Source organism: Afifella sp. JA880, assembly GCF_025379905.1.
Classification (GTDB): Bacteria; Pseudomonadota; Alphaproteobacteria; order Rhizobiales; family Afifellaceae; genus Afifella; species Afifella aestuarii.
Genome location: NZ_JAOANH010000001.1, coordinates 1,579,367 through 1,691,848, shown reverse-complemented (window position 1 = coordinate 1,691,848; position 112,482 = coordinate 1,579,367). Strand labels below are relative to the sequence as shown.

The window sequence follows — 112,482 nt, the reverse complement described above, 5'->3', positions numbered from 1 at the left end:
CGATGCCGATCGGAAATTCGGCCGGGGCGACGATGGTGCGGCTGATCGCGTCGGCGAGAAGCAGCATGACGGCGCCGAGAAGCGCCGAGGCCGGCAGCAGGTAGCGGTTGTCCGGGCCGATCAGAAGCCGCAGCAGATGCGGCACGACGATGCCGACGAAGCCGATGCCGCCGGAGACGGCGACGGAGGCGCCGGTTGCGGCCGAGACCGTGACGATGGCGATGAGTTTCATGCGCTGCACGGGAATGCCGAGATGATGGGCCGCCGCCTCGCCGAGCGCCATGGCGTTGAGCGAGCGGGCGAGAAACGGTGCGGCAAGAAGGGCCGCGACGATGATCGGACCGGCGGCGGCGATCTTGACCCAGCTGGCGCCGGCAAGCGAGCCGAGCCCCCAGAAGGTGAGGTCGCGCAGCTGCGCGTCATTGGCGAGAAAGACGAGGATGCCGGAGACGGCACCGGCGAGCGCCCCGAGCGCGATACCGGCCAGGAGCATGGTGGCGATCGAGGTCTGCCCGCGGCGCGTCGCCACCTGATAGAGGATCCAGGTGGTGAGGAGCCCGCCGAAGAAGGCCGCAAACGGCAGCGCGTAGATGCCGAGAGGCGCAATCACCGGAGCGAGCACGCCCGAGCCGAGAACGATGATGATGATCGCTCCGAGACCGGCCCCGGCAGAGACCCCGACGAGGCCCGGATCGGCAAGAGGATTGCGGAAAAGCCCCTGCATGACGGCGCCGGAGACGGCGAGCGACGCGCCGACGAGGCTGCCGAGCACGGCGCGGGGCAGGCGGATATCGCCGATGATGAGCCGGTCGCGCGCCGAAACCTCGCCGCCGCCGAAGACGAGATCGCGCAGGACCGGCAGCGGGGAGACGTCGGAGGCGCCGGCCGTCAGGCTGAAGAGAAAGGTGGCGAGGAGAAGAAGCGCCAGAAGAACGATCGTCGCCCTCGCCACGAAGGAGCGGTCCCCGACGGGCAGCGACCGGCGCTTCGCCGCCGCCGGCAGAAGGATGTCGAGCGTCATGACAGGCGCCCTCAGTTGGAGGCCGGCGCGCCGTAGAGCGCCCGGTGGAGCTCGCGGGCGGCGGACGCCGCGCGCGGACCGAAGCCGAGAAGATAGAGCCCGTCCATACGGATGAGGTTTTTCACCTCGCCCGCCGGTGTCGCCGCAAGAGCCGGATTGGCGAAGACCTGATCGGTGCCGATGCCGTGGCTTGCACCCTGCGCCATCATCAAGACCGCATCCGGCGCCGCATCGAGGACGGCCTCTTCGGACAGCGCCTTGTAGCCCTCGTAGCCTGAGATGGCGTTTTCGCCGCCGGAAAGCCGGATCATCGCATCGGCGGCCGTGCCCGTTCCGGCGGCGAGGAGCTTTCCGCCCTGCATGGAGAGGAGGAACAGGACGCGCTTGGGTGAGGAAATGCCGGCAGTCTCCTTTTCAAGCGCGTCGAACTCGCCGCCGACCTCATCGGAAAGCGCCTGAGCCTGTTCTTCGGCGCCGAGCGCTTTCCCCACCTCACGGATCTTGGCGAGCACGCTGTCGCGGTCATAGCCCTCGTCGATGGTGACGAAGGGCACACCGGATTCCTTCAAGACGTGCACGGCGTCGGGCGGGCCGCTGCCTTCGATGGCGAGGATGCCACCCGGATTGACGGAGAGAACGCCCTCCGGGGCGAGCTGGCGCATATAGCCGACATCGGGGAGGGCTTTCGCTGCCTCCGGATAGGTGCTGGTCGTGTCACGGGCGACGAGCCGGTCCTCCTCTCCGAGCGCATAGACGATCTCGGTGATCGATCCGCCGATGGCGACGAGCGAGGCGTTGGGCGCGAAGGCCGCCTGCGTCTGTGCGCCCGCCGTCTCCTCTGCCGCGGCCGGAGTGGCAAAGAGGGCGAAGCCGAGAAGCGCCATGGCAAGCGCACGGCCTTTGACGCGTCCCGCCTTCAGTCCGCGCGCGTCCCGACTTGGCGATCCGCATCTTGGCGATCCGCGTCTTGGCGATCCGCACCTTGCCGATCCGGTCCCTGTCCTGTCCGTCATGGCCGTCCTCAATCCGTTCGATGTCGTCGGTTCGATGTTGGGGGGCATCCTAACTTCCTTGCCAAAGAATGTTGACAAAAAAAATCAGACTTTCTACGCAGCTCATATATGACGTGAAAAGTCAGGTTTTAACGCGGGCGTCACCGACCGCAAGAGGAGTAGGGCATGGGCTGGGGCAGGCGTGAGGACGAGGGCGGAAGGCGCGGCTGGGGTTATCGGCCGAAATGGCATGGCGCATTGCTGGCCAGTGCCGCGTCGCTGGCGCTGTCCGCTCCGGGCTTTGCGCAGGAGGCGGCGGTCGCAGAGCGTGACGCGTCCGAGGCTTCCCAGGAGGCCCAGCCGAAGGTGACGACGCTCGACGAGATCACCGTCATCAGCCGCACCGGCGAAAGCGCCATCGAGACCATGGCATCGGTGAGCCGGCTCGGCCAGGACGAGCTCGATCGCAAGATGGCGACGACGCCGCTCGAAATGCTGCAGGGTGTGCCGGGTGTTGCCGTCCAGGCCGATTCGAGCCGCCTGAGCTCTTCGGTGAACATTCGCGGTCTTCAGGATTTCGGCCGCGTCGCCGTCATCGTCGATGGGGCGCGCCAGGATTTCCAGCGCTCAGGACACGGCACGCAGAGCACCTTTTGGATCGACCCGATGCTGGTGAAACAGGTCGATGTCATCCGCGGCCCCGTCGCCAACACCTATGGCTCCGGCGCGATCGGTGGCGTCGTCATGTTCGAGACCAAGGATGCGCGCGATTTTCTGAAGGAATGGGAGCGATACGCCATTTCCTTCACCGGCCAGTACGAGACCAACGGCAATGGCTGGACGATGAGCGGGACGGGGGCCGCCCGCATCAACGACAATATCGACGTTCTCGGCAATCTCGTCTGGCGCGACTATTCCGAATATGACGACGGCCATGGCGACGAGGTGTCGGGCACCGGCTTCGACGTCTTGAGCGGCATGCTGAAGACGAGCATCCGCCCGAACGATTACAGCGAGCTGCGTCTCGGCTGGATCGGCACCGACGACGGCTGGGAGGAACGATCCGGCGCCTCCGATCTCGATCTGACGCAGAACACGCTGACGGCGCGCTACGCGCTCGACGATCCGGACAATCCCTGGATCGACCTCCACATCAACGGCTCCTGGAACCAGGCGAAGCTCGACCAGGAATATCTGACGGATGTGCGCCAGTTCGATCCCGTGACGGGCGAGGTGATCAACGTTCCGGCGGGCTCCAAGACCAGCTACGATCTCGACACCTACGGGATCGATCTGTGGAACACGTCGCGCTTCGATACCGGCGCGCTGGCGCACGAGCTCACCTATGGCGGCGACTGGCTGAAAGACGAGGTGACGACATCGAGCCCGCTCGGCGGCAGCGATGTCTATACGCCCTCCGGCGATCGCAAGGTGTGGGGTGCCTATGTCCAGGACAAGCTCACCTGGCACTGGTTCGAGGTCATCGGCGCCCTGCGCTACGACAGCTATGAACTCGACGGCACGGATGTCGACAGCGACGGCGACCGGCTATCGCCGCGGCTGACCGTCGGCGTCTCGCCCTTCGAAGGGCCGGTCCTCGGCGGGCTGCAGGTCTACGGCACCTACGCGGAAGGCTATCGCTCGCCGACGACCACAGAGACCCTGATCAGCGGTCTGCATCCCTCAGGCGTCGCCTTTCCCTTCCTGCCCAATGCCGATCTGCGCCCGGAAACCGGCAAGACCTGGGAATTCGGCGTCAATTACCAGCGCGATTCGCTCTTCGTCGCCGACGATCGGCTGCGCCTGAAGGCCGCCTATTTCAACAACGACGTCGACGATTTCATCGACGGGCAGACGTTGTCGGCCTTCGACCCGACGAGCGGCTGTCCACTGCGGCCGGATTTGTTGGGCAGCCCGACCTATGCGCCGATCTGCTTTCAGTATCAGAACTTCGCCGAGGCGCGGCTGCACGGCTTCGAGCTCGAAGCCGCCTACGATGCCGGCTGGATTTTCGGCGGCCTGACGGCCTCCATCATCGACGGCTGGCGCAAGGCGGACGGGGTCAAGGAGGATATCGTCTCCATTCCGGCGTCGCAGCTCGGCGGCTCTCTCGGCTTTCGCCTGCTCGAACAGCGCCTCAGCTTCGGTGGCGAGGTGGAGCACAACATCGCCCCGGACGGGGCGGAATACGCCAAGGATTACACGCTCGTGAACGCTTTTGCGCGCTACGACGTGAACGAGAATTTCCGCGCCAGCCTGCGTGCGGAGAACCTTTTCGATGTGCGCTACGCCAATCCGCTCAACGCGACCACGACCTCGGTCGTCTACGAGCCCGGCCTGAGCGTGAAGCTCGGCGCCACATTGCGTTTCGGTGGCTGACTCGGACGGCCAGTCGCCGGACAGAGGAGGCCCGCGGGGACGGTGAGGCTCATCCCCGCGGGCCTTCCGCAGTCGCTTTCAGCGGCCGCAAAGATGAGAATTGGGGGCAGAGATGGAGAGCGTTCAGATCACGGCGCCGGCCGCGCGGCGCATGCAGGAATTCTTCGCCGCCGAAGACGGCACACCGCTGCGCAACGCCTTTGGTGCAAAGCGCGTGGTGCATCCCTCCTTCGGCGCGCAGATGGTGCCGGAGGAGAGCCGGGAGGCGACGTGGCGGGAGCTCACCCGCCAGCCGCGCGCCCGCAACGGCGTCGCCTATCTGCACGTACCGTTTTGCGAAAACCATTGTCTGTTCTGCGGCTTCTATCAGAACGCCTGGAGACCGGAGGCCGGCCCCGCTTATGTCGACGCGCTGATCGCGCATCTGCAGCGCGATGCCGATCTGCCCTATCAGGCGGAAGGCGCGCTCGACGCCGTCTATTTCGGTGGCGGCACGCCGACCGTCCTCTCGGCGCCCGATCTTGCCCGGCTCATCACGGCGGTGCGCACATATCTGCCGCTCGCGCCCGATTGCGAAATCACGGTGGAGGGGCGACCGCGGAGCTTTGATGACGACAAGATCGCTGCGATTTTCGAGGCGGGCGCCAACCGCGTCTCGCTCGGGGTCCAGACCTTCGACACCCGCCTTCGCCGCTCGCTCGGCCGGCGCGCCTCGCGCGAAGAACTGATCGCGTTTCTCGACCGGCTGGTGAAGGCCGATGGCGGCGCGATCGTCGTCGATCTCATCTATGGTCTGCCCGGCCAGACCCTCGAGGCCTTTCGCAACGACGTGGAGACGGCGATCGCCATCGGTCTCGACGGGGCGGATGTCTATTCGTTGAAGCTCATCCCGCATGCGCCGCTGCGGGCCGCGATCGACAAGGGCAAGTTCCCGCCGATGGACCGCGCCGAATTCGGCCTCTTTTATGCCGAAGCGAGCGAGGTGTTTGAACGGGCGGGCTGGCATTCGATCTCCACGAGGCATTGGCGGCAGGGCGAACGCGAGCGCAACATCTACAACCACGCTGTCAAATCGGGGGCGGAATGCCTGGCGTTCGGCGCCGGGGCCGGAGGCTCTCTCGGCGGCTATTCCTATGGTATCGGCGATGATCTGCGCGCCTATCAGGAGGCGATCTCCGCGGGCCATTGCGTCGTCGGCCGGCTGACGCGGCAGCCGGAGAACCACGACCTCTTCAGCCTGATCAAGAGCGAGATGGAGCTCGGGCGGCTCAACGTCGCCTGGCTATCGGCGCAGCTCGAACGCCGCGCAGGGCTTGAAGGCGATGTCGTGCTCGCGCCCCTCTTCGCGCAATGGCAGCGGGCGGGGCTGGTCGAGGCGGACAAGAGCCGGCTCCGCCTGACGCTCGCTGGCCGCTTCTGGCAGGCGACGCTGACGCAGAACCTGCTGGAATGGCTTCAGGCGCAATTGTGCAAGGCCGAGACGGCGGGCGGATGACGCGCCGGCCGCCGAAAGGCCGGCACGCCCTCAGGCGCGCTCGAAGCCGCGGCGGCGATCGAAGTCCGTAACGATGCGGTCGGCCTCGTGCTGCTCCCAGCGCGCGCTATGGAGGTAATGCTCGATCACCTCCTCGCCAAAAGCTTCGCGCAGCATTGTGGAGCCTTCGAGCGCGGTGATCGCTTCGCGCAGCGTCTTCGGGACGTCGCGATCCGCGCGGTCGTCGGCGCTGTAAGCGTCGCCCAGAAACACCTCTTCGAGCGGCATATCCTTTTCGATGCCGTCGATCCCGGCGGCGATCAGGGCCGCGAAAGCGAGGTGAGGGTTGAGATCGGCCCCGCCGATCCGGCATTCGATGCGGATCGCCTTGCCGTTTTCGCCGCACAGACGGTAGCCGGCCGTGCGGTTGTCGAGCGACCACAAGACCCGCGTCGGCGCGAACGTGCCGGCCGTGAAGCGCTTGTAGGAATTGACGTAGGGCGCGAGGAAATAGGTGATCTCGCGGGTATGGGCGAGGAGGCCTGCCACATAGGCGCGCATCGTCTTCGACATGCCGTGTTCGCCATCCGGGTCGAAGAAGACCGGCTCGCCCGACAAACTCGTCAGCGATTGATGGATGTGAGAGGAATTGCCGGCATGGTCGGTGTCCCACTTCGCCATGAAGGTGATGGCGCGGCCCTTCTGCCAGGCGATCTCCTTGACCGCATTCTTGATGATGGCGTGGCGGTCGGCCATCGTCAGCGCGTCTGAATAGCGGACGTTGATTTCGCCCTGGCCGGCATCCGCCTCGCCCTTGGTCGCTTCCACCGGCACGTCGGTGCCGGCGAGGCCGTTGCGGATGGCGCGCATGACATCTTCCTCTTTGGAGCTCTGGAAGATGTTGTAGTCGCCGTTATAGGCGCTGAAGGTGTTGAGCTTCTGGAAGGCGGACGCTTCCGCCTCTTCATAGCTCTCCCGGAACATGAAGAATTCGAGCTCCGAGGCGGTCATGGCGCGAAGGCCCATCGCTTCCAGACGCTTCAGCTGTTTCTTCAACAGCGCGCGCGGCGAATGCGGCACCTCCTCCAAGGTTTGCGGATCGAGGACATCGCAGATGACGAGCGCCGTCGCTTCGAGCCAGGGGACCCGCCTCAGCGTCGCGAGATCCGGCCTCATGACGTAATCGCCGTAACCCGTCACCCAGTTCACCGATTGGTAGCCCTCGACGGTGGTCATTTCGAGATCGGTCGCCTGCAGGTAGCTGCAGGAGCGGCTCTCCTTCCAGGCGTGGTCGAGGAAGAAATCGACATGAAAGCGCTTGCCCATGAGGCGCCCCTGCATGTCGATCTGCGCGGACAAGACCGTATCGATCTCCCCGGCCGCAGCAAGGGCCCTCAATTCCTCCAAAGTGAGCCTGCCGCTCATGCCGGTTTCCTCTGTGTTATCTGTGCCGTGGCAGGAATCTCCCGCCGCACGGGCCTGAAAGCATCGCCTGTGTGCCCCGCGGGACGATTGACGATGCCGCGGACCACGCCCTATCCACCAGCCAGCCGCCTCCCGCAAGCCTTGCAGGCACGTCCCTTCGTAGGGCCTTTGCGGTGCTGGCCGGGCCGCACGAAGGAGGTAGAGAAGACGCATGTCCAAAACCACCCAGGCGACGCTGGCTCTGAAGCGGGCGGGCGTCGCTTTCGCCGTGCATCTTTACGAGTACCATCCCGACGCGGCCCGCATCGGCCTGCAGGCGGCCGAGGCGATCGGCGCCGCGCCGGAGCGCGTGCTGAAGACGCTGATGGTGGAGGTCGATGGCAAGCCCGTCTGCACCGTCATTCCCTCCGACCGCGAGCTCAGCATGAAGAAGGTCGCGGCGGCCTTCGGCGGCAAGCATGCCGAGATGATGAAACCGGAGGCGGCGGAGCGGCTGACCGGCTTTCATGTCGGCGGCATCAGCCCCTTCGGCCAGAAGCGCAAAGTGCCGGCCGCGATCGAAGAGGCGGCGATGGCGCATGAACAGGTCATCATCAATGGCGGCCAGCGCGGCGTCATGGTGGAGCTTGCCCCCGCCGATGCGCTCAAAGCCCTTGGCGCCAAGGCGGTGTCGCTGATTGCCTGAGCGCGTTCCAGTTGCGGGATGAGGCGGTAGGCACGCCGCGGCCCACATGCTAGATAAGTTCCTCTTTCGTTCCTGACGGAGCCTTTGATGGTCCGACGCGCCGGCAGTGCCGATCTGCCGCTTCACAATGGCCGTGTCCCGGCCTGGCTCGGGCAGAGGATGACGGCGCTCGGCACGGTGATGACGGAGGCGATCGTCCATCATTACGGCCGCGACGAGTTTCTGCGCCGGCTCTCTCATCCCTTCTGGTTTCAGTCCTTCGGCGCCGTCATGGGGATGGACTGGCATTCCTCAGGCATCACCACCTCCGTCATCGGCGCCTTGAAGCGCGGGCTCGCGCCGCTTTCGGGCGAGCTCGGGCTGCATGTCTGCGGCGGGCGCGGCCGGCATTCGCGCAAGACGCCCGACGAACTCGTGGCGATCGGCGGGCGTGTCGGCTTCGACGGGACGGCGCTTTCGCGCGCGAGCCGCCTTGTCGCCAAGGTCGACAGCGCCGCGCTGCAGGACGGGTTCGACCTCTATCTGCACGGTTTCATCGTCACCGATGATGGCAAATGGGTGGTGATCCAGCAGGGGATGAACGGCGAGACGCGGCTTGCCCGCCGCTATCACTGGCTGTCGGAAGATCTGACAAGTTTCGTCGATGCGCCGCATGCGGCGATCGAAGGCCGCAATCAGGGCAGAATCGTCAATCTCGCCGACCACCGCGCGGCCGCCTCGCGCGAGCGCCAGATCGATCTTCTGCGCGATGTCGGCGTCACCGGCATCGTCCGCGAATTTGCCGCCCTCGATGGCAGGCCCGAGCCTGCGGCGGCCGAGGAAGAAGCGCCGCTTCTGCCGCATCTCATAATGCCCGAGCACCACGATGTGCGCCTGAAAGACGTGGTGAGCCGGCGGCTCCATGGGGCGCTCGCCGCCGCCGCCGAATGCGGGCCGCAGGATTTTTCCGAGTTGCTTCTGACGCCGGGCGTCGGCGCCCGCACGGTGCGCTCGCTCGCCATGGTGGCGGAGGTGGTGCATGGCGCGCCCTGCCGCTTCACCGATCCCGCCCGCTTCTCGCTCGCCCATGGCGGCAAGGACCGGCATCCCTTTCCGGTGCCCACAAAAGTCTATGACGAGACGATTCGCGTCATGCGGCGGGCCGTCGATCGGGCAAAGCTCGGCCAGGACGACAAGCTCGACGCCATCAAACGCCTCGACCGCGAGGCAAGGCGGCTCGAAACCGTGGCGGACGGCCCGACGCTTGCCGAATATACCGGCGAAGAGATGCGCCATTCGGCAGCCTATGGCGGGCGCAGCGTCTTCGGCTGGGAGAGCGAGGTGCAGGCGGCGGCGCGGCGGCCGGGGAACGCCAGGAGCGAAGGCGCGCCCGCGGCCAAGCCCTCACGCGGAAAGAAGGCGGCGCCTCCGGCGGACGATCTCTTTGCGGGCGATCTTTTCTCCGCTGATTCTTCTGGGGCTGATTTTTCTGGGGCTGATCTTTCGAGCGCCGCGCCCGCGCGAGGCCAGCGACGGCGCTCTGGCTGAGCGTGGCCATTGCGCCGGGACGGAGGCTGCCGTTGCAACACCGATGCGCTATGGAACGATGCGCTATGGAACGGGGCGCAATGGAACGGGGCGCTCTCAAAGGCGCAGGCAAGCGGAGAGGACGATTTTGACCACCATCTACGGCATCAAGAACTGCACGACGATGAAGAAGGCGCGCGCCTGGCTCGACGAGCATCAGGTCGATTACGCCTTCCACGATTACAAGACGGCGGGCATCGAGGAGCCGCGGCTTCAGGGCTGGGCGGATGCGGCCGGTTGGGAGAAGCTCCTGAACCGCGCCGGCACGACGTTTCGCAAGCTGCCGGACGAGAAGAAGGCGGATCTCGACCGCGACAAGGCGATCGCGCTGATGCGGGAGCAGCCCTCGATGATCAAACGCCCGGTTCTGGAGGCGCCGACAGGGCTTCTCGTCGGCTTCAAGCCGGCGGAATATGAAAAAGCGCTCGGGTGAGGCGCGAGCGCATTTGGGCGCTCATCCCTGCGGATGTGGGTGTGATTGCGGAGCGCCCCGCGTCTCGGCCGCTTGAAATCCCGTGAGATCAGGGCGGGCAGGGACACTCGCCGATTGCGTATACCGGAGCACCCAGACGCCGAAGCAGAGCGCGTAGAGATAGGCCGCAAATTCGAGCATTTCCTCCACCCCTTCGTGGTGGAAGTCCTCGCCGGCTTCGCCGATGAACAGCAAGAGCGCAGCGATGCCGAGCGGCCAGAAGGCGAGGAACCAGCGCGGCCTGATCATCTCCGCGATGTCATCGCGCCGCCAGAAGAGGCCGATGAGAGCGACGGCGGCGCCGCCGCTGAAGAGGACCGCTTTCCACGATCTTTCGATGCACGCGCCGCCATCAAAAGTGTGGCTTTCGCAGGCGGGCATTTCGCGAACGATGGCGCAGGCGAGCAGATAGGCGATCGGGATGCACCACGTGCCGATCGGCCCGGGCGAGCGCATGGCACGAATGAGGAAGAGCGCCGCGGCGAGGGCCACGAAAACGGCTTGCGGCCATTCCACAGGGCCGTTTTCGGCAAACCAGGCTGCGGCATGAGACGTCTGGGTTTCGACGAACCAGCCGATTGCGATGCCGATCACCGACAAAGCGACGCCGAAGCCGAGCCAGCGCGGAACAGAAGGATATGTTTGGGAGGGAATCATGGGACTGCGAACGTCTCATGACGGTCAGATGACAGACTGTCAATCAAGCTGAACGGTCGCTGCGGATCGGCGTTAAGATCTGTCTGCTCGTCGAGCAGCCGAGGCGCCCGAGAGCCGGCGAGACGTGCATCGTTAAGGGCCGGCTTCGCGATCGGTGCCGGAATGGTCGCGCCACCGCGCAACGCATCCAAGATTTTGGGAAATGCCTAGATTTTGAGAAATAAAGAGAAATGGTGCCCAGGGGCGGATTCGAACCACCGACACGCGGATTTTCAGTCCGCTGCTCTACCAACTGAGCTACCTGGGCATGGCCGGCGAGGCGAAGAGCCTCCGGCGGCTTGGGCGATCAGCCCGAAGCGATCGGCCTTATAGGAGACGTCGCCGCCGCTGTCCAGCCGTCTGGCGCGTTAAGGCGTGGATCGTTGCCGCCTTGCAATCCGCACGTTTGGGCTCGTGCTGCATCACCCACCCTTAAAGCTAATTTTACGCCGCCGCCTCCAAGGAAAAGGCGGGGGGCAGCGAAGCGATGGGCGATCTCGCAAAGCCGAAAGACACGGGGGCCGAGGGGGCCAAGAGCGCCGATCCGACCGCGCCCGGCCGGAAAGGGACGGTGGCCGAGGCACGGAGGCTGAAAAGCCTCGTCGTCGCTCTGCCGGGTGTCGACCTCCGCACGGTCATCGAGACCGTCGCGCTTTTGCGGTCGCTCGACGGCCAGCCGGGCCTTGATCCCTTTAATCGGCGGCCGGAGCGGGCTTCGAGCTGAGCCGCGCGACCCGCGCCTCTTTTGCGGGCCGCAACGAAATTTGCGGCGATCCCCACAGAAAAATCGGGTTCACGGGGAAATTCGTCACACCCTGTGATCTTCTGCGGGTTCTCTCCGAGGAGGCGAGCGCGAGCGCCAGGGCCGAACGAGACCGTGCGCCTTTTCAACGAACTGCCCTTTGTTTCAGATCGCTTCTAAGAGTTGCCTGCCGCGTCCGCAGTCGCCTCTTGCCGGAGGCCGCAGACCGCTCGCTTCGCAGATGGAGTTGAAATCACCGCCGAAGCCCCGCATAACCTTAACGAATCCTTGAGCGGAAGGCCGGGGCAATGGCGGCGCACCTATTCGCTGTACCAAAAGAAGTTGAAGATACAGAGCCGTCTGTCTTCAGCATCACGGCCGACGCCTTCTCCGTGAAGGTGACCGCGGATGGCGATGCGTTCTTCTTCGTCCGTCTTGAAAAGACTGGCCGCGGCGAGGTGGTGGTCTCCGACTTCGTGGGGGGATCTCAGGCGGAAGAGGATTTGATCCTCGCGCTCGATTACGCGCTCCGCGATTTGCGCGCCGGCGGACTGGAGCGGCTGATTTTCCGCGATCTCGTGCCCTGCGGCATGGAGGACGGGCGTTTCGGCTACAAACTGGAGCGGGCAAGCGAGCTTGCCAAACGCGCCAGCGATCGCCTCGCGACGCGGTACGGCTGTACCGTCCGCTCGTTCGCAGTCGAGCCGCGCGCCGGCAAAATGGACGCACATGTAGGCTTTGCCGCCGCCTGAGCGACGCGGCCGGCACGTTAATCCGAAATCCGAAAGAGCCGCGATATCAGGCCTGAGGCGACGCCTCGGCCTCAATCCTCGTCGTCGCTGCCGCCCGGTTCCCGAACGGCCTCGCCCGGAATGCGGTAGGCGCCGCCGAGCCAGCGGTTGAGATCCACCTCGCGACAGCGGGTCGAGCAGAAGGGCGCGTCTTCGGCGCTCGCCGGCTTGCCGCAGATCGGGCAGCGTTCGACGGCAGGGCCGCGACGAGGCCGCGTCAGGCGTGCGCTCATGCCGCAGGCTCCGTCCAGCGTTCGTAGACGTCGAAATGCTCGCCGGCGAGAAGGTTCATGGTCTCAAACAGCGGCAGCCCGACGACATTGGAATAAGAGCCGATGAGTTTCACAACGAAAGCCCCGGCACGGCCCTGGATGGCATAGCCGCCGGCTTTCCCCTGCCATTCGCCCGAAGCGAGATAGATCTCGATCTCGCTGCGCGACAGACGTTTGAAGCGCACGCGGCTTTCCACGAGCTTCTGCCGCGTCGCGCCCTTCGGCGTCAAAAGACAGATCGCCGTATAGACGCGATGCGCCCGGCCCGACAGGAGCCTGAGGCAGGCAGCGGCTTCGTCCGTCACTTCCGGCTTCGGCAGAATCCGCCGACCGACCGCCACCACCGTGTCGGCGGCGAGCACATAGGCGCCTTCGAGCGCCGGGTCGCGTCTGGCGGCCCGGGCCGCCACCTCCGCCTTGGTGCGGGCGAGCCGCCGTGCCATCGAACGCGGCAATTCCTTGCGCTCCGGCGTTTCCTCGATGCCGGCGGGCAGAAGGCGATCGGGGATGATGCCGATCTGGTCCAACAGCGCCAGGCGTCGCGGCGAGCCGGAGGCGAGCACAAGGGGGGCGGGGGGTTGCTTGTGGCGGTTCATTGGCCGTGGCGGCTTAAATCCTGCGCGCGGAGGCCGAAAGGCCGTCCGCAGCGGGCTATTTGTAGCGGTATGTGATGCGCCCTTTGGTCAGATCGTAGGGCGTCATCTCGACAAGCACCTTGTCACCGGCGAGCACGCGAATGCGGTTTTTGCGCATACGCCCGGCGGTGTGGGCAATAATCTCGTGGTCGTTTTCCAGCTTCACTCGGAAGGTGGCGTTGGGCAAAAGCTCAGTGACGACACCGGGAAATTCCAAAACCTCTTCTTTGGCCATCAATCACCTTGGGTTAGATTGGCGAGGATACGTACCCCAAACGTTTCAGCGTGTGAACCGGTTCTTAAGGGGTCGAGGCCGCTTTCGTCAGCCCTTTCGGGGCTGAACCAGCCTCTGCTCGATGTTTCGGGCAAGCCTGTCCCGCAGTTCGCGGTAGGCGGTGAGGATCTGTTCGCGGCTGCCTGTCGCCTGTGTCGGGTCGGGCGTCGGCCAGTATTCGACGTCGATCGCGAGCGTGCGCGTCAGCTCCAGGGCCTGGTGATGCGCTTCCGGCGACAGCGTGATGGCAAGATCGAAATTGAGATCTTCCAGCTCCGCCAGGCTTTTCGGCCGCGACTGGCTGAGCGCCAGCCCCTTTTCGGCGAGAACCGCATCCACGAAAGGATCGCGCCTTCCGGGCATGACCCCGGCAGACGCCACATAGATATGGGGTCCGAGGGCTTCGCGTGCCAGGGTCTCCGCGATTGGCGAGCGCACCGCATTGCGTCCGCACAGAAAAAGGATCGAAGCCGGCTGTGTCGACGCCTGCGCCGCCACCGGGGTCAGCCCCGCCAGTGCAGCACGCAGACCAGCGTGAACAGGCGGCGTGCCGTGTCGAAATCGACCTCGATCTTGCCTGTCAGGCGCTCCTGAAGGAGGCGGGAGCCTTCGTCATGCACCCCGCGACGGCCCATATCGATCGCCTCGATGCGCCGTGGCGAGCCGCTCTTGATGGCGTCGTAATAGCTTTCGCAGATGACGAAATAATCTTTGACGATCTTGCGGAACGGCGACAGCGATAGGATGTGCGTCATCACCTCCGTGTCGTCTTCCTTGCGGATGTCGAAGATGAGGCGCCGTTCGGCGATCGCCAGATTGAGCTTGTAGGGGCCTTCCTCCTTGCCGACGGGGGCGAACGAATTCTCGTCGATCAGGTCGAAGATGGCGACGGCGCGCTCGTGCTCGATATCGGGCGGGCCACGCCCGATCGATTCATCCAGATGGACAGCGACGAGTCGGTTCTTCTGCCCCGCATTCGCCATCACTCCGCCGCCTCACCGATTCATGCGGATGGTGAGGGCGCGCGCATGCGCCTCCAGACCCTCCGCACGCGCCAGCGCGATCGCAGCCGGGCCGAGATCGGAAAGCGCCGAAGGCGGGCAGGAGAGGATGGAGCTGCGCTTCATGAAATCGAGCACCGACAGGCCCGAGGAGAAGCGCGCCGAGCGCCCGGTCGGCAGGACGTGGTTGGAACCGCCGACATAATCGCCGATCACTTCCGGCGTGAAGCGCCCGAGGAAGATCGCGCCGGCATGGCGGATCTTCGGCAGAAGCCGCTCCGGATCCTCGATGGCGATCTCCAGATGCTCCGCCGCGATGCGGTCGGCGAGCTCTGCCGCTTCGTCGAAATGTTTGACCGTGATGACGGCGCCGAAATCGCGCCAGCTCGCCTCGGCGATCTCGCGGCGCGGCAGGAGTGCTGCCTGGCGATCGACTTCCCGGGCGACGGCTTCGCCGAAGGCCTGATCGTCCGTGACGAGGATCGACTGCGCCACCTTGTCGTGCTCGGCCTGCGACAAAAGGTCGGCGGCGAGCCAGGCCGGATCGTTTTCGGCATCGGCGATGACGAGGATTTCGGAAGGCCCGGCGATCATATCGATGCCGACCGTGCCGAAGACGCGCCGCTTGGCGGCGGCGACATAGGCATTGCCGGGGCCGACGATGATGGAGACGGGCTTGATCGTCTCCGTGCCGTAGGCAAGCGCGGCGATCGCCTGCGCCCCGCCGACGCGGTAGATTTCATCGACGCCGGCAAGCTCGGCCGCGACGAGAACGAGCGGGTTGAAGACGCCGTCGGGCGTCGGCACCGTCATGGCGAGCCGTTCGACGCCGGCGACCTTCGCCGGCACGGCGTTCATGATCACCGAGCTCGGATAAGCGGCGGTGCCGCCGGGGACGTAGAGGCCTGCGGAATCGACTGCCGTCCAGCGCGTGCCGAGCGTGACCCCGAGCGCATCTTCGTGGCGCGTATCCTCCGGCATCAGCCGCTCCTGGCCGGCTTTGAGCCGGTCGCGGGCGAGCGTCAGCGCCTCGAGCACGTCTTTCGGGCAATCCTCGACCGCGCGCTCGATCTCCTCGCGGCCGATCGCGGTACCGCGGGCCTTGAGATCGACCTTGTCGAAGCGCGCCGTCAGCTCGGCGAGCGCTTCGTCGCCGCGGGCGCGCACATCGGCGATGATGTCGCGCACGGCCTCGTCGACCTCCGCGGCCATCTCGCGCTTGGTGGCGAGAAACGCGGCGAAGCGTGTCTCGAAATCTTCATCCGTCGTGGAAAGTCTGAGCGCCATGGATCAAGCCCCGCGATCGTCAGGATGTCATGTGACGCGGCTGGCGCGGCGTCGACCAGGCGGGGCCAAGATCGGCAAGCCGCGCTTCGCAGCATTCGACCTTAAGCTTGATGGCCGCATCGCCGGCAAAGACGAGGGTCACCTCGCCGGCCGGGGCCGCGGTCGGAGCGAATTGCACGGCAAGCAGCGACAGAACGCGTTCGCCATCGTTGCGATCGATGCCGAAGCTTTTCGCCTTTTCCACGCGCTCGAAATGCAGGACGGCGCGCCGCCGTTCGAAGACGCGCGAAAGGGCCCGCCGCTCGGGCGCCGCCTCCCAGGCAAACCGGTTCATCGGGAGGAGGAGGCGCTTTTCCTGCGGCAGCCATTTGATGTCGCCGACCTTCACCACCGCGTCCTGAACATACGCGGAGATGATCTGCAGATCTTCCTCGTCCATTGCCATGAGACGCAGACGATCGCTCGAAGCCATGAACCCCTTCCCGATCTGACCTTATTGGCCGCTTCCGTTGTGACCGCACCGATCTTGGAGAAGCGCAGGCTCGCGCCTGCCGCTCCGCCATCGCGATACCGGCCCAAATCTCCCTTTTAGGCTCTAGGGCCTCACCGCGGTGAGGGCAAGGCGCGAACCGGTCCAGGATGCCTCAGGCGCGCACGCGCTCGATCTCGGCGCCGCAGGCTTTGAGCTTCTCTTCGAGGAGCTCAAAGCCGCGGTCGAGATGGTAGACGCGGTTGACCGTCGTCTCGCCTTCGGCAGCAAGACCGCCGATGACGAGTGACACGGAGGCGCGAAGATCCGTCGCCATGACCTGTGCCCCCGTCAGCTTCTCCACGCCGCGGATGGTCGCCGTCTGCCCGTCGAGACGGATATCGGCGCCGAGACGCGACAATTCCTGCACATGCATGAAGCGGTTTTCGAAGATCGTCTCGGTGATGTGGGAGGTGCCTTCCGCCCGCGCCATCAAGGCCATCAACTGCGCCTGCAGGTCGGTCGGGAAGCCGGGAAAAGGCTGGGTGGTGACTTCGACGGCCTTGAGCGGGCCGCCATTGCGCGCCACGCGGATGCCTTCGTTGGTCTCCGCGATCTCGATGCCGGCGTCGACGAGCGTGTCGAGGGCGGCACGCAGGAGATCGGGACGCGCGCCGGTCAAGGTGACCTCGCCGCCGGTCGCCGCCACCGCCATCGCGTAGGTGCCGGTTTCGATGCGGTCGGGAAGCACGGAATGCTCCGCTGCGGAGAGCGACGGCACGCCCTCGATGTGGATTTCGCGGGTGCCGGCGCCTTCGATCTGGGCGCCCATCTTCATGAGGCATTCGGCGACATCGACGACTTCCGGCTCGCGCGCGGCGTTTTCGATGACGGTTTCGCCCTTGGCGAGGGCGGCTGCCATCATCACCGTATGCGTCGCGCCGACCGAGACGCGCGGGAATATCACGCGTCCGCCGACGAGACCCTTCGGCGCACGCGCCTCCACATAGCCGCCTTCGACGGACAGCTCCGCACCGAGCGCCTGAAGCCCATGCAGATAGAAATCGACCGGGCGCGTGCCGATGGCGCAGCCGCCCGGCAGCGACACGCGCGCTTCGCCCATGCGGGCCAAAAGCGGGCCAATGACCCAGAACGAGGCGCGCATGCGCGACACGAGTTCATAGGGCGCCGTGGTATCGACGATCTCGCGGGCGGAAAGCTCCACCGTCTCGCCGGCCACGACCTCATGCGTGGAGCGTTTGCCGCGCACCGTGTGATCGACGCCGTGATTGCCGAGAATGCGCTTCAGCAGGGACACGTCGGCGAGATTCGGCACATTCTTGAGCGTCAGCGTCTCCCGGGAGAGGAGGCTTGCGATCATCAAGGGCAGGGTGGCGTTCTTGGCGCCTGAAATCGGGATCGTCCCGTTCAGGCGATTGCCGCCACGAATGCGAATACAATCCATCAATGCTCCTCTTGCGGCGTCTCGCCCGGGTTCGTCCCGCTTTGCCGCTTACGTCTTGTCGGAAACCGCGTCCGCGGATCGATCCGCCGCAGACCCGTCGCTTGCCGCGCGGGCCTTTTCCTTGCGTCGTTTCAGATTCGCCCTCAGCGCCTCGGCGAGCCTTTGCTCGCGCGCCTTGCGCGCCGCGTCTCGCGCCTCGTTCTTGTCCGGCTTTGCGCCCCGCATCGATCCTTCATAGACGAGCTGCCGCATGCAAGGAAGTCCAGTTGCAATCGGGCGAAAACGAGGCTCGTGCGGGATGGGTAGAGAGGATGCGGTCCTGCGTGTCCTTGTCGCAACAGAGGGCGTGCCAGACGCCTGTAACAGGGGTAGGCGACACCGATGCTGCAGAGACGGACCCGTTGAACCGGTGCCCGGAAGGAGGAGCAGGGGGCGTTGCCTCGGGGCGAGATCGCCCAGGCAGGGCCGCTGGCCTGTGTCGAGCTTGCCTCATGCGTGAGATTGCGCGCCTTCGCAGTTGCATGGCGCGGGCGCTTGTGGCATGGACCGGGCGCCTGAGGAACGGTTGCGCCGGTCCGGGACGCCCTGCGGGCGTCTTTTGGACGGCACGGTCACGGAAAGCCGCAGTAGCTCAGTGGTAGAGCGCACCCTTGGTAAGGGTGAGGTCGGGAGTTCAATCCTCCCCTGCGGCACCATTTTTCAGTTTTCGGAAAAGAGATGACGGTTTGGCCCCGTGCCAGCGGCCGATGGCCGCCGACACGCGTCCGCCGAGATGTCGGCGTCGAGGCAGACTACCCCATCACTCCCTCAATCTTCTCTGCGAGTGCAAAGTCTTTTTCCGTCAGGGAATCGGCGTCGTGGGTGCGCAGCGCGACGTCGAGGGTGCCGTATTTGACGGTGAGGTCCGGATGGTGGTCGGCGGCTTCGGCGAAATGGCCGATGGCGTTTGCGGCCAGCAGGCTTTTGGCGAAATTCTTGGTTTTGTAGCTGCGGCAAAGATAGCCGTCTTCGACGCGCCATTCCGGCAGACGGGTCTTGGCTTGTGCGGTGGCGTCGTGATCTGAGAAGCGGCGGGTTTCGGCCATGAAAGGCTCCCTCGGCTGGCCGCGGGGGCCCTCAGCGTCCTACGCGCCGGGCGCCTCCTTGCGGCGGATGATCGTGGTGCCGGCGCGCGCCTTTTCCAGTTCGAGCTTTTCCACCCGAAGCGCGACGATCGCGGCAAGCGGCTCTTCCAGGATCCGGGCGGCGATTTTCTCCGCCAGGGTCTCTACAAGGTCGAAATGCCCTTCGGCGACGATGGTTTCGATCGCATCCGTCAAAGCGTCATAAGAGAGAACGTCTTCGAGCTTCACCGGTTCGCCGGCAGGAGGGGCCGCGCGCGGCCGCGTCGCGACCGTCATGTCGAAGCGCACCTGTTGGGGCCCGTGCCTCTCACGCTGATAGGCGCCGATGCGCACCGGCAGAACGAATTCCGACACGAAGACGAGGTCGGCGCCTTCTTGCGCGGCAAGCCGCAACATGTCTTCGGCTTTGGCCAACATCGGCATCGGTCCTTAGGAGATTGCTGTGAGGTTGCTGCAGAGATTGCGGCGGCTGCGCTCACCCGCCGGCACAAGTTTGTAACCGCTAGATGCTTGAAAGGCTCCACGGAACGCGCCGCCCGATGGCGCTGTGGACAAAGGTGGATGAGCGACCGGCGGAGATGCTCACGCCTGCCGCTCCGGCAGCATGTCCTGAAGGCGCAGAAGGGCGATCTTTTCGACCTCGCGGCAGGCCGTCGCAAATTCCGTCTCCCGGTCATGCGCGAGACGGTCTTCGAAGGCGGTGCGGATCTCGTCCTTGTTGCGCCCCTTGACCGCCATGATGAAGGGAAAACCGAATTTTTCCCGGTAGCGCCGGTTGAGATCGCGGAAATGCTCGCGTTCTCCGGCATCGAGCTGATCGAGCCCGGCGGAGGCCTGTTCGGCGGTGGAGGCATCGGTGAGGGCATGCGCCTCGGCGAGTTTGCCGACGAGGTCGGGATGGGCTTCGAGCACCGAGAGGCGTTTTTCTTCGCTGGCCGAACGGAAGGCGGCCGCCATTGCGCCGAAGAGGCCGCGTGCCGTGTCGTGCGCCGGCCCAAGCTCGCTCTTATAGGTGCGCTTGGCGACCCAGGGCGAGGATTCAAAGACGCTGCCGAAGCGCATCATGAAGGCCTCGCGACCCATCTGGCTCGGCCGCACGAAACCATGCGGCGGGTGGTGGGCATGCCAGTGGCGGGCGATGTCGATGCGCCGTGCGATCCACACATCGTCGAGGCTCTGGATGTAGCCGAGGAAGCGCTTCAGCGCGGCGAAGCGGCCGGGGCGCCCGGCAAGGCGGCAATGCAGCCCGATCGACAGCATTTTGGGCTCGCCCGCGAGCCCTTCCGCACGCAACGTGTCGAAGGCGTCCTTGAGATAGGTGAAGAAATCGGTGCCTGACCCGAAGCCCTGCGCGGCGACGAAGCGCATGTCGTTGGCTTCGAGCGTGTAGGGGACGATGAGATGCGGGCCCGTCTCCCCCTCCACCCAATAGGGAAGGTCGTCGGCATAGGAATCGGAGGAATAGACGAAACCGCCTTCCTTCATCGCGAGCCTCGCCGAATGTTCAGACGAGCGGCCCGTATACCAGCCGAGGGGGCGTTCGCCGGTTGCCGCCTGATGCAGCGCAATCGCCTTTTCCATATGGGCGCGCTCGTCGGCGGCGGAGAAATCCTTGTAGTCGATCCATTTGTAGCCGTGAGAGGCGATCTCCCAATCGGCCTCCTGCATGGCGGCGACGGCCTCCGGATTGCGGGCGAGCGCGGTCGCGACGCCGAAGACGGTGACCGGCACCTGGCGCTGGCTGAACAGCCGCCACAGCCGCCAGAAGCCGGCACGCGAGCCGTATTCGTAATGCGATTCCATGTTCATGTGGCGCTGGCCGGGCCAGGGCTGTGCGCCGACGATGTCGGAGAGGAAGGCTTCCGAGGCCTCGTCGCCGTGGAGAAGCGCGTTTTCGCCGCCCTCTTCGTAATTGACCACGAACTGGACCGCGATCGCGGCGTCTTGAGGCCAGTTCGCCTTGGGGGGCGTGCGTCCGTAACCGAGAAGATCGCGAGGGTAACGGTTGGAACTGGTCATGATGTCAAATCCGTAGGCTCTTGCCTGAGATGGCCTGCCGCCGGCGAAGGGCTTGCCGCGCGGGCCTTTGCGTTTGCACCCCCGGGCGCTGGCCCGTCAATCCGCTGGCGACGGCATGTGGCGGTCGTGAGCCGCTCTGCTGAAGGATCGAGGCGGGCTTTCCGGCCCCAGAGCCTCGCCTCGGCAAGCCCCTCTCGCGCGGAAACGGGTGAGGCGTTGCGCGAAGGGGTTGTGCAAAGAATGGCTGTGGCGCACCTTTGGGCAGAGGGGCAGACAACATCGCGCGGAGTGTGCATGAGCCAAGGCCGTTTGACCACGCATGTCCTGGATACGGCCGCGGGCCGTCCCGCATCGGGCCTCAGGATCGAGCTGTTCGATGCGGTGGGCGAAAAGCTCCGCGAGGTTTGCACGAACCCCGACGGGCGCTGCGGAGCGCCGCTTCTCGAAGGCTCCGATTTCAAGGCGGGGCGCTACGAGCTTCTTTTCCATGTGGGCGATTATTTCCGCGGGCGCGGGGTGGATCTGCCAGATCCCGCCTTTCTCGACGTGGTGCCCGTACGCTTCGGCATCGCGGATGAGGGCACGCATTACCACGTGCCGCTCCTCGTCTCGCCCTATGGCTATTCCACCTATCGGGGGAGCTGATGGGCAAGGCGATCTGCTTTCTTCTCGGCGACGAGCCCCGCCGCGTCACGGATCGCCCGCCGACGGAAACGATCCTCGAATATTTGCGCCGCGAGGAACGTCTGCCGGGCACCAAGGAAGGCTGCGCGGAGGGCGATTGCGGCGCCTGCACCGTGGTTCTGGGCGAACCGGACGAGACAGGCGGCATCACCTATCGCAGCGTCAATTCCTGCATCCAATTCCTGCCCTCGCTGCATGGGCGCCAGCTTCTCACCGTGGAACATCTGAAACGTGACGATGGCAGCCTCCATCCGGTGCAGCAGGCGATGGTCGAGCATCACGGCTCGCAATGCGGCTTCTGCACGCCGGGCTTCGTCATGCAGCTCTATGCTGGCTTTCTGACCGGTGAGGCGGCAAGCCGCCAGGGGGTGAAAGACTGGATCGCCGGCAATCTCTGCCGCTGCACCGGTTATGGGCCGATCATCGAGGCCGGCGTCGCCGCGCTGAAGGATGGCGGGCATGGCCGCGGCACGGAACGGCCCGAGGCGGCGGAGACGGCCGCGAAACTCAAAAGCCTCGACAACGGCGCCATGCTGCGCATTTCGCACCGCGACGAGACGGGCCGCGAGCAGCGCTGGTTCACGCCGCGCTCCATCGAGGAACTCGCCGTCACCTATTCCGGCTATCCCGATGCCGTGCTCGTCGCCGGCGCCACCGATGTCGGGCTCTGGGTGACGAAGAAACGGCGGTTTCTGCAGACGGTGATCGACGTCACCCGCGTCAAAGAGCTCCAGGAGATTTCCGAGACCGAGGAGACCGTCTCGTTCGGCGCGGCCGTGTCGCATCGCCGGGCGGCGGAGCGGCTCGGGGTGATCCATGCGGATCTCCGCGAGCTGATGCGCCGCTTCGCTTCCGTGCAGATCCGCAATGCCGGCACGGTCGGCGGCAACATCGCCAACGGCTCGCCGATCGGCGATCTGCCGCCCGCGTTGATGGCGCTTGGGAGCCATCTTCATCTGCGCCGGCGCGACGAAGAACGCCAATTGCCGCTTGAAGACTTCTTCCTCGCCTATGGCCGCCAGGACCGCAGGCGCGGCGAATTCGTGGAAAAGGTGGTGATCGACAAGCTGCCGGAGAATGCACGCTTCGGCTGCTATAAGATCTCCAAACGCTTCGACCAGGATATTTCCGCCGTGATGGGCGCCTTCCGCGTCGACCTCGACGGCGAGAAGATTTTGGCCGCAAGACTCGCCTTCGGTGGCATGGCGGCGACACCGAAGCGGGCGGCGAAGGCCGAGGCGGCCCTCATCGGCGAAAATTTCGGCGAGGCCGCGTTTCGGAAGGCCGCGGTGGCGCTTGCGGAGGATTTCACCCCGCTCGACGATATGCGTGCCTCCGCCGCCTATCGGTTGAAAGTGGCGCAGAATTTGCTCGTTCGGTTTTCCATGGATCGAACCGATGACGGAGAGCGCGTGCCCAGCGTCCTGGAGCTTGCCTGATGGATGAAAACCTCATCCAGGACCGCGGTGTCGCCGGCACCGCGCGGCAGGAAAGGCCGCATGCGGCGGCGCGGCACGAGAGCCGGGAGAGGATCGCGGGCGGCGTCGCCCGGCCCGAGCCGCATGACAGCGGCGCAAGGCATGTCTCGGGCGAGGCCCGCTACATCGACGACATGGCCGAATTGCCGGGCACGTTGCACATCTATGTGGCGATGAGCGACCGCGCCCATGCCGAGATCAAAAAGCTGGATCTTGAAAAAGTGCGCGCCGCCCATGGCGTCGCCTGCGTGCTGACGGCCGCCGACATTCCGGGTGAGAACGATGCAAGCCCGGTCTTCGGCGATGATCCGGTGTTTGCCGACAAGATCGTCGAGTATCACGGCCAGTCGATTTTTGCGGTGGCGGCGGAGACGCTGGCGCTGGCGCGCGCGGCGGCCGACAGCGCGGAGATCGTCTACGAGGACCGAGATGCGGTGATCACGCTCGACGAGGCGCTCGAAGCCGGTGCCGATCTTCTGCCGCCGCACGAAATGCGGCTCGGTGATTGCGATGGGGCGCTCGCACAAGCGCCGCACAGAGTTTCAGGCCGCGTGCGCATCGGCGGCCAGGATCATTTCTATCTCGAAGGCCAGATCGCCTATGCGCTGCCGGGCGAGGATGGCGACATCGTTGTGCATTCCTCCACCCAGCATCCGAGCGAGGTGCAGCACAACGTGGCGAAGGTGCTGGATCTGCCCGATCATGCCGTGACGATTGAGGTCCGGCGCATGGGCGGCGGCTTCGGCGGCAAGGAAAGCCAGCCCGCACTCTTTGCCGCGATCGCAGCACTCGTCGCGGCGAAGACGGGAAGGCCCGCCAAACTCCGCCTCGACCGCGACGACGACATGGTGATGACCGGCAAGAGGCACGATTTTCTCATCGATTACGAGGCGGGCTTCGACGGCGAGGGGCGGATTGCCGGCGCGGCCTTCGACCAGGCGATGCGCTGCGGCTATTCCGCGGATCTTTCAGGCGCGATTGCCGACCGGGCGATGTTTCACGCCGACAACGCCTATGCCTTGAACGCGGCGCGCATCCGCTCGCGGCGCATGAAGACGCATACGGTGTCGAACACTGCCTTTCGCGGTTTCGGCGGACCGCAGGGCATGGTGGCGACGGAGCGCATGATCGAGAAGATCGCCTTCGCGCTCGGCAAGGACCCGCTCGATATCCGCAAGGCGAATTTCTATCCGGCGGGGGGTGGTGCGCTCACGCCCTATCATATGGAGGTGACGGACAGCGTCATCGCCGAGATGGTGGAGGAGTTGGAGATAAGCTCCGACTACCGCGCCCGGCGCGCGGCGGTCCGCGCCTTCAACGCCACGAGCCCGGTGGTGAAGAAGGGGCTCGCTCTGACGCCGGTGAAATTCGGCATTTCCTTCACGACCCGGCATCTCAATCAGGCCGGCGCCCTCGTCCATGTCTACAAGGACGGCTCCGTCATGCTCAATCACGGCGGCACGGAGATGGGGCAGGGGCTCTTCGTCAAGGTCGCGCAGGTGGTGGCGGAGGAGTTCCAGATCGACCTTGCGAAGGTGAAGATCACTTCAACGCGCACCGACAAGGTGCCGAACACCTCGGCGACGGCGGCCTCCTCCGGCTCCGACATCAACGGCATGGCGGCGCAGGCGGCCGCGCGCACCATCAAGGAGCGGCTGATCGCTTTTGCGGCCGAAGCTTACGGCGTGCCGCGCGAAAAAATCGTCTTTCGGCCGAACCGGGTTGAGATCGGCGACGAGGAGATGAGCTTCGCCGAACTCGTGGAAGAGGCCTATCTCGCCCGCATCTCGCTTTCGGCTACGGGTTTCTATGCGACGCCCGGCATCACCTATGACCGCGAGACGGCGACGGGCCATCCCTTCTTCTATTTCGCCTATGGCGCCGCCTGTTCGGAGGTCGCGATCGACACGTTGACCGGCGAGAACAAGGTCTTGCGCGTCGATATCCTTCATGAGGTCGGCCGCTCGCTCAATCCGGCCGTCGATATGGGCCAGATCGAGGGGGGCTTCATTCAAGGCATGGGCTGGCTGACGACGGAGGAGCTCTGCTGGAACGGCAAAGGCGAGCTCACCACGCATGCGCCCTCGACCTACAAGATCCCGACGGCGAACGATCGCCCGGACGATATGCGCATCAAGATCTGGGAGAAGGGCGAGAGCCAGGTGGAGACGATCTATCGCTCCAAGGCCGTCGGCGAGCCACCCTTGATGCTGGCGATTTCCGTTTTCTCCGCGCTCGCGGACGCGGTTTCGGCGGCCTCCGATTACAAGGTCTTCCCCGATCTCGACGCGCCGGCAACGCCCGAACGCATTCTCTTTGCCGTGGACGACGTGCGCCGGCAGGCGGCGGAAGCGACGGCCGCATGAGCGGGCTCGGCCAGAAGATGCGCGCCGCGCTCGACGAAGGCCGGCCGGCGATCCTTGTCGAGGTCGGCAAGGCGAAAGGCTCCACGCCGCGTGAGGCGGGGGCGGCGATGCTGGTGACGGAGACGGATTTCGCCGGCACGATCGGCGGCGGCATGCTCGAATACGAGGCGCTGGCCGAGGCCCGCCGGATGCTGGCGGGTGAGCGAGGCTCGGACGCGCGCGAGGTTCCGCTCGGCCCCGATCTCGGTCAGTGCTGCGGCGGCCGTGTCGGCCTCTCCTTCCGGCGCGTCGATCGGGCGCTGGCGGCGGAGATGGAGGCCCGTGAGATGGCCGAGCGCGAGATCTCTCCGAGCGTCGTCGTCTTCGGAGCGGGCCATGGCGGCCGGGCGCTCGCCATGGCTCTGGCACCACTCCCCTTCCGCACGACCATCGTCGATCCGCGCGAGGAAATGCTCAGCGACCTGCCGGAGGGCGTGGCGACGGTCTGGACGGCGCTGCCGGAGGCTGTCATCGCCGAGGCGGCGCCGGGTTCGGCCGCGATCATCGCCACGCACAGCCATGCGCTCGACTTCGCCGTCGCCTATGCCGCACTGAAACGCGGCGATTTTGCCTATACCGGGATGATCGGATCGAAAACGAAACGGGCACAGTTCGAGCGCTGGGCTTGCGGGGAAGGGCTCGCGCGCGCCAATGTGGACCGGCTGATCCTGCCGATCGGAAGCAGAACCTTGAAGGACAAGAGGCCGCCTGTGATTGCCGCGCTCGTCGCGGCGGAGGTGGCGGTCTGCTTGTTGGAAAAACGGCCATCCGTGCAGGCGGATGCGATAGCCACACGGACATGCAGGGAAAGACATGGCGACGGAAGGCAAACCGCCACGGCTCGCGCTTGAAGGTATTACCAAGCGTTTTCCGGGCGTTCTCGCCAATGATGATGTGAGCTTCTCCGTCGCGCCGGGCGAGATCCACGCGCTTCTCGGCGAGAACGGGGCGGGCAAATCGACGCTCGTCAAGATCATCTACGGCGTCCTGCAGGCCGACGAAGGCCGGGTGCTGTGGGACGGCGAGCCGGTTTCGATCGCCAATCCGAAGGCCGCGCGGCGCCTCGGCATCGGCATGGTCTTTCAGCATTTCTCGCTGTTCGAGGCGATGACGGTTCTGGAAAACATCGCCCTCGGCCTCGACCATTCCTTCAGCTGGCGCGAGTTGCAGCAGCGCGTCGGCGACATCCTCAAGACCTACGATCTGCCGCTCGATCCGAACCGCGAGGTGCACACTCTGTCGGTGGGCGAGCGCCAACGCATCGAGATCGTGCGCTCGCTCCTGCAATCGCCGAAACTTCTGATCATGGACGAGCCGACCTCCGTGTTGACGCCGCAGGAGGTGGACCGGCTCTTCGAGACCTTGCGCCGGCTGGCCGCGGAAGGCTGCTCGATCCTTTATATCTCCCACAAGCTCAACGAGATTCAGGCGCTCTGCGACACCGCCACGATCCTGCGCGGCGGGCAGGTCGTCGCCACCTGCGACCCGCGCGAGGAATCGGCGAGATCGATGGCCGAGATGATGATCGGCGCCTCCTTGCGCGACGTGAGCCGCAAGCCCGGCACCGACTTCGGCCCGGAAAGGCTGCGCGTCACGCATCTTTCGGCGCCGGGCGAGGGGCCCTTCGGCGTGCCCCTGAAAGACATCAATCTTTCCGTGCGTGCCGGCGAGGTCGTGGGCATCGCGGGCGTCGCCGGCAACGGCCAGAACGAATTGCTGGCAGCGCTCGTCGGCGAGATCGAAGGCGCGGAAAGCGGCAACATCTTCCTCGACGGGGTGCCCTCCATCGCCGCCCATGTCGGCGACAGGCGGCGCGACGGCATGTGCTCCGTTCCGGAAGAGCGCAACGGGCACGGCGCCGTTCCGGCCTGCTCACTCACCGACAATGCCGTGTTGACGGCGCGCCACCGCATGGAACTGGCGAGCCACGGCTTCATCCGCTATGGGGCGGCGGAGAAATATGCCGAACAGGTGATTGCGGCCTTCGACGTGAAGGCGACGGGGCCGCGCGCACCGGCGGCGAGCCTTTCCGGCGGCAATCTGCAGAAATTCATCATGGGCCGCGAGATCCTGCAAAAGCCGGACGTCCTCATCGTCTCGCAGCCGACCTGGGGCGTCGATGCGGGCGCGGCGGCTGCCATTCACCAGGCGCTCGTCGATCTTGCCGCCGCCGGTTCGGCGATCCTCCTGATCAGCCAGGATCTCGACGAGCTTCTGGCGCTGTGCGATCGCATCGCCGTCATCAATGGCGGCGTCTTGTCGGAGATGCTCGACGTGGAGGGGATCTCGATCGAAAGAGTGGGCCTGTTGATGGGCGGCATGCATGGCGAGGATGCCGCCAGGAGTGGCGGCGACGGCGGCGGGCCGCGCCATGGGCCCCGCGAGGAGCAAGTTCATGCGGCTTAGGCTGGAGCCGCGCCGCGAGGCGAGCCGGGCGATGCTCTACGGGACGCCGGTTCTGGCCGTCGCGCTCACCGTCCTTGCGGGCATCCTGATCTTTTCGCTCATGGGCTATGACGGGCTGGCGGCGATCTATCAGATCTTCGTCGCGCCGATCGCCGATCCCTATCGCTGGCAGGACCTCTTCGTGAAGGCGGCGCCGCTCATCACCATCGCGCTCGGGCTGGCCATCGGCTTTCGGGCCAATGTCTGGAACATCGGCGCGGAGGGCCAGTATATCGTCGGCGCACTCGCCGGCACGGGTGTGGCGCTCGCCACCTGGGACATGGAAGGCTACTGGATCCTGCCGGCGATGGTCGCGGCGGGCATTCTCGGCGGTCTCCTCTGGGCCGCGATCCCGGCGTTTCTGAAGACGCGCTTCAACGTCAACGAGATCCTGACCAGCCTGATGCTGACCTATGTGGCGGTGCAGCTTCTCTATTATCTGATGCGCGGACCCTGGCGCGACCCGGAAGGCTACGGCTTCCCGCAGACGCGCCTGTTCTCCGAATGGCAGACGCTGCCGACCGTCGTGCAGGGCACGCTCGTGCATCTGGGCGTCCCCGTCGCCTTCTTTCTGGCGATCGCCGTCTGGATCGTCCTGTCGCGCACGGTGACGGGCTTTCAGGTGCGGATCGTCGGCCTCGCCCCGCAGGCAGCGCGTTATGGCGGCTTTTCCGCCCGCGGCACGGTCTGGCTGACGCTTCTGACCTCCGGCGCCTTTGCCGGGCTTGCCGGCATTTTCGAAGCGGCCGGTCCGTTTCAGCAGATGACGCCGCAGTTTTCCGTCAATTACGGCTTCACGGCGATCATCGTCGCCTTTCTCGGGCGCCTGCATCCGCTCGGCATCGTGCTTGCGGGCATGGTCCTGGCCGTGTCCTATGTGGGCGGCGAGAACGCTCAGACGGCGCTCGGCCTTCCCTATGCGGCGACCGGCATGTTTCAGGCGATGATGCTGTTCTTCCTGCTCGCGGTCGACATTCTCGTGCGCTACCGCCTGCGGGTGGTGGTGCAGGCCGATCTCAGCCGGCCGGCGGAGGCGCGCCATCCGCACATAAGGCAGGCCGACGAAGGCTCCCGGACGTCTTCCACTCCCCTCGACAAGCAAAGAGAAAGTCTCAGCGCGTGACGACCGCGATCTTCATTTCGATCATCATGACGCTTGTCGGCGCGGCGACGCCGATCCTTCTGGCGGCGCTCGGCGAGCTCGTCGTGGAAAAGAGCGGCGTGCTCAATCTCGGCCTCGAAGGCATGATGCTGATCGGCGCCGTTACCGCCTTCGGCGTGACCTTTACGACCGGCAGCGCCTCGCTCGGTCTCGTCGCCGCGATGGCGGCGGGGGCCGCCGCCTCGATGATTTTTGCGTTCCTGACGCTGACCCTGACCGCCAATCAGGTGGCGACCGGGCTCGCGCTGACGATCTTCGGCATCGGCCTTTCCTCCCTCATCGGGCAGAATTTCGTGGGCCGCACGGTGAGCGGGCTCGAGCATATCTTCCCCGCCGCGCTCGCCGACGATCCGATCGGGCGCGTCGTCTTCGGCTATTCGCCGCTCGTCTATCTTTCGCTCGTCATGACGGCGTTCGTCGCCTGGTTCCTCACGCGCTCGCGCGCCGGCCTCATCCTGCGGGCGATCGGGGAAAGCGACGAGGCGGCGCATTCGATCGGCTATTCGGTCATCCGCGTGCGCTATCTCGCGGTCGCCTTCGGCGGGGCGATGGCCGGGCTCGGTGGCGCCTATTACTCGCTGGTGATGACGCCGATGTGGGCCGACCGGCTGACGGCGGGGCGCGGATGGATCGCGCTGGCGCTCGTCGTCTTCGCCTCCTGGCGGCCGCTCCGGCTTTTGGGCGGCGCCTATCTCTTCGGCGCGGTGATGACGCTCGAACTTCACGCCAAGGCCGCCGGCATCAATATCGTGCCGCCGGAATTTCTGGCGATGCTGCCCTATCTTGCGACCATCGTGGTCCTGACCTTGATTTCGATCGCGCCGTCCGGCCGCCGCAACGCGGCCCCGGCCTGTCTCGGCAAACCCTTCCGCGCCACCGGTTGAGAGCGCGCGTTTTTGATCCCGCACCTCGTGAACACCAGGGAGTTTTGTCAATGAGTAGAATGAACAGGCGCCAGATCTTGGTCGGCAGCGCCGCGACCCTCGCTCTTCCCGCTCTGATCGGCCGGGCCGCCGCCCAGGACGGGCCGCTCAATGTCGGTTTCGTCTATGTCGGGCCGATCGGCGATTACGGCTGGAGCCACGCCCATGACGAGGCGCGCAAGAAGGCGCAGGAGCATTTCGGCGACAAGATCAAGACGAACTACGTCGAAAACGTCGCCGAGGGCCCGGATGCGGAACGCGTCATCCGCCAGCTCGCGCAGCAGGGCAACAAGCTCATCTTCACGACGTCGTTCGGCTTCATGAATTCGACGATCAAGGTCGCGAAGCAGTTTCCGGACGTGCATTTCGAGCATGCCACCGGCTACAAGACGGCCGACAATGTCGGCATCTACAATGCCCGCTTCTATGAAGGCCGCGCCGTCATCGGCACGATCGCCGGCATGATGTCGAAATCCGGCAAGGCGGGCTATGTCGGCTCCGTGCCGATCCCGGAAGTGGTGCGCGGCATCAACGCCTTCACGCTCGCCGCGCAGAAGGTCAATCCGGACTTCACCACGCAGGTCGTGTGGGTGAACTCCTGGTACGATCCGGCCAAGGAAGCCGACGCCGCCAAGGCGCTGATCGACCAGGGCTGCGATATCATTTCCCAGCACACCGATTCCCCGGCGCCGCTGCAGGCCGCCGAGCAGCGCGGCGTTTATGCCTTCGGCCAGGCCTCCAACATGATCGACTTCGCGCCGAAGGCGCATCTGACGGCGATCACCGACAATTGGGGGCCCTATTACATCGACCAGATCCAGAAACAGCTCGACGGCGAATGGGAGCCGGGCAACATCTGGTGGGGCATCGAGAAGGGTCTCGTCGGCATCGCGCCCTACAACGACATCATGCCGGCCGATGTGAAGGAAGCCGCCGACAAGGTGAAGAACGGCATCGCCTCGGGCGAGATCCATCCCTTCTCCGGCCCGATCACCGACCAGTCCGGCGAAGTGAAGGTGCCGGAAGGCGACACGATCCCGGACGAGCAGCTCCTGGGGCTCGACTGGTACGTGAAGGGCGTTCAGAGCTAAGCGACATCGCCGTGGCGGAGGCGGTTTCCGGCCGCCTTCGCCAGCAGGCGACGCCTGCAGCTTTTTAAATGAGGACGGAGCGCTCTCCTGCGCTCCGTTGCGTCTTCCCCCGGGGAGGCAGTGACGGATGGGCAGCATGATTGCATCGCGCCTATCCGTGCGTGATCGGGAGAAAGAATGGGTGCGATCGTCTGGGAATGGCTGAGCCTTGCCGTGCGCTTCGTGCACGTGATCACCGGCATCGCCTGGATCGGCTCGTCGTTCTATTTCATCGCGCTCGATCTCGGCCTCAGGCGCCGTGAGGGACTGCCGGACGGCGTCACCGGCGAGGCCTGGCAGGTGCATGGCGGCGGCTTCTACCACATGCAGAAATATGCCGTGGCGCCGCATTTCATGCCGGACGAGCTCACCTGGTTCAAATGGGAGAGCTATTTCACCTTCCTCTCCGGCTTCGTGCTCCTCTGCATCGTCTATTATTTCGGCGCCGAGCTCTTCCTGATCGATCCGTCGATCGCCGATATTCCCGAATGGGGCGCGGTTCTCATCGGCCTTGCCGGTCTCGGCTCCGGCTGGCTCGCCTATGACCGGCTCTGCCGCTCGCCGCTCGGGCGCCACGACACGCTTCTCTTCGTCGTGCTCTTCGTCTTTCTGGTCGTGGCCTTCTTCCTCTTCTGCCACGTCTTTTCCGGGCGCGGCGCCTTCATCCATTGCGGTGCGCTCATCGCCACGATCATGACGGCGAACGTCTTCTTCGTGATCATTCCGAACCAGAAGATCGTGGTCGCCGACCTGAAGGCGGGGCGGGAGCCGGCCGCGCATCTCGGCAAGGCGGCGAAGCAGCGCTCGCTGCACAACAATTATCTGACGCTGCCCGTCCTCTTCTTCATGCTGTCGAACCATTATCCGCTCGCTTTCGCGACGGAGTGGAACTGGCTGATCGCCATTCTGGTGCTGCCGACGGGTGCGCTCATCCGGCATTTCTTCAACACGATGCATCGCACGGGCCGGAAGCTCTGGTGGCCCTGGGTCGTGGTGGCCGTGCTTGTTGCTGCGATCGTGGCGCTGTCGCGCTTTCCGGGCTACGGGCCGCAGGAGGCGGCGGATGCCAGGATCGACAAGGATCCCGAGCTCGCTCTGATGGCCTCGATGCATTTCGACGAGGCGCAGGCGATCGTCATGGGACATTGCTCGATGTGCCATGCCACCGAGCCTTTGTTTGAGGGGATGCACACGGCGCCGAAGGGGGTGCTTCTCGACACGCCGGAAGAGGTCGCCCGCAACTGGCAGAGGATCGACATGCAGGCGGTGCGCTCCAAAGCCATGCCGCCGCCGGGGGTTGCCGTGATCAGCCCCGAGGAACGGCAGACGCTCGCCGCCTGGATCGGAAGCCGGACGACATGGTGAGCGCGGAATCCCCCGCGCCGGGCCGGGTGGACGCGATCCGCGGCCGGCTTCTGTGGTTTGAGGCCGATCCTTATCTCGCCGGCGAGGCAGAGGCCGTGCGCTATGTCGAGGACGGGCTTCTCGTTCTAAAAGACGGGCGGATCGCGGCCGTGGGTGAAGCGGGCGTGCTCGCGACGACGCTGCCCGAAAATGCCGTCATCGCCGATCACCGCCCGCATCTCGTCATGCCGGGCTTCATCGACCCGCATCTCCATATGCCGCAGACGCAGGTGATCGCCTCCTACGGCGCGCATCTTCTCGAATGGCTGGAGAAATACACGTTTGTCGAGGAGCAGAAATACGCCGATCCCGGCATTTGCGCGGCGGCCTCGACCTTCCTTCTCGACGAGCTTTTGCGTTCTGGCACGACCTCGGCGGCGGTTTATGGCTCGGTGCATCCAGAATCCGCCGACGCGCTCTTCGCCGAGGCGTTCAAGCGGGACATGCGGCTTGTCGCCGGCAAGGTGATGATGGACCGGGCCGCACCGGACGCGCTCCTCGATACGCCGGAGACGGGATACGAGGAGTCCAAGGCGCTGATCGAGAAATGGCACGGGCGCGGCCGGCTTTCCTACGCGATCACGCCGCGCTTTGCCGTCACCTCCTCGGAGGCACAGCTCGAGGCGGCGGGCGCGCTCGCCGCGGAATATCCTCAGATGCACATCCAGACGCATCTGTCGGAGAACACGCTCGAGATCGAAACCGTCGCCCGCGATTTTCCATGGTCTGAGGATTATACCGCCGTCTACGAACGCTACGGGCTGGTGCGGAAGAAGGCGCTGTTCGGCCATTGCATCCATCTCTCTAAGCGTGAACGCCAGGCGCTGGCACAGGCCGGGGCCTCCGCGATCTCGTGTCCGACCTCGAACCTTTTCCTGGGCTCCGGGCTTTTCGATCTTGCGGCCATGCGCGCGGCCGAACCGGCGGTGAAGGTCGGGGGCGCAACCGATATCGGCGGCGGCACCTCCTATTCGATGCTCCAGACGGTGTCGGAATTCTACAAGGTGCTGGCGCTCAAGGGGCAGCGGCTGACGCCGTTCGAGGCCTTTCACATGCTGACGCTCGGCAATGCCGAGGCGCTCTGCCTCGACGATCGTATCGGCACGTTCCGGCCGGGGATGGAGGCCGATTGTGTGGTCCTCGACAGCGCGGCGACCCCTGCCATGCACTGGCGCATGGAGACGGTGGAGACGCTCTTTGAAGAGCTCTTCGTGCTGATGATGCTGGGCGACGATCGCGCGGTTGCTGCGACCTATCTGATGGGTGCGCCTGCTTACAGTTCCGACAACGCTTAACGGCGCTTCTGCGCTGTCGCATTCTTCGGCGTCACGTCTCGCATGCGTGCATCGCCGGTGACGTCGACCATGCCGATGCCGTGCTTTTCCCGAAGATGCTCGGTCAGAAGCCGGACATTGCGCAGATTGGCCTTGAAATAGACGTCGCCGAGATCGCCGACGAGGGGCACGAGGCCGAGCGCGAAGTCGAAGCCGGCATTGCGCACCATCTTCGCCTTCACGTCCGTGTCGGCGCCGAGCTGATGGGCGCGGTAGATGAGATAGGCGGAGATGATGCCGCCCGCCGCATCGCCGATGCCGGGGATGAGGCCGATCACGGAATCGAAGCCGAAGCGGAAGCCCGGCACGCCGAACCGCGCATCCATCATCTTCGCCAGCGATTCAAGCCGGTTGAGCTCGCGCTCGATTTCCACGGCGCTGTGCTGGCGCGAAGAGGTGCGGTCGAAGCCGGTGTCGAAACGAGATGAAGCGGTGCGGTCCATGAAGCGATAACGCGCTCGCGTTGTGCGTGTTCCCGCGCGCGTCTTCGCTTTGCGCCGCGCTCAGAACCGGTCGACGAGCTGGCCGTGCCAGATGGCGAGGCTCACCATGGCGCGGCGCAGTGCGGTGATGCCGGGCACGCGGCCGACCTTCAAGTCGGTGTAGAGGGCGAGTTCCTGCGGCACACGGCCGAGCGCCTCTTCGGCGAGGAGCTTGCCGACATAGGGCGCGAGCGCCACGCCCTGGCCGGAAAAGCCGGCGGCCGTCATGACGCCCGGCGCGATCTCGCGGATGAAGGGCATGCGCGCCGGCGTGATCGAGACGACGCCGCCCCAGCCATGGGCGATCTTGATGTCTTTCAGCTGCGGATAGACGCGCAGGAAATGCGGCCGCACGAAGCTGCCGATATCGGAGGGGATGCGCCCGGCACTGCTTTCGCCGCCGCCGAAAAGGAGGCGGCCATCCGCCGATTTGCGCCAGTAGCAGATGACGAAATAGCTGTCGGAGGCACATTCGCCGCCGGGAAGAACGGTGTTTTCGAGGTCGCCGAGCGGTTCCGTCGCCACCATGAAGCTGTTGACGCCGACGGTGCGCCCGCGGGTGACGGCCTCGAACGGACCTGAACGGCCGTTGGTGGTGACGATGAGGCGCTCCGCGGCCACCTCGCCGGACGGTGTTTGGACGCGAAAACGCCCGTTCTCTTTCCTGTAGGAGAGGGCGGGGCTGTCTTCGTAAAGGCGGGCGCCTGCGGCCTCGGTCGCGCCGGCGAGGCCGAGGAGAAAGGCGTAAGGGTCGAGATGGCCGGCGCCTGTGTCGCGACAGCCGCCGTAATAGGAGGGCGAGCCGACGGCCGCTGCCGCTTCCTCACGGCTCAAGACCTCGATGTCGGGATAATCGTAGCGCTCCCGCAGCGTCTCGACGAAATGGGCGTTTTCCTTTTCGTCGGCAGGCCGGTGGAAGACGTCGATGAGACCGTTGGTGATGTCGCAGCCGAAGCGGGCGGCAAGGCTGCGCACGAGCGCTTTTGCCTCTTCGCCCACCTGCCAGAGCGCCTTGGCGCGCTCAAAGCCGTAGTGCTTTTCGAGCCAGAGAATGTCGCGGCGCTGGCCGGAATGGATCTGGCCGCCATTGCGCCCCGAGGCGCCGTAGCCGAGCCTGTCAGCCTCCAACAGAACGACCCGCGTCCCCGCCTCGGCAAGATGCAGGGCCGCGGAGAGGCCGGCGAGGCCGCCGCCGATAACGCAGACATCGGCGTCCGTCTGCCCCGAGAGCATCGGCCTTTCGGGGCGGTCACCGGCTGTCAGATGGTACCAGGAGGGCGGGAAAGGCCGCGGCACGGCTCGCTCGAAGGTTGGAGGGGTTAGACGCTGAGAAGGAGGTATTCACGCTCCCAGGGGCTGATCACCCCCATGAAGGTTTCGTATTCGGTTTCCTTGATGCCGCGATAGATGCTGACGAAGGGGCTGCCGAAGATTTCCACCAGTTCCGGCGTGTTCTCCAGAAGCTGGACGGCATCGAGGATGGAGCGCGGCAGGGTGAAGGGCGCGTCATAGCCCGTGCCGGCCGCCGGTTCGTCCGGTTCGAGCTTGTTGACGAGACCGAGATAGCCGCAGGCCAGCGACGCCGCGATCGCGAGATAGGGATTGGCGTCGGAGGACGGGACGCGGTTTTCCACGCGCCGCGCCGCAGGATCGGACAGGGGCACGCGCAGCCCGACGGTGCGGTTGTCGTAGCCCCAGCGCATGTTGATCGGCGCCGAGGTGTGCGGCGTGATGCGGCGATAGGAATTCACGAACGGCGCCATCATCGCCATGGCGCGCGGAATGTAGGTCTGCAGGCCGGCGATATAATAGAGGAATTCCTTGCTGGCCCCGCCGTCGGGCGTGGAGAAGATGTTGTCGCCCGTCTCAAGGCTCACCACCGAATGGTGGATGTGCATGGCCGAGCCCGGTTCGGCGGCAATCGGCTTCGCCATGAAGGTCGCGTACATCTCGTGGCGCAGCGCCGCCTCGCGGATCGTGCGCTTGAACAGAAACACCTGGTCGGCGAGTTCGACGGGATCGCCGTGGCGCAGATTGATCTCCATCTGCGCCGTCCCCGCCTCATGGGCGAGCGTGTCGATCTCGAGCCCCTGAGCCTCGGAGAATTCGTAGATGTCGTCGAAGAGGGCTTCGAACTCGTTGACCGCGGAGATCGAATAGGCCTGGCGGGCGCGCTCCGTGCGCCCGGATCGTCCGACCGGCGGCTCGAGCGGATAATCCGGATCGAGATTGGGTTTGACGAGATAGAATTCGAGCTCGGGCGCGACCACCGGCTGGATGCCGGCGTCGTTGTAGAGCTGGATGACCTGCTGCAGCACGCGGCGCGGGGAAACTTCCACCGGACGCCCGTCGCGGTGATAGGCGTTGTGGATGACATGCGCGGTCGGGTCGGATGCCCAGGGCACGACGGCGAGGGTGGAGAAATCCGGGCGGAAGATGAGATCGCCGTCCGTGATGGATTCGGCGTATTCCTCTTCGTCGCGGTCCGGATAATCGCCGGTGATGGTCTGGGTGAAGATCGCCGCCGGCAGCGTCATCGGCTTGTCGTCGAAGAACTTTCCGGTCGGCATCAGCTTGCCGCGGGCGACACCGGCCTGATCGGGCACGATGCATTCGATGTCTTCGATGGCCCGTTCCCGGCACCAGCGCCGGGCTTCTTCACTGTTGGCGACGCCGCGTCGGAGAGAGGTTTCCGGGTCCGTCGGCGTGGCCGTGGCTTTATGCGATTCGGTCATGATCACCTCGCCCCCTTCATACCCGATGATGAGGCGAAGGCGAAGCTCGACGAATGGCGGTCAAACGGCCGCCGGCGCAGCTCAGTCGAAGAGGTCGAGACCGAATTTGTAGGTGAGGCCGAGAGCCGCCGTGAACTGGTTCTCGCTGCCGACATCGGTGATCGGCGAATCCGCAGCATCGCCGATGAGCCGCTCGTAGCTGGCCTGGCCGACGACCGACCAATTCTCGGTGAAGGCGTAACGCGCTTCGAGCGAGGCTCCGACACCTTTGATGCCGCCGTCGGGATCGAAGACCGCAAGCCCCGAGGCCGCCGCCTGCTCCGGCGTGATGCCGAGATAGGTCTGCAGATATTCCGCATCGGCGAAGGAAAGCCGGGGACCGGCCGTGATTTCGAGCTTGTTGGTCGGATGCGTCACGAGATTGACGCCCGTCTCGCCGACGAAGCCGTCATGGCCCGTCACGCCGCGGCGCAGCGCGAGATAGGCTTCGAGATCGTTCCACCGGTATTTGACGGCGCCGCCGAGTTCGACCGCCGTATCGACATCGCCGATGCCGCGCAGCTTGGAATAATCGCTGTCGTCGCGCTCGCGCACGACGCGGAAGGACGGGCTGACCGAAAGCCCCTGTTCCGGCTTGCCGCCGAACTCGCCGAAGACCGGCAGGCTGAGATAATGCAGGGCGACGAAGGGCTGCGGCTGGACCGTATAATCGTCCGCGCCCTCATAAGCGGGCTGGACCGAGGCGCCGGCGCCGAGCTCCAGAATGAGATCGTGGCTGCTCTTGTCCGCGGGAACGGGTGTTTCCTGCGCGGCAACGGGCGAGGTGCCCGACGAGGCGGCGATGAACGCCGCCAGGACACTGCCTGCGAACGCACGGATCGCGGCGCGCGGGTGAACCCTCCGCGTTTTCCCGGATCTGTCGGCCGAATTCTCGATGATGTCGCCAAGCTCTTGCATGGAACAATCGCTACCGACTCCACGCTGCACAGCAAAGAAACGAATCGTCCGGCGATGGGCTTTTTCGGAAACCGTGGCGGCGCGGCCACGCCCGATGCCGCAGAGGGGGGTCGCTCTGCGCTCAGTCGAGGGTGTTGCGGAACCGGATGAGCGCAAGCGCGGCGATGACGCCGAGGAAGGCGAGGATCGGCCAGATCTCCGGCCAGACGAAGGAGAGGTCGCTGCCCTTCAGCATGATGCCGCGCACGACGCGCAGGAAATGCGTGAGCGGCAGGACATTGCCGAGGATCTGCGCCCATTCCGGCATGCCGCGGAAGGGGAACATGAAACCCGAGAGAAGGATCGACGGCAGAAAGAAGAAGAACGTCATCTGCATCGCCTGGAGCTGCGTGCGGGCGAGCGTGGAGAAGGTGTAGCCGAGCGTCACATTGGCGGCGAGGAAGATGGTGACGGCGACGAGAAGGGCGAGATAATTGCCGAGCATCGGCACGTTGAAGAGCATGAGCGCGGCGGCGAGGATGACGACGACCTGGATGAGGCCGAGGCCGATATAGGGCACGATCTTGCCGATCATGATCTCCACCGGTTTGACCGGCATGGAGAGGAGATTCTCCATCGTGCCGCGTTCGATCTCGCGGGTCAGCGCCAGCGCCGTCATCAAGGTCGTGGTCATGGTGAGGATGGTGCCGAGAAGGCCCGGTACGATGTTGTACTGGCTGATGCCCTCTGGATTGTAGAGACGGTGGATGATGACGTCGGCGCTGCGCGCCTGTGCGCTTTTTGAACCGAGCGGGCCGCTCAAGACATGGGCGATGGCGCGGCTGACGATCTCCGGCATGGCGGCGAGCGCGTTGGCGGAGGCGGCGGGATCCGTCGCGTCGGCTTCCACGACGACCTCGGGGGAAAGGCCGCGGACGAGATCGCGCTCGAAATTCTGCGGAATGGTGAGGACGAAGGAGAGCGAGCCGTCTTCGAGCGCTGCACGCGCATCCGCCTCGCGGGCGAGCGGGGCGGCAATGTCGAAATAGCCGGAGGTTTCCATGCCCGCGACGATGGCGCGCGACACCGGCCCGCCGTCGAGGATGAGAACGCCCGTCGGCAGCATCTTCGGATCGGTGTTGATGGCATAGCCGAAGAGGATGAGCTGCAGGATCGGGATGCCGATAATCATCGCGAAGGTGAGCCGGTCGCGGCGCATCTGGATGACTTCTTTGAGGAGCACCGCCTTGATGCGGGAGAGCGAGATGAGGCCCATCTCACCCCTCCAGCGCCTGGGCCTGGCTCATCAGGCGGATGAAGACGTCTTCGAGCGTCGTCTCGCCCTGGCGCACGGCTATGTCGTGGTCGCTCTTGACGGCATCGATCGCGGTTTTGAGCGCTTGCGCATCGGAGCCGACGACATGCACCTCGCTGCCGAAGGGCGCCACCTGTTCCACGCCCTTTGCGCCCGTCAGCGCTTTGGCGGCCGCCGGTGCGCCTTTGCCGCTCAAGATGAAGGTGGTGAGCTTCGACTGGTCGATGATCTCTGAGACCGTGCCGCGCGCCACGATGGTGCCGTAGGCGATATAGACGATGCGGTGGCACCGCTCCGCCTCGTCCATGTAATGGGTGGAGACGAGGACGGTGAGGCCCGTTTCTGCGAGCTCGTGGATCTCGTCCCAGAATTCGCGCCGCGCTTTCGGGTCGACGCCCGCCGTCGGCTCGTCGAGGAGAAGGAGCTCGGGCGTGTGCATGGTGCAGGCGGCAAGCGCGAGGCGCCGCTTCCAGCCGCCGGACAACGTGCCCGCGAGCTGGTCGCGCCTCGAGGCGAGGCCGAGACGGTCGAGCGTGTCTTTGGCTGCCTTGCGCACGTTTGTCATGCCGTAGAGGCGGGCGACAAAGACGAGGTTCTCCTCGATCGTCAGGTCCTCGTAGAGCGAGAAGCGCTGCGTCATGTAGCCGACGCGCCGCTTGATCTCTTCGGCTTGGGTCAGGATGTCGTAGCCAAGGCAGGTGCCGCTGCCGCCGTCGGGATGAAGCAGCCCGCAGATCATGCGGATGGTGGTGGTCTTGCCGGAGCCGTTCGGACCGAGAAAGCCGACGATCTCGCCGCGCGCGATCTCAAGGTCGATGTCCTTGACGACCGCCTTGCCGCCGAAGCGCTTGGTGAGATTTTCGACCTCAATGACGGGATCGCTTTGGCTGATGCTTGTGCCCGACCTCATGATCCGGGCTCCGCACCGACGAGACGCACATCGACAGGCTGTCCGACGCGCAGGCGCGCCGCATCGCCCGCCGGACGCGCCTCGGCGCGGAAGAGAAGCTTGTCGCGGCGTTTCTCCGAAAAGATCACCGGCGGCGTGAATTCCGCTTCCGCCGAGATGCGCGTCACTTTTGCCATGAGACCGGCCGGGCAATTGTCGCAGGAGATGGCGATTTCGGCATTGTGCGGCAGCTGCACGAGCTGCGGTTCCGGCACGAAGAAGACGATCTTGCGCTCGCTCTGCGGCAGAAGCGAGAGGACGGGCTCGCCGGCGGCGACGACCTCGCCCGCGCGATAATAGACATCGTCGATGAGGCCTGCTTCCGGGGCGCGGACATTCGTCTTCGCAAGCTTCGTCTTCGCCTGAGCGACGCCGGCGCGCGCCGCCTCGACCTGGCGTTCCGCCGCCTCGATCTGGGCTTTGCGGGCCGGCAGCGTGGCGACGTCCTTCTGGCGCCGCGCCTCGGCAAGCTGCGCTTCGGCGACGGACAGGGTTTCGCTCGCCTGGTCGAGGCGCGCCTTGGCGATGACGCCGCGCTGGAAGAGATCCTGCTGGCGCTGAAATTCCTTTTCCGCCTGATCGCGGGAGGCGCGCGCCTTGTCGATCTGCGCCTCGATGACGGAGAGTTCGACGGGCCGCTGGCCTTCGCGGCGATCGGCGAGCTCGGCCTCGGCGGCGGCGAGTTCCGCCTCCGACTGGCGCAACTCCGCCTCGATCGTCTGGCGGTCGAGTGTGAAGAGGAGGGCGCCGGCCTCGATCTGCGCCCCTTCCTGAACCTTTATCTCGGCAAGACGCCCGGCAATTTCGGGCGCCGCATAGACGAAGTCGCCTTCGACATAGCCTTGCAGGGATGGTGCATCGGCTTCGCCGGCACGCCCGCAGGCGGACAGGGTCGCGACGGCCGCAAGGACGACGAAAAGGGCACCGGCGACACGCATCTCATGCCTCCACCTTGCCACCGCGCAGCTCCGTCACGACGAGATGAAGATGCGTCCGGAGCATCGCCTTGATCTCGTCGAGGAGCGATGGGGTATACCGATCGGCCCCGAGCCGGCGCAGAACCACGGCCTCGGCGACGCGCAGAAAAATGCCCTGGCCGATGAGGAGAAAGGTTCTGAGGCGCACAGTCTCGCTGTCGGGATCGAGGCCGGTCGCGATGCCGAAGTTGAGGCACACCGTGCGGTGCATGCGCTCCATCACCTGCGCGTAGATGATGTCGAAGGCTGCCGTCGGGCTCATCTGCTCGCGCAGGATGAAACGGGCGACGCGGCGCATGTCCTCGTGGCCGACGATGACGTCGACGATCGTGTCGAAGGCGAGCTCGAGATGGGCAAGCGCCTCCTGCGGGTTCGCGGGCGGGGCGGCGTTGACGATCTGCGGCGCGCGCTCTGCGATCCGGCTTCCCATGATCGCGGCGACATGGCCGGCGACGGCGAGATAGAGCTCCTCCTTGCCGCCGAAATGATAGGAGATCGCGGCGACATTGGCCTTGGCGAGCTTGGCGACATCGCGCACCGAGGCGGCATGCAGGCCGCGCTCGCCAAAAAGCTCCAGGGCCGCATCGAGAATGCGCTCGCGCGTCGTGTCGCCCGGAACGTTGGCCGGGCTCGCCGGCGAGCGGCGGGGCGCTGCGGGTCCCTCCGCGGGCGTTCTGGACGCGCCGGTGGCATTCTCCGAGGATTTCGGCCGGCGAGCGCCTTCCTTGGGATGCATCATGGGGGGCTGCAGCATGGAAGGCTGCGACACGGGGTTTCTGCTCATGGAGAGGACTTTCCGGCCTTTGATCTAGGCGTAATCATCAATCAAACGATCGTTTAAGTCAAACGTTCGTTTGATTTCGCAAAGTCGTGGCTGCGCAGGCCCACGGAACATGCTAGCCGGGGCGCGGAAGGGCGGTCGCCGCCACCGGGGAGCCGGACGGCAGTCGCACCCGGGGACAGAGACGGCGGTTGCCGCCACCAGGGGAGGCGGGATGTGACTTACGAGGAATTCAAAGCTTTCTGTGGCGCGCTGCCGGCAACGACGCATGTCGTGCAATGGGGCGGGGCCGATGTCTGGAAGGTCGGCGGCAAGGTCTTTGCGATCGGCGGCTGGCACGAGGAGCGGCCGGCCTTCACCTTCAAGACGACCGAAATCTCGTTCGAGATTTTGAAGGAGGAGCCGGGATTGCGCCCAGCGCCTTATCTCGCCTCGCGCGGCCTCACCTGGATCCAGGATTTTGCGCAAGGCCTCTCCGACGAAGACCTCCGCGCCTATCTCCGCGCCTCTCACCGCCTGGTGGCCAACGGGCTTTCGAAGAAAAAGCAGAAGGAATTGGGTCTCGACCAGGAGGATGGTGAAGGCTGGGTGCGCTGAAGGCCTCAAAAGAAAAGGGCACGATCGTTGCCGATCATGCCCTTCGAAAAATCTGCGGCCGCGCTCTTTAGGGGCGAGGCCGCAGGTGGGCGGAGCCTAGTGGCGCGGGGCCTGGAGGTCGAAGCGGTCGGCCTCCATCACCTTCGTCCAGGCGGCGACGAAGTCCTTCACGAACTTCTCCTGGCTGTCGGCGCAGGCGTAGACCTCGGCAAGCGCACGCAGCTGCGAGTGCGAGCCGAACATGAGGTCGACGCGCGTCGCCCGCCATTTGACCTCGCCGGTCTTGCGATCGCGCCCCTCATAGGTGCCGTCGGCGATGGGCTGCCATTGCGTCGCCATGGTGAGGAGGTTGACGAAGAAATCGTTCGTCAACGTGCCCGGCCGGTGGGTGAAGACGCCGTGCGGCGCGTTCTGATAGTTCGCGCCGAGAACGCGCATGCCGCCGAGAAGCGCCGTCATTTCCGGGGCGGTGAGCGTCAAAAGCTCCGCCCGGTCGACCATCGCTTCCTCCGGACGCATGAACTGCCGACCGCTCAGATAATTGCGGAAGGCGTCGGCACGTGGCTCGAGGGCGCGGAAGGAATCGACGTCCGTCTCCTCCTGGCTCGCATCCATGCGGCCCGGCGTGAACGGCACGGCGACATCGACGCCGGCATCCTTCGCCGCCTTTTCCACGGCTGCGGTGCCACCGAGCACGATGAGATCGGCAAGCGAGACCTTCTTGCCGCCGGTCTGGGCGGCGTTGAAGTCCGCCTGGATCTTTTCGAGTGCCTGCAGCGCCTTGGCGAGCTTTTCCGGCTCGTTCGCCTCCCAATCCTTCTGCGGGGCGAGACGCACGCGTGCGCCATTGGCACCGCCGCGCTTGTCGGAGCCGCGGAAGGTCGAGGCCGAGGCCCAGGCCGTCGAGACGAGCTCTGAGACCGACAGGCCGGAGGCGAGGAGTTTGGCCTTGAGATCGGCGATGTCCTCAGCATTCACCAGCTCGTGGTCGACCGCGGGGATCGGGTCCTGCCAGAGCAGCGTTTCCTGCGGCACGAGCGGGCCGAGATAGCGGACTTTCGGGCCCATATCGCGGTGGGTGAGCTTGAACCAGGCGCGCGCGAAGGCATCGGCGAACGCGTCGAAATCCTCGTGGAAGCGCCGCGAGATCTTCTCGTAGTCCGGGTCGAAGCGGAGCGCGAGATCAGTCGTCAGCATTGTCGGCTTGCGGAAGCGGCTCGGGTCATGCGCATACGGGATTTCCGCCGGCGCATCCTTCGCCACCCATTGATAAGCACCGGCCGGGCTCTTTTCGAGCTCCCATTCGAAGCCGAAGAGATTGTCGAAGAAGTAGTTGCTCCATTGCGTCGGCGTCTGCGTCCAGGTGACCTCCGGACCGCCGGTGATGGCGTCGTCGCCGAAGCCCGTGCCGTGACCGCTCTTCCAGCCGAGGCCCTGATCCTCGATCGCCGAGCCTTCCGGGTCCGGGCCGAGAAGCGAGGGATCGCCCGCGCCGTGCGTCTTGCCGAAGGAATGGCCGCCGGCGATGAGCGCGACGGTCTCTTCGTCGTTCATCGCCATCCGGTAGAAGGTCTCGCGGATGTCCTTCGCCGCCGCGACGGGGTCGGGCTTGCCGTTCGGACCTTCCGGGTTGACGTAGATGAGGCCCATCTGCACGGCCGCGAGCGGCTCTTCGAGCTGGCGCTCGCCGGAATAGCGCTCATCGCCGAGCCAGGTGCCTTCGGGGCCCCAGTAGAGCTCTTCCGGCTCCCAGACATCGGCGCGGCCGCCGGCATAGCCGAACGTCTTGAAGCCCATGGTTTCGAGCGCGACGTTGCCGGCGAGCACCATCAGATCGGCCCAGGAGATCTTGCGGCCGTATTTCTGCTTCACCGGCCAGAGGAGCCGGCGCGCCTTGTCGAGGTTGGCGTTGTCGGGCCAGGAATTCAAAGGCGCGAAGCGCTGCTGGCCCGCCCCGGCGCCGCCGCGCCCGTCGGTGATGCGATACGTGCCGGCCGAGTGCCAGGCCATGCGGATCATCAGGCCGCCGTAATGGCCGAAATCGGCGGGCCACCATTCCTGCGAATCCGTCATGACCTGTTTCAGGTCCGCAATGACGGCGTTGAGGTCGAGGCTCTGAAATTCTTTCGCGTAATCGAAATCCTTGTCCATGGGATCGGACAAGTCTGAGTTGCGGTGCAGCGTCGAGATGTCGAGCTGTTCGGGCCACCACTCGCTGTTGCGGGCACCGCGTTTGCCGCCACCGAACGGGCAGCCGCCGGAACCGTCGTCTACTTTCGCATCCATGAGTGCCTCCTTGGACGTTTCTATCAGGAGCAGAAATTATCTGCCGCCGGGCGATAGGTGAAGCCTTCTTTTTATAATCGCTCTAATAAGAAACGCTGATGACGTGCTTGCGCGGTGCGTGAGCGTCATGGTCGATGCGGTTTTTTGGGGGGGGGGGGGACAGCATGCGGCGGCTGGGAGCCGAGCTCACCAAAGGAAACGGCCGCCGCGATGTGCCGCGACGGCCGTCGAAAAGAGATGGGTCAGGCCGAGGCCAGGGTGTCGTTGCGCGTCCGCCCGCGAGGAGCCTGGAAGCGCTTCTCCGCAAGCTCAGGCCTGCGCGCGAAGCGCCTTGCCCGAAAAGCCCGTCTAGCGCTGCTTCACCACGATCGGTACGAGCAGGTCGCCCCAGAAGCCGTCTTCGGAATGGTGGCGGGCGGTGCGCTGCAATTCGACCGAAAGGCCGGCATCGACGCAGCCGATTACGGCCTGATTCAGCCGGTGCAGTTCGTTGGCGAGCACGCGGATGGCCGCCTGCTGCGCGTCAGTCATTTCGGACGAAAGCGCTTCGGCGCGCTCCTTCACCGGCGGTTTGGTCAACATCGTCTCCACTTTCTTTGCGCGCCCAGTTCGGTCGCCGGGCTCAATTGCGACCGCGGGAGAGGATCGCTCTCCCGCGGCCTTTAGGTTGCGCGTCTTCTGACCGGAAAATCAACCCGGTCACGCCGCGCGCGTTTGGGCCTTCTCCTCCCCGGAGTGGAACTGGGCGGATTCCGTTGATTCACCCATAGCTGTGGTCGACGACAGGCCGCCCGTGATTGCCATCGACACGGCGTCGAAATAGCCGGTGCCGACTTCGCGCTGGTGGCGGGTCGCCGTGTAGCCGACGGATTCCGCTGCGAATTCGGCCTGCTGCAGCTCCGAATAGGCCGCCATCTGGCGATCCTTGTAGCCGCGGGCGAGCTCGAACATGCCGAAGTTCAGCTGGTGGAAGCCGGCGAGCGTGATGAACTGGAATTTGTAGCCCATCGCACCGAGCTCGCGCTGGAACTTGGCAATGGTCTCTTTGTCGAGATTCTTCTCCCAGTTGAAGGAGGGCGAGCAATTGTAGGCCAGCATCTTATCCGGATGCGCCTTGCGCACGCCTTCGGCGAAGCGCTTCGCCTGTTCGAGGTCGGGCTTCGACGTCTCGCACCAGATGAGGTCGCAGTAAGGGGCGTAAGCGATGGCGCGGGCGATGCAGGGCTCGAGCCCGTTCTGCACCCGGTAGAAGCCTTCCGCCGTGCGGCCGGCGTCGTAATCGACGAAGGGACGATCGCGCTCGTCGATGTCGGAGGTGAGAAGCTTCGCCGCTTCCGCATCCGTGCGGGCGATGACGAGGCTCGGCACGCCGCAGACATCGGCCGCAAGACGCGCCGCCGTCAGGTTGCGGATATGCGCGGCCGTCGGGATCAGGACCTTGCCGCCGAGATGGCCGCACTTCTTTTCAGACGCGAGCTGATCCTCGAAATGCACGCCAGCCGCGCCGGCCTCGATATAGGCCTTCATGATCTCGAAGGCGTTGAGCGGGCCGCCGAAGCCGGCTTCCGCGTCGGCGACGATCGGGGCGTACCAGGTGTCGACCGAATGCTTGCCTTCGGACGTCTCGATCTGGTCGGCGCGCTGGAAGGTCCGGTTGATCTTGCGGGCGAGCTCCGGGCCGGAATTGGCCGGGTAGAGCGACTGGTCGGGATACATGGCGCCGGCGACATTGGCGTCGGCCGCGACCTGCCAGCCGGAAAGGTAGATGGCTTTCAGGCCTGCACGCACCATCTGCATGGCCTGGTTGCCGGAGAGCGCGCCGAGAGCATTGACGAAGTCGTCTTCATGGAGAAGCTTCCACAACCGGTTGGCGCCGTGCTCGGCCACCGAATACTCGATCTTCAGAGATCCGCGCAGCCGCTTCACATCCTCTGCGGTATAGGGCCGCTCGATCCCCTCGTAGCGATCGGCCGGAGCGTTCGGAAGAAGGCTCTGAAAATCGGTCATGTCAATCTCCTTACTAGACTTCTTGTGTCTGTTCCCGTCTTTGTGAGCCTCATTTACAATGCGGCGCACAAAATGCCAGGGCGAAAAGCCGGAAAATCGCGTGAAACGGGTGAACTTGTAAGTCTTGCACGCGCGTTTTTGTCGAATTTGTAAGGAATTTACAAAGTCTCGCGGCGGCCGTAAGTTGGCAGACGTTGCAACGACGCGGAGGGGGAGGCGATCGTGGCGGAACGCAAGATATTCGCAGGTCCGCGCATCAGGCGTGTCAGAAACGGCCTCGGCCTGACCCAGGCCGACATGGCCGAAGCCCTCGGCATCTCTTCAAGCTACCTGAATCTCATCGAGCGCAACCAGCGGCCTCTGACCGTGCAGGTGCTGTTGAAGCTGCAGGCGGCGTTCAAGATCAGCGCGAGCGAACTCAAGCTCGACGAGGAGGGGGTCGATCTCGATGCTCTCAAGGCCGTGTTCGCCGACCCGCTTCTGGCCGCGGAAGTGCCGAGCCCGTCGGAGCTGGAAGAGGTGGCGGAGGCGGCGCCCAACGTGGTGCGCGGCATCTCGCGTCTCTACGAAGCCTATATGGAAGGGGCCGGGCGGCTTTCGGAACTGTCGCAGCTTCTGGCCGAAGGCGGCGAGATCCGCACCGAGATGGGCGCGCGACTGCCCTTCGACCGGGTCGCGACCTGGTTCGAGGAGGCGGGGCCGTGGTTTCCCGAACTCGAGGAGACCGCAGCCGCGCTGGCGGAGGAGCTGACCCCGCGCGACGATCCCTTCGCCGCCTTGAAGGCGCATCTGCGCGAGCGCCACGGCATCGATCTCAGGATCCTGCCCGCCCATGCGCTGCCGGACGAGCGCGCCCGATTCGATCGCCATTCGATGCGCTTCTTCATCGCCGAATCCGTGCCGCTCGTCGATCGCGCCTGGCTCGTTGCGCTGCAGGTCGCCTATTCCGGCCATACGCCGCTTTTGAACAAGCTCGCCGCCCAGGCCGCGCCGAAGGATACGGAATCGCAGCGTCTCCTGCGGGCGGGCTTCGCGCGTCGTCTCGCCGACGCGATCCTGATCCCGGCCCCACGCCTTGCCGCGGCGGCGCGCGAATTCCGCTTCGATCTCGCCGGGCTCAGCCAGCGCTTCCAGACCCGCAATGCCCGCATCATGGCGCGCCTAGCAGCCCTTGCCGGCAATCCGGAGGGCGACGTCGACGAGGCCGCCCTCGTCGTGCTCGACGGCGCCGGCACCGTGATCACCCGCATCCGAGGCGCGGGTTTTCCCTTTGCCCGTTTCGGAGCCGCCTGCGGGCGCCTGCCGATTTTCGACCGGCGGACGGAAAGCGGCGTGCTCGCGGCGCGTCTGTCTTTTCCCGACGGGGCGACCTTCTTCGCGCTCGCCATGCGGGAATCCGAAGCGCTTGCCGACAAGACGCTGCCGCCGCCTTTGCGGGCGACGCTTCTCGTCTTCCCCGAGCGTTTCGCCGAGGCGACCGTCTATGATTTCGTGCGCTCCGCCCCGGCCCGGCCCGTCGGCGTAACGTGCCGGCTGTGCGAACGGGAAGGTTGCGCCCATCGTGCCCAGCCGCCGGCGACCCGGCCAGCGAGCCTGCACGATTACCGCATCGGCAAATCCGACCGGGAGATCCCTTGAGAGGAAAATCCCGACGCACCTGCGACTTTCGTTACCCTGAAACGCGGCGTTTTTGGCCTCGCGGCGATTGAAGCTTGCCGCGGCTTGCCCCTATGTTGCCAGGGAATGGCCGCTATGCGTGCAGTGAAAGCCCACCAACAGGGGAGGTGCTCTTGTTCAGAGCTCTTTGTCTCGTCTCCACCCTGGCGATCGTCGCTGCCTCCGGCAGTCCGGCCTTGGCCCAGGACGAGGAGAAAGTCGTCAACGTCTACAATTGGTCGGACTATATCGACGAATCCATCCTTGAAGATTTCACCAAGGAAACCGGCATCAAGGTCGTCTACGACGTCTACGATTCCAACGAGATCCTGGAAACCAAGCTGCTCTCCGGCGGCACGGGCTATGATGTCGTCCTGCCGTCCGCCTCGCCGTTTCTCGCCCGCGAGATCCAGGCCGGCGCCATGCAGAAGCTCGACAAGTCGAAGCTCCCCAATCTCAGCCATGTCTGGGACACGATTGCCGAGCGGGTATCGAAATACGATCCCGACAACGAATACTCGGTCAATTACATGTGGGGCACGACCGGCATCGGCTACAATGTCGATATGATCAACGAGCGCATGCCCGATGCGCCGGTCAATTCCTGGGATATGGTCTTCGACCCTGACGTCATCTCGAAGTTTCAGGATTGCGGCGTCTACATGCTCGACGCGCCGACAGAGATGATCCCGGCCGCCCTCAACTATCTCGGCCTCGATCCGAATTCGACGAAGCCGGACGACATCGACAAGGCGGAAGAGTTGTTGAAGTCCGTGCGCCCTTACATTCAGAAATTCCACTCCTCCGCCTATATCGATTCTCTCGCCAACGGCGACATCTGCATGGCAGTCGGCTGGTCGGGCGACGTGTTTCAGGCGATCGATGCGGAGGCCGAAGGGATCAATGTCAAATACGTGATCCCGAAGGAGGGCGCGCAGATGTGGTTCGACCAGATGTCGATCCCGGCCGACGCGCCGCATCCCGACAACGCTCATGCCTTCATCAATTACATCCTGCGTCCCGATGTCATCGCCAAGGCGTCGAACTATGTCTTCTATGCCAACGGCAACAAGGATTCGCAGCAATATCTCGATGAAGAGATCATCGGCGATCCGGCGATCTATCCACCGAAGGACGTGATGGACAAGCTCTACACGGTCGACCCGTACAATCCGAAGGCGCAGCGGCTCATCACGCGCGCCTGGACGAGCGTCAAGACCGGGCAGTAAGAGGCCGCAAAATGGCCGGGCAGGAATCCTGCCCGGTCTTCAACGAGGGAAGGGTTACGTATGGCCAAAATGCTCGGGCCCGTGAGGCGCGCTTTTCAGCCGTGGAACGATCCGAGTCAGCCGCCCTTCATCGAATTCAGGAACGTCACCAAACGCTTCGGCGATTTCACCGCCGTCGACAACCAGTCGATCACCGTCTACGAGCGCGAATTCTACGCCCTGCTCGGGCCATCCGGCTGCGGCAAGACCACCTTGTTGCGGATGCTGGCCGGCTTCGAAGAACCGAGCGAGGGCGAGATTTTTCTGGATGGCCGGCCGTTGACGGGCGTGCCGCCGCACAAGCGGCCCGTCAACATGATGTTCCAGTCCTACGCGCTCTTCCCGCATATGAACGTCGCCGACAACATCGCCTTCGGTTTGAAGCAGGAGGGGATGGCGAAGGCCGATATCGGGGTGCGCGTCGACGAGATGCTGCGCCTCGTCAAATTGCAGGATTTCGCCCGCCGCAAGCCGGCGCAATTGTCCGGCGGCCAGCAGCAGCGCGTGGCGCTCGCCCGTGCGCTCGCCAAGCGCCCGAAGGTGCTGCTTCTCGACGAGCCCCTCGGCGCGCTCGACAAGAAGCTGCGCGAGGAGACGCAGTTCGAGCTGACCGACCTGCAGGAGAGCCTCGGCCTCACCTTCCTCATCGTCACGCATGACCAGGAAGAGGCGATGACCATGGCCGACCGCATCGCCGTCATGGATCATGGCCGCGTCATCCAGGTGGCGACGCCGGCCGTCATCTACGAGGCGCCGGCCTCGCGCTACATCGCTGATTTCGTCGGCGACGTGAACATTTTCGAAGGCCGCATCGCGCATCTGGAAAATGGCGGCCTGACCATGACGACGGCGGCCGGCTTTACGGTCGAAGTGGCGGAGATGCCGCAAGGCGTGGCCCGCCCGCAGGCCGGCGAGACGATCTGGTTCGCCATCCGGCCTGAAAAGATGGTGATCAGCCACGAGCGGCCGCCAAACGCCACCACCAATGTCATCGAAGGCGAAGTCTGGGATATCGGTTATCTCGGCGATGTCTCGATCTACAACATCAAGCTCGATTCCGGCGATGTGGTGCGCGCGACGCGGCTCAACGCCTCGCGCGAAGTGGAGCGTCCGCTCACCTGGGAGGACCGGGTCTTCCTTTCCTGGCGGCCGGACGCCGGCACCGTTCTGGTCCGATAGGGGGTCGGCGTGCACGCTTTGCGCAGCTTTTTCGCCCGCCGCATCGTCATCGCCATTCCGTATCTGTGGCTCGCCGTCTTCTTTCTGGCGCCGTTTCTGATCGTCCTGAAGATCTCGTTTTCCGCGACCGCGATCGCCATGCCGCCCTATACGCCGGTCTTCGACGGGCTTGCGACGCTTTGGGAGAGGGCGAAGGATCTCTCCTTCGACAATTACGTCTGGCTGACGGAGGATGCGCTTTACATCAAAGCCTATCTTTCCTCGGTCAAGATCGCGCTCATTTCGACGGCGATCACGCTCCTTATCGGCTATCCTCTGGCGCTTGCCATGGCGCGCGCGCCGGACCGCATCCGCCCGCTCCTCTTGATGGCGATCATCCTGCCGTTTTGGACCTCGTTTCTGATCCGCGTCTATGCCTGGATCGGCATCCTGAAGCCCGAGGGTCTTTTGAACCAGCTGCTTCTGTCGCTCGGCGTCATCGACCAACCCCTCACCATTATCAACACGGATTGGGCCGTCTATATCGGCATCGTCTATTCCTATCTGCCCTTCATGGTGCTGCCGCTCTACGCCACCTTGGAGAAGATGGATTACCGGCTGATCGAGGCCGCGAACGATCTCGGCGCGACGCCGCTCGGGGCTTTTTGGAAGATCACCGTGCCTTTGTCGGTGCCGGGCATTCTGGCGGGTTCGCTCCTCGTCTTCATTCCGGCGGTCGGCGAATTCGTCATCCCGGATCTTCTCGGCGGCTCCGACACGTTGATGATCGGGCGCACGCTCTGGGTCGAGTTCTTCTACAATCGCGACTGGCCGGTCGCGAGCGCGGTTGCGATCGTGCTCCTGCTGCTCCTCGTCGTGCCGATCGTCATTTTCCAGAAGATGCAGCAGAGGGCGTCGAGCTGATGCGCCGCTTCACATCCTTCAATCTGGTCGCGCTCGTCTTCGGCCTTGCCTTCCTCTATCTGCCGATCCTCATCCTGATCATCTATTCCTTCAATGCCTCGCGCATCGTCACCGTCTGGGGCGGGTTTTCGACGCGCTGGTATGTCGAGCTCATGCACAATCAGAGCATTCTCGATGCGGCCTGGGTGACGTTGCGTGTGGGGCTTTTGTCCGCGACGCTCGCCACCTTCCTCGGCACGCTCGCGGCGCTCGCTCTCGTGCGCGGGGGGCGGTTCTGGGGACGCACGCTCTTTTCCGGCATGGTCTTCGCGCCTCTCGTCATGCCGGAGGTGATCACCGGCCTGTCGCTCCTGCTTCTCTTCGTGGCGGTCAATTTCGACCGCGGCTTCTGGACGGTGACGATCGCCCATATCACCTTCTCGATGTGCTTCGTCGCCGTCGTCGTGCAGTCGCGGCTTCTCTCCTTCGACCGCTCGCTGGAAGAGGCGGCGCTCGATCTCGGGGCGACGCCGGTGAAGACCTTCTTTGCCGTCACGCTGCCCTTGATCGCGCCTGCCGTCGTCGCTGGCTGGATGCTCGCCTTCTCGCTCTCGCTCGACGATCTCGTCATTGCGAGTTTCACGACAGGCCCGGGCGCCACCACCTTGCCGATGAAGATCTACAGCCAGGTCCGCCGCGGCGTAACGCCCGAGATCAACGCGGTGTGCACCATCCTCGTGGCGCTGGTGACGCTGGGCGTACTGACGGCCTCGATCCTCGGCAAGGCCCGCGCCCCGGCGCGGGCTCCATAGACGTTGACGCCATCGGGCAGTGCGGGCCTTAGTTCGAGGCGGGCGCGCTCGAGGTCAGTTCCGGGCTTGCCAGCGTGCCGATGATGTCGACCGGGATTGCCGGCTGATCCGTCTTCGGCGTGAGCGTTCCGGACAGGTCGAGGCGACGGTCACGAAGACCGATCTCGCCGGCAAGCGAGGCGGTGTAGCGCGATGTCTCCACCAGGCCGTCGGTGAGTTCACACTGCCCCTCGGCGAAGGTGAGGCCCGCCTTGAGCTGCGTGAAGGGCGTGCTTGCGGTTGCCTTGAGGAGCGGCTGTGCCCCGCCTTCAGGCGCTTTTGCTGCGGCTTCGAGGTCGAGATAGGGCAGGCGGCCGTTCTTGGCGTCGACAGTGAGGCGCCCGGTCGCGGTCTGCAGCATGGCGCCGACATCTTCTCCGGAGCCGGTCAGTTCGACCATGACATCGGCCGTCCCCTCGATCGGCGCGGTGCCGAGCATGGAGGTGAGGCCCGCGGTCTTGAGCTCGTGGGCGCGCAAAGCGGTCTGCAGACGCGGCAGGCCGTCATCCACATCGAGGGTGATGTTGCCGCTGAGGCGCCCCCCAGAAAGCTCCGCCTCGCCGATCGTCAGAAGGGCGTGGCCGTTCTGGACGAGAAGCGATGCCCCGACCTGATGCAAGCGGGCCGCATCGACCCGGACTTCGCCGGCCGAGACGCGAAGATCGGCCTTGAAATCGTCGAGCCAGCCGGTGGTGAGGCGCGTCTTGAGGATCGCCGGCGCCTCGCCGTCGTCGACGCTGAAGAGATGATGCAGGACCGGCGTCGTATCGAAGGAGGGGAAGGCGAGCGTCCCGGACATGGACGGCGTGCCGGTGAAATCGAGCCGCAGGGCGCCCTTGCCCGAAACGCCGTTCAGATTGAGGGTGGCATCGGAAAACGTCGCCATATTGCCGGCGATGTCGGCGTCGCTATCGAGGCGAATGGTCTGAAAGGGCGAGGCTTCGGCATAACGGTTGCTGAACCAGGAGAGCACTGTGGGTGCGTCTTCGAGGTTGAGGGCGAGCCTGCCGAGGAGATGCGGATCGCGCGGGTCGCGCACGGTCCCGCTGAAGGAGGCGTTGAGGCTTTTCGCCTGCACATCGAGATTGAGCGTCGTTTCGCCGGCCCGGATGAAGCGGTAGGGCTGCTGGGCGGAGGCGGTGATGCGCATCTCTTCGCCATGCCGCACGAAGCGGCCGGAAACTTCGATCGGTTTCCTGACGCTGTCCCATTGCAGATTGAGGTTGACCTTGGAGAAGACCTCGCGGCGTCCGCTTAGTTCGTCGCTGTAGACGATGCGCCCGTTCTCGATGACGAAGGAGCCGAGGCGCACATCGCCGGCAAAGGCCAGTTGCAGCGCGGCGGCACTCGTGTCGAAATCCCAGCTCTCCGCCCCGTCGGCGGCACGGCGCAACGAAATCACGGGAGCGACGATGGTGAAATCCTCGATCTCGACCTCACCGATGAGAAGCGGCAGGAGGCGCACCGAGGCTTTGAGGAAGGCCATCTGGACGAAAGGCGTGTCATCGCCCGGAGGTCCGGCGATCTCCACATCCTTGAGCTTGACGCTGAGGCGCGGCAGGAGCGTGATGACGGCTTCGCCCTCGAGCGAGACTTCCCGCCCGGTCCAGGCCGATATCTGCTCGGCGACCCGACGCTTGACGTCTTCGGGCGAGACGAGTTGGCTAGCGAGGAATGCCAGCCCGCCCACGAGAACGACCAGGAGGCCGAGGGCGATAAGCAGCCGCCGCATCATGGGGACCTATCTCCGTTGTCATCGCGATAGGGGCTTTGCCGCCCGAAGGCAAGGCGCTTGGGGCTTTCTGCACGCCTTCCTTTAAGAGGCAAGACCGCCCTCACAGAACACGAGCCGAGGAAACGCTGATGAACGATACGCCTTTGTGGAAACCCGATCCGGCCAAGGCCGAGGCGACGCCCATGGCACGCTTCCGCAAAACCGCTGCCGAGGCGGCGGCGGGCGAAGAACTCGGTGACTATCACGCTTTGCACGCCTGGTCGGTGCGTGATCCTGCCGCTTTCTGGAACGCGATCTGGGATCATTGCAGCGTCATCGGCGAAAAGGGCGAGCGGATCCTGGAAAGCGCCGAGGCGATGCCGGGGGCGGCCTTCTTCCCGGATGCGCGGCTGAATTTCGCCGAGAACCTCTTAAAGCGGAAAGGCGCCGAGGATGCCCTCGTCTTCCGCGGCGAAGACAAGGTGAGGCGGCGGCTCTCCTGGGACGATCTTTGCGGCCTCGTCTCGCGCCTGCAGCAGGCAATGCGCGACGCCGGCATCGGCAAGGGCGACCCGGTGGCGGCGATGATGCCAAACATGCCGGAAACGATCGCCGCCATGCTGGCGGCAAGCTCGCTCGGAGCGATCTGGTCGTCCTGCTCGCCGGATTTCGGCGAGGGTGGCGTTCTCGACCGCTTCGGGCAGATCGAGCCGAAGCTCCTCATCGCCTGCGACGGCTATTGGTACAACGGCAAGAAGATCGAGGTGGCCGACAAGCTCGCCAAGATCGCCGAGAAACTTCCAACGGCCGCAAAGGTCGTGATCGTGCCCTATCTCGATCAGGCCGAAGAGGTGGCGAAACGTGTGCCGCGGGGCGTCGCGCTCGGTGATTTCATCGCCTCTTTCGAGGCTCAGGAGCCGACCTTCGAACGCCTGCCCTTCAACCATCCGCTCTATGTACTCTTTTCCTCCGGCACGACGGGCATTCCGAAATGCATCGTCCACGGGGCGGGCGGCACGCTTCTGCAGCATCTGAAGGAGCATCGGCTGCATTGCTCGATCACACCGGGCGAGAAGCTTTTTTACTTCACCACCTGCGGCTGGATGATGTGGAACTGGCTCGTCTCGGGGCTCGCCTGCGATGCGACGCTCCTCCTCTACGACGGTTCGCCCTTCTATCCCGACGGCAACGCGCTCTTTGATTATGCCGCCGAAGAGAAGATGGCGATCTTCGGCACGTCGGCGAAATTCATCGATGCGGTGCGCAAGGCGGGGCTTAAGCCTGCAACCTCGCACGATCTGTCGGCCCTGCGCATGATGACCTCGACCGGCTCGCCGCTCGCGCCGGAGAATTTCGATTTCGTCTACGAGGCGATCAAAAAGGATATGCATCTCGCCTCGATTTCCGGCGGCACCGACATTGTTTCCTGCTTCGTCCTCGGCATTCCGACCGAGCCCGTCTGGCGCGGCGAGATCCAGGGGCCGGGTCTCGGCATGGCAGTCGATGTGTGGGACGAGGACGGCCAGCCCGTGAAGGGAGCCAAGGGCGAACTCGTCTGCACGAAGCCCTTTCCTTCGATGCCGGTGATGTTCTGGAACGATCCCGACGGGATCAAATACCAGTCTGCCTATTTCGATCGCTTTCCGGGCGTATGGTGCCATGGCGACTTTGCCGAATGGACCGAACATGGCGGCATCATCATCCATGGCCGCTCCGACGCGACGCTCAATCCGGGCGGTGTCCGGATCGGCACGGCGGAGATCTACAACCAGGTCGAAAAGCTGCCGGAGATCCTGGAGGCGCTCGCCATCGGCCAGACCTATGACGACGATGTGCGCATCGTTCTCTTCGTTAGGCTCGCGGAGGGCGTCGAACTCGATGCGGAGATGACGAAGCGCATCAAGCAGCAGATCCGCGACGGGGCCTCGCCCCGCCATGTGCCGCAGAAGATCGTCCAGGTCGCCGACATTCCGCGCACGAAATCGGGAAAGATCACCGAGCTTGCCGTGCGCGACATCGTTCACGGCCGCGACGTGAAGAACCTCGAGGCGCTCGCAAATCCCGAAGCGCTCGATCTCTTCCGCGATATCGAGGAATTGCGGAAATAACCTCGGGGGCGCCGTCCTCGGCGGTGCATGCGCTCAAAGCGCCGGCGTGAAGATGCTTGCCGTGATCACGAGGGCGACGGCGGCGAGGCCTGTGGCGGCGATCATCAGGGCACCGTCGCAGACGAGGAGCGCGAGCCCGATGAGCGCGATGGCGCCCATCGGCGCGCTGCTCGCAAACGGGATGAGTTCCAGGGGCGGCACGGTCAGCGTCATCACGATGCAGATGAAGGCCGCGACCCGCACGAAGGGGCCGCTGGCGTAGCGGGTGAGCCGGCCGTGGAACAAGCGGTCGAGGCGGCGCGCGAAGGCGCGCATGGATTTTGTCGCCTCGCCCAGTTTCCTGGCGGAGACGCTTTGGCGCGAGACAAATTCCGGGATCCAGAAATGGTCGCGGCCGAACAGCATCTGGCCTGCGAAGAGCGCAACGATGGCGGCGAGGAAGGTGGGGACGCCCGGTATCCCGCCGATCGGCGAAAGCTCGATCAAGGCGGGGACCAGGAGGAAGGGGCCGTAGCTGCGGTGGCCGAACGTGTCCATCATCTGTCCAATGGAGACACGCTCGTGCTGGCGTGCCGTTTCGGCGAGGCGATCGACGACCTCGGTGGTGTTGCGGGGACTGGATTCCATGAACGCCGAACGGCGGAGGAGAGGGTGGGTTCCACGCCGCGCCTGACCACGCCGGCCTGCCGGCGCTGCGCCTCGAAGCCCGGCTCCGGCGAACTTCAAAGGGGTTAACGGAATTTCTGCTATCTCCAGCCGGAGCCTCCCGAATTCGCGATGGCAGCTATCGCGTAAGGTACGTTGTGCAGTGCGGCGAGCGGGCGTAGGGCAGCGGCAAGAATAGAAGGGTCAAAGCAGGAGTGATCCGATGCGCACATCCCCCTCAACCCCCCAACCCCATCTCGCTGGAGCGCACTGGCACGACGCGCTCGCACGTCAGGGCCGTTCGTTCGCTCAGATGATGTCGACCTTTGCCACCGCCTGCGATCTCGCGGCCGAAGCGGAAGCGACCGGGCACGCCCCGGCCGACGCGTTCGAGCGTCTGTGCGGCAACAAGAAAATGGCCGCGCGCCACTGACCGCCTTTCAGCGCTGACTGGCCTCGCAATATGCCGGTTCCGGGTTGTCGGGGCCGGCATATTGCATTCAGAAGATGAGGATTTCCGGGCTTTTGCCCGCCGAGTGCCGATTTCCTTCCCTCTATCCCGCCTTCGCCCTTGAGCATGACGGGCGCTCGCCCAATAACGGTCGAGACGAAAAATAAGGAAGGGTAGGATATGGGCGGTTACGTCCTCGCCATCGATCAGGGCACGACATCGACACGAGCGATCGTCTTCGACGATCGCGCCCACGTCATGGGCGTCGGGCAGCTGGAATTCCAGCAGCATTTCCCGCGTTCCGGCTGGGTGGAGCACAATCCGGAAGACCTTTGGCGGACCACGGTGGAGACCGTGCGGCGCGCCTTGGCCGAAGCCCGGCTTTCCGCGCCGGATCTCGCCGGCATCGGCATCACCAATCAGCGCGAGACGACGCTCGTCTGGGATCGCAAGACAGGCAAGCCGGTCCACAACGCCATCGTCTGGCAGGATCGCCGGACGGCGCGGCTTTGCGAGCGCCTCATCAAAGAGGGGCATGCCGAGCCGGTCGCCGAGAAGACCGGTCTTCTGATCGACAGCTATTTCGCCGGCACCAAGGTCAACTGGATTCTCGACAATGTCGAAGGTGCGAGGGCGCGCGCGGAGGCGGGCGATCTTCTCTTCGGCACGGTCGACACCTGGCTCATCTGGAAGCTGACGGGCGGGCGCGTCCACGCGACCGACGCGACCAATGCGGCGCGGACGCTGATGTTCGACATTCGCCGCAACGAATGGGACGACGAGCTTCTCGCCATGCTCGGCGTGCCGCGCTCCATGCTGCCGGAGGTGAAGGACAGCGCCGCGGAATTCGGCGAGACGGATCCTGCGATCTTCGGCACGGCGATCCCGATCCGCGGCGTTGCCGGCGACCAGCACGCCGCCACCCTCGGCCAGGCCTGTTTCACGCCCGGCATGGTGAAGTCGACCTACGGGACCGGCTGCTTTGCCGTCCTCAATACGGGTGACGAATTCGTCCGCTCCAAGAACAAGCTTCTGACCACGATCGCCTACCGCCTCGACGGGCGCACCACGTACGCGATCGAGGGCTCGATCTTCGTCGCCGGCGCCTCCGTGCAGTGGCTGCGCGACGGGCTCAAAATGATCGACCGCGCCGAAGAATCGGGTGAACTCGCGGGCCGCGCCGATGACGGCCAGGACGTCTATCTCGTGCCGGCCTTCACCGGGCTTGGAGCTCCCTGGTGGGATTCCGATGCGCGCGGCGCGCTGTTCGGCCTGACGCGTTCGACGGGCCCGGCGGAACTTGCCCGTGCGGCGCTCGAATCGGTGTGTTTCCAGACGGCCGATCTCGTTTCCGCCATGCAGGGCGACTGGCAGGGCGCCGACAATCCGGTTCTGCGCGTCGATGGCGGCATGGTGGCGAGCGACTGGACGATGCAGCGTCTCGCCGATCTTCTCGATGCGCCGGTCGATCGCCCGGTGGTTCTGGAGACGACCGCTCTTGGCGCGGCATGGCTCGCAGGCCGGCAGGCCGGCGTGTGGCCGCAGGAAGAGGAGTTCGCCAAGGCCTGGCGCCCGGAACGCCGCTTCACGCCGCAGATTTCCGAGGACGTGCGGACCGCAAAGCTCGCCGGCTGGCGCGATGCCGTGCGCCGCACGCTGACCCGGCAGGACTGACGCCTCGATCTCTGCCAAATGATCTCTGACGAAGACGGCCGCCGCGCGACAGCGTGGCGGCCGGTCTCGTTGTGGGCGCGGCGAAGGGGCGCGGCATTCGGGCTTTACAGGCCTCATCACAATCATATTCTTGAAAGTGAATGTGATGATTTGCGGAGAACCCTGATGCGCAAGATCCTTGCCCTCGCGAGCCTCGTTCTGGTTTTCGCTACGCCCGCCGTGGCGCAGGAAAAGCCGTCGCTCGTGACCGTCGTGACATCGCCCGAGCCGCAGACGCAGCTGATGGCGATGGTGCTCACCATGCAATCCGTGCAGCAGGGGGCGAAGGCGCGGGTGCTTCTGTGCGGGCCGGCGGCCGATATCGCCCTCACGAATGCGCCGGCGAGCGCGATGGCGTTGCAGAAGCCGAAAGGCATGAGCCCGAAGGGGCTGATGCAGACCATGCTGCAAAAGACGGACACGGCCGTCGACGTCTGCGCCCTCTATCTGCCCAACAAGGGGCTGAACGAGGATGCGCTGATCGAGGGCGTCGGTGTCGCTGAGCCGCCGCAGATGGCGGAGCATCTCCTGGCGGAGAACACGCGCATTCTGAGTTTTTGAGGCACCCTCCGGCGCATGGTGGCGTCCCGGCGCGTCATTCGGGTGTGCCATCTGCAACTGGGGAGGCCACAACCGAGAGCATGCCCCGCCGTTGACCGGAAAACCCGCCGCTTGTAGGCGTGTCGCGTAGCATTTGGAGGACGGTTGCCGACACATCGCCCCCCTGCCTGATCGTGACCATCGCATGAGGGGATCTTTGGATCGACATCGTCTCTCCGTCCTGGGGCTCGGATATGTCGGGCTCCCGGTCGCCGCAGCTTTTGCGCGCGCGGGCTATGAGGTTGTCGCCTTCGACATCGATGCGGCCCGCGTGGAGGAATTGCGCGCCGGGCGCGATCGCAATGCCGAGGTGACGCCGCAGAATCTCGCCTGTCCAAGGCTTCACATCACGTCTGACGCGCAAGAGCTCGCCCGGGCCGATATTCACATCGTCACGGTGCCGACGCCGATCACTCCCGCCCGAAGGCCGGATCTCAGGCCGCTTCAGAGCGCCTCGGTGACCGTGGGGCGCGTGCTGAAGGCGGGCGACATCGTCGTGTACGAATCGACCGTCTATCCGGGTGCGACCGAAGACGTCTGCGTGCCGATCCTCGAAGCCGAGAGCGGCTTGAGGTTCGGGGAGGATTTTGCCGTCGGCTATTCGCCGGAGCGCATCAATCCCGGAGACGACCGCCATCGTTTCGAGACCATTGCGAAGGTGGTTTCAGGCTCCGATGATAAGACGCTCGATCGTCTCGCCGGGCTTTACGGCTCGGTGCTCGAGGCGGAGGTGCATCGCGCGCCCTCGATCCGCGTGGCGGAGGCCGCGAAAGTGATCGAGAACACGCAGCGCGACCTCAACATCGCGCTGATGAACGAGCTTGCCCTCATCTTCGATCGTCTCGGCCTGCGCACCGCCGACGTGCTGGCGGCCGCGCGCACCAAGTGGAACTTCGTCGATTTCACGCCGGGCCTCGTCGGCGGTCACTGCATCGGCGTCGATCCCTATTATCTGACGGCCAAGGCCGAGGAGATGGGCCACCATCCGGAGGTCATTCTGGCCGGGCGCCGCACCAATGACGGGATGGGCGCCTTCATCGCGCGCAAGGCCGTCAAGTTGATGATCGGGCAGGGGTCGCGCGTGAAGGGCAGCCGCGTCGGCGTTTTCGGGCTCACCTTCAAGGAAAACGTGTCCGATCTCCGCAACAGCCGCGTGCCCGACATCGTCGAGGAGCTGCGCGACTATGGCATCACGCCGCTCGTGCACGATCCGCTCGCGGAGAAGAGCGCAGCCTTTCGTGCCTATGGGATCGAGCTCAAGGAGATCGAGGCGATCGACGATCTCGATGCAGCCATCATGGCCGTTCCGCATGCGGCCTATCTCGCCGATGCGGGGCGAGATCTTTTCAAGCGCGTCAGAGATGGCGGCGTGGTTGTGGATGTGAAGTCGCGCTTTTCGGAGTGCCCCCCGCACCTCCATTACTGGAGCCTCTGACCGGTTCGGTGGCGTAGGCGCGGCGCTCCCAGTCGCTGTCGCGAAGCCGGTCGTAATCGTCGTCGAGCCGCACGACGTCGTCTTCGGCGAGATAGGCGCCCGATTGCACCTCGATGAGCTCGAGCGGGATCTTTCCGGGGTTTTCGAGGCGGTGCACTGCGCCGATTGGGATGAACGTCGATTCGTTCTCGTAAAGAAGCTTTTCGGTGTCCCCGATCGTGACGAGCGCCGTGCCGCGGACAACGATCCAGTGCTCGGCGCGGTGAAAATGCCGTTGCAAAGAGAGCCGGCCGCCGGGCTTCACCTCGATGCGCTTGACCTGGAAACGCTCGCCGCGATCGATCGCCTGATAGCTTCCCCAGGGGCGATAGACATAGGCCGGCTCTTCGATCTGCGGCCGACTGCTTTCCTTGAGCATGGCAACGAGAGGTTTGAGCGCCTCGGCTTTCGATCGATCTGTGACGAGCGTCGCATCCCGTGTCTGAACGACCGCGAGACCCGAAAGGCCGACGATGGCGACGAGGCTGTCGCCGAGGACGTAATTGTCCTGCGCCTCGACGAAGAGCGCCTCGCCCCGCGCGGCATTGCCCTCCCCGTCCTTTTCGGTGAGCGACCAGAGCGCCTCCCAGGAGCCGATATCGCGCCAGCCCATGGAGACGGGAAGAACGCGTATGGTCTTCGTTTTCTCCAAGACGGCGACATCGATGGAGGCGGGCGTCGTGCGGGCGAAACTCGTTTCCTCGAGCCGCAGGAAGCCGAACTCGCATCTCGCACCGGCCACGGCTTCGGCAGCGGCCGTGACCGTCTCGGGATCGAAGCGGGCGTATTCGGCAAGGAGTTGATCGGCGCGAAAGACGAGGTTGCCGGAGTTCCAGAGATAGCCGGCGGCGACATAATCCTGCGCCGCCGCAGCGTCCGGCTTTTCGATGAAAGCGGCGACGGCACGGATGCTCGACGTCTCGCCGGCGCCATCGGGCCGGATGTAGCCATAGCCGGTGGCGGCATGGTCGGGGCGCACGCCGAAGGTCACGATATGGCCGTGCTGCGCGCTGGCGACGGCCTCCTGCGCGGCCGCCCGGAAGCTTGCCACATCCTCCACCATGTGGTCGGCGGCGAGCATCATGACGACCGCCTGGGGGTCTTGCCCGGCGATGAAATGGGCTCCGGCCGCGACCGCCGGCCCGGAATCCCGGCCTTCAGGTTCGAGGAGAATGGTGGCGGTCAAGCCGAGTGCCGCCAATTGCTCTGCCACCATGTGGCGATAGCGGGCGGCCGTGACGATCACGGGCGGCGCGAAAATATCCGGCGCGCTGACGCGATGGATCGTTTCTTGGAAGGTCGAGCGTTTGCCCAGGAAGTTGATGAATTGCTTTGGCGCGGATACGCGCGAGGCCGGCCAAAGGCGCGTGCCTGATCCTCCGCACAAAATGAGCGGAACGATTGCCCCCATCGGTTCATCCCCCTGAACCCCAGGTAGCGATCGCAGGTTTTCGCAACTTATGCAAGGACGGCGCGCCGCCCTTCGTGGCCTGCGCTCAGGCGGCGCGCTGCGCGACGAACGAGCTCTCCGCGTAGACGCAGATATTGGCGCGTCCCTGACGTTTCGCCTGGTAGAGGGCCTGATCCGCCATGGTGTAGAGCTGCTTTGCGCCGAGCTCGCCGGAGACGAAGGTCGCAAGTCCGGCGCTCGCGCCGATGCGGATATCCTCGTGGCCGAGCGCGAAAGGCTGTGCGACGGCCGCGAGGATCGCTTTGCCGCGCGCGAAGGCTTCGGCGCCCCCCATGCCGACCGGCATGATGACGGCGAATTCGTCGCCGCCGATCCGCGCGGCGAAAGCCTCCAATGGCAGAGCGGTGCGGATACGGTCCGCCGAGGCGCAAAGAAGCTGATCGCCGATGACGTGGCCGAACGTGTCGTTGACCGGCTTGAAGCCGTCGAGGTCGAGGACGATGAGCGCGAAGCCTTCGCCCCGGGCGCCCGCCTCGCAGATCGCCATCGCCATTTTCTCTTCGAAATAGGCGCGGTTCGGCAGCTTCGTGAGATGATCGTGGCGTGCGAGCAGGCTCAAGGAGCGCTCCGCCTGAAGGCGCGCGACCATGGTCTGCGAATTGTAGACGATGAGCTGTATGGCGCCGACCGCAAACATGACCTCGATGAAGGCGAGGGCGATGTAACTCGAGCCGCCGAGCGTCAGCGACATGGCAATGACCGGCAGCAGCACGAGAAGGAGCTGCGCGATGGCGATCTGCGGCCGCACGACACGCACGACGATGCCGGTGAAATAGGCCATCGTAAGCGTCATTACGAGGACATCGGCCATGTGGTTCTGGAAGACGAGGGTGCGCGCCGCCAGGCCCCCGAGACATGCGGAAAATACCCAGCCGCCCGCCATATAGGCATGCTCCCAGCGGCGCCAGTCGCCGACAAGGCGCGAAGCGCTTCGGCGCCAGCGCCGGTAATGCAGGCAAATGGCGATACGTGCCAGACCGACGACAAACCCGAAGATCGTGATGGCACCGAGGATCTGGTCGCCCGTGTCCATCGCGGCGATCGTTCCGGCAACGGCGAACCCGATCAGAATGAGGGTGATGGAAGGCAAGGCGCCGTAAACGAGATCGAGCAGCTGGGGGAGGATCGCCTCCTCTCCATCGCTCCGCGATATGAGCATTGTCTCTGCCGTCATGGCTCCGCCCCACCTGTACGGCGAATGGGCTACAGGAGTTTAGAAGTCCTGAATAGAACCGTGAGAATGCGCACGGCCTGAGCGGAAAGGGACGATGGCGATTTGCGTTTCGTTCGTTGGTTCAGAGACATGGCCAGATTGTCGCAGCCGCTGGCACGGAGAAATTCGCGTGACGGAGTTGCCGTTCCCCCTCGGGAGGTGGGCGCGATGCGCTTGCGGCGAGCGGAGTAAGGGCAGAGGCGGATTGTCCTTTGCCTCGACCTTGAGACACGGCCGCATCGGGCTTGCGAAGCTTGCCGCGGCGGAAGGGATCGAATAGGCCTTTGCCGTCAGCCGGTTCGGCATTGTCCAGAGCCGCATCAAGGGGAATTTGAAGGGGAGGATCGGACATGAGGAACAGAGCTGGATGGCGCGTTTGGGCGGCCGGCGGAGCGCTGATCGCGGCGGCCGTGATCGCTGGCGGAGCGCAGGCGGAAACCCGCATCACCTATAAGTCGGCGAAGGCCGGCACCTCCTATTATCAGATGGGCGTGGAGCTCTCCGAGGCGATCAAGCAGGGCACCGACGGCGATGTGATCCTGACGGTCGAAGAAAGCCAGGGCTCGGTCCAGAACGTCATGGAAGCAGCGGTTCGTCCGGGAAGCTTCATCTTCACCACGCCGCCGGCGCTGGTGGGCCTCGCCCAGGCCGGCAAGGGCGCCTTCGAAAAACGCCCGAGCGAAAAGTTCAAGGACGTTCGCGCCCTCTTTCCGATCCCCTCGCTCACCATGCATTTCGTCATCGCCGGCGACGAGGCGGTGCTCCCCTTGAGCGCGCTTGAAGGCAAGTCGGTGCTTCTCGGCAAGGGTTCGTTCGGTGCGCGCGAGGGCGAGAAATATCTCGAGCTCTTCGATCTCAAGGACAAGGTGACGATCGCCAATGCCGAGCTCGGCAATGCCGCCGATGCCCTGAAGAACGGGCAGATCGATGCCTTCGTGACCTCCGGCTCGTTTCCGGCGCCGAACGTCGTGGAAACGGCCGCGAGCGCCGATATCGGCCTCGTCTCCATGACGGATGAGGAAGTCGAGAAGACCGGCCGCACCCGCGCCGTCATTCCCGCCGGCACCTATGCGGGCGTCGATGAGGACGTGGTGACGACCTCGCTTCCGGTCATCGCCTATACGACGACGGCGATGGACGCCGACACGGCCTATCTGGTGACGAAGACGTTCTGGGAAGAGAAGGCGCGCCTGTCCGAGACGGCGCCGTGGTGGAAGGCGGTGTCGCCTGAGCTTCTGTCGGAAATCGAAGGCAAGCTCCACGAGGGCGCTCTGCGCTATTACGAGGAAGCGGGCATCGACGTGCCGGAGCAGCTGAAATAGCGGCCCGGCCGAAACTCTCCCATTTTTCCGGCGATTGACCGAAAGGCGAGCCCGTGGACGATCCGCCGGCGAAGCATTGGCCATGGGTGGCGCTCGGGCTCGTCTCGATCGCCTTCCATATCGGCCTGATCTTTTACGGACTTGCGCCGGCGCTGGCGGCGCGTCCGATCCATATGGCGCTTCTCCTGCCGTGGATGCTGATCTTGCCCGCGAAGACGCCCTGGCAGCGTTGGAGCGGCTGGGCGCTCAGCCTTCTCGGCATAAGCGGCTGTCTCTATATCGCCTTGAACGCCTCCGACATCGCCGACCAGTATGGCTTCATCGACGGGCCCTTTCAGATGGGGCTCGCCGTGCTCCTCATCGCCGTGGCGCTCGAAACGGCGCGGCGTGCCATCGGCTGGCCGCTGCCGCTCGTGGCTCTCGCGACCCTCGCTTATGGGCTCTTCGGGCAATATGTGCCGGGCGAATTTGGCCATCCCGGCCTGCCGCTCGAGAGTTTTCTGGGGACGATGACGCTCGCCGAAGGCGGCCTGTGGGGGCAGCTCACCGGCGTCTCCGTCAATGTCGTCGCGATCTTCGTCATTTTGGGCGCGGTGTTGAATGCGGGCGAGGCCGGCAAGGGTTTCATGAATGTCGCGACGGTGGTCGCGGGCCGGCTGAAGGGCGGCGCGGCAAAGGTCGCGACCTTGTCGTCCGCGCTGTTCGGCTCCATTTCGGGCTCCGCCTCCGCCAATGTCGCCTCGACGGGGGCGATCACCATTCCGGCGATGACGAAGCTCGGCTATCCGAAATCGCTCGCCGGCGCGGTTGAGGCCGTCGCCTCCTCGGGCGGGCAGATCATGCCGCCTTTGATGGGCGCGGGCGCCTTCGTCATGGTGGAGCTGACCGGCACGCCCTACACGCAGATCATGGCGGCCGCGCTGCCGCCCGCGATCCTCTACTTCCTGACCGTGTGGGTGGGCGTCGACGCCTTTGCCACGCGCTACGATCTGCGCCCGGTGGAAAGCACCGACCAGCCGGGGCGGCGCGAGGCGATGATCACTTCGATGTTCTTCGCCGTGCCGTTTCTGGCGCTGCTGGCTGCGATTTTCGGCGCGGGCTTCACGCCGCAATATGCGGCCTCCGTCGCCATCCTGACGGCCACGATCCTGCTCTTCTTCGATGTCCGCCTGCGCTTCTCCTTCCGCCATTTCGGCAACAGGTTCGCGATCGCCGCCGTGACGGCCGGCCGCCAGGTGGCGATGATCGGCTCCATCATCATCTGCGCCTCCATCGTCATCGGGGTTCTGTCCTTGACCGGGCTCGGCGTGAAGGTGACGTCGACCATCCTCTCCGTCGCCAACGATTCCTTATGGCCGGCGCTTCTCCTGACGGCGCTCGCCTGCCTCATCCTCGGCATGGAGGTGCCGACGACGGCCGCTTATGTCATCTGCATTTCGGTCGCCGGTCCGGCCCTTGCCGCTCTCGGGCTGAAGCCGCTCGTCGCGCATCTCTTCGTCTTCTGGTTTGCGCTGTTGTCGACGATCACGCCGCCCGTCTGCGGGGCGGTCTTCATCGCCGCCGGCATGATCGGTGAGAACTGGCTGAAGGTGGCGGGAAAGGCGATGCTGCTCGGCATCGGGCTTTACGTGATCCCGCTCGGCATGATCGCCAATCCGTCGCTTCTTGCGCTCGGGGTGAGCCCGTTTGCAGCCCTTCTTGCCTTCGTGAAGGTGGGGGTGGGGCTATCCATGCTCTCCTATGGCATCATCGCCGCCCGCCCGCTGATGCTGCGCGTGCCTTTGGTCCTTGCAGGCGTTCTCTTCGTTTTCGTCAGCGTGTGAGGCCACGAGCCGCTCGCGCACCCCTGGTAGATCCAGATCTTCTTCTCTCGGAACCGGCCTCGCCATCTGACGTTGTCGAGGCGAAACCGAGGGGGGCGATCATCGCAGCGGAAATCTCGCAACAATTGAAATGGGGCACGCGCGGCGGCTATGCGGCGCGTGGCGTCGTCTATCTGGTGGTCGGCATCCTGGCGGTTCTTGCCGCGATCGGGTCCACGCAGGCGGAGAACACGCGCGGCGCGCTCCGCGAAATCCTCACGCAGCCGCTCGGCGGTGTGCTTCTTGGCGTGGTCGGCATCGGTCTTGCCGCCTTCGGGCTCTGGCGCTTCGCCCAGTCGTTCGGCGATCTCGACGATCATGGCAATGATGCCAAGGGCCTGCTTCTGCGCTTTTTCCTGTTCTGCAGCGGCGTCATCCATATGGGCCTTGCCGCCTTCGTGGTGAGTTTGCTTTTCGCCATTGGCGGCGGCGGGGGCGGCGGCTCCGGCGATCCGACGTCCGGCTGGCTGACCTGGCTTTTCGGTCAGGCCTGGGGACGCTGGGTGGCTCTTGCCCTCTGCCTCGTGCCGGTCGGTATCGGCCTTGCGCATCTCTATAAGGGCTGGTCAGCCGGCTACGAAAAATACCTCGATCTCGACCGCGACAAGATGAAGATGGTGAAACCCGTCTGTTCGCTGGGGCTGATGGCGCGCGGCGTCATCTTCATCGTGATCGGCGTTCTCGCCTTCTATGCGGGCGGCATCTACGACGCCTCGAGTGCGCCGGGCCTCGAAGACGCGCTGAGCTATATCCAGGGCCTGCCCTTCGGCACCGTTCTCTTGTTGCTGGTGGCGCTCGGCCTCGTCGCCTTCGCCGGCTATTGCTTCGTGGAAGCCGCCTTCCGCCGCATCCGCATGGGCTCCGTCACCGTCTCTGACCCGATGCCCCAGTAAAGCCGGCGTCGAGCACGCCAGCTTCAAGTTCAAATCGTTGACGAATTCGGGCGGAGCATGTCTCCGCCCGAACCTTGCCGTTCGCCTCAGCGGCAGAGCCTGCGCGGCCCGTTATAGGGGCGGTAGGTGCCTGTGCGCGGGTCGAAGCTGCGGTATTTCGACGAACAATAGGCATACCATTCGCGCGTCCACGGGCGCGGTGCGCCGTAGCGGACCGGGGGTGGGCCGTAGTACCGCGGGCGTGGGCCCCATCCCGGCGGAGGCGGTCTGCGCCAACGCGGCGGCGGGCCATAGCGCGGCGGCCCGTAACGGGGAGGACCGTAGCGAGGGCGGTAGTAGCGGGGTGGTCCGTAGCGCGGAGGTGGCGGCGGTCCCCATTGCACCGGCTGCACGATTTGTGCGGCGTCAGGCGGCGCGACCGCAGGGGCTGAAACCGGTGCCGCCGAGGCCGAGGGGATGCTCCAGGCAAGGCCGATGGCAAGACAGCAAATTTTGACCGTGAGGCTCTTCAATCGCATTGTTCACTCCCAGGTCTTGGGCCGGCATTATACGCCGTCTGCCGAGAGTGTTCCCGAGGTATGTCAAAGCGAAGGCGCTTTTGACGCGCGCGGGGCCTGCACGCCATTTTTTCCTGAACCCGTCGGAAAGTGGCCGATGCGGGCTGTCGCGCTCAGGCCGGCCGTTCGATCGCCATCGCCGTCGCCTCGCCGCCGCCGATGCACAAGGAGGCGATGCCCCGCGTCACATCGTATTGGCGCATCGCAGCCAGAAGCGTCACCAGAACGCGTGCGCCGGAGGCCCCGATCGGATGACCGAGCGCGCAGGCGCCGCCATGCACGTTCACCTTCTCCTGCGCCAGGTCGAGATCGCGCATCGCCGCCATCGCCACGACGGCAAAAGCTTCGTTGATCTCGAAGAGATCGACGTCGCGCAGATCCCAGCCCGTGCGTTGGACGAGTTTCTCGATCGCGCCGATCGGTGCCGTCGGAAAGAGATTGGGCGCCTGGGCGTGTGTGGCGTGCCCGGCGATCACGGCAAGCGGGGTGAGCCCGCGCTTTTCCGCTTCCGAACGGCGCATGAGAACGAGCGAGGCCGCTCCGTCTGAAATCGAGGAGGAATTGGCGGCCGTCACCGTGCCGCCCTCCCGGAAGGCGGGCTTCAGGCTCGGGATCTTGTCGATCCTCGCTTTGGGCGGCTGCTCGTCCTGGCGCACGGTTTCCTCGCCCTTGCGGGTCTTCACCGTGACCGGCACGATCTCGTCTTCAAAACTGCCGTCGGCGATCGCCTTTTGCGCTTTTTCCAGCGAGGCGATGGCAAAGGCATCCTGATCGGCGCGGGTGAACTGATAGGCCTCGGCGCAATCCTCCGCGAAGGTGCCCATGAGACGGCCCTTGTCATAGGCGTCTTCCAGGCCATCGAGGAACATGTGGTCGATGATCTTCTGGTGGCCCATGCGATAGCCGGAGCGCGCCCGGTCGAGGAGATAGGGAGCGTTCGTCATGCTCTCCATGCCGCCGGCCGCGGCCACTTCGACAGAGCCGGCGAGGAGCGCGTCGTGGGCGAGCATCGCCGCCTTCATGCCGGAGCCGCACATCTTGTTGACGGTGGTGGCGCCGGTGGCGAGCGGCAGACCCGCGGCGAGCGCCGCCTGACGCGCGGGCGCCTGGCCCTGACCGGCACTGAGGACGCAGCCGAAGATCACCTCGTCGATGGCCTCCGGCGTGACCCCGGCCCGCTCCAGCGAGGCTTTGAGGGCAGCGGCGCCGAGCTCTGGAGCCGTGGCATCCTTGAGATCGCCCTGAAAGCCGCCCATGGGCGTGCGGGCGGCACCGACGATGACGACAGGATCGGGATTTTGCATGGCATGTCTCGCTTTCTGACGCGGGCGGCAAGAATGCCGTGCGCGGAAGCGCACGGGCTGAGTTCGGACAAGAGGCCAGAAGGCCGGGAGTTGGCGGACAGGAGCGGGCGGCCAGCTCGGAGCCGCTGGCTCAGGCGGCGTCGCTGTCGGTCTTCGCCTTCTCGCGGTTGCGCAGCATGAAGCGCTGCAGCTTGCCGCTCGGCGTCTTCGGCAGAGCCTCGGTGAACTCGATCTCGCGCGGATAGGCGTGCGCGGAGAGCCGCTCCTTGACGTAGAGCCGCAGCTCTTCGGCGAGCTCCGTGGAAGCTTCCGTCCCCTCGCGCAGCACCACATAGGCTTTGACGATCTCGGTGCGCTCCGGATCGGGCTTGCCGATGACCGCCACCTCGATGACGGCCGGATGCTCGATGAGCGCGCTTTCCACGTCGAAGGGGCCGATGCGATAGCCCGACGAGGTGATCACGTCGTCGGCACGACCGACGAAGCTGATGCGCCCGTCCTCTTCCATCTCCACCGTATCGCCGGTGCGGTAATAGCCGTCGGCGATCGCCGGCGTCGGCTGCTGCCAGTAGCCGGAAAACCAGAGAAGCGGTGATTTCGCGATGTCGACGGCAAGGATGCCGGGCTTGTGTGCCGGCAGTTCGCGGCCGCCATCGTCGAGGACGGCGACGCGGTAGCCCGGCATGGCATGGCCGGCGGAGCCCGGATGCACATGGTGACGGAGGCGGTGGTGGTTGTTCACCACCATGCCGAGTTCCGTCTGCCCGTAATGATCGTGGATCGGGGCATCAAGATGCTCGGCGAACCAGCGAATGACTTCCGGGTTGAGAGGCTCGCCGGCGCTCGAGACGGCGCGGAGCTGGCCTTTGACCTCGGCGGCGGCCTCGGGTCCGGCGGCGATCAGAAGCCGGAAGGCCGTCGGCGAGCCGGCGAGATTGGTGATGCCGTAGCGCTTGATGATGTCGTAGGTGCTCGCCGCCGTGAACGGCCCGTCATAGAAAGTGGTCGCATGGCCGAGGACGAGCGGGCCGGTGACGGCGTAATAAAGGCCGTAAGCCCAGCCCGGATCGGCGATGTTCCAGAAGACGTCGTCCGCCCGCAATTCCACGGCATCGCGCATATAGACGAGGAAGGCGGCAAGCGCCTTGAGCGGCACCGGCACGCCCTTGGGAAGACCCGTCGTGCCGGAGGTCGACATCATCAGGAAGAGATCATCACCGCGGCGCATCACCGGCGCAAATTCCTCCGACTGGCGCGCCATGGCGCTGTCGAAGTCGATGTCGCCCGATGACGAGGCCGTGCTGTCCCCACCACCGACGAGGACGACGCGGGGAAGAGCCGCGATCCCCTCGAGCTTGCCGCGATTGGCCGTGTCGGTCACGACGAGGCGGGCGTCCGACATCTGGAGCCGGTGCTCGATCGCTTTCGGGCCGAAGGCCGTGAAGAGCGGCTGGTAGACGGCGCCCGCCCGCCAGGTTCCGAGAATGATGGCAAGGAGTGCCGGCGTGCGCGGCAGCATGCCGGCGACGACATCGCCCGGCTTGACGCCCTCCTCGGCGAGAAGATTGGCAAAGCGCGCCGAGAGCTTTTGCATCTGCGCGAAGCTGTAGGTCTCCTGACGGCCATCGGCGCTGATATAGTGAAGCGCCGTGCCGCCGCCGGCCACATGCCGGTCGCAGCATTCGACGCAGGCGTTGATCCCAGTTTCGAGATCGCCCGAGAGAAGCTTCGTGATGTCGTCGAGACGAAAGTTCGCGATCGCTTCGGCATAATCGTCGCGGTCTTCGCTGCCAGAAGGCGCGGCCATATCTGTCCTCCCTGAGTTCCTTTCCGCGGCGGCGGAGGAACCGTGTTCTTTTGTGAAGTCAGGTTAGCGATGAAGAGATGTGGCGTGCGATGACCGAATTGCTCTAATTTCGTGATCGGTTTTACCACTTTTGGGGAGTGGGCTTGATTGGAACGGCGCATGATCGCCCCGTGTTTCGTCGAAGATGCGCTCGCCTGTCTGGACCGGCGCGGCATCGCGCGAGAGCCGCTTCTGCGCCAGGCCGGCCTGCCGGCCATCGTGGTGGAGCCGGTGTCGGCAGAGCAATATGGTGCGCTCTGGCTGGCGGTGGCGCTTGCGGTCGATGACGAGTTCTTCGGCGAGGCGGCAAGGCCGATGCCGCGCGGCAGTTTCACGCTTCTGTGCCATGCGATCCTGTCGGCCAAAAGCCTGGACCAGGCACTGCGGCGGGCGCTGCGTTTTCTGCGGGTCGTTCTGGAAGACCCTTATGGCGAGCTCTGCGTTGCCGACGGGCTTGCCGAAATCGTCCTCAAGGACAAAGCCGGTCCGCGCTCCGCCTTCGCCTACCGCACCTATTGGATCATGGTGCATGGGCTCTCCTGCTGGCTGATCGGGCGGCGCATTCCGCTCCGCCGGGTCGACTTTCGCGGACCTCCGCCACCATATGAGGCCGAATACCGCTTGTTCTTCGGCGCGCCTGTGCGTTTCGATCAGCCGGAGAGCGGGCTCGTCTTCGATGCCGATTTCCTGAAGCTTTCACCGATCCGCGACGAGCGGGCGCTGCGCGAGTTCCTGCGCCAGGCACCCGCCAACATCCTGGTGCGCTACCGCCACGATGCCGGACAGGCGGCGCGGCTGCGCGAGCGCCTGCGGGCGATGCCGCCCTCGGCCTGGCCGGGCTTTGAGGAGCTCGCGGCGCAGATGCGTCTGCCCGCCTCCACCTTGCGGCGGAAACTGCGTCTCGAAGGCCAGACCTACAACGACATCAAGGACGAGCTGCGCATGGCGGTGGCGACCCAGGAGCTTCTCCACGGCCATTCAAAGGTCGGAGAGCTTGCCGCCGATCTCGGCTTTTCCGAGCCGAGCGCCTTTCATCGCGCCTTTCGCCGATGGACCGGCAAGAGCCCGGGCGAATTTCGCCGCGAGGCCAGAAAGCCTGAGCCCCGATCGCCCGGCGAGACAGGTTCGGCGCCGAAGGGGACGCTCTGAAGGCGCGACGAATCCGCCGCGAACGGGGCGTTTCGCGCGACTTTTGGATCTTCCATCATGGACAAGGCGTTCACCTGCTGTACCTAGCTGGTGGTTGACCGTTGGATGAGCTGCGGGGGAATGGGATGCAATCCGGGGAGCTTGCCTCGATGCTTCGGATTTTCCGGCGTTCGCACCGCGCGCCGATGGTCGCGTCACCCATCGTCGGAGATTTTGGAGATCGTCCATGAAAATTCTCATCGCCCTGGCTGTCGCGGCCGGAACGTTCGCCGCCAGTAGCGCCTCCGCCCAGGTGGTCGTCTCCTCCAAGATCGACACCGAAGGCGGCGTCATCGGCAACATCATCCTGGAAGTCCTGAACGATGCCGGCATCGAGACGGAGAACCGTCTGCAGCTCGGCGCGACGCCCGTGGTGCGCAAGGCGATCACCGCCGGCGAGATCGACATCTATCCGGAATATACCGGCAATGCGGCCTTCTTCTTCAACCGCGCCGACGAGCCGGTCTGGACGGATGCCGAGAAGGCCTACGACATGGCCAAGAAGCTCGACGGAGAGGAAAACGACATCGTCTGGCTGACGCCGGCGCCGGCCAACAACACCTGGGCCGTGGCGCTTCGAAGCGATGTGGCAGAGGAGAACGGCATCACGACCTTCTCCGATTTCGGGAAATGGGTGAAGGATGGCGGCGACGTCAAGCTGGTCGCCTCCTCGGAATTCGTGAACTCCGCCGCGGCTCTGCCGGCCTTCCAGAAGGCCTATGACTTCAAGCTCAATTCCGATCAGCTCATCGTGCTCTCGGGCGGCGATACGGCGGCCACGATCCGCGCGGCGGCGCGAGAGACGAACGGCGCCAATGCAGCGATGGTCTACGGCACCGACGGCGCGATCCAGGCGGCCGGCCTGCAGGTTCTGGAAGACGACAAGGGCGTGCAGCCCGTCTATCAGCCGACCGCGATCATCAGAAAACCCGTTCTCGACGAGCATCCGGAGATCGCCGAGCTTTTGAAGCCCGTATTTGAGGCCCTGACGCTCGAAACGCTGCAGAAGCTCAATGGCCAGGTGCAGGTCGAGGGCCAGCCAGCGGGCGATGTGGCGCATGAATTCCTCGTCTCGCACGATTTCATCGACGGCTGAGCCGGGCTTTGTGATCCCGCGTCCTGACAAGCTCGGCGCGCCCATGGGCGCGCTGCTGGCGGTGGCGCTCGCTTTGCCTTTGGCGAGCTACCGGGCGAACCGGATCGCGCTCGCCGAGGCGCGCGGGCTTTTCGAGGCACTGCCCGCCGTCTGGGCCGTGGCGCTGCTCGCCTGCGCGGTCACCACCATTGCCGTCGCGCTCTTCGTGCGCCCGCCGGCAATCCGGCTCGCCGCCCCGGCGCTGACCCTGCTTCTCCTCCTGATCGCGATCGGTGTGTCGGCGCGCATGCTGATGGCGGACGGAGCCGATTATGCGCGCGTGGCGCCGGGAGCGGGCTTCTGGCTCGCGGGCTTTGCGCTCTCGATCCTGATCACCGATGCGATCGTCAGGCTGAAGCCCGGCCCGCTCCTGAGGCTCGGCGTGTTTGCGCTTGCGGCGGCCGCGATCGGCGCAATCCTCATGACCGGGGAATGGGACGCCTTGTCGATCCTTGCCGAATATCGCGGGCACGCCGCGACTTTCTGGCGGGAGGGCGCGCATCATCTGCAGCTGGCCTTCGGCTCGCTCGCCGTCGCCATCGCCGCCGGTGTGCCGATCGGCATTCTGATCCATCGCTCCGAACGCTTGAAAGGCCCGGTCCTCAGCACCTTGAGCCTCATCCAGACGATCCCGTCGATCGCGCTCTTCGGCATGCTGATCGTGCCTTTGAGCTGGGTGGCGGCGAACGTGCCGGGCGCCTCCGAAATCGGCATTCGCGGCATCGGCATGGCGCCGGCCTTCGTGGCGCTGTTTCTCTATTCGCTGTTGCCGATGGTGGCGAACACGGCCGCCGGGCTTTCCGGCGTGTCGCCGAGCGTCACGGAAGCGGCTGCCGGCATGGGGCTGAAGAGCCGTCAGCGGCTCATCTCCGTCGAACTGCCGCTCGCTTTGCCGGTCATTCTGACGGGCGTGCGTATCGTGCTCGTGCAGAATATCGGCCTCACCACCATCGCCGCGCTCATCGGCGGGGGCGGTTTCGGCACCTTCGTTTTCCAGGGGCTCGGCCAGACGGCGACCGACCTCATCCTTCTCGGCGCACTGCCGACGGTGGCGCTGGCATTTGCCGCCGCCGTCGTGCTCGACGCCGTCATCGACGTTCTCCCCGGAGCAAAGGCATGATCCGCATCGAAGGCCTCACCAAGGAATATGCCGGCACTGCCGTCGTTCGCGACGTGTCGATGGAGATCGAGGCGGCGACGATCACGGTGATTGTCGGCACGTCCGGCTCGGGCAAGTCGACATTCCTGCGGATGATCAACCGGCTCGTCGAACCGACACGGGGGCTGGTGGAGATCGACGGCACCGATACGCGGCAGATGAAGGCCTATGAGCTCCGCCGCCGCATCGGCTATGCGATCCAGGATCACGGGCTTTTTCCGCATTGGACGGTCGCCCGCAACATCGCCACCGTGCCGAAGCTCCTGGGCTGGGATCGCAAGAAGATCGACGCACGCGTGCACGAGCTTCTGGAGCTCCTGCAGCTCGATCCCGACGAGATCGCGCCGCGCTATCCGCACCAGCTCTCGGGCGGTCAGGCGCAGCGCGTCGGCGTCGCCCGCGCGCTTGCCGCCCGTCCCGACATGCTTCTGATGGACGAACCGTTCGGGGCGCTCGATCCCGTCATCCGCGCCAAGGCGCAGACCGATCTCAAGAGCATCCAGGACCGCCTCGGCTCCACCATCCTGCTCGTCACCCACGATATGGCCGAGGCGATCAGGCTCGGCGACCGCATCGCCGTGATGAGCGAGGGGCGGGTGGAGCAGCTCGCGCCGCCGGCCGAAATCCTGACCCATCCGGCAAGCGATAACGTCCGCAACCTCGTAGGGGACGACGACCGGCCGTTCCGCTATCTCTCGCTCATCCCGGTCAGTGAGCGGACCGAGGAAGGAACCGCAGAAGGAACGCCGATTGCCGCCGATCGCTCGCTCTATGATGCGCTGGCGGAAATGATCTGGAGTGGTCGCGAGGTTCTGCCGGTGGTCGGTGAGGACGGGTCGGCGCGCGGTCTCGTGCGGCGAGGGGCGCTTCTCGATGCAGCGCGATCGGTGGCATGAGCCGGCCTTTCGTCCTTCTCCTGCGGCTTGCGCTCGTGGCGCTGGTGCTCGCCTTCCTCTTCGTCCCGGAGGCGTTCAGGCCGCTGCTTGAGCCCTTTGCGCCGGTGGGGGCGCCGGCGATCTATGACCGCGCGAGCCTTCTCGACCTCACCATCTCGCATCTTTTGATCGTGGTGGCGGCGATCGTGCCGGCGACGCTCATCAGCGTGGCGCTCGCAATCCTGGTGAGCCGGCCGATCGGGGCGGAATTCCTGCCCCTGTCGCGTGCCATCGTGAATATCGGCCAGACCTTTCCGCCGGTGGCGGTGCTGGCGCTTGCCGTGCCGGTCGTCGGCTTCGGCACCTGGCCGACATTGATCGCCCTCTTTCTCTACGGGCTTCTGCCGATCTTCGAGAACACGCTCGCGGGCTTGACCGGCATGCAGCCGGCCGTCGCGGAAGCGGCGAAGGGGACGGGCATGACGGGGCGGCAGAGGCTTTTTCAGGTGGAGCTGCCGCTCGCTCTGCCCGTGATCCTCGAAGGCGTGCGCATTTCGCTTGTGATTGCGCTTTCGACGGCGACGATCGGCTCCACGGTCGCCGCCAAAGGCTTAGGCGAGGTGATCATCGCCGGGCTCAACTCCAACAATCTCGCCTTCGTGCTGCAGGGCGGCCTTTTGACCGGCGCGCTCGCCGTCATCCTCTATGACGGTCTCGGTGAAATCTCGCGGATGACGGCCGCCCGTAGCTAAACAGAGGCGTCTTGCGATATGGCCTTCCGGGCGGAAGGAATTGTGATGAAAGACGACAGGACAACCGACATAGCCGGCGTCGAAGACGCGCTGAACCGCCTCGAACAGCTTTACGAGGCCGCCGTCCAGGAGCTGCGGGACGCCATCGCGCTCTTTGCCAAGGACGGTACGCCGCCCGATCCGGCGGCCCGCGAGGCGGGCCTTTTCTGTTATCCGGAGCTGCGCGTCAGCTGGGACGGGGCGCCGCCGCGCAGCTTCAAGCCGCGCGCCTATGGGCGTTTCACGCGCCCGGGCGGCTACACGACCACGATCACGCGGCCGGCGCTCTTTCGCAACTACCTCGCCGATCAGCTCGCCATTCTGGCCGAAGATCACCGCGTGCATCTGAGCGTGCGTCCGTCGTCCCAGGAAATCCCCTTTCCCTATGTCCTCGAGGACGGGGATCTCGTGCTCGACCGGGCGACGACGCTCGAAATGATCCGGCATTTTCCGACGACGGAACTCGCTCTGATCGGCGATGAGGTTTCCGACGGGCTGTTTGCCTCCGCCCAGGAGATCCCGCTGTCGCATTTCGATGCGCTGCGCACGGATTTTTCGCTGGCGCGGCTGAAGCATTACATGGGCACGCCCGCCGACCACGTTCAGCCCTTCGTTCTCTTCACCAATTACAGCCGCTACGTCGACGAGTTCATTCGGTGGGCGTGTGAGCAGGTGCGCGATCCGGAGAGCCCCTATGAGGCGCTCTCCTGCGCCGGCGGCAGTCTCGTGACGAAGGAGACGGAGGATCCGGAGCGGGCGATCTCCGAGCTCGCCTGGAAGAAGCACCAGATGCCGGCCTATCACCTGATGGGGGCGGGTCGTTCCGGGATCACGCTCGTCAATATCGGCGTCGGACCGTCGAATGCGAAGACGATCTGCGATCATCTGGCGGTGCTGCGCCCGCATGCCTGGCTGATGATCGGCCATTGCGCCGGCGTGCGCGAAAGCCAGTCGATCGGCGACTATGTGCTCGCCCACGCCTATCTGCGCGACGACCACGTTCTCGATGCCGTCTTGCCGCCGGATATCCCGATCCCGAGCCTCGCCGAGGTGCAGCGGGCGCTTTACGATGCGACCAAGCAGGTGAGCGGCATGCATGGCGAAGAGGTGAAGCTGCGGCTCAGAACCGGCACCGTCGTCACCACGGACGACCGCAATTGGGAGCTGCGCTACACCGCCTCGGCGCACCGCCTCAATCAGAGCCGGGCCGTCGCCGTCGATATGGAGAGTGCGACGATCGCCGCGCAGGGCTACCGTTTCCGCGTGCCCTACGGGACGCTTCTCTGCGTCTCCGACAAGCCGCTGCACGGCGAGATCAAGCTGCCGGGGCAGGCGAACCGGTTCTATGAGGGAGCAATCTCAGAGCATCTGCAGATCGGCATCCGCGCCGTCGAGCTTTTGCGCCGCGAGGGAGACAGGCTGCATTCGCGCAAGCTGCGCGCCTTCGACGAGCCGCCCTTCCGCTGAGCGCCCGAGATCCGGTGAGCGCCCGAGATCTTACTGGAGACAGGCCGGCCGGAGCCGGCCTGCAGGATCAAAACGCGCGCGACCGCCTTTAGTGGTTTGCGGCGAAATCCTCGTCGATCGCATCGGCGAGCGCGGCGAGCGTCGGGAAATGGAAGTCCGGCTTCGTCACTTCCTTCGGCACCGGCGTGCCACCGAAGCCTTCCTGGCCCTGCCGCCGCTCGATCCAGCAGACGGAATAGCCGAGTTCGCGGGCCACGCCGATGTCGTGATACTGGCTCTGCGCCACATGCAGAATTTCCTCCTGCTTGTAGCCGAAGGCCGACTGGCGGCCGCGGTTGAAGTCGAAGAAGCGCGGATCGGGCTTGGGGATGCCCACCTCGTCGACCGTCACGCCGTCATGGAAGGGATGGCCGAGGGTATGCGCGTAGCTCGTGAAGACGACGCGGTCGGTGTTGGTCATCGCGACGAGCCGGAAACGGGTGCGCAGGCGCTTCAGTGCCTCGGCGGAATCCGGGAAGGCCGGCCAGTTCAGGACATGCGCCTGGAACGCGGTGGCTGCGCCCTTGCTGGTGTCGAGCCCGAGCTTGCCGGCAACGTGCTGATAGACGTCTTCCATCACCTGACTGGAGCGGCCCGGATAAATGTGGCGGGCCTCGATGTAGGGAACGAAGATCTCGTCGTCGCTGAGATCGCGGGCCGCCGGTCCGCCGAACGAACGAAATCCGTCGAGCAGACCTTTCTCGAAATCGATGAGCGTTCCGACGACGTCGAATGTGAGAACCTTGAAGTGGGAAAATCGCATGGCGTGGCCTTTCTTGGGGGAAATTGCAGAAGCTGGTGCTGCCCGCTCAAAGCGGGCTGCAGATGCGGACCGCATCGAGCATGGCGGCGTGGATGTTGCGGCTTGAAACGGCATCGCCGATGCGGTGGACCTCGAAGCCGGCGCCGTCCCGGAAGGGCTGCGGTTGCAGGCTGATGAAGGTCTCGATGTCGGTGATGCCGTCATTCTTGGAAGTCGTGCGCAGCTCTTCGAAGAGTTCGTTCATCGGGATGCTGCCCTGCTCGACGATCACCTGGTCGACGAGAACGGAGGTCTCCTCCCGCGACAGCTCGTTGAGGAGGACGGCTTCGAGGCGGTTGTCCTTGCGGGTGACGGCGACGAGGCGGGTCTCCGAAACGGGCGTGACGCCGAGGGCGAGGAAGCGCTTCTTCCAGCGCAGCCGCTCCGCATAGGTGAGCTCTTCGCAGATCGTCACATCGATCGTGGCATAGGTGACGTTCGCCCCGGCCTCCTTCGCCTTCTCGGCGGCAAGCGGCCCCGGATGACGGCCGGTGCCGTCATAGACGAGGACGTCGCGCCCGATCGGCACCTGGCCTGAAAGGATGTCCCAGGTGCTGACGCAGAGATCGTCGCCTTCAAGAAGATCGATCTGCGGCAGGCCGCCTGTGGCGAGAATGACGACGTCGGGGGCGAGCGCCTTGATGTCGTCGGCCTCCATATAGGCGTTGGTGTGGATCTCGACGCCGAGGCGCGAAAGCTCGGCGACCCGCCATTCCACGATGCCGATGAGATCGCGGCGCCAGGAGCCGGTCGAGCCGAGAAGAACCTGCCCGCCGACATCGGCCGCGGCTTCGTAGAGCGATACGTCATGGCCGCGTTCGGCCGCGATGCGCGCCGCTTCGAGCCCGGCCGGGCCGCCGCCGATGACGACGACCTTGCGCTTCGGCCCGTCCGTCGGGCGGATGACGTGGCTCAGCTTCGTTTCCCGGCCGGTGACGGGGTTGTGCAGGCAGGAGGGGCGATAGGGCGACTGGCAATGCGTGGCGCCGACGCAGGGGCGGACGTCCTCCTCGCGACCGGCGGCAAGCTTGGCGACGAGATGCGGATCGGCGATCTGCGCGCGCGTCATCCCCGCCATATCGAGCTTGCCTTCGGCAACGGCAAAGCGCGCCGACGAGATGTCGGCGATGCGGGCGGCATGGAAGACCGGCAGGCCGATCTCGGCCTTGAAGGCGCCGACCGGCTCGACCCAGGGCGCGAGCTTGGAGCCCATGCCCGGCATGTTCTCTTCCGCGAGCGCCCGCGTCGTGTCCATCGTGCCGTAGATGGCGTTGAAGAAATCGACGGCGCCTTCGCGCTTCAAAAGCAGCGCCGCCTCGACGCAATCGTCGAAGCTGAGGCCGCCCTTGGTCGCTTCGTCGACCACGTAGCGAATGCCGATCAGGAAATCCTCTCCGACCGCCTCGCGCATCGCCGCATGCACCATCACGGCAAAGCGGCAGCGGTTTTCCAGGCTGCCGCCGAAGCGGTCGGTGCGCCGGTTGGTGAGAGGCGAGAGGAACTGGCCGATCAGATGCCCGGCGGCGAGCGTCTCGATGCCGTCGAGCCCGCCCTCCTTGCAGCGGCGCGCGGCGGCGGCATAGGCCTTCACGACACGCGCGATGTCGTGTTCGTCCATCTCCTTCGGGATGCTGCGGTGCAGGGTTTCGCGCAGCGGCGAGGGGGCGATCGTCGGCAGCCAGTCGCCGGCATAGGGATCGCCGCGGCGGCCGAGATGCGTGATCTGGCACATGAGCGCCGCGCCTTCCCCGTGCATGCGTTCGCTGAAGCGCCTCAGATGCGGAATGATCGCGTCGTCGCCGACATTGAGCTGACGAAAAATGTTCGGGGAATCGCGGTCGACGTTGGACGAACCGCCGAACATGGACAGCCCGATACCGCCCTTGGCCTTTTCCAGATGATAGAGCTGGTAGGCCTCCTGAGGCATGCCGCCGGATTCAAGCCCGCAGGCATGGCTCGTGCTCATGATGCGGTTGCGGAATTCGACATGCTTGATGCGCAAAGGGCGCAGGAGCGGATCCTTGTGGGCGGGATCGCCTTGCAGCGGCGTTTGGCTGAGTGCGGTTTCAAACATCCATTTCTCTCTTTGACGAAGGCATAGCGATCCCTTCGGCGCGACGGGGTCCGTCACGCCGTTGCGACCGCGAGGCCGAGGGCGATGCGGCTAGACGACTTGGCTAAGGAAGCGCTGGGTGCGCTCGTCCTTGGCGCGGGTGAACAATTCTTCCGGCGGACCGTGCTCGACGATCACGCCTCGGTCGGTGAAATACACGTGGTCCGCCACCTCCCGGGCAAAGCCCATTTCGTGGGTCACGAGGATGCAGGTCATGCCTTCGGCCGCGAGCTCCTTGATGGTGAGGAGCACTTCCTTGACCGTTTCCGGATCGAGCGCCGCCGTCACCTCGTCGAAGAGCATGACGTCGGGGCGCATGGCGAGGCTGCGGGCGATCGCCACGCGCTGCTGCTGGCCGCCGGAAAGATGACCGGGATAGACGTCTTCCTTGCCGCTCAGACGCACTTTCGCGATGAGAGCGCGGGCGCGCTCCTCCACCTCCTTCTTCGGCTCTTTGAGAACCTTCACCGGCGCCATCATGACGTTTTCGAGCGCCGTCTTGTGGGGGAAGAGATTGTACTGCTGAAAGACGATGCCGACCTTCTTGCGCAGTTCCAGGAGGTTGAGGTGGGGGTCGTTGACCTCCTGGCCTTCGACCTTGATCGAGCCCTGCTGGATGTTGTTGAGGCCGTTGATGCAGCGGATCAGCGTCGACTTGCCGGAGCCCGACGGGCCGATGATGCACACGACCTCGCCCTGGCGGACATCGAAGCTGACGCCCTTCAAGACTTCGAGCTCGCCGAAGGATTTGTGAACGTCGTGCACCTCGACGAGCGGCATGTCCGGCGTCCAGGCCGGCGTATCCGGGCCAGACGCAGTTTTCTTAGGTCTCGACAGCATATTTTCGCTCGATCGCTCGGGTCCAAATCGAAATCGGGTAGATGTAGGCAAAGAAGAGAAGCAGCAGGAACAGATAGAACGGCACGAGGAGTTCCGGCCGCGCGCCCGCCGCTTCCATCGCCGCCTGCGCATTTCCGACGGCTTCGCGCACGCCGAGAATGGAGGCCATCGGCGTCGCCATGGCGAGGAGCGCGTACCAGTTCATCCATGGCGGGATCGCCCGCTTCACGCATTGCGGCAGGATGATCCAGCGCAGCGTCTGGCCGCGGGTGAAGGCGAGGCTTTCCGCCGATTCCCACTGCCCGCGTGGGATGGAAACGATGGCGCCGCGCACGATCTCGCTGACATTCGCCATCACCGGCAGCGAGAAGGCGATCGTCGCCTTGATCCAGTCGGAGAGGATCAGGTTTCGCCCGCCCGGCAGCTCCACCTCGAAAGGGACGAGGAGCATGACGACGAAGAGGATGACGAGCCAGGGCGAGTTGCGGAAGAGATGCGTGATGATCCAGGCCGGCGCGCGCAGGAGGCGGCTGTGGCTGAGCTGCAGCATGCCGAGCGCGATCCCGAGAACCGTCGCGATCCCCATCGCCAGGAAGCTCATGACGAGGTTGAGGATGAAGCCTTTCAGAATGAAGGGCATCCACTCGATGAGTGTGGCGATTGCCGAGGGTGTCTGCGGCGCCGCGACGCCCTGAGCCTGTGCTGCGGCGAGGCTCGCGAGAAAGATGCCGAGAAGCAGGAGGCCCTGCCAGCCGCGGATCGAGCGGCTTGGGAGGAAGGCCGAGAGCGTTTCGGCGTCGATGCGGAAGGGGCGGACTGTCTTCATTGTCCATATCCCGGCAGCGCCAGATGTTTTTCGAGCCAGTGCAGGCCGGCGGCGATCAGGCTGACGATGATGACGTAGAAGAGGAACAGGACGAGCATCATCTCCGGCACGTTGATGTTGTCCGACCAGACCTGATTGAGCGTGTAGGTCATTTCTGGAACCGAAATGACGTAGGCGAGCGAGGTCGTCTTCGCGAGGCTGACGAGGTTGTTGGTGAGCGCCGGCAGGCTGATGCGGAAGGCGAGCGGCAGGGTGACGTAGGCGTAGGTCTGCCAGCGCGAGAAGCACAGGCTTTCCGCGGCTTCGGCCGTCGACTTCGGCACCGCCTCGATGCCGGAGCGGAAGATTTCCACGTTGAAGGCGCCGCCGAAGATGCCGAGCGACAGGATCGCCCAGGTGAAGGAGGAGATGAGCGGCTCGTAATAGCCGCCCATGTCGACCTGCGGCGTGAAGGCGCCGAGGCCGAAATAGAAGAAAAGGAGCTGGATGAGGGGCGGCGTGTTGCGGAAGAGCTGAATGTAGCCGTTGACGACGCCCCTCAAGAGCCTCGAGCGCGAGGTTTGCACCCACGCGCCCAGAACCCCGATGACGAGGGAAAGCAGAATGGACCAGAAGATGAGCTGCAGCGAAATCGCGATTCCGGAGACGAAACGCTCGTATTCATAGCGATCGTAGAAGACGATGAAGTTGAGGCCGGTCTCGTCGTAGAGCCGCTGGAACAAAGGCGCGATGAGGCTGAACAAGCTTATGCCCTGCAATTAATACTGACTTCCCCTGGTCTCGCTACGGGTGCTTATTGTCCGTCGAGGTAGCTTTCGTCCCATTCGAGACGCTTGTGCTGTTCGGCGAGCCAATCGGACGGCTTCACGCCCCACTTCTTTTCAAGCTCGAGGAGCTTGCCGCCGGCCTGCCAGCGATAGGCCATGCCGGTCATGAAGACGCCCCAGGGCTTGTCGAGCTCTTCGATCGGCACGGCGGAGGCCCAGGGATTGTTGAAGAGGACGGAGACGGGCATTTCGTAGCCGTCCCATTCGCCGGAGGCGAGGTCGGCCATGATGGAGGCGTCGTCATAGAGCCACGCGACGCATTTGCCGGCTCGAAGGGCGGCCTTGCCTTCCGTATTGCCGGTGAAAGCGACGAGACGCGGCCCGTATTCGCGCTGAACCTGCTTGTTGTAATTGGCGCCCTGCTTGGCGCAGATCGGCTTGTCCTTGATGTCTTCCCAGCTCGCAATGGCACCTTCCTTGGCCATCAAGGTCGGGCCGGAGGTCCAGTAGGCAGGCTCGATGATGCCGATGATCTTGCGGCGCTCGGCGGTGTCGTACATGCCGCCGATGATCACATCGATCTTGCCCTGCTGCAGGAACTGCATGCGGTTCGCGGAGGTGACGACGACCGGTTCGAGATCGACGCCGAGCGTATCGGCCACGCTTTTTGCGAGATCGATTTCGATGCCTTCCTGGGTGCCGTCGGTCGAGGGGAACGACCAGGGCTTGAACGCCCCGAGCACGCCGACGCGGACCGTGCCGCGGTCGAGGATTTCCTGCAGTCGTCCGTCAGCCGCCTGGGCCGGGGCCGTGGCGGCGAGGAAGGTCGCGCCCGCCAATGCGGCGAGGACGGGGAGGCCTAGGACTTTCGCTATCGATTTCATGGCTGCATGTCTCCGGTTGAGGCTGGCATTGCGGTCGATCGATCGTTCGGGCGCAAACCGGTGCGAAACACCGTCCGCTGGTAGTTGAGGAAGCCCTCGACTTCTTCGGCTGTTCGTTCGGGCGTCCATTCGAGGAGATCGGCCACCGACCGGGCGGCCTCCTCCACATCTTCGCGTGCGAGATGGCGGCGCCAGGCAAGGGCCGTGCGCGTGTAAAGAATGCCTTTGAGGTCGCGGGCATGTTCGTGCGTGACGGCGTGGCGGAAGGCGGCGCGCCGGGCGTTGCCGGCGGGTTCCGGCTGCGACAGCCGCGGCGACGTCTCAGAAATCCGCCAGGGCGATTGCCTCTTGCCGTTCGCGTGCGGAGCCGGGCCGAGAACCGCTTCAGCACGTTTGCGCAGTACCCGGCCGGCGCTGCGATGCGACATCACCGGCCCGGCGGTCATGGCGAAGACGTTGGGCATGCCCTTTCGCGAAAGATCGTGGATCTCGCGCGAGCGGCGGCCCATCGGTAGCTCTTCGTCGAAGGTGAGGGGCCTGACCCCCGCCCAGGTGAAGGCGATGTCGGCACGGGTGAGGTTCAAGCCCGGCAGGAGATAATTGGCTTCGCCGAGAAGGAAATCGATCTCGTCGTCGGTTGCGGCAATATCCTTGGCGTCGCCGTCGAAGGGCGTTTCCGTCGGCCCGAAATAGAAGAAATCCTCATGCGAGGGCAGGGCGTAGAAAGGCATGCCCTGCCGGTGCATGGTGGCGATGCCGTAGCCCTGATAGCGCTCCGGCAGGCGCACCATCATATGCGCCCCCTTGGTGCCGCGGATCAGCCGCTCGGGCCCTTCGCGCGGGGCGTCATGCGCGCCGGGACCAGCCTCCGCATTAACCTCGTCGATCCAGGTGCCCGCCATGTTGAAGACGAGGCGGGCCTTTGCCGTCGCGACCGAGCCGTCCTTGGCTTCGAGCCGCAGGATCCAGCGTTTTGCGGCATCCCTCTCGACGAGCTCCGCGCGGCAGAAGTTCTTGACGACCGCGCCCTCCGCTTCCGCTTCGAGCGCGGCATCGACGCAGAAGCGTTCCGGCCAGTCGAAGACGTATTCGCGGTAGGTCGCCACGGCCTTGAGGCGGTCGAGGTCGCGCAGATCGCCCGCAAAGGTCAGGTGCCGTTCGAAATCTCCGGTGATCTTGCGGTATTCGAGAGGCGGCGCGCCGGGGCCGATCCGCTCCAGGAGCCTGAGCCCGACATCGAGATGCCAGCTCTTCACCGGGCTTTCGGGATAGACCGGGAAGCACATCGTGAGCGGTTTCACGCCGTCGGCTGCGGTCTCGGCGATCTCGTGGCGGGCCTCCATGCCGGCGCGCGCCATCTTCAAGGCCTGCACAAACCGCTGCGGATGCAGGCCGAAGGCCGCGACCGGGTTTTCGGCCTCGAAGTAACGCAGCCCGCAATGCAGCATCCGCGAAGAGCGGCTGCTCGCACCGGCGGCGAAATCTTCCTTGTCGCAGAGAAGGACAGAATAACCCGCTTCGGTCAGTTCCCGAGCGGCACTTGCTCCGTTGATCCCGGCTCCGATGACAGCGACATCGCATTCAAGCCCGTCAAGGTTCGCAAGGGTGCTCGGCATATACTTCCCGGTGAGGCGACTTTCTGTCGCGACTATGTCGATAGACTCGAAATGTTCAAAATTAAAAATATGTCGATGGTTATGCGCAAAAGGCATACCGAGATCGGGATGCGGCGCCCGGGTCAGGACGGAACCTCGGCAAGCACTTTGTCCCGCTCCGCTTTTGCCAGCACGAGCATGCGCTCGACCGCCGGGCTTGCCGCACGAAATTGCGGCCGAAGCAGTGCTACGCTGAAAGGAATGGCCGGGCGGAAGGGAATGAGGCGGATGCGATCGTCGCGCTGAAGGATTGCCGTGTAGGGATCGATGACGGCAATGCCGAGGCCCTGCTTCACCATCTCATAGGCGGCGCCCGAGAGGCTCGTTTCGCACAGCGCCTCCACGCGCACCCCGGAAGTGATGAGTGCCTGATCGAGAAGATGGCGCGCCGCGACGAAGGGCGTCCAGTAGATGAGGGGCCCTTTGGCGAGGTCGGCCGGCCCAAGACAGGAGCGATCCGCGAGATCGTGGTCGCTCGGCACCGCCGCCACATAGGGGGAATCGGAGAAGATCTCGGTATCGAAGCCGGTTCGACGAACCGGCATCTCGGCAAAGCCGAAATCGACCTGCTGGCCGGCCGCCCACTCCTCCACGGTGGGTGACATGCGGATGGCGAGGCTGACGCGGGTGCCGGGCCGCTCGTCGCGGAATCTTGCGATGACGCGCGGCATGAAGCTGAGCCCAAGGGCCGGAAGGATGGCGAGGTTGACCTGGTCGCCCTGGCCCTTGGCGAGCCGGGTCGCGAGCGCCTGCAGGGAATCGAGCGAGACATAGGCGCGCTCGACCTCGTCGAGCAGCCGGCGCGCCTGCGGCATCGGCATGATCAGGCCCTTGCGGCGCTCAAAGAGGGTGAGGCCGAGATCCGCCTCCAGCCGGTCCAGCATGCGGCTCACCGCCGGCTGGCTGCGCCCCAGAACTTCGGCGGCGCCGCTGACGGTGCCGGTCATCATGACGGCGCGGAAAGCTGCGAGCTGTTGAAGGTTCAAGGCTGCCTCGCTTCAGGTGAGATCGATCCGACAGAACAGAAAGTCGGCAATTCTCTCATCATCGAGGTCGACGCCGAAGCCCGGCCGGTCGTCGACGGGGAGGCAGCCGTTTTGGACCCGCGGCTCGAGCGGGTCTTGCAGCACTTCCACATAGCCGGGCACCCGCGCCCAATAGGGGAAGTGCTCCTGGACGTAAAAATTCGGGATCGAGGCGCTGAAATGCGCACCGATCGCTGTCGACAGCGAGCTGGCGCAGATATGCGGCTGGACCTTGAGGCCATAGGCTTCCGCCATCGCGGCGATCTTGCGAGCCTCCCAGATGCCGCCCGTATTGCCGAGGTCGGGCTGCAGGATGGCGACGCTGCGGCTTTCCAGGAGATCGCGAAAACCCTGGCGGCCATAGAGGCGCTCGCCGACGGCGATCGGCTGCGACACGCGCTCCGAGATGAGCTTGAGCGCATTCAAATCGTCGGGTTCGGTCGGTTCTTCGACGAAGGCCACGTCGTATTTTTCGATCTCGTGGCAGAAGCGGATCGCATCGAAGGGCGTGAGGCCAGCGGAGAGATCGAGCAGCAATTCGACATCCGGCCCCACCGCTTCGCGCACCGCAGCGACAAGGGCGACACCTCGCTTGACGAGATCGGGATCGTCGCTGCCGCGCAGGGAGGGATGGCGGAGGCGTCCGTCGTCGAGGATTTCTGCGAAGGGATAGAATTTCAGGCTGGAATAGCCGTCAGCGACGGTTCGCTCGGCGGCCGCGGGCAGTTCTCGATCCGAGCTGCAGCCGAAATACCAGCCATTGGCATAGGTTCTCAGCGTGTCGCGCATTCGCCCGCCCAAGAGCTCGTAGACAGGAACGTCGAGGCTGCGTGCCTTGATGTCGATGAGAGCCTGTTCGATGGCGCTCAATCCCGCATGCAGGATCGGCCCGCCGCCCTTCGCCCAGAAACTGAAATCCTTGATGCTCGCAGCGATGCTTTCGGTGCGATAGGGATCGACGCCCCCACGTAGAAAGCGTTCGGCGAGCTCCTGCAGCATCGCCGCGGCGGCCTTGGCGCCGACACCATAGGCGACGGCAGCTTCTCCGAGGCCGACCACACCGCTGTCGGTCGTCAGGCGCAGCAGCACCGGATTGATACCGCCGCTTTTGAGCGCGAAGATTTCAGCAGACTTCAAAAACATGATCGCAGGTGCCGCTCTGTTGTGGATGGCATTGCGGTCAGTCTCTGTTGTGATCGATCGTTTGGCCAGTCTCTTATTTGACTAAAAGAACAATCGTGGGATTGCCTTCAAGGGGCTGTTCGCGTTTGCGCGTCACGCCGGTGCGGCTTCGGAACGGGGCAGCGTGAAGCGAACCTCGAAACCCTCAGTCTTGCCGGGGATCGGCGAGGCGAAGGCGAGCTCGCCGCCGCCGCGCTCGGCGATGGTGCGCACGATGGCAAGGCCGAGGCCGCTGCCATCCTTCTTGTCGCTGGCGCGCGCAAAGCGGGTCGTGAGGCGGGCTAGATCCTCTTCCGCCACCGGCGGGCAGGCATTGGCGACCGCCAGGATGCCGGCCTGCGACAGCGCGATATCGACCGGTTCGCCCGCACGTCCGTGCTTCAGGGCGTTTTCGATGAGGTTGCGGCAGAGAATGCCGAAAGCGTCGCGTTCGAGGTCGGACAGGACCGGCTCGTCCGGCATCTCAAGATGCAGGCGGGGTGCTGCGCCGATGCGGGCGAAATCATCCGCGACGAGCTTCAGGATCGGCCGCATATCGGCGGGCGTGTCGGTGCGCAGCCTGGCGCCCTCGGCACGTGCGAGCTGCATGAGTTTTTCCGACAGGAGATTGAGCCGCTTCAGCGTTGTCTCGATCTCCTTCGCGCGCTCGGCAGCACTTGCGTCCTTAGTTTCGGCGCGCAGCCTTTGGGCCTGCGCGATCGCGCCGGCGACCGGCGTGCGCAATTCATGCGCCGCGTTGGCGGCGAAACTCCGTTCCGCCTCGAAGGCGGCACGCAGTCTGTCGAGAAGCTGGTTCATGCCCTGAACGATCGGCTCAAGCTCGCTCGGCAGGCCCCGATCCGAAAGCGCTGCAAGATTGCGGGCGCCGCGTTGCGCGAGATCGGCGCGCAGCCGCCGGACAGGCCGCAGGCTGGTGCGCACGGCAAAGAAGATCGCCGCCAGGCTGAGCGGGATGACGATGACGAGCGGCAGCCCGAGCGAGAGAAGCATCTCGCGCGCCATGGCGGTCCGGTGGGAGAGGGGTTCGGCAACCGCGATCGTCAGCCCGTCGCGACCGGCCGCATCATAGTAAAGGCGGTGCGTCGCCGTCTGTCGGAACCCCTCGCGGGTGAAGGGAGGAAAGGCCTCCTTGTCGGCATTGGCCGAGCGCAGCACCGTCTCGCCCTTCCGGTCGCGCACAACCCAGGTGAAGAAGCGGTCGTCCTTGTGCAGCCGGGCGATGCGCTCCGCTCGTGCCGGCCCGCCACGGCGATCACGGCGCTCGTCGTCTCGGGATGCCTCGTCGCGCCGATGTGCGCGGCGGCTGTGCATGGCGAGCGGCAGTATGCGCTGGGCCGCGTCCTTCAGCGCCGCGTCGAAGAGCCCGTCCATTTCGTGACGGAGCTTTTCGGCCGTGAAGCTTGCCGCCGCGAGCCACAGGATCGTGACGGCGAGACCGAGCGCGAGCGCGAGGCGAAGCTGAAGGGAGCGCGGCGCGTTCATGGATGGCCGAGACGGTAGCCGAGGCCGCGTTCGGTCTCGATGATGTCGCGGCCGAGCTTCTTGCGCAGGCGGCTGACATGCACCTCAATGGCGTTGCTGTCGACCGTATCGTCGAAGGAATAAAGCCGCTCTTCCAGCTGGGCCTTGGACAGGAGCTGGCCCGGGCGCTGCACAAAAGCTTCAAACAGCGCCCATTCGCGGGCCGTCAGCGCCACCGCCTTGCCGTCGCGGTGGATGCTGCGGGCGGCGAGGTCGATGTCGAGCGGCCCGAGCGTCACGATGGGATTGGGATTTCCTGAATAGCGCCGGGCGACGGAGCCGATCCGCGCGGAGAGTTCGTCGAGATCGAACGGCTTGACGATGTAATCGTCGGCGCCGGCATTGAGCCCGTCGATGCGGTCGGAAATCTGGTCGAGCGCCGTCAGGATGATGACGGGCGTGACGGCCCCGCTCGTACGCAGGTTCTTGAGAAATGGCACGCCGCGCCCGTCCGGCAGCATGAGGTCGAGGAGGATGAGATCGAAGATTCCGGCGGAGAGCGTGTCGCGGGCGTCGTCGAGGCGTGTGACCCAGTCGACGGAATGGCCGTCGGCCTTGATCTGATCTCGCACCGCGGCCCCGAGAACCGTGTCGTCCTCGATGAGAAGGACGCGCATTCCAATCCACCTTCTGTTCTGCTTCCGACGTTCTGCGTGATCTGCCTGACAGGAAGCTGACAGCATTTTGGCTGCGCCGTCAGCGCGTGATCAGACGGCGCGCCGATCTTCATGACATCAACAACGTCATGGAGAAAGAAATGACATCCAGAAAGACCCTTCTCGCCGGCGTGCTTGCGGCCGCCACCTTGTTCGCCCCCGCGGCAAGCATGGCCGCATCGCCAGACGGCGCCTCGCCGATCGCGATGCAGCAGACGGCCAACCGCAACGGCGATTGCAGCCCGCGTTCGGATTGGGGCCGCTCCAACCAGCAATATCGCTCCCACGCCTATCAGAAGCACGGCAAGCACGGCGGCCAGGCCCGCCCTCGCAACGACCCGCGCAATGGCATGTGCGACGGCAGCGTCTGCAGCCGCAACTTCGATCGCGCGAGGCCGGGCAATTCTCAGCAGGGCATGAACGGTCGCAACAATGACCAGCGGCCCCGCTTCGATCGCCGTGATGACCGCCGCGGCGACCAGTGGCCGGGTTATGACCGCCGGGACGATCGCCGCTTCGAGCGCTGGGACGACCGCCGGCCGTCCGCTCCGCAGGCCCCGAACGGTGGCGCATCGCCGAGCAGCTATTTCGGCAAGATCTGATCCGCTTCACTGAAGGCGGATTGAAAAAGGGCCCGGCGCAGATCGCGTCGGGCCCTCATCGTTTGGGGGGTGAGGCAAAAGCGGCGTCAGCTCGCCGGCGTCAGAAGGGCGCCGATCGCCCGCATCTCGTTGGCCCCGCTCTTGGAAATCGCCTCGGCAATCGGCTGGTTGGGATCTGAGATCTCGACGCCGGCCGTGCGCAGACGGGCCGTCACGTCGTCGCCCGTCATGCCAAGAAGCGGCGCGACGGCATCGGCCGAATTCGTCAGGATCTGATGCGAAAAGGCGAAGGGGGGAGGTCCTTTGCGCGTTTCACCGCTCGTCGGCATGAGGAAGGGCAGAGAAATGAGCAGCGAGACGGCAAGGGCGATCACCATGGGCGAGCGCTTGAAGTAATTCGTCAGCGGCCGCCAGTTTTTCCAGAGGTGCAGGACGAAGGGCAGGATGAGCACCATGCTCAGCCATTCGTGCATGCCGTGAAAGCCGCTCGGGCCGACATGGAAGAAGAGGGCGATGCCTGACACCAGGGACACGATGAAAAGACCCGTGATGAAGGGCGTCGCGTAACGGTTGATGAGGGAGGGCATTGAAATCTCCTGACAGGACCGGGCCGGCTTGGGCCCATGTCTCTCGTTTGGGTGTCTTCGCTTCGGCGCCGCGCTGCGGTGTCCCGCGCGGGCGTCTGTCAGGAGCGATGCGCCCCCTGCCTTACGATGAGCTGACGGAGGCAGGTGGAGACTGTCAGGAAGCGATCAGTCGGGGCGCGGCAAATTGCCGGCCATGGCAGCGCCGAAGCAATCGGCGCTGCCCTCGTCACCTAGCGGGCCGGATAGAAGATGGCGCAGGGCGCATAGGCTTTCGGAAGCTCGATCTCTCCCGGCATCTCCCGCCCGCCTTCGATCGCCTCCGCCTGAAGCTCCGTGCGGGGGCCTTGCGGCTGGCGGATGTCCGGGGCGGTGGAGCGAGCATAGACTTCCATGCGGCCGACCGATGTCAGGATGATGCGGTCGGCGGAGCCTTCCCGGATCTCTTGGCCGGCCTCGGCGAGGACCCGCTGCCACGGCTCTCCTTCCAGCTCCTGAAGCCGCTTTTGCAGTGCCTGATCCTTCGTGCGGACGAAGACGCGGGCGACGGGGCTGCCGAAACCGAGCTCGAAAGCGAGCGCGTCGCGATCGCCTTCGCGAATGGCGCCCTGGTCGGGTCCGGCGGCATTGAGCGTCACGCCCGCGGGCGGTTGCAGCCTGCCGCGGGGCAGCGCCATGACGATGGCTTTGCCTTCCTCAAAGGCGAAGGCGCGCAGTTTCTCCGGCAGCCGCAGGCGCATCGCGCCCGTCTGTGTGGCGACGGTGAGGGCGTTCTTGACCTCGGGCTGTTCGCCGGCTCCGATCGCGAATTCGCCGAAGGCGCCATCGATGCCGAAGACCCAGCGACCCTTTCCCGGACGCAGCGTGTCGCGCATGAACCGTGCGATCTCCTCCTCGTCCCAGTCGAGACGGGCGATCTTGATGCCGAGATCGGCGCGACGCGCCGGCAGAACCGCGGTGATCTTGCGCAAGAGATCGTCGGGCGCGCGGCTCCAGATGGCGATCTCGTCGCTCGTCCGCGCACAGCCGCGACAAAAGCCGCTGTCTGAATCGATCTCGCAAACCCCGGTGCACGGGCTGACCGGGCGGCGCGAGGAGGCGCTGGGTGAAAGGTCGGGAATTCCTTGAGGGTTGTTCATTCTTATCCTTCGTCAAACGGCCCTGGGGAGAATGGGCCTTCAGGAATCGAGGGTCCGCCGTTGCGGCGTGCCATTGAGGGGCACGATACGGCCGTGCCCGTTGGCGATCAGGGGCGGGGCGAGGCGGTCCGTCTTCAAATCGTGCGATGGGTGTGAGGCTTTCTGCCAGGGCACGATGAAACGCCCTCCCGCATGGGTGCCGGTCAAGGCACGCACGCCGTAACATTGGGCGAGGATGTCGTCGGTGAGAACATCCTGCGGCGCGCCTTCGGCGGCGACCCGGCCGCGATCGAGGAGCACGAGACGGTCGCAGAACCGCGAGGCGAGGGTGAGGTCGTGCAGCACGACGACGATGCCGGTGCCGCGGTCTCTGGTTCTGCGCAGGAGTTCCATGACATTGAGCTGATGCAGGGGGTCGAGCGCATCGACGGGTTCGTCGGCGAGAAGCGTCTCCGCCTCGACGGCGAGCGCGCGGGCGAGGAGAACCCGGGCGCGTTCGCCGCCGGAGAGCGTCTGCACGTTGCGCTCCGCGAACTGGGCGATGCCGGCCGTCTCCATTGCGGCGCGGATGGCTCTGTCATCGGCGCGCCTGTCGTGCGCGGCGAAGAGGCCGGAATAGGGCAGGCGGCCGAGAGCGACGACCTTTTCGACAGAGAGAGGCCAGTCGACGGTGGCATCCTGCTTCAGATAGGCGAGGCGGCGCGCCAGGCTGCGTCGCGGCACGGATGCGGCGGGCTTGCCGTCGTAGAAGACCTGGCCGAGTTCCGGTTTGCGCAGACCGGCGATGACCTCGAGCAGGGTCGATTTGCCGGCGCCGTTCGGGCCGATGAGCCCGACCACTTCGCCGGCGCGCGCGACGAAGTCGACACTCTGCAGGATCGTCGCCTCGCCTCTTTTCACGCCGATGCCGGAGGCTGAGATGATCATCTGAGGTCTCCACGCATGCGCCAGACGAGTGAGAACAGGAAGGGTGCTCCGATAACGGCCGTGACGACGCCGAGTTTCAGTTCCGGCTGCGTCGGGATGAGACGCACGGCGATGTCGGCGGAAAGCGTCAGGATCGCGCCGCCGAGCGCGCTTGCCGGCAGAAGCAGGCTCGGGCGGTAGGCGACGAAGGGGCGCAAGAGATGTGGCACGACGAGACCGACGAAGCCGATCGTGCCGCTGACGGCGACGGCGCCGCCGACGGCGAGGGCCACCCCGCCGACGAGGAGGGCGCGGGTGATGCGCAGATCGAAGCCGAGGCTCGTCGCCGTATCCTCGCCGAGCGCCAGGGCATCGAGCGCCCGCGACGTCAAGAAGAGCGCGATGCAGCCGGCGAAGATCGGCGGGAGCGCGATGGCGACATGCGTCAGGCTGCGATCGGCGAACGAGCCCATCAGCCAGAACATGATTTCGGTGGCCGCGAAGGGATTGGGCGACAGGTTGAGAACGAGCGAGACGAGGGCCCCGGCGAGACTGTTCACCGCAATGCCGGCGAGGATGAGCGTCGCCGTGTTGGCGTTCCGCCCGGCGACGGCGAAAAGAAGAAGGCCGGCGGCAAGGGCCGCAACGATCCCGCCGATGGGCAGAAGCAGCGAGGAGACGGCGGAAAGCCCGGAATAGAAGATGACGACGGCGCCGAAGGCGGCGGCCCCTGAAATGCCGATGATGCCGGGCTCGGCGAGCGGATTGCGCAAGAACGCCTGCATCACGGCGCCGGCAAGACCGAGCGCGAAGCCGACGAAGAGCCCGAGAAGGGCCCGCGGCAGCCGGATTTCTATAAGGACGAGGGCGCCGAGATCGTCCTTTCCGGAGAGCGCGCTGTTGAGCGCGGCACCGAAATCGAAGGGGCCGTAGCCGATGGCAAGCGACAGGACGAAGGCGACGAGAAGCATGAGCGACAGGACGCCGAGGAGCCTGCGGTAGCCGGCCGCCGACCTGGTGGCTTGAAGCGCGATCTCACTCATTGCCGCGCCCTCGCTTTGTCGGCCGCCTGGCGCAAGACCTCGACCGCCTTGAAGATGTCCGGTCCTCCGCACATCCACAGACGCTGCGGGACGGAAACTATCTCCATCGGCCGCGGCATGCGCGAGAGGACCGGATGGTGCAGGATCTCGTTGGCGACGGCCGGCGCGTCACGATAATCGCCGACGACGAGCACATCGGGCGACAGGGCCACGAGTTTTTCGAGCGGCAACCGGCTGTAGCTTTCAAGTCCTTTTTCGGCGGCGAGATTTTCAAGGCCGGCGAGCGAGATGAGGACGTTGATGATCGAGCCGGCGCCGACCGTATAGCCGTTCGGTTCGTAGACGATCGCCGACGGGCGCTCGGAGGCCGGAACCTCTTCGGTCGCAAGCCGCGCCTCCATCTCCTGCACCAATGCCTCCGCTCGCGCCTCCTGGCCGAGCTCGGCGCCAACGCGGCGGATCTGGGCTTCGATGTCGGGAAGCGAGCGCGGCACGTCGAGTTCCACGACATCGACGCCGATCCGCTTCAACAGATCGACGGTGACGCGTTTCGTATAGCGCCCGGCAAAGACCATGTCGGGTTTGTAGCGCATCACCTCCTCGGCGAGGCCGCGATTGCGCGGAAACGCGCGGGCCTCCTCGGCGAGGTTCGACATGGAGGCGTCGCGCGAGAAATAGCTGAGTGAGGCGATCTGATCGGGATCTGCAAGCCGCATCAGAAGCTGATCGGCACACAGATTGATCGAGACGATGTGCTGCGGCCTCGCCGCCGCCGGAGGAGCATCGGCGACGGCGAGGACCGCAACGGCTGCCAGACAATACGTGAGCCAAGGCCCAGGCATTAGAATGTCAGCCGAACTCCGGCATAGGCGCTGACGCCTTCCCGGTCATAACCCCACTGATCATAGGCCTTTTCGTCGAGGAGGTTCTCCACGCGCCCGTAGATCTGGGTGTTGTCGGTGATGTCGTAGGAGGCGGCGACATCGACGAGCGTGTAGGGGTCGAGGGTGAGCGTCTCGCGGTTCACGTAAAGGGCGTCGGTCCACACCCAGTCCTTCTGCTCGCCGTTGTAATCGACCGACACGTTGACGTTGGCGCGGCCCTGAAGGAAGGCGTAGTTGACGACCAGACTGGCGACGTTCTGCGGCCGGCGGATCAATTCGTCGCCGGTCGGATCCTCGCCGTCCGTATAGGTGTAGGAGCCTGTCACCGTCAGATTGTCGACCGGCTCCACCGTCAGGGCGACTTCCACGCCATCGATCTTGGATTCTCCCGGCTGGTTGATCGAGGACTGGCCCGAGCCGGTGATGAGGTTGGAGATCTCCTGATTGAAATAGGTGACGTCGAGCGAGGCGCGGTTCGCCCAGAAGGCCTGCGTGACGCCGACGTCGAAGCCTTTCGCCTCTTCCGGCTCGAGATCCGGATTGCCGCGATAGGTGTTGGTGTAGCCGTAGAGTTCGAAGAGCGTCGGGTTCTTCACGCCGGTGCCGTAGGAGGCGTGGAGCTTGGTGCCGGTCTGGCGGAAATTGTAGGCGCCGGTCAGCCGGTAGGTGGTGGCATCCTCGAAGACGTCGTTCAGGTCGTGGCGGAGGCCCGCCGTCAGCGACAGGTCCTCAAACAGGCTGAGCTGATACTGGCCGATGAAGCCCGTCGAGGTGATGGAGCGATCGAAGGACGACCAGGCGCTGTCGGAGACGGCGCTGTCTTCACCCCGCTCGACCCCAAACGTGAGCGTATGCCCGGCATTGGCGATGGCGGGCGTATCGAACATGAAGGTCGAGCGGTAATCGAACTGCAGCCGTTCGCCTTCGTAAGTGCTCGTGACCGTGGTCGGGTCGAGATCGCGATAATCGCGGTTCTGATCGGTGTAGGAGATGCCGGCGAGCTGTTCCCAATGACCGTCGAGGAGCGTCACCTTCGCCTGAGCGCGGGTGAAAAGCTGGTCGCCCTTCATGTCCTGATTGGAATCGAGCGGGCCGGTATGGCCGACGGAGGGCAGAAACCCTTCCGAATCGAGATCGGTGCGCAGGCGCGTGTAGCGTGCAACGCCTGAAAGGTTCAGCCAGTCGGTGACGTCGACGCCGCCCTTGGCGAAGAGGGTGCCGTTTTCGTAGCCGTCGTCTTCCGGATTGCCGAGGCGTTCATCGGCGACCGAGATGCCGTCGGTGCGTACGCCGGAGGCGCCGGCGAGAAAATCGTAGTTGGTGCCGGCCGTCCCGATCGTGGCGTTGCCGCTCAGCGTCTTGTGCGAACCGGCTTCGAGGCGGCCCGTCAGATGCGTGCCGGGTTCGGCGCGCCGGGTGATGATGTTGACGACGCCGCCGATCGCGTCGGAGCCGTAGAGCGCGCTCTGCGGCCCGCGCAGCACCTCGATGCGCTCGATGTTGTCGGCAAGAAGATGCGCGAAATCGAATTCCGAACCGCGCGCCGGGTCGTTGACGGGGATGCCGTCGACGAAGATCTTGGTCTGGTTGCCTTCAGAGCCGCGGATCCGAAGCTGCGTGAACTGGCCGCGTGGGCCGGCCGCGTTGACGATCACACCCGGCACCTGACGCAGCGCTTCCGTCGCGTCGTGGATGTTCTGCTGTTTCAGCTCCTCGCCAGTGATGACGGTCACGGCGCTGCCGACCTGCGTGAGCGGCGTCGCCGTCAGGTTCGCCGTGACGGAGAGTTCGGGGAGTTCGATGACGTCATCGTCCTGCGCGGCGGCCGGAGAGATGCCGGCGGCGACGAAAAAGCCGGCACAAACGGCGACGAAGCGTTGCGGCGGAACGCCTTCACGCGGGGGGCGGGAGAAAAACACGGGACGACCTCAAGGGCGGCGCACGGCCGGTTGGCACATCACCGCGATCGAGGACGCTTCATGGGCGCGTGCGCATGAAGTCTACCCCATCGGCACACCCCGACCGACGTGACCGCGCGTGACCACGGTTGACGGCAGGTCTCCTGACTTGCGGGTCATGATCGCGTCGCCGCCTTCCCGGTACCCTCGGGGCCAGTGGCATTGTGACGAGCGATTCACCGCTCACAGTTGCGGGGACAGTCGCGGATTTGAGCATCGCCCGCACCGCGTTCCCTTTTGAGCCTCCAAAGAGGCACCGTCGAAAGGACGGGACCACGATCGCGACCGTCGCGTCAAGATGAATCGCAGGCGCATGGGCTTGATTGGAAGTCGCTTTCGCTTTTGGCGGCGAAGGATGAAGCTTGCCGATGGCGCCCGGCGGCGCGGCCTCCTGCGAGAATGGATGGCTCTGGGAGAGGGGGCAAAAGGCCGCAGAGGCGGGGCGCACACGGGGCCTTTGCCGGGTTTCGTGGGGCTTCCCATAGGTCGGGCGGATAGATTGGGCGTGAGAGGTTGCGCCTGAGCGATCGGCAGAAAGTCCGCCTTGACGGTGTGCGCTGCGGTGCGCTTGACGCGGGAAGGTGCTCAGGCCCTGCGCCCCTTGGGTGAGGTTTGCGCGGCTTCTGCGGCGCCGGCGAGGCAGGGCAGCTTGAGCGCTTGGGATGGGGAGGTCTCGACATGATCATGGCAGCAGAGCATTTGCGTGCTGAAACGGCGGGGAGCGCGCAATGAACGCGCCGGAGAAAAGCTCGGAGAACGGGTTGGGGCGTCCCGCCAACGGCTTTACCCGACTGATCGACTTCGTCTTTCCCGGCGACGCCAATCACCATGGCACGCTCTTCGGCGGCATCGGCCTTGCGCATATGGACAAGGTCGCCTTCCTCGTCGCCTCGCGTTACGCGCATGTCGACTTCGTCACCGCCTCCTGCGAACGCATCGATTTTCACGTCCCGGCGCATGTTGGGGAAATCGTCGAGCTGACGGGAAAGGTGGTGCGTGTCGGCCGCCGTTCGCTTGGCGTCGAGGTCGATCTCTTCGCCGAGGCGCCGTTGTCCGGCGAACGGCGCTTGTCGACGCGGGGCATCTTCAACATGGTGGCCGCCGATACGTTAGAGCGGTATGGCGGCGCGCTGCCACCCCTGTCGGACGAACCCGAGATGCCCGTGTCTGAAAGCGGCTCCTGCGAAATCGTCTTTCCCGATCAGACGAGCCATTACGGCAGCCTCTATGGCGGCCACGTCCTTGCCGCGATGGGCAAATCCGCGTTCGTCGCAGCGACCCGACATTGCCGAAAAATCGTCGTCATGGCCGCCTCGCAACGCGTCGATTTCATGGATCAGGTCGTCGCCGGCGAGATGATCGAGCTCAACCCTTCGATCGTGGCGACCGGGCGCTCCTCGATGACCGTCGAGGTGACGATGATTGCCGAGGCACTCCTGTCGGAAAACCGCAGGCTGTGCGGCAAGGGGACGTTCGTGATGGTCGCCGTCGACGAGGCCCACCGTCCGGTTGCGATCGCCTGAGCGCTTTTTGGGATTTAAGGGGATGCCGTCGGTCGGATGAGGCGAGGCGGGCGCGAGCCTCAGTCGTTTCACGGCGCCCGATCCACGAGCGCACCCTGCCGCCAATAGGCGACGACGAGGGGGATTCTCGTTCTTCAGCCCGCGATCCGGGCGCAGATCTGGCGCTGCGGTCCTGGGCCTTTCGGGGCGCGGCGGGTCCGCATCGCTTGGCGAGGCCTTTCATCCGCCCCCAATGCGATCGGTTGACGGCAAACCGTTGCGGGCTCGTTTTCCGACGCGGTCGCGGCTATTCCTGGGCCATAGTGTCGGACAGACGGCGCCAATGGCAGGCGGTATGGAACGGATCACCATCACTCTCGAAGAAGACCTCCTCAAGGAGATCGACGCTTTGAGCGAAGAGCGCGGCTATCAAAGCCGCTCCGAGGCGTTGCGCGACATGGCCCGCGAGGTTCTGGCGCGCGAGGCGACCGAATCGGGAGAGCCACTCGGCAACGACCAGCTCTGCTACGGCTCACTCACCTATGTGTACGATCACGCGATCCGCGACCTGCCGAACCGGCTCACGGACAATCATCACGCGCATCATGCGCTGTCGATCGCCACGACGCATGTGCACATCAATGCACAGAACTGCCTCGAGGTGTCGCTTCTCGCCGGCACTGCGGGGAATTTGCGCAAATTTGCCGACAGTGTCAGCAGCCAGCGGGGCGTGCGCTATGGCAAACTCCACATCATCCCGCTGATCGGACGGCTGAGCGGCCCCCTGACGGGAGCCTTGGCGGCTGGAGGGGACGCTTCCCCGCATTCCGGCGGGTCTCACGATGACCATGAGCATTGAGCGGCCTTTTCGCCGCTAACACCATTCCGCCCACGTGAAACTTGCGGTTCGAAACGGCTGAGCGGGGAAGCCGCATGGGCGGTCGTTTGACCCTGCGAAACGCCATGCTTTTTTCGGGGACCCGCAGGGCAGGGTCCCTGCCGGCGGGGTTGACACGCAGGGGAAGTATGAGGGTACTGAAATAGTTCATACTCCGTCCTTCTCCCCTCAAGGCCGATGTTTAAAACTCTCCGCGTGATCGCGTTCTGTGTGGGCGCAGCCCTTTCACTCGTGCCGCATGCGTCGGCCTCAGCCGGTGCGACCCTCACCTTTTCGTGGCCGGTCAATGTCGGCTGGCTCAACCCGCATCTTTATTCCCCGAACCAGATGTTCGCGCAGAACATGGTCTACGAGCCGCTGGTGCGCTACCGCGCCGACGGCACGCTGGAGCCGTGCCTGGCGCAATCCTGGCAATCTTCGGACGACGGCAAGACCTATACGTTCAAGCTGCGCAAAGGCGTGACCTTCTCCAACGGAGAGGTGTTCGATGCGGCGGCGGCCAAGGCCAATTTCGACGCCATTCTGGCCAATCGATCGCGCCATGCCTGGCTCGAGCTCGCCAACCAGATCGTTTCCGTCGAGGCCGTCGACAGCGACACGCTCAAACTGACGCTGAAGGACAGCTATTACCCGCTGCTGCAGGAGCTCGCGCTGCCGCGTCCCTTCCGTTTCATCGCACCTTCCATGTTCAAGAACGGCGGCACGAAGGACGGCATTCTCGAGCCTATCGGAACCGGCCCCTGGAAGCTTCAGGAAACCCGCCTCGGCGACCGGGACGTGTTCGTGCGAAACGACAGCTATTGGGGCGAAAAACCGGCTTACGAGAAAATCGTCGTGAAGGTGATCTCCGATCCGAACACGCGGGCGATCGCCTTCGAGACCGGCGAGATCGATCTGATTTACGGCGTCGATGGGCCGATCACCCCCGATACCTTCGAGCGCTTTCGGCAGATGGGCATCTACACGACGGAGCTCTCCGAGCCCTACGAAACCAAGATGCTGGCGCTCAACACCAATCGCGGCGCGACGCGCGACCTCGCCGTGCGCAAGGCGATCAATCACGCCGTCGACAAGGACAAGATGATCTCCACGGTGCTGTACGATACGCAGCTCCGCGCCGACACGCTCTTCGCTCCCAACGTTCCCTATGCCGATATCGGCCTGAAGCCGTACCTCTTCGATCCGGAAGAGGCGAAAAGGCTGCTCGAAGAGGATGGCTGGCACGCCGAAAGCGACAGGGCGATCCGCGAGAAGGACGGCGAGCCCTTGGCGATCGAGCTCTGCTTTCCGGGAACGGATGCCGTAGCGAAATCCATGGCAGAAATCATCCAGGGCGACCTTCGCAAGGTCGGCATCGACGTCAAGCTGACGGGCGAGGAAGAAAGCAGCATCTATGCGCGCCAGCGCGACGGCCGCTTCGGAATGATTTTCAACATGACCTGGGGCGCGCCCTACGATCCGCATGCGTTCGTGAGCTCCATGCGCATCCCCTCGCATGCCGATTACGAGGCGCAGCAAGGCCTCGCCGATAAGGCGAAGATCGACGCCGAAATCGGCGAGGTCCTGGTCTCGACGGATGAGAAAGCCCGCCAGGAGCTTTATCGCGACATCTTCACCCGTCTGCACGAAGAGGCCGTCTATCTGCCCCTGACCTATGTCACGGCGATTGCTGTCGCGAAGCCGGAAGTCGGCGACGTGCCTTTCGGCGCCTTGTCGAGCGAGATCCCGTTCGATCGTCTCAAGCCGCAGGAGAATTGATCTCCATGGCGGGTTTCATCCTGAAGCGGGTTCTGCTGCTCGTCCCGATGCTGTTCGGCGCCTCACTCGTCATCTTCCTGCTCTTGAGGCTCGGGCCGAGCGATCCGGCGATGGATTATCTGCGGCTTTCGAAAGTGCCGCCGACGCCGCAGGCGCTCGAGGACGCGCGCCAGATGCTGGGTCTCGATCAGCCGATCTTCGTTCAGTATTTCGACTGGCTGAACAACGCCTTGCACCTCGATTTCGGCGTCTCCTTCGCGACGCAGCGGCCGGTTCTGCCGGACCTTCTGCACTACCTGCCGGCGACGCTTCAGCTTGCCGGCGTGGCGCTCGCCCTGACCCTCGTCATCTCGATCCCCCTCGGCGTCTGGGCGGCGCGCTACCGCGAGCGCTGGCCCGACCAGGCCGTGAGGCTTCTCGCCTTCGTCGGCGTCTCGATGCCGAATTTCTGGCTCGGCTTCCTGCTCGTCCTCTTGTTCTCGGTCGAGCTCGGTTGGCTGCCGTCCATGGGCCGCGGCGGTCTCTCGCACATCGTCATGCCGGCCGTCGCCATTTCCTTCATGTCGCTCGCGATCAACGCGCGCTTGCTGCGTGCGAGCATGCTGGAAGTCGCAGGCCAGAGGCATGTGCGCTACGCAAGGCTGCGGGGGCTTTCTGAGCGCAAGGTCGAGCGCTCGCACATCCTCCGCAACGCCTGGCTGCCGATCATCACGGCGATCGGCATGCATATCGGCGAGATGCTCGGCGGCACCTTGATCATCGAGAGCATTTTCGGTTGGCCGGGTGTCGGGCGCTATGCCGTGTCCGCCGTCCTCAACCGGGATTATCCGGTCATCCAGTGCTTTACGCTGATGATGGTGGTGATTTTCGTCGTCTGCAATCTGATCGTCGACATCGTCTATGCCGTTGCCGATCCGCGCATCCGGCTGTCCTCCGAGGGCGTCAAATGACCGACATGGCTCTTCCCATGAAGGCCGCGCGCTGGCGCGCCTGGGGCGGACGGACAACGGTGCGTCTCGCCCTCGCCATCGTCGGGGTGCTTGTCTTTGCGGCCGTCTTCGGCCCGTGGATTTCGCCTTACGATCCGAACCAGGTGGAGCTGGGCGACCGGCTGATGTCGCCGGACATGGCCCATTGGCTCGGAACCGACCATCTCGGCCGGGACATTCTTTCCCGACTGATCGCGGGCACGCGCGTCTCGCTCGGATCGGTCGCGGTGTCGCTTGCCATCATCCTCGTCCTCGGCATCACGATCGGCGGTGCCTCCGGCTTCATCGGCGGCCGCATCGATCAGGTGATCATGCGCATCACCGACGTTTTTCTGACGTTTCCGACGCTCGTCCTGGCGCTGTTCATGATCGGCATGCTGGGCACCGGTCTCGTCAATGTCGTCATCGCCATCGCGCTCTCGCATTGGGCCTGGTATGCGCGCATCGTCCGCGGCATCGTGCTGTCGCTGCGCCATCGCGAGTTCCTCATGGCCGCGCGCCTCGCCGGGGCGAGCCGCACGCGCAGCTTCGTCGAGCATCTTCTGCCGGCGACGCTGTCGCAGCTCCTCGTGCTCGCGACCTTGGATATCGGCCACATGATGCTGCACGTCGCGGGCCTGTCGTTTCTGGGCCTCGGCGTGACGGCGCCCACCGCCGAATGGGGCGTGATGATCAGCGATGCCCGCCAGTTCGTGTGGACCGCGCCGATGCTGATCTTCTGGCCGGGATTTGCGCTTTTCATCAGCGTCATGGCCTTCAACATTCTGGGCGATGTCTTGCGCGACCGTCTCGATCCGCATTTGAGGGCCGAGCATTGTCACTGACACCGAAGCATTTCACGCTCGAAAATCTGACGATCGCGACCGGCGCCGAAACCTTCCGCCTGCTCGTCGACGATCTCTCCTTGCAGCTGACGCGCGGGCGTGTGCTTGCGCTCGTCGGCGCGAGCGGTTCCGGAAAATCGCTGAGCTGCTCGGCGGCGCTCGGGGTTTTGCCGCCGGGCGTCGCACGGATCGGCGGGCGCATCTTGGTCGATGACGAGGTTCGCCCCGCCGAGAGGTTGCGGGGGCGAACGGTCGCCACGATCATGCAGAACCCGCGCAGCGCCTTCAATCCGGTCAAGACCATGCGCGAGCATGTCATGGAGACGCTGACGGCGATCGGCCGATCGCGCCGCGATGCGGAGGGAAAGATCGAAGCCGCCTTGCGCGAGGTGGGGCTCGACGAGCCGGAGGCCGTTCTCGGCCTCTACCCGTTCGAGATGAGCGGCGGGATGCTGCAGCGGATGATGATCGCCATCGCGCTTTTGAGCGAGGCGCCGTTTCTCGTCGCCGACGAGCCGACGACGGATCTCGACGTGGTCGTGCAGATGCGCATCCTCGCTCTGCTGGAAGGGCTTGTGCGCGAGCACGATCTCGGCGTTCTCCTCGTCACGCACGATATGGGCGTCGTCGCCCGGCTTGCCGACGATGTCGCCGTGCTCGACCATGGCCGCCTGGTGGAGACGGCCTCCGTCGATGAGATCTTCCACCGGCCGAAGCATCCCGTGACGCGCATGCTCGTCGGGGCGCATCTCGCGCGCTACGGAATGGAGCTGGCAGAATGAGCCTTCTGCGCGCCGAGAATGTCGCAAAGCATTACCAGACCTACTCGCTCGTCGGTGCGAGCGCCTCGCGTATGGCGCTCGACGGGGTCTCGCTATCGATCGAAGAAGGCGAGACCGTCGGCCTTCTCGGGCGCAGCGGCTGCGGCAAGAGCACGCTCGCCCGTCTCTTGTGCGGGCTGGAGCAGCCCGGTCGCGGCCAGGTCTTCTACCGCGGCGATGATCTGCGGCATCTCACGCGGGCGCAAAGGCGCGCCTTTCGCCGCGACGTTCAGATGGTTTTTCAGGATTCCGTCAGTGCCGTCGATCCGCGCTTCGACATGCGTGCGATCATCGCCGAGCCGCTTCGCCATCTGACGGATCTCGACGGGCGAGCCTGCGAGGCACGCATCAGCGAATTGCTGGAGATGGTGGAGCTTCCGGCCTCCATCGCCGGCATGCTGCCGTCACAAGTGAGCGGCGGGCAGTTGCAGCGCGTCTGCATCGCACGTGCGCTGGCGCCGCGGCCGAAGCTGATCATCCTCGACGAGGCCGTTTCCGACCTCGACGTCCATCTCCAGGCCTCGGCCATCGCGCTCCTTGCAAAACTCCAGAAAAGCGAGGGGATCGCCTATCTCTTCGTCACCCATGATCTGCGGCTGACGGAAAGATTTGCCGAACGCGTCGTCGTCATGGACGAGGGCCGGATCGTCGAAGAAGTGCCGACCGGCTCGCTCGCCGCGCTCACGCATCCGGCGTCGCTGCTTTTGAAGGACGCCGTGCTTCCGCCTTTGCCGGAAAGGCGCGCCGCCGCGCAATAATGACAGCCGGCCCGATCGCGCGGGCCGGCCTCAACGCCTAATCTTCGATTTTCGTCCAGACGTTGCCCGCACGGTCGGAGGCGAGGCAGGCGGCGACGAAGGCGAGGCCGCGCACGCCGTCATTGGCGTTGGGGATGAATTCAGAGCCCGGCGGAGAGCGAAGCGCGTCGGCGGCGTCGCGGTAGATGTTGGCGAAAGCCTCCAGATAGCCTTCGGGATGGGCGGCCGGCACCCGGCTGCCGGCGATCGCGGCCGCGGTCGCGCCCGCCCCGTTGCGGCGCAGGAGCTGGCGCGGCTCGCCGAGACGCGTGAACCACAATTCCTCCGGCCGCTCCTGCCACCATTCGAGCCCGCCCTTGTCGCCATAGATGCGGATCGAGAGATTGTTGCCGTTGCCGGGCAGGACCTGGCTCGCCAGGATCGCGCCTTTGGCGCCCGAGGCGTAGCGCATCATGATCATCGCATCGTCGTCGACGGAGCGGCCGGAAACGAGGGAGGCAAGCTCGGCAAGGAGATGCGTCGGCTCTTCGCCGGCCACGAAGGCGGCGAGGTTATAGGCATGGGTGCCGACATCGCCGATGGCGCCACCCTGGCCGGCCTTGGCGGGATCGGTGCGCCAGACTGCGCCTTCGGAGCCTGTGTTTTCGACAGCCGTGGCGAGCCAGTCCTGGAGATATTCGACCTCCACGCGGCGAAGGGTGCCGATTTCGCCCGCCGCCACCATCTCGCGCGCCTGCCGCACCATCGGATAGCCGGTATAGGTGTGGGTGAGGACGAAGCTCTTGCCGGTCTCCTTTACGAGCGCGGCGAGACTTCTCGCCTCCTCCAAAGTGGTTGTCATCGGCTTCTCGCAGATGACATGGAACCCGGCTTCCAGTGCCGCCTTGGCGACCGGGAAATGCAGGAAGTTCGGCGTCACGATCACGACGGCGTCGATCTTGTCGTCGCGCGCCGCTTCGGCTTCGAGCATCTCTTCGTAAGTGCCGTAGGCGCGCTCGGGCGCCAGCCTCAGCGTCTCGGCGAACTCCCGGCCGCGCGCTGGATCGCTGTCGAAGGCTCCGGCCACGAGCTCGAACCGATCGTCCATGCGCGCGGCGATGCGGTGGACCGGCCCGATGAGGGCGGTGGGGCCGCCGCCGACCATGCCGAGACGGATGCGGGGTTGGCTCATAATATCGTCCTTATGTGAGGCCTAGCAGACGGCGGTTGGTGGCCGCGTCGGCGCCGCTTTGGGCAAAATCGTCGAAGGCGTGCTCGGTGACGCGGATGATGTGGTCGCGGATGAAGGGGGCGCCTTCGCGGGCTCCGTCCTCGGGGTGTTTCAAGGCACATTCCCATTCCAGAACCGCCCAGCCGTCGAAATCGTACTGGGCGAGCTTGGAGAAGATCGCCTTGAAATCGACCATGCCGTCGCCGAGCGAACGGAAGCGTCCGGGCCGGTCGATCCAGCCCTGATAGCCGCCATAGACGCCGGAACGCCCGTTCGGGCGAAGCTCGGCATCCTTCACGTGAAAGGCGCGCACGCGCTCGTGATAGATGTCGAGGAAATCGAGATAATCGAGCGCCTGCAGCACGAAATGCGACGGGTCGTAGAGGATCGAGGCGCGCGGGTGATCGCCGACTTCGGCGAGGAAGCGCTCGAAGGTCGCGCCGTCATGGAGATCTTCGCCCGGATGCAGCTCGTAGCAGAGATCGACGCCGGCCTCGTCATAGGCGTCGAGGATCGGCTTCCAGCGTCGGCCGAGTTCGGCAAAAGCCTCGTCGATGAGACCCGCCGGGCGCTGCGGCCAGGGATAGATGAAGGGCCATGCGAGGGCGCCGGAGAAGGTGGCGTGGGCGGTCAGGCCGAGATTGACGGAGGCTTTTGCGGCCAGGCGCAATTGCTCGTCCGCCCATTCCCTGCGTGCTTGCGGGTTGCCGCGCACTTCTTCCGGCGCGAAGCCGTCGAAGAGCGCGTCATAGGCCGGATGGACGGCGATGAGCTGGCCCTGGATATGCGTGGAGAGCTCCGTGATCTCCACGCCCTCCTCGGCAAGGCGCCCCTTCAGCTCGTCGGCATAGGTCTTCGAGGCTGCCGCTTTTTCAAGATCGAAGAGGCCCGCCGTCGTCGGCAGTTGCAGGCCGAGATAGCCGAGATCGGCAGCCCATCGCGCCATGGAGAAAAGGTCGTCGAAAGGCGGCGTGTCGCCGACGAATTGGGCGAGAAAGATCGCCGGTCCTCGCAGGGTCTTCATCGCGGGCTCCCAGTCTTGGTGTCGGTTGCCGTCCGCCGTGACGGCGGAGGCAAGGGTGGGGTGGGCGGCCTCGTTGCAAGGCCGCCCCGATGTGGCGTTCAAACGATCAGAACGGCGAATCCGGGAAGTAGAAGTCTTCCGCGTTCGACTTGTCGATCAGCTCAGAGGGAAGGATCGTCGTCTCCGGCAAGGCCTCGCCCTTGAGGCGCGCCTCGGCCGTCCGCTTGATCGCCTCGTAGATGAATTTCGGCGAATAGGAGACGTCGGCTTTGATGAGCGGATTGTCGTCATCCATGATCGTCTTGACCATGCCCTTGGCGCCGGCACCGCCGAAGACTTCCTTGATGTCGCCTTCACGGCCCGCCTGACGGATCGCCTGGAGAACGCCGATTGCCATGTCATCGTCGGCCGCCCAGACGAGATCGATGTCTTTGAAGCGGGTCAGGAAGTCCTGCATGACCTTGAAGGCGTCGTCGCGGTTCCAGTTGCCGTACTGGGCGTCGAGGATCTTCATGTCGGGATGCTCGTCGATGACGCTGGTGAAGGCTTCCCAGCGCTCGTTGTCGAGCGTGGTCGGAATGCCGCGCAGCGCCACGATATTGGCCTTGCCGTCATACTTCTTGGCAAAATACTCCGCCGGGATCTTGCCGAAGGCCGTGTTGTCGCCGGCCATATAGGCGTCCTGGGCGCTCGGATCTGTCAGGCCGCGATCGACCACGGTGACATAGACGCCCTTGTTCTTCGCCTGAGCGACGGGCTGGGTGAGGGCGGCGGATTCAAACGGGAAGATGACGAGGGTGTTGATGCCGGTGACGGTGACGAGATCCTGAAGCTGGTTCGCCTGTTCCGGCGCGCCGCTCGAGGTCTTGACGGTGATCTGGAGGTCGTCGGGATGGGCGGCTTCGAGGTCTTTCTTGGCCTCGTTCGCCCACCACACGATGCCGGCGGTGAAGCTGTGGGTCGCGGCGGGAATGGAGACGCCGAGATTGACCTTTTCCTGGGCTGCCGAGATGCCGGGCAGGGCGATCAGCGCCGAGGTGCCGAGCGCCAGGGCGAGAGCCGAGCGGCGCGTTAGAGACGCAAGGACGGACATTCTATAGTTCTCCCATCGATAGCATTCGTTGCTTCTGTGTCAGTGCCGCCTGCGGGCGGTCTTGTCCTTGGGGTGCGGCCCATGTCGTCAGGGCCGCCGCCTTTGCAAAAACGCCACGGAAATGATCACGATGCCCTGCACGGCCGCGTTGAGATGCACGCTGATAATGCTCGTCAGGTTGAGGATATTGCCGATGACGGAAAGAAGGATGGCGCCGATCACGGTGCCGGTGACGCGGCCGGACCCGCCCTTGAAGGAGGTGCCGCCGACGATCACCGCGGCGATCGCTTCGAGCTCCCACAAGAGCCCGGTCGTGGGGGAGGCGGAGCCGAGGCGCGGCACGTAGAGGAGGGTGGCGATGCCGACGCAGAGACCGAGAAACGCGTAGGTGAGGATTTTGACGCGATCGACGTCGACCGCCGCATAGCGCGCCACCTGCTCGTTGGAGCCGATCGCCTGCACATAGCGGCCGAAGGCGGTGCGCCGCAAAAGCACGGTGCCGATGATGGCGACGCCGAGGAACACCCAGACCGGGATCGGGATGCCCAGAACCGTGCCATAATAGACCGGCCCGTAGGTCTGCGAGAGACCGAAATCGAGGGTGATGGCGCCGCCATCGGCAAGCCAGGTGAGGACGGCGCGAAACGTGCCGAGCGTGCCGAGCGTGACGATGAAGGGTTCGATCCGCCCCTTGGTGATGAGGAGGCCGTGCATGGTGCCGAAGGCGGCACCCATGAGGAGCGAAACCGCCATCCCGACGATGACCACCAGGACTGGCGCATCGATATGCATGGCGAGGCTGTTCATCACCAGGATGATGCTGCCGGCGATCAGCGCCACCATGGAGCCGACCGAGAGGTCGATGCCGCCGGAGATGATGACGAAGGTCATGCCGACGGCGATGATGCCGATGAAGGAAGTCCGCGTCAGCACGTTCATCCAGTTGGCGAGACTGGCGAAATCGGAATTGAGCGCGGTGCCGACGATGGCGAGCAGGATGAGGCCGAGGATCGGACCCTGGCTGCTTAAATCGAATTTTCCGAGCCGGCGGCGCGCCGAGGCGCGGGCGCTTTGGCCCTCAGCCTCATTCGGCTGCGGTTCTTGTGCCGATGGCATGGCTGAGTAGCTCCTCTTCGCTGAGGCGGTCTGCGGGCACTTCGGCCGTCACGCGCCCGTCGCGCATGACGATGACGCGGTGACAGAGACCGATCAGCTCCACCAATTCCGATGAGATGACGATGATGCCTCGCCCTTCGGCGGCGAGGCGGTCGATGAGAAAATAGATGTCTCGCTTGGCGCCGACATCGACGCCCCGGGTCGGCTCGTCGAGCACGAAGATCTGCGGCTCCGGGGCGAGATATTTGGCGATCGCGAGTTTCTGCTGGTTGCCGCCCGATAAAGACGAGGCAAGGCATTCCCGGTCGCCGACGCGGATGCCGAATTCGTCGACGGCGCGGTCGAGGGCTGCCCGTTCCTCCCGGGGGGAGAGGAAGGGATGGGTGTAGGTCTTGAGATCGAGGAGGGTGAGATTGTCGGACAGCACGCGTCCGACATGCAAACCCTTCCCTTTGCGGTCTTCGGAAAGATAGGTGAGCCCGAGCCGGGCGGCGGCGCGCGGATCGCCCATGCGCACCTCCTTGCCGCCCATGAAGATGCGCCCCGAGGAGCGGGGGCGAAGCCCGAGAAGACCTTCGAAAAGCTCGGTGCGGCCGGCGCCGACGAGGCCGGCAAAACCCAGGATCTCACCTGGCATCAGGGAGAAAGAGACGTTCTGCGCCCAGCCCGGGACGGAAAGATCTTCAACGCGCAGGAGCGGTTCTCCGGCCGAGGCGACGGGACGTTTGGGCGGATACATGTCGGCAAGCTCGCGCCCCACCATCAGCGCCGCCATGCGGGCGCGCGAGGTCTCGGCGGTCTTCGCCTGTGAGATGAAATGCCCGTCGCGCATGACGATCACCTCGTCGGTGACGCGCTCCACCTCGTCGAGCTTGTGGGAGATGTAGAGGACGATGATGCCCTCTTCGCGCAGCTGGCCGATGAGGCTGAAGAGATGCTCGCATTCGTTGGGCGTGAGGCTCGCCGTGGGCTCGTCGAGGATGAGAACCCGCGTGTGGCGGACCTGCGCCTTGGCGATCTCCACGAGCTGCTTTTCGGCCACGATCAGATCGCCGACCTGGTCGTCGGGATGGCTGTGCGCGCCGACACGTGCGAGCGCCGCCTCGGCCTGGCGTGCCATCGTCTTCTCGTCGAGGAGGAGGCCTTTGCGGATCTCGTGGCCGAGAAACATGTTCTGCACGACGGTGAGCGCATCGGCGAGGTTGAGCTCCTGGTGCACCATGACGATGCCCCGCTCTTCCGCCTCGCGCGAGCTTGCAAAGGAGACCGGTTCACCGTCGATCACGACGGTCCCGGCGCTCGGCTCGTGGTAGCCGGCGAGGATCTTCATCAAGGTGGATTTGCCGGCGCCGTTTTCGCCGATGAGGCCATAGACGCGCCCCGCCTCCAGCCGGAAGCTGACGTCGTGGAGCACGCGCACGGAGCCGAAATCCTTGGCGATCCCGTGAAACTCGACGGCGAGGCCCATAACGGCCTTCCTCCCTTCGCCTGAGGGGCGGGAGCGGGCCGGATCGTCTCGCCGAGCCCTGTCTCGACGCCCTTTTTTATTTTCGGGAAAACTCGCTTCCGGATGCCGTCGACATCCAGGGGCCTTCCTCATTGCAGCGAAAATTACGCTCAGCAATTTGATTGAGCAATGGTCAAGTTCGGTCTATTTACGGTCAAAGCGCGTTCAATGAGGTCAAACATGCGCGGCTTTTCGCAATTGTCGCCGACCGAGCGCCGGCTCTTGCTCGAGGTTTTCTGGGCGCGCACCAGTGCCCGCAGCGATCTGGCCGGCCGGCTCGATTTCTCCAAGAGCAAGATCAATGCGGCGATCACCGATCTGATCGGCGCCGGGCTGATCACGGAGATTGGGCCGCAACCCTCCTCCGGCGGGCGCCGCGCGGAAGGTCTGCGCGTCACGCTGCGCGACGGTCTGATCGCCGGCGTCGACATCCGCGCCACCCATATGGACGTCGCCCTTCTGTCGCCGGACATGAGCATCATGGCCCGGCACTGCGAACCGATCTCCGTGCGCGGCGAGCCGGAGCCGTTGTTTGCCCGCCTGCGCGATGTGCTCGATCTGCTCTTGCGGCAGATGGGCCAGGAGCGCGAGCGCATCCGCATGATCGGCATCGGCGTGCCGGGGCCGGTCGATTTCGAGAGCGCCCGTCTCGCCACCCCGCCCTTGATGCCGCTGTGGGAGGGTTTTTCGCCGCGTCAGGCGCTGGCGGCCGATTTCGACGTGCCGATCTTCGTCGACAACGACGTCAATATCCTCGCTCTCGGCACGCTGTGGCATCTGTCGCGCAGCGCCGATGATTTCCTCGTGGTCAAGGTCGCGACCGGGATCGGCTGCGGCATCATTTGCCGCGGCCAGGTCTATCGCGGCGTCGACGGGGCGGCAGGCGATGTCGGCCATATCTGCATCGATCCGCACGGCCCCGTCTGCCATTGCGGCAATGTCGGCTGTGTGGAGGCAATGGCAGCGGCCCCGGCGATCGCCCGGGCCGGCGCGGCGGCCGCCCGCTCAGGCGAGAGCCCGCGGCTTCTTGAACTGTTGCAGGAGCATGGCGCCTTGAGCCCGGAGGATGTCGGTCTCGCGAGCCGGGAAGGCGATCCGGCCGCCAATGCCATC

The 112,482-nt window shown here is 65.0% G+C and carries 102 protein-coding genes, 2 tRNA genes and 1 riboswitch (2 of these 105 only partly in view); of the genes, 47 read left to right on the top strand and 57 right to left on the bottom strand.

Annotated elements, in window-relative coordinates:
• A protein-coding gene (locus tag NYQ83_RS07975; protein ID WP_261213807.1) for a FecCD family ABC transporter permease crosses the window boundary here: on the bottom strand, positions 1 to 1,021 show its 5' portion. The gene continues 71 nt to the left of window position 1, outside the view; only the first 1,021 of its 1,092 coding nucleotides appear in the window; it begins with the start codon at positions 1,019 to 1,021; its stop codon lies off the left edge, out of view.
• Between the two features lie 11 nt (positions 1,022 to 1,032).
• Positions 1,033 to 1,905, bottom strand: a complete 873-nt coding sequence (locus NYQ83_RS07970; RefSeq protein ID WP_261213806.1) for a hemin ABC transporter substrate-binding protein — start codon at positions 1,903 to 1,905, stop codon at positions 1,033 to 1,035.
• 294 nt (positions 1,906 to 2,199) lie between these two features.
• On the opposite strand from NYQ83_RS07970, the gene NYQ83_RS07965 reads away from it, so the two are divergent.
• Together NYQ83_RS07965 and hutW are read left to right on the top strand one after the other, a co-directional pair.
• Complete coding sequence (locus tag NYQ83_RS07965; RefSeq protein ID WP_261213805.1) at positions 2,200 to 4,392, top strand: TonB-dependent hemoglobin/transferrin/lactoferrin family receptor; 2,193 nt, start codon at positions 2,200 to 2,202, stop codon at positions 4,390 to 4,392.
• Between the two features lie 112 nt (positions 4,393 to 4,504).
• On the top strand, positions 4,505 to 5,887 hold the full coding sequence (hutW, locus tag NYQ83_RS07960; protein ID WP_261213804.1) for a heme anaerobic degradation radical SAM methyltransferase ChuW/HutW: 1,383 nt from the start codon (positions 4,505 to 4,507) through the stop codon (positions 5,885 to 5,887).
• 30 nt (positions 5,888 to 5,917) lie between these two features.
• On the opposite strand, the gene NYQ83_RS07955 is transcribed toward hutW, so the two are convergent.
• Entirely contained in the window at positions 5,918 to 7,291 is a 1,374-nt protein-coding gene (locus NYQ83_RS07955; RefSeq protein ID WP_261213803.1) for a glutamine synthetase family protein, read from the bottom strand.
• Between the two features lie 211 nt (positions 7,292 to 7,502).
• Here NYQ83_RS07955 and ybaK point away from each other — a divergent pair, with 211 nt between their 5' ends.
• The 3 genes from ybaK (at position 7,503) to NYQ83_RS07940 (ending at position 9,975) form a co-directional block, all read left to right on the top strand.
• Positions 7,503 to 7,976: a Cys-tRNA(Pro) deacylase gene (gene ybaK / locus NYQ83_RS07950; RefSeq protein ID WP_261213801.1), complete on the top strand. Its 474-nt coding sequence runs from the start codon at positions 7,503 to 7,505 to the stop codon at positions 7,974 to 7,976.
• Between the two features lie 87 nt (positions 7,977 to 8,063).
• The gene (locus tag NYQ83_RS07945; protein WP_261213799.1) at positions 8,064 to 9,503 is read left to right on the top strand and encodes a DUF763 domain-containing protein; all 1,440 of its coding nucleotides are present in this window, start codon (positions 8,064 to 8,066) and stop codon (positions 9,501 to 9,503) included.
• A 124-nt stretch (positions 9,504 to 9,627) separates the two neighbouring features.
• Entirely contained in the window at positions 9,628 to 9,975 is a 348-nt protein-coding gene (locus NYQ83_RS07940; protein ID WP_261213997.1) for an ArsC family reductase, read from the top strand.
• A gap of 21 nt (positions 9,976 to 9,996) precedes the next feature.
• Here NYQ83_RS07940 and NYQ83_RS07935 read toward each other — a convergent pair whose 3' ends face one another.
• Complete coding sequence (locus NYQ83_RS07935) at positions 9,997 to 10,671, bottom strand: hypothetical protein (RefSeq protein ID WP_261213798.1); 675 nt, start codon at positions 10,669 to 10,671, stop codon at positions 9,997 to 9,999.
• Positions 10,672 to 10,902: 231 nt separating this feature from the next.
• Positions 10,903 to 10,978, bottom strand: a tRNA-Phe gene (locus NYQ83_RS07930).
• Between the two features lie 219 nt (positions 10,979 to 11,197).
• On the opposite strand from NYQ83_RS07930, the gene NYQ83_RS07925 reads away from it, so the two are divergent.
• On the top strand, positions 11,198 to 11,434 hold the full coding sequence (locus NYQ83_RS07925) for a hypothetical protein (protein WP_261213796.1): 237 nt from the start codon (positions 11,198 to 11,200) through the stop codon (positions 11,432 to 11,434).
• Positions 11,435 to 11,760: 326 nt separating this feature from the next.
• Positions 11,761 to 12,204: a hypothetical protein gene (locus NYQ83_RS07920; protein ID WP_261213795.1), complete on the top strand. Its 444-nt coding sequence runs from the start codon at positions 11,761 to 11,763 to the stop codon at positions 12,202 to 12,204.
• Between the two features lie 71 nt (positions 12,205 to 12,275).
• On the opposite strand, the gene yacG is transcribed toward NYQ83_RS07920, so the two are convergent.
• The 9 genes from yacG to NYQ83_RS07875 form a co-directional block, all read right to left on the bottom strand.
• Positions 12,276 to 12,476, bottom strand: coding sequence for a DNA gyrase inhibitor YacG (yacG, locus tag NYQ83_RS07915; RefSeq protein WP_261213794.1), 201 nt, complete (start codon positions 12,474 to 12,476; stop codon positions 12,276 to 12,278).
• Complete coding sequence (locus NYQ83_RS07910; protein ID WP_128292190.1) at positions 12,473 to 13,111, bottom strand: Maf-like protein; 639 nt, start codon at positions 13,109 to 13,111, stop codon at positions 12,473 to 12,475. The genes yacG and NYQ83_RS07910 overlap by 4 nt, the downstream gene beginning before the upstream one ends.
• Positions 13,112 to 13,166: 55 nt before the next feature.
• Positions 13,167 to 13,385, bottom strand: coding sequence for a translation initiation factor IF-1 (gene infA / locus NYQ83_RS07905; RefSeq protein WP_028482718.1), 219 nt, complete (start codon positions 13,383 to 13,385; stop codon positions 13,167 to 13,169).
• Positions 13,386 to 13,472: 87 nt separating this feature from the next.
• Positions 13,473 to 13,931: a low molecular weight phosphatase family protein gene (locus tag NYQ83_RS07900; RefSeq protein ID WP_261213995.1), complete on the bottom strand. Its 459-nt coding sequence runs from the start codon at positions 13,929 to 13,931 to the stop codon at positions 13,473 to 13,475.
• Positions 13,928 to 14,407 (bottom strand): UPF0262 family protein, encoded by a 480-nt coding sequence (locus tag NYQ83_RS07895; RefSeq protein ID WP_261213793.1) that lies wholly within the window; start codon positions 14,405 to 14,407, stop codon positions 13,928 to 13,930. Before NYQ83_RS07895 ends, NYQ83_RS07900 begins: the two co-directional genes overlap by 4 nt.
• 12 nt (positions 14,408 to 14,419) lie before the next feature.
• The gene (gene hisD, locus NYQ83_RS07890) at positions 14,420 to 15,712 is read right to left on the bottom strand and encodes a histidinol dehydrogenase (protein ID WP_261213792.1); all 1,293 of its coding nucleotides are present in this window, start codon (positions 15,710 to 15,712) and stop codon (positions 14,420 to 14,422) included.
• Positions 15,713 to 15,731: 19 nt separating this feature from the next.
• Positions 15,732 to 16,184 (bottom strand): DUF2948 family protein, encoded by a 453-nt coding sequence (locus tag NYQ83_RS07885; RefSeq protein WP_261213791.1) that lies wholly within the window; start codon positions 16,182 to 16,184, stop codon positions 15,732 to 15,734.
• Between the two features lie 172 nt (positions 16,185 to 16,356).
• Positions 16,357 to 17,646 (bottom strand): UDP-N-acetylglucosamine 1-carboxyvinyltransferase, encoded by a 1,290-nt coding sequence (gene murA, locus NYQ83_RS07880; RefSeq protein ID WP_261213789.1) that lies wholly within the window; start codon positions 17,644 to 17,646, stop codon positions 16,357 to 16,359.
• A 48-nt stretch (positions 17,647 to 17,694) separates the two neighbouring features.
• On the bottom strand, positions 17,695 to 17,898 hold the full coding sequence (locus NYQ83_RS07875) for a hypothetical protein (protein WP_128292196.1): 204 nt from the start codon (positions 17,896 to 17,898) through the stop codon (positions 17,695 to 17,697).
• Between the two features lie 368 nt (positions 17,899 to 18,266).
• Between NYQ83_RS07875 and NYQ83_RS07870 the strand changes: the two genes are divergently transcribed.
• Positions 18,267 to 18,341: transfer RNA gene (locus tag NYQ83_RS07870), tRNA-Thr, on the top strand.
• A gap of 96 nt (positions 18,342 to 18,437) precedes the next feature.
• Here NYQ83_RS07870 and NYQ83_RS07865 read toward each other — a convergent pair.
• From NYQ83_RS07865 to puuE, 3 genes are all read right to left on the bottom strand, one after another.
• Positions 18,438 to 18,731 carry a 4a-hydroxytetrahydrobiopterin dehydratase gene (locus NYQ83_RS07865; protein ID WP_261213787.1) on the bottom strand — a complete coding sequence of 98 codons (294 nt, stop codon included), beginning with the start codon at positions 18,729 to 18,731 and terminating at the stop codon, positions 18,438 to 18,440.
• 39 nt (positions 18,732 to 18,770) lie between these two features.
• Positions 18,771 to 19,187: a dihydroneopterin aldolase gene (locus NYQ83_RS07860; RefSeq protein ID WP_164879622.1), complete on the bottom strand. Its 417-nt coding sequence runs from the start codon at positions 19,185 to 19,187 to the stop codon at positions 18,771 to 18,773.
• Positions 19,188 to 19,352: 165 nt separating this feature from the next.
• The gene (gene puuE, locus NYQ83_RS07855) at positions 19,353 to 20,789 is read right to left on the bottom strand and encodes an allantoinase PuuE (protein WP_261213786.1); all 1,437 of its coding nucleotides are present in this window, start codon (positions 20,787 to 20,789) and stop codon (positions 19,353 to 19,355) included.
• 294 nt (positions 20,790 to 21,083) lie between these two features.
• Between puuE and uraH the strand changes: the two genes are divergently transcribed.
• The 10 genes from uraH to guaD all read left to right on the top strand — a co-directional run bounded on the left by uraH (position 21,084) and on the right by guaD (position 33,715).
• The gene (gene uraH / locus NYQ83_RS07850) at positions 21,084 to 21,434 is read left to right on the top strand and encodes a hydroxyisourate hydrolase (protein WP_261213785.1); all 351 of its coding nucleotides are present in this window, start codon (positions 21,084 to 21,086) and stop codon (positions 21,432 to 21,434) included.
• Entirely contained in the window at positions 21,434 to 22,912 is a 1,479-nt protein-coding gene (gene xdhA / locus NYQ83_RS07845; RefSeq protein WP_261213783.1) for a xanthine dehydrogenase small subunit, read from the top strand. Before uraH ends, xdhA begins: the two co-directional genes overlap by 1 nt.
• Positions 22,912 to 25,317: a xanthine dehydrogenase molybdopterin binding subunit gene (gene xdhB / locus NYQ83_RS07840; protein WP_261213781.1), complete on the top strand. Its 2,406-nt coding sequence runs from the start codon at positions 22,912 to 22,914 to the stop codon at positions 25,315 to 25,317. The genes xdhA and xdhB overlap by 1 nt, the downstream gene beginning before the upstream one ends.
• The gene (gene xdhC / locus NYQ83_RS07835; protein WP_261213779.1) at positions 25,314 to 26,207 is read left to right on the top strand and encodes a xanthine dehydrogenase accessory protein XdhC; all 894 of its coding nucleotides are present in this window, start codon (positions 25,314 to 25,316) and stop codon (positions 26,205 to 26,207) included. Before xdhB ends, xdhC begins: the two co-directional genes overlap by 4 nt.
• Complete coding sequence (locus tag NYQ83_RS07830) at positions 26,170 to 27,762, top strand: ABC transporter ATP-binding protein (protein WP_261213777.1); 1,593 nt, start codon at positions 26,170 to 26,172, stop codon at positions 27,760 to 27,762. Before xdhC ends, NYQ83_RS07830 begins: the two co-directional genes overlap by 38 nt.
• Positions 27,752 to 28,924: an ABC transporter permease gene (locus NYQ83_RS07825; protein WP_261213775.1), complete on the top strand. Its 1,173-nt coding sequence runs from the start codon at positions 27,752 to 27,754 to the stop codon at positions 28,922 to 28,924. The genes NYQ83_RS07830 and NYQ83_RS07825 overlap by 11 nt, the downstream gene beginning before the upstream one ends.
• Before the next feature lie 26 nt (positions 28,925 to 28,950).
• Positions 28,951 to 29,847 carry an ABC transporter permease gene (locus NYQ83_RS07820; RefSeq protein WP_092810003.1) on the top strand — a complete coding sequence of 299 codons (897 nt, stop codon included), beginning with the start codon at positions 28,951 to 28,953 and terminating at the stop codon, positions 29,845 to 29,847.
• A gap of 59 nt (positions 29,848 to 29,906) precedes the next feature.
• Entirely contained in the window at positions 29,907 to 30,977 is a 1,071-nt protein-coding gene (locus tag NYQ83_RS07815; protein WP_246008519.1) for a BMP family ABC transporter substrate-binding protein, read from the top strand.
• Positions 30,978 to 31,154: 177 nt separating this feature from the next.
• Positions 31,155 to 32,381 (top strand): urate hydroxylase PuuD, encoded by a 1,227-nt coding sequence (locus NYQ83_RS07810; RefSeq protein WP_261213773.1) that lies wholly within the window; start codon positions 31,155 to 31,157, stop codon positions 32,379 to 32,381.
• Positions 32,375 to 33,715, top strand: coding sequence for a guanine deaminase (gene guaD, locus NYQ83_RS07805; RefSeq protein WP_409976964.1), 1,341 nt, complete (start codon positions 32,375 to 32,377; stop codon positions 33,713 to 33,715). Before NYQ83_RS07810 ends, guaD begins: the two co-directional genes overlap by 7 nt.
• On the opposite strand, the gene NYQ83_RS07800 is transcribed toward guaD, so the two are convergent.
• The 8 genes from NYQ83_RS07800 to NYQ83_RS07765 form a co-directional block, all read right to left on the bottom strand.
• Complete coding sequence (locus NYQ83_RS07800) at positions 33,712 to 34,197, bottom strand: DUF4112 domain-containing protein (RefSeq protein ID WP_261213771.1); 486 nt, start codon at positions 34,195 to 34,197, stop codon at positions 33,712 to 33,714. The genes guaD and NYQ83_RS07800 overlap by 4 nt on opposite strands.
• 60 nt (positions 34,198 to 34,257) lie before the next feature.
• On the bottom strand, positions 34,258 to 35,532 hold the full coding sequence (locus tag NYQ83_RS07795; RefSeq protein ID WP_261213769.1) for an NAD(P)/FAD-dependent oxidoreductase: 1,275 nt from the start codon (positions 35,530 to 35,532) through the stop codon (positions 34,258 to 34,260).
• A gap of 23 nt (positions 35,533 to 35,555) precedes the next feature.
• Entirely contained in the window at positions 35,556 to 36,971 is a 1,416-nt protein-coding gene (locus NYQ83_RS07790; RefSeq protein ID WP_261213768.1) for a glutamine synthetase family protein, read from the bottom strand.
• Between the two features lie 81 nt (positions 36,972 to 37,052).
• A complete protein-coding gene (locus NYQ83_RS07785; RefSeq protein ID WP_261213766.1) occupies positions 37,053 to 37,928 on the bottom strand; it encodes a MipA/OmpV family protein in 876 nt (291 codons plus the stop codon).
• Positions 37,929 to 38,049: 121 nt separating this feature from the next.
• Positions 38,050 to 39,183 (bottom strand): ABC transporter permease, encoded by a 1,134-nt coding sequence (locus tag NYQ83_RS07780; RefSeq protein ID WP_261213765.1) that lies wholly within the window; start codon positions 39,181 to 39,183, stop codon positions 38,050 to 38,052.
• Between the two features lies 1 nt (position 39,184).
• Positions 39,185 to 40,132 (bottom strand): ATP-binding cassette domain-containing protein, encoded by a 948-nt coding sequence (locus NYQ83_RS07775; protein ID WP_261213764.1) that lies wholly within the window; start codon positions 40,130 to 40,132, stop codon positions 39,185 to 39,187.
• The gene (locus NYQ83_RS07770) at positions 40,129 to 41,109 is read right to left on the bottom strand and encodes an HlyD family secretion protein (RefSeq protein ID WP_261213763.1); all 981 of its coding nucleotides are present in this window, start codon (positions 41,107 to 41,109) and stop codon (positions 40,129 to 40,131) included. The genes NYQ83_RS07775 and NYQ83_RS07770 overlap by 4 nt, the downstream gene beginning before the upstream one ends.
• Position 41,110: 1 nt before the next feature.
• A complete protein-coding gene (locus NYQ83_RS07765) occupies positions 41,111 to 41,932 on the bottom strand; it encodes a CerR family C-terminal domain-containing protein (protein WP_261213762.1) in 822 nt (273 codons plus the stop codon).
• Positions 41,933 to 42,145: 213 nt separating this feature from the next.
• On the opposite strand from NYQ83_RS07765, the gene NYQ83_RS07760 reads away from it, so the two are divergent.
• On the top strand, positions 42,146 to 42,526 hold the full coding sequence (locus NYQ83_RS07760) for an MmcQ/YjbR family DNA-binding protein (RefSeq protein WP_261213761.1): 381 nt from the start codon (positions 42,146 to 42,148) through the stop codon (positions 42,524 to 42,526).
• Between the two features lie 96 nt (positions 42,527 to 42,622).
• On the opposite strand, the gene katG is transcribed toward NYQ83_RS07760, so the two are convergent.
• From katG to aceA, 3 genes are all read right to left on the bottom strand, one after another.
• On the bottom strand, positions 42,623 to 44,812 hold the full coding sequence (gene katG / locus NYQ83_RS07755) for a catalase/peroxidase HPI (RefSeq protein ID WP_261213760.1): 2,190 nt from the start codon (positions 44,810 to 44,812) through the stop codon (positions 42,623 to 42,625).
• Between the two features lie 348 nt (positions 44,813 to 45,160).
• Positions 45,161 to 45,394 carry a hypothetical protein gene (locus NYQ83_RS07750; RefSeq protein WP_092809024.1) on the bottom strand — a complete coding sequence of 78 codons (234 nt, stop codon included), beginning with the start codon at positions 45,392 to 45,394 and terminating at the stop codon, positions 45,161 to 45,163.
• Positions 45,395 to 45,511: 117 nt separating this feature from the next.
• A complete protein-coding gene (gene aceA, locus NYQ83_RS07745; protein ID WP_092809025.1) occupies positions 45,512 to 46,819 on the bottom strand; it encodes an isocitrate lyase in 1,308 nt (435 codons plus the stop codon).
• A 222-nt stretch (positions 46,820 to 47,041) separates the two neighbouring features.
• On the opposite strand from aceA, the gene NYQ83_RS07740 reads away from it, so the two are divergent.
• The 5 genes from NYQ83_RS07740 to NYQ83_RS07720 all read left to right on the top strand — a co-directional run bounded on the left by NYQ83_RS07740 (position 47,042) and on the right by NYQ83_RS07720 (position 52,616).
• Positions 47,042 to 48,457, top strand: coding sequence for a short-chain fatty acyl-CoA regulator family protein (locus tag NYQ83_RS07740; protein ID WP_164879624.1), 1,416 nt, complete (start codon positions 47,042 to 47,044; stop codon positions 48,455 to 48,457).
• Positions 48,458 to 48,609: 152 nt separating this feature from the next.
• Positions 48,610 to 49,704 carry a polyamine ABC transporter substrate-binding protein gene (locus NYQ83_RS07735; RefSeq protein ID WP_246008463.1) on the top strand — a complete coding sequence of 365 codons (1,095 nt, stop codon included), beginning with the start codon at positions 48,610 to 48,612 and terminating at the stop codon, positions 49,702 to 49,704.
• A 60-nt stretch (positions 49,705 to 49,764) separates the two neighbouring features.
• Positions 49,765 to 50,922, top strand: coding sequence for an ABC transporter ATP-binding protein (locus NYQ83_RS07730; RefSeq protein ID WP_261213752.1), 1,158 nt, complete (start codon positions 49,765 to 49,767; stop codon positions 50,920 to 50,922).
• A 9-nt stretch (positions 50,923 to 50,931) separates the two neighbouring features.
• A complete protein-coding gene (locus tag NYQ83_RS07725) occupies positions 50,932 to 51,825 on the top strand; it encodes an ABC transporter permease subunit (RefSeq protein WP_128292225.1) in 894 nt (297 codons plus the stop codon).
• Positions 51,825 to 52,616 (top strand): ABC transporter permease, encoded by a 792-nt coding sequence (locus NYQ83_RS07720; protein WP_409976963.1) that lies wholly within the window; start codon positions 51,825 to 51,827, stop codon positions 52,614 to 52,616. The genes NYQ83_RS07725 and NYQ83_RS07720 overlap by 1 nt, the downstream gene beginning before the upstream one ends.
• A gap of 28 nt (positions 52,617 to 52,644) precedes the next feature.
• Here the strand turns inward: NYQ83_RS07720 and NYQ83_RS07715 are convergent, their stop codons facing one another.
• The gene (locus NYQ83_RS07715) at positions 52,645 to 54,390 is read right to left on the bottom strand and encodes an AsmA family protein (RefSeq protein WP_261213750.1); all 1,746 of its coding nucleotides are present in this window, start codon (positions 54,388 to 54,390) and stop codon (positions 52,645 to 52,647) included.
• Positions 54,391 to 54,518: 128 nt separating this feature from the next.
• Between NYQ83_RS07715 and NYQ83_RS07710 the strand changes: the two genes are divergently transcribed.
• Entirely contained in the window at positions 54,519 to 56,477 is a 1,959-nt protein-coding gene (locus tag NYQ83_RS07710) for an acetoacetate--CoA ligase (RefSeq protein ID WP_409976962.1), read from the top strand.
• 33 nt (positions 56,478 to 56,510) lie between these two features.
• On the opposite strand, the gene NYQ83_RS07705 is transcribed toward NYQ83_RS07710, so the two are convergent.
• Positions 56,511 to 57,104 (bottom strand): exopolysaccharide biosynthesis protein, encoded by a 594-nt coding sequence (locus NYQ83_RS07705; protein ID WP_261213748.1) that lies wholly within the window; start codon positions 57,102 to 57,104, stop codon positions 56,511 to 56,513.
• Between the two features lie 241 nt (positions 57,105 to 57,345).
• Here NYQ83_RS07705 and NYQ83_RS07700 point away from each other — a divergent pair, with 241 nt between their 5' ends.
• The 4 genes from NYQ83_RS07700 to NYQ83_RS07685 all read left to right on the top strand — a co-directional run bounded on the left by NYQ83_RS07700 (position 57,346) and on the right by NYQ83_RS07685 (position 61,321).
• Positions 57,346 to 57,555 carry a hypothetical protein gene (locus NYQ83_RS07700; RefSeq protein WP_128292231.1) on the top strand — a complete coding sequence of 70 codons (210 nt, stop codon included), beginning with the start codon at positions 57,346 to 57,348 and terminating at the stop codon, positions 57,553 to 57,555.
• Between the two features lie 198 nt (positions 57,556 to 57,753).
• Positions 57,754 to 59,247, top strand: coding sequence for a glycerol kinase GlpK (gene glpK / locus NYQ83_RS07695; RefSeq protein WP_128292232.1), 1,494 nt, complete (start codon positions 57,754 to 57,756; stop codon positions 59,245 to 59,247).
• Positions 59,248 to 59,412: 165 nt separating this feature from the next.
• The gene (locus NYQ83_RS07690) at positions 59,413 to 59,847 is read left to right on the top strand and encodes a hypothetical protein (protein WP_261213745.1); all 435 of its coding nucleotides are present in this window, start codon (positions 59,413 to 59,415) and stop codon (positions 59,845 to 59,847) included.
• 196 nt (positions 59,848 to 60,043) lie between these two features.
• The gene (locus NYQ83_RS07685; protein ID WP_261213743.1) at positions 60,044 to 61,321 is read left to right on the top strand and encodes a nucleotide sugar dehydrogenase; all 1,278 of its coding nucleotides are present in this window, start codon (positions 60,044 to 60,046) and stop codon (positions 61,319 to 61,321) included.
• Here the strand turns inward: NYQ83_RS07685 and NYQ83_RS07680 are convergent.
• Positions 61,242 to 62,771, bottom strand: a complete 1,530-nt coding sequence (locus NYQ83_RS07680) for a mannose-1-phosphate guanylyltransferase/mannose-6-phosphate isomerase (RefSeq protein WP_261213742.1) — start codon at positions 62,769 to 62,771, stop codon at positions 61,242 to 61,244. The two genes, NYQ83_RS07685 and NYQ83_RS07680, sit on opposite strands and share 80 nt — an antisense overlap.
• Positions 62,772 to 62,856: 85 nt before the next feature.
• Positions 62,857 to 64,005, bottom strand: coding sequence for a GGDEF domain-containing protein (locus tag NYQ83_RS07675; protein ID WP_261213740.1), 1,149 nt, complete (start codon positions 64,003 to 64,005; stop codon positions 62,857 to 62,859).
• Positions 64,006 to 64,394: 389 nt separating this feature from the next.
• Between NYQ83_RS07675 and NYQ83_RS07670 the strand changes: the two genes are divergently transcribed.
• From NYQ83_RS07670 to NYQ83_RS07660, 3 genes are all read left to right on the top strand, one after another.
• Complete coding sequence (locus NYQ83_RS07670) at positions 64,395 to 65,366, top strand: TAXI family TRAP transporter solute-binding subunit (RefSeq protein ID WP_261213739.1); 972 nt, start codon at positions 64,395 to 64,397, stop codon at positions 65,364 to 65,366.
• A gap of 53 nt (positions 65,367 to 65,419) precedes the next feature.
• Positions 65,420 to 67,189, top strand: coding sequence for a TRAP transporter permease (locus tag NYQ83_RS07665; protein ID WP_261213738.1), 1,770 nt, complete (start codon positions 65,420 to 65,422; stop codon positions 67,187 to 67,189).
• Positions 67,190 to 67,314: 125 nt separating this feature from the next.
• Positions 67,315 to 68,121 carry a DUF1206 domain-containing protein gene (locus NYQ83_RS07660; protein ID WP_261213736.1) on the top strand — a complete coding sequence of 269 codons (807 nt, stop codon included), beginning with the start codon at positions 67,315 to 67,317 and terminating at the stop codon, positions 68,119 to 68,121.
• Between the two features lie 86 nt (positions 68,122 to 68,207).
• Here the strand turns inward: NYQ83_RS07660 and NYQ83_RS17775 are convergent, their stop codons facing one another.
• The 3 genes from NYQ83_RS17775 to NYQ83_RS07645 form a co-directional block, all read right to left on the bottom strand.
• Complete coding sequence (locus tag NYQ83_RS17775) at positions 68,208 to 68,639, bottom strand: BA14K family protein (protein ID WP_128292240.1); 432 nt, start codon at positions 68,637 to 68,639, stop codon at positions 68,208 to 68,210.
• A gap of 152 nt (positions 68,640 to 68,791) precedes the next feature.
• On the bottom strand, positions 68,792 to 69,982 hold the full coding sequence (locus tag NYQ83_RS07650) for an acetyl-CoA C-acyltransferase (protein WP_261213734.1): 1,191 nt from the start codon (positions 69,980 to 69,982) through the stop codon (positions 68,792 to 68,794).
• Between the two features lie 130 nt (positions 69,983 to 70,112).
• On the bottom strand, positions 70,113 to 71,789 hold the full coding sequence (locus NYQ83_RS07645; protein WP_261213733.1) for an acyl-CoA synthetase: 1,677 nt from the start codon (positions 71,787 to 71,789) through the stop codon (positions 70,113 to 70,115).
• Between the two features lie 147 nt (positions 71,790 to 71,936).
• Between NYQ83_RS07645 and NYQ83_RS07640 the strand changes: the two genes are divergently transcribed.
• The 6 genes from NYQ83_RS07640 (at position 71,937) to NYQ83_RS07615 (ending at position 78,443) form a co-directional block, all read left to right on the top strand.
• On the top strand, positions 71,937 to 72,977 hold the full coding sequence (locus NYQ83_RS07640) for an AraC family transcriptional regulator (protein ID WP_261213732.1): 1,041 nt from the start codon (positions 71,937 to 71,939) through the stop codon (positions 72,975 to 72,977).
• 226 nt (positions 72,978 to 73,203) lie between these two features.
• Positions 73,204 to 74,112 carry an ABC transporter substrate-binding protein gene (locus tag NYQ83_RS07635; protein ID WP_261213730.1) on the top strand — a complete coding sequence of 303 codons (909 nt, stop codon included), beginning with the start codon at positions 73,204 to 73,206 and terminating at the stop codon, positions 74,110 to 74,112.
• A complete protein-coding gene (locus tag NYQ83_RS07630; RefSeq protein WP_409976961.1) occupies positions 74,075 to 75,271 on the top strand; it encodes an ABC transporter permease in 1,197 nt (398 codons plus the stop codon). Before NYQ83_RS07635 ends, NYQ83_RS07630 begins: the two co-directional genes overlap by 38 nt.
• Positions 75,268 to 76,206: an ABC transporter ATP-binding protein gene (locus tag NYQ83_RS07625; RefSeq protein ID WP_261213728.1), complete on the top strand. Its 939-nt coding sequence runs from the start codon at positions 75,268 to 75,270 to the stop codon at positions 76,204 to 76,206. The genes NYQ83_RS07630 and NYQ83_RS07625 overlap by 4 nt, the downstream gene beginning before the upstream one ends.
• Positions 76,203 to 76,937, top strand: a complete 735-nt coding sequence (locus NYQ83_RS07620; RefSeq protein ID WP_128292246.1) for an ABC transporter permease — start codon at positions 76,203 to 76,205, stop codon at positions 76,935 to 76,937. Before NYQ83_RS07625 ends, NYQ83_RS07620 begins: the two co-directional genes overlap by 4 nt.
• Positions 76,938 to 76,982: 45 nt before the next feature.
• A complete protein-coding gene (locus NYQ83_RS07615) occupies positions 76,983 to 78,443 on the top strand; it encodes an AMP nucleosidase (protein ID WP_261213726.1) in 1,461 nt (486 codons plus the stop codon).
• An 88-nt stretch (positions 78,444 to 78,531) separates the two neighbouring features.
• Here NYQ83_RS07615 and NYQ83_RS07610 read toward each other — a convergent pair whose 3' ends face one another.
• From NYQ83_RS07610 to NYQ83_RS07560, 11 genes are all read right to left on the bottom strand, one after another.
• Positions 78,532 to 79,245: an HAD-IA family hydrolase gene (locus NYQ83_RS07610; protein ID WP_128292248.1), complete on the bottom strand. Its 714-nt coding sequence runs from the start codon at positions 79,243 to 79,245 to the stop codon at positions 78,532 to 78,534.
• Between the two features lie 46 nt (positions 79,246 to 79,291).
• Positions 79,292 to 81,358 carry an NADH:flavin oxidoreductase gene (locus NYQ83_RS07605; RefSeq protein WP_128292249.1) on the bottom strand — a complete coding sequence of 689 codons (2,067 nt, stop codon included), beginning with the start codon at positions 81,356 to 81,358 and terminating at the stop codon, positions 79,292 to 79,294.
• Positions 81,359 to 81,448: 90 nt separating this feature from the next.
• A complete protein-coding gene (locus NYQ83_RS07600) occupies positions 81,449 to 82,177 on the bottom strand; it encodes an amino acid ABC transporter ATP-binding protein (RefSeq protein ID WP_261213722.1) in 729 nt (242 codons plus the stop codon).
• A 43-nt stretch (positions 82,178 to 82,220) separates the two neighbouring features.
• Entirely contained in the window at positions 82,221 to 83,063 is an 843-nt protein-coding gene (locus tag NYQ83_RS07595; protein WP_261213720.1) for an amino acid ABC transporter permease, read from the bottom strand.
• Positions 83,060 to 83,806 carry an amino acid ABC transporter permease gene (locus NYQ83_RS07590; protein WP_261213719.1) on the bottom strand — a complete coding sequence of 249 codons (747 nt, stop codon included), beginning with the start codon at positions 83,804 to 83,806 and terminating at the stop codon, positions 83,060 to 83,062. The genes NYQ83_RS07595 and NYQ83_RS07590 overlap by 4 nt, the downstream gene beginning before the upstream one ends.
• A gap of 50 nt (positions 83,807 to 83,856) precedes the next feature.
• Positions 83,857 to 84,714, bottom strand: coding sequence for a transporter substrate-binding domain-containing protein (locus NYQ83_RS07585; protein ID WP_261213716.1), 858 nt, complete (start codon positions 84,712 to 84,714; stop codon positions 83,857 to 83,859).
• Positions 84,711 to 86,330 (bottom strand): FAD-dependent oxidoreductase, encoded by a 1,620-nt coding sequence (locus NYQ83_RS07580; protein ID WP_261213714.1) that lies wholly within the window; start codon positions 86,328 to 86,330, stop codon positions 84,711 to 84,713. The genes NYQ83_RS07585 and NYQ83_RS07580 overlap by 4 nt, the downstream gene beginning before the upstream one ends.
• 122 nt (positions 86,331 to 86,452) lie before the next feature.
• Positions 86,453 to 87,355, bottom strand: a complete 903-nt coding sequence (locus NYQ83_RS07575) for a LysR substrate-binding domain-containing protein (RefSeq protein WP_261213712.1) — start codon at positions 87,353 to 87,355, stop codon at positions 86,453 to 86,455.
• 12 nt (positions 87,356 to 87,367) lie between these two features.
• The gene (locus NYQ83_RS07570) at positions 87,368 to 88,537 is read right to left on the bottom strand and encodes a mandelate racemase/muconate lactonizing enzyme family protein (RefSeq protein WP_261213710.1); all 1,170 of its coding nucleotides are present in this window, start codon (positions 88,535 to 88,537) and stop codon (positions 87,368 to 87,370) included.
• 132 nt (positions 88,538 to 88,669) lie between these two features.
• Positions 88,670 to 90,058 carry a sensor histidine kinase gene (locus NYQ83_RS07565; RefSeq protein ID WP_261213708.1) on the bottom strand — a complete coding sequence of 463 codons (1,389 nt, stop codon included), beginning with the start codon at positions 90,056 to 90,058 and terminating at the stop codon, positions 88,670 to 88,672.
• On the bottom strand, positions 90,055 to 90,714 hold the full coding sequence (locus NYQ83_RS07560; protein WP_128292258.1) for a response regulator transcription factor: 660 nt from the start codon (positions 90,712 to 90,714) through the stop codon (positions 90,055 to 90,057). Before NYQ83_RS07560 ends, NYQ83_RS07565 begins: the two co-directional genes overlap by 4 nt.
• A 140-nt stretch (positions 90,715 to 90,854) precedes the next feature.
• Here NYQ83_RS07560 and NYQ83_RS07555 point away from each other — a divergent pair, with 140 nt between their 5' ends.
• The gene (locus NYQ83_RS07555) at positions 90,855 to 91,355 is read left to right on the top strand and encodes a hypothetical protein (RefSeq protein WP_261213705.1); all 501 of its coding nucleotides are present in this window, start codon (positions 90,855 to 90,857) and stop codon (positions 91,353 to 91,355) included.
• An 86-nt stretch (positions 91,356 to 91,441) separates the two neighbouring features.
• Here NYQ83_RS07555 and NYQ83_RS07550 read toward each other — a convergent pair whose 3' ends face one another.
• The 6 genes from NYQ83_RS07550 to NYQ83_RS07525 form a co-directional block, all read right to left on the bottom strand.
• Positions 91,442 to 91,942, bottom strand: coding sequence for a DUF4405 domain-containing protein (locus tag NYQ83_RS07550; protein WP_261213703.1), 501 nt, complete (start codon positions 91,940 to 91,942; stop codon positions 91,442 to 91,444).
• Positions 91,943 to 92,172: 230 nt separating this feature from the next.
• On the bottom strand, positions 92,173 to 93,078 hold the full coding sequence (locus NYQ83_RS07545; protein WP_261213701.1) for a DUF1289 domain-containing protein: 906 nt from the start codon (positions 93,076 to 93,078) through the stop codon (positions 92,173 to 92,175).
• A 39-nt stretch (positions 93,079 to 93,117) separates the two neighbouring features.
• Positions 93,118 to 94,005 carry an ABC transporter ATP-binding protein gene (locus NYQ83_RS07540; RefSeq protein WP_261213699.1) on the bottom strand — a complete coding sequence of 296 codons (888 nt, stop codon included), beginning with the start codon at positions 94,003 to 94,005 and terminating at the stop codon, positions 93,118 to 93,120.
• Positions 94,002 to 95,027, bottom strand: a complete 1,026-nt coding sequence (locus tag NYQ83_RS07535; RefSeq protein WP_409976960.1) for a FecCD family ABC transporter permease — start codon at positions 95,025 to 95,027, stop codon at positions 94,002 to 94,004. The genes NYQ83_RS07540 and NYQ83_RS07535 overlap by 4 nt, the downstream gene beginning before the upstream one ends.
• The gene (locus NYQ83_RS07530) at positions 95,024 to 95,869 is read right to left on the bottom strand and encodes an ABC transporter substrate-binding protein (RefSeq protein ID WP_261213697.1); all 846 of its coding nucleotides are present in this window, start codon (positions 95,867 to 95,869) and stop codon (positions 95,024 to 95,026) included. Before NYQ83_RS07530 ends, NYQ83_RS07535 begins: the two co-directional genes overlap by 4 nt.
• Positions 95,869 to 97,830: a TonB-dependent receptor plug domain-containing protein gene (locus tag NYQ83_RS07525; RefSeq protein WP_261213695.1), complete on the bottom strand. Its 1,962-nt coding sequence runs from the start codon at positions 97,828 to 97,830 to the stop codon at positions 95,869 to 95,871. Before NYQ83_RS07525 ends, NYQ83_RS07530 begins: the two co-directional genes overlap by 1 nt.
• A gap of 115 nt (positions 97,831 to 97,945) precedes the next feature.
• Positions 97,946 to 98,145: riboswitch (cobalamin riboswitch) on the bottom strand.
• Positions 98,146 to 98,597: 452 nt separating this feature from the next.
• Here NYQ83_RS07525 and NYQ83_RS07520 point away from each other — a divergent pair.
• From NYQ83_RS07520 to nikE, 7 genes are all read left to right on the top strand, one after another.
• Positions 98,598 to 99,392: an acyl-CoA thioesterase gene (locus NYQ83_RS07520; RefSeq protein ID WP_261213693.1), complete on the top strand. Its 795-nt coding sequence runs from the start codon at positions 98,598 to 98,600 to the stop codon at positions 99,390 to 99,392.
• Positions 99,393 to 99,726: 334 nt separating this feature from the next.
• Positions 99,727 to 100,230, top strand: coding sequence for a nickel-responsive transcriptional regulator NikR (gene nikR / locus NYQ83_RS07515; RefSeq protein ID WP_261213691.1), 504 nt, complete (start codon positions 99,727 to 99,729; stop codon positions 100,228 to 100,230).
• A gap of 216 nt (positions 100,231 to 100,446) precedes the next feature.
• Positions 100,447 to 102,027: a nickel ABC transporter substrate-binding protein gene (gene nikA / locus NYQ83_RS07510; RefSeq protein WP_261213689.1), complete on the top strand. Its 1,581-nt coding sequence runs from the start codon at positions 100,447 to 100,449 to the stop codon at positions 102,025 to 102,027.
• A gap of 5 nt (positions 102,028 to 102,032) precedes the next feature.
• Complete coding sequence (nikB, locus tag NYQ83_RS07505) at positions 102,033 to 102,977, top strand: nickel ABC transporter permease subunit NikB (protein WP_261213688.1); 945 nt, start codon at positions 102,033 to 102,035, stop codon at positions 102,975 to 102,977.
• Between the two features lie 5 nt (positions 102,978 to 102,982).
• A complete protein-coding gene (nikC, locus tag NYQ83_RS07500) occupies positions 102,983 to 103,840 on the top strand; it encodes a nickel ABC transporter permease subunit NikC (RefSeq protein ID WP_261213987.1) in 858 nt (285 codons plus the stop codon).
• Complete coding sequence (nikD, locus tag NYQ83_RS07495) at positions 103,837 to 104,622, top strand: nickel import ATP-binding protein NikD (RefSeq protein WP_261213985.1); 786 nt, start codon at positions 103,837 to 103,839, stop codon at positions 104,620 to 104,622. The genes nikC and nikD overlap by 4 nt, the downstream gene beginning before the upstream one ends.
• Positions 104,619 to 105,419 (top strand): nickel import ATP-binding protein NikE, encoded by an 801-nt coding sequence (gene nikE / locus NYQ83_RS07490; RefSeq protein ID WP_261213686.1) that lies wholly within the window; start codon positions 104,619 to 104,621, stop codon positions 105,417 to 105,419. The genes nikD and nikE overlap by 4 nt, the downstream gene beginning before the upstream one ends.
• Positions 105,420 to 105,456: 37 nt before the next feature.
• On the opposite strand, the gene NYQ83_RS07485 is transcribed toward nikE, so the two are convergent.
• The 5 genes from NYQ83_RS07485 to NYQ83_RS07465 form a co-directional block, all read right to left on the bottom strand.
• Positions 105,457 to 106,590 (bottom strand): Gfo/Idh/MocA family protein, encoded by a 1,134-nt coding sequence (locus tag NYQ83_RS07485; protein WP_261213684.1) that lies wholly within the window; start codon positions 106,588 to 106,590, stop codon positions 105,457 to 105,459.
• A gap of 10 nt (positions 106,591 to 106,600) precedes the next feature.
• Positions 106,601 to 107,653: a sugar phosphate isomerase/epimerase family protein gene (locus tag NYQ83_RS07480; RefSeq protein WP_261213682.1), complete on the bottom strand. Its 1,053-nt coding sequence runs from the start codon at positions 107,651 to 107,653 to the stop codon at positions 106,601 to 106,603.
• Positions 107,654 to 107,759: 106 nt separating this feature from the next.
• On the bottom strand, positions 107,760 to 108,746 hold the full coding sequence (locus NYQ83_RS07475; protein WP_261213680.1) for a substrate-binding domain-containing protein: 987 nt from the start codon (positions 108,744 to 108,746) through the stop codon (positions 107,760 to 107,762).
• 87 nt (positions 108,747 to 108,833) lie between these two features.
• Positions 108,834 to 109,862, bottom strand: a complete 1,029-nt coding sequence (locus NYQ83_RS07470; RefSeq protein WP_128292275.1) for an ABC transporter permease — start codon at positions 109,860 to 109,862, stop codon at positions 108,834 to 108,836.
• Positions 109,831 to 111,330 carry a sugar ABC transporter ATP-binding protein gene (locus NYQ83_RS07465; RefSeq protein ID WP_261213679.1) on the bottom strand — a complete coding sequence of 500 codons (1,500 nt, stop codon included), beginning with the start codon at positions 111,328 to 111,330 and terminating at the stop codon, positions 109,831 to 109,833. The genes NYQ83_RS07470 and NYQ83_RS07465 overlap by 32 nt, the downstream gene beginning before the upstream one ends.
• Before the next feature lie 219 nt (positions 111,331 to 111,549).
• Between NYQ83_RS07465 and NYQ83_RS07460 the strand changes: the two genes are divergently transcribed.
• On the top strand, positions 111,550 to 112,482 hold the 5' portion of the coding sequence (locus tag NYQ83_RS07460; protein ID WP_261213677.1) for an ROK family transcriptional regulator. 249 nt of this gene lie beyond the right edge of the window; only the first 933 of its 1,182 coding nucleotides appear in the window; the start codon lies at positions 111,550 to 111,552; its stop codon lies off the right edge, out of view.

Bases quoted from the DNA above. Each gene is read 5' to 3' on its own strand.
- NYQ83_RS07970 (WP_261213806.1), bottom strand. From the start codon at position 1,905: ATGGCGCTTCTCGGCTTCGCCCTCTTTGCCACTCCGGCCGCGGCAGAG.
- NYQ83_RS07965 (WP_261213805.1), top strand. From the start codon at position 2,200: ATGGGCTGGGGCAGGCGTGAGGACGAGGGCGGAAGGCGCGGCTGGGGT.
- hutW (WP_261213804.1), top strand. From the start codon at position 4,505: ATGGAGAGCGTTCAGATCACGGCGCCGGCCGCGCGGCGCATGCAGGAA.
- NYQ83_RS07955 (WP_261213803.1), bottom strand. From the start codon at position 7,291: ATGAGCGGCAGGCTCACTTTGGAGGAATTGAGGGCCCTTGCTGCGGCC.
- ybaK (WP_261213801.1), top strand. From the start codon at position 7,503: ATGTCCAAAACCACCCAGGCGACGCTGGCTCTGAAGCGGGCGGGCGTC.
- NYQ83_RS07945 (WP_261213799.1), top strand. From the start codon at position 8,064: ATGGTCCGACGCGCCGGCAGTGCCGATCTGCCGCTTCACAATGGCCGT.
- NYQ83_RS07935 (WP_261213798.1), bottom strand. From the start codon at position 10,671: ATGATTCCCTCCCAAACATATCCTTCTGTTCCGCGCTGGCTCGGCTTC.
- NYQ83_RS07925 (WP_261213796.1), top strand. From the start codon at position 11,198: ATGGGCGATCTCGCAAAGCCGAAAGACACGGGGGCCGAGGGGGCCAAG.
- NYQ83_RS07920 (WP_261213795.1), top strand. From the start codon at position 11,761: ATGGCGGCGCACCTATTCGCTGTACCAAAAGAAGTTGAAGATACAGAG.
- yacG (WP_261213794.1), bottom strand. From the start codon at position 12,476: ATGAGCGCACGCCTGACGCGGCCTCGTCGCGGCCCTGCCGTCGAACGC.
- NYQ83_RS07910 (WP_128292190.1), bottom strand. From the start codon at position 13,111: ATGAACCGCCACAAGCAACCCCCCGCCCCCCTTGTGCTCGCCTCCGGC.
- infA (WP_028482718.1), bottom strand. From the start codon at position 13,385: ATGGCCAAAGAAGAGGTTTTGGAATTTCCCGGTGTCGTCACTGAGCTT.
- NYQ83_RS07895 (WP_261213793.1), bottom strand. From the start codon at position 14,407: ATGGCGAATGCGGGGCAGAAGAACCGACTCGTCGCTGTCCATCTGGAT.
- hisD (WP_261213792.1), bottom strand. From the start codon at position 15,712: ATGGCGCTCAGACTTTCCACGACGGATGAAGATTTCGAGACACGCTTC.
- NYQ83_RS07885 (WP_261213791.1), bottom strand. From the start codon at position 16,184: ATGGCTTCGAGCGATCGTCTGCGTCTCATGGCAATGGACGAGGAAGAT.
- murA (WP_261213789.1), bottom strand. From the start codon at position 17,646: ATGGATTGTATTCGCATTCGTGGCGGCAATCGCCTGAACGGGACGATC.
- NYQ83_RS07875 (WP_128292196.1), bottom strand. From the start codon at position 17,898: ATGCGGCAGCTCGTCTATGAAGGATCGATGCGGGGCGCAAAGCCGGAC.
- NYQ83_RS07865 (WP_261213787.1), bottom strand. From the start codon at position 18,731: ATGGCCGAAACCCGCCGCTTCTCAGATCACGACGCCACCGCACAAGCC.
- NYQ83_RS07860 (WP_164879622.1), bottom strand. From the start codon at position 19,187: ATGTTGGCCAAAGCCGAAGACATGTTGCGGCTTGCCGCGCAAGAAGGC.
- puuE (WP_261213786.1), bottom strand. From the start codon at position 20,789: ATGACCAGTTCCAACCGTTACCCTCGCGATCTTCTCGGTTACGGACGC.
- uraH (WP_261213785.1), top strand. From the start codon at position 21,084: ATGAGCCAAGGCCGTTTGACCACGCATGTCCTGGATACGGCCGCGGGC.
- xdhA (WP_261213783.1), top strand. From the start codon at position 21,434: ATGGGCAAGGCGATCTGCTTTCTTCTCGGCGACGAGCCCCGCCGCGTC.
- xdhB (WP_261213781.1), top strand. From the start codon at position 22,912: ATGGATGAAAACCTCATCCAGGACCGCGGTGTCGCCGGCACCGCGCGG.
- xdhC (WP_261213779.1), top strand. From the start codon at position 25,314: ATGAGCGGGCTCGGCCAGAAGATGCGCGCCGCGCTCGACGAAGGCCGG.
- NYQ83_RS07830 (WP_261213777.1), top strand. From the start codon at position 26,170: ATGGCGACGGAAGGCAAACCGCCACGGCTCGCGCTTGAAGGTATTACC.
- NYQ83_RS07825 (WP_261213775.1), top strand. From the start codon at position 27,752: ATGCGGCTTAGGCTGGAGCCGCGCCGCGAGGCGAGCCGGGCGATGCTC.
- NYQ83_RS07820 (WP_092810003.1), top strand. From the start codon at position 28,951: ATGACGCTTGTCGGCGCGGCGACGCCGATCCTTCTGGCGGCGCTCGGC.
- NYQ83_RS07815 (WP_246008519.1), top strand. From the start codon at position 29,907: ATGAACAGGCGCCAGATCTTGGTCGGCAGCGCCGCGACCCTCGCTCTT.
- NYQ83_RS07810 (WP_261213773.1), top strand. From the start codon at position 31,155: ATGGGTGCGATCGTCTGGGAATGGCTGAGCCTTGCCGTGCGCTTCGTG.
- guaD (WP_409976964.1), top strand. From the start codon at position 32,375: ATGGTGAGCGCGGAATCCCCCGCGCCGGGCCGGGTGGACGCGATCCGC.
- NYQ83_RS07800 (WP_261213771.1), bottom strand. From the start codon at position 34,197: ATGGACCGCACCGCTTCATCTCGTTTCGACACCGGCTTCGACCGCACC.
- NYQ83_RS07790 (WP_261213768.1), bottom strand. From the start codon at position 36,971: ATGACCGAATCGCATAAAGCCACGGCCACGCCGACGGACCCGGAAACC.
- NYQ83_RS07785 (WP_261213766.1), bottom strand. From the start codon at position 37,928: ATGCAAGAGCTTGGCGACATCATCGAGAATTCGGCCGACAGATCCGGG.
- NYQ83_RS07780 (WP_261213765.1), bottom strand. From the start codon at position 39,183: ATGGGCCTCATCTCGCTCTCCCGCATCAAGGCGGTGCTCCTCAAAGAA.
- NYQ83_RS07775 (WP_261213764.1), bottom strand. From the start codon at position 40,132: ATGAGGTCGGGCACAAGCATCAGCCAAAGCGATCCCGTCATTGAGGTC.
- NYQ83_RS07770 (WP_261213763.1), bottom strand. From the start codon at position 41,109: ATGCGTGTCGCCGGTGCCCTTTTCGTCGTCCTTGCGGCCGTCGCGACC.
- NYQ83_RS07765 (WP_261213762.1), bottom strand. From the start codon at position 41,932: ATGAGCAGAAACCCCGTGTCGCAGCCTTCCATGCTGCAGCCCCCCATG.
- katG (WP_261213760.1), bottom strand. From the start codon at position 44,812: ATGGATGCGAAAGTAGACGACGGTTCCGGCGGCTGCCCGTTCGGTGGC.
- NYQ83_RS07750 (WP_092809024.1), bottom strand. From the start codon at position 45,394: ATGTTGACCAAACCGCCGGTGAAGGAGCGCGCCGAAGCGCTTTCGTCC.
- aceA (WP_092809025.1), bottom strand. From the start codon at position 46,819: ATGACCGATTTTCAGAGCCTTCTTCCGAACGCTCCGGCCGATCGCTAC.
- NYQ83_RS07730 (WP_261213752.1), top strand. From the start codon at position 49,765: ATGGCCAAAATGCTCGGGCCCGTGAGGCGCGCTTTTCAGCCGTGGAAC.
- NYQ83_RS07720 (WP_409976963.1), top strand. From the start codon at position 51,825: ATGCGCCGCTTCACATCCTTCAATCTGGTCGCGCTCGTCTTCGGCCTT.
- NYQ83_RS07715 (WP_261213750.1), bottom strand. From the start codon at position 54,390: ATGATGCGGCGGCTGCTTATCGCCCTCGGCCTCCTGGTCGTTCTCGTG.
- NYQ83_RS07710 (WP_409976962.1), top strand. From the start codon at position 54,519: ATGAACGATACGCCTTTGTGGAAACCCGATCCGGCCAAGGCCGAGGCG.
- NYQ83_RS07705 (WP_261213748.1), bottom strand. From the start codon at position 57,104: ATGGAATCCAGTCCCCGCAACACCACCGAGGTCGTCGATCGCCTCGCC.
- NYQ83_RS07700 (WP_128292231.1), top strand. From the start codon at position 57,346: ATGCGCACATCCCCCTCAACCCCCCAACCCCATCTCGCTGGAGCGCAC.
- glpK (WP_128292232.1), top strand. From the start codon at position 57,754: ATGGGCGGTTACGTCCTCGCCATCGATCAGGGCACGACATCGACACGA.
- NYQ83_RS07690 (WP_261213745.1), top strand. From the start codon at position 59,413: ATGCGCAAGATCCTTGCCCTCGCGAGCCTCGTTCTGGTTTTCGCTACG.
- NYQ83_RS07680 (WP_261213742.1), bottom strand. From the start codon at position 62,771: ATGGGGGCAATCGTTCCGCTCATTTTGTGCGGAGGATCAGGCACGCGC.
- NYQ83_RS07675 (WP_261213740.1), bottom strand. From the start codon at position 64,005: ATGACGGCAGAGACAATGCTCATATCGCGGAGCGATGGAGAGGAGGCG.
- NYQ83_RS07670 (WP_261213739.1), top strand. From the start codon at position 64,395: ATGAGGAACAGAGCTGGATGGCGCGTTTGGGCGGCCGGCGGAGCGCTG.
- NYQ83_RS17775 (WP_128292240.1), bottom strand. From the start codon at position 68,639: ATGCGATTGAAGAGCCTCACGGTCAAAATTTGCTGTCTTGCCATCGGC.
- NYQ83_RS07650 (WP_261213734.1), bottom strand. From the start codon at position 69,982: ATGCAAAATCCCGATCCTGTCGTCATCGTCGGTGCCGCCCGCACGCCC.
- NYQ83_RS07645 (WP_261213733.1), bottom strand. From the start codon at position 71,789: ATGGCCGCGCCTTCTGGCAGCGAAGACCGCGACGATTATGCCGAAGCG.
- NYQ83_RS07635 (WP_261213730.1), top strand. From the start codon at position 73,204: ATGAAAATTCTCATCGCCCTGGCTGTCGCGGCCGGAACGTTCGCCGCC.
- NYQ83_RS07630 (WP_409976961.1), top strand. From the start codon at position 74,075: ATGAATTCCTCGTCTCGCACGATTTCATCGACGGCTGAGCCGGGCTTT.
- NYQ83_RS07625 (WP_261213728.1), top strand. From the start codon at position 75,268: ATGATCCGCATCGAAGGCCTCACCAAGGAATATGCCGGCACTGCCGTC.
- NYQ83_RS07620 (WP_128292246.1), top strand. From the start codon at position 76,203: ATGAGCCGGCCTTTCGTCCTTCTCCTGCGGCTTGCGCTCGTGGCGCTG.
- NYQ83_RS07615 (WP_261213726.1), top strand. From the start codon at position 76,983: ATGAAAGACGACAGGACAACCGACATAGCCGGCGTCGAAGACGCGCTG.
- NYQ83_RS07610 (WP_128292248.1), bottom strand. From the start codon at position 79,245: ATGCGATTTTCCCACTTCAAGGTTCTCACATTCGACGTCGTCGGAACG.
- NYQ83_RS07605 (WP_128292249.1), bottom strand. From the start codon at position 81,358: ATGTTTGAAACCGCACTCAGCCAAACGCCGCTGCAAGGCGATCCCGCC.
- NYQ83_RS07600 (WP_261213722.1), bottom strand. From the start codon at position 82,177: ATGCCGCTCGTCGAGGTGCACGACGTTCACAAATCCTTCGGCGAGCTC.
- NYQ83_RS07595 (WP_261213720.1), bottom strand. From the start codon at position 83,063: ATGAAGACAGTCCGCCCCTTCCGCATCGACGCCGAAACGCTCTCGGCC.
- NYQ83_RS07585 (WP_261213716.1), bottom strand. From the start codon at position 84,714: ATGAAATCGATAGCGAAAGTCCTAGGCCTCCCCGTCCTCGCCGCATTG.
- NYQ83_RS07580 (WP_261213714.1), bottom strand. From the start codon at position 86,330: ATGCCGAGCACCCTTGCGAACCTTGACGGGCTTGAATGCGATGTCGCT.
- NYQ83_RS07570 (WP_261213710.1), bottom strand. From the start codon at position 88,537: ATGTTTTTGAAGTCTGCTGAAATCTTCGCGCTCAAAAGCGGCGGTATC.
- NYQ83_RS07565 (WP_261213708.1), bottom strand. From the start codon at position 90,058: ATGAACGCGCCGCGCTCCCTTCAGCTTCGCCTCGCGCTCGCGCTCGGT.
- NYQ83_RS07560 (WP_128292258.1), bottom strand. From the start codon at position 90,714: ATGCGCGTCCTTCTCATCGAGGACGACACGGTTCTCGGGGCCGCGGTG.
- NYQ83_RS07555 (WP_261213705.1), top strand. From the start codon at position 90,855: ATGACATCCAGAAAGACCCTTCTCGCCGGCGTGCTTGCGGCCGCCACC.
- NYQ83_RS07550 (WP_261213703.1), bottom strand. From the start codon at position 91,942: ATGCCCTCCCTCATCAACCGTTACGCGACGCCCTTCATCACGGGTCTT.
- NYQ83_RS07545 (WP_261213701.1), bottom strand. From the start codon at position 93,078: ATGAACAACCCTCAAGGAATTCCCGACCTTTCACCCAGCGCCTCCTCG.
- NYQ83_RS07540 (WP_261213699.1), bottom strand. From the start codon at position 94,005: ATGATCATCTCAGCCTCCGGCATCGGCGTGAAAAGAGGCGAGGCGACG.
- NYQ83_RS07535 (WP_409976960.1), bottom strand. From the start codon at position 95,027: ATGAGTGAGATCGCGCTTCAAGCCACCAGGTCGGCGGCCGGCTACCGC.
- NYQ83_RS07530 (WP_261213697.1), bottom strand. From the start codon at position 95,869: ATGCCTGGGCCTTGGCTCACGTATTGTCTGGCAGCCGTTGCGGTCCTC.
- NYQ83_RS07520 (WP_261213693.1), top strand. From the start codon at position 98,598: ATGAACGCGCCGGAGAAAAGCTCGGAGAACGGGTTGGGGCGTCCCGCC.
- nikR (WP_261213691.1), top strand. From the start codon at position 99,727: ATGGAACGGATCACCATCACTCTCGAAGAAGACCTCCTCAAGGAGATC.
- nikA (WP_261213689.1), top strand. From the start codon at position 100,447: ATGTTTAAAACTCTCCGCGTGATCGCGTTCTGTGTGGGCGCAGCCCTT.
- nikB (WP_261213688.1), top strand. From the start codon at position 102,033: ATGGCGGGTTTCATCCTGAAGCGGGTTCTGCTGCTCGTCCCGATGCTG.
- nikC (WP_261213987.1), top strand. From the start codon at position 102,983: ATGGCTCTTCCCATGAAGGCCGCGCGCTGGCGCGCCTGGGGCGGACGG.
- nikE (WP_261213686.1), top strand. From the start codon at position 104,619: ATGAGCCTTCTGCGCGCCGAGAATGTCGCAAAGCATTACCAGACCTAC.
- NYQ83_RS07485 (WP_261213684.1), bottom strand. From the start codon at position 106,590: ATGAGCCAACCCCGCATCCGTCTCGGCATGGTCGGCGGCGGCCCCACC.
- NYQ83_RS07480 (WP_261213682.1), bottom strand. From the start codon at position 107,653: ATGAAGACCCTGCGAGGACCGGCGATCTTTCTCGCCCAATTCGTCGGC.
- NYQ83_RS07475 (WP_261213680.1), bottom strand. From the start codon at position 108,746: ATGTCCGTCCTTGCGTCTCTAACGCGCCGCTCGGCTCTCGCCCTGGCG.
- NYQ83_RS07470 (WP_128292275.1), bottom strand. From the start codon at position 109,862: ATGCCATCGGCACAAGAACCGCAGCCGAATGAGGCTGAGGGCCAAAGC.
- NYQ83_RS07465 (WP_261213679.1), bottom strand. From the start codon at position 111,330: ATGGGCCTCGCCGTCGAGTTTCACGGGATCGCCAAGGATTTCGGCTCC.